We start from the raw sequence: 115,343 nt of genomic DNA on the forward strand, positions 1-115,343 counted from the left end.
TGATAATGATGAGTGAAAAAATGATTCAAATTCGTTTTCCAAATGGTCGTGAACAGGAGTACGTGAAAGGAATTACATTAGAAGCAATTGCAGAATCTATTAGCCCTGGGCTAAAAAAGAAAGCTATTGCAGGTAAAGTGAATCATCAACTATTTGATTTACGCAGAGGCATACAGGAAAATGCAGAAATTGAGATTTTAACTTTAGAATCAAAAGAAGGCTTAGACGTACTGCGACATACTGCAGCCCATATATTAGCACAAGCTGTCAAAAGAATACATGGTCACATCAACTTAGGAGTTGGTCCTGTTATTGAAAATGGATTTTATTATGATATGGATCTTCCAAATAGTATTGCGGTTGAACAGTTAGTTCATATTGAACAAGAAATGCAAAAAATTATTGATGAAAATTTAGAAATTCAACGAATCGAAGTAAGCCGCGATGAAGCAAAGCAAATATTTGAAGAGCTCGGTGATCATTTAAAACTAGAGTTATTACAAGATATTCCTGCTGATCAAAATATAACTCTTTACAAACAAGGTGAATTTCTCGACTTATGCCGCGGACCACATTTACCGTCTACTGGCTTTATGAAAGCTTTTAAATTAACAAACGTTTCAGGGGCATATTGGCGCGGTGACAGTAATAATCAAGTCCTTCAAAGAATATATGGAGTTGCCTTCCCTTCTAAAAAGGAACTAGATGAGTATGTAATCTTTTTAGAAGAAGCTGCAAAACGAAACCATCGTAAATTAGGCAATGAATTAGAATTGTTTATGTTCTCTGAAGAAGCTCCAGGAATGCCATTTTATTTACCGAAAGGACAAATCATACGAAATGAAATGGAAGCCTTTTTAAGAGGGATTCAACAAAAGCGTAATTATCAAGAAGTCCGTACTCCTTTTATCATGAATCAAAAATTATGGGAAAACTCTGGTCATTGGGACCATTATAAAGAGAATATGTATTTCACAGAAGTTGATCAAGGAAAATTTGCCTTAAAGCCGATGAATTGCCCTGGCCATATGCTGATGTTTAGAAATAAACTGCACTCTTATCGTGATTTACCAGTTCGAATAGCTGAATTCGGCCAAGTCCATCGCCATGAATTTAGCGGTGCTCTAAATGGGCTTCTCAGAGTTCGTACATTCTGTCAGGATGATGCACATATTTTTGTAACACCTGAACAAATTGAAAATGAAATAAAAGAAGTAATTGATTTAATCGATTACGTATATCGTACATTCGATTTTCAATATGAAGTTGAGCTCTCTACAAGACCGGAAAATTCAATGGGAGATGACGAGTTATGGAACAAGGCGGAAGGTTCCCTGCAAAATGTACTAGAACAACTAAATTTCCGTTATAAAATCAATGAAGGTGACGGAGCATTTTACGGTCCGAAGATTGACTTCCACATTAAAGATGCTTTAAACAGAAGTCATCAATGTGCAACTGTACAGCTCGACTTCCAAATGCCGGAAAAATTCAATTTAAGCTACATTAATGAGAAAAATGAAAAACAACGTCCTGTTGTGATTCACCGTGCTGTATTCGGTTCACTTGACCGATTCTTCGGAATCTTAATCGAACACTTTGCTGGAGCATTCCCAACATGGTTAGCTCCCGTACAAGCAAAAATTATCCCTGTATCAGTTGAGGTTCATGAAAAATACGCAAAAGAAATAGAAGAAAGGTTAAAAGATGCTGGTGTACGAGTAGAACTTGATCTTCGCAATGAAAAACTCGGTTATAAAATGCGAGAAGCACAAGTTCAAAAAATCCCATATGCCCTTGTTGTTGGCGATCAAGAAGCTGAGCGTAACGAAGTAAATATTCGAAAATTTGGAGAACAACAATCTAAAGCTGCACCATTTGACGAATTCTTTGCAAATATTCAGCACGAAATTCAAAATAGAAGTTTATAACATAAAGGAAAACGTGAGAAAGCCCAAAAATCATTACAGCTTACTCACGTTTTCGTGTATATGATGTACTATAAATTATTTGTAATTGTATAACCTTTCTTTTTCAGCAAAGTTAATACACCATTTTCCCCTTCTAAATGTCCTGCACCAACAGCAACAAAATGAACATCTCCACTTATTATAAACGCTTCAAGCTGCGGTACCCACATCGTATTTCTTGCTTTCACTAAATATTCATCGATCTTTTCATTACTTTGCTTTTTGAATTCCTTCTGTACATCTCCTTTTTTATAAGCTTCCATCAGCTTTGTGAATTGTTCTTTTGCAGCTTCTTTTTTAGGAAGCTCTTTAATTAACCGATCAGCGTCCTCATCCGGATATGCTTTTTGTAAAAATTCAAACTGCATCGCGACACTTTCAAGGGATTTATTTTCTAAATGTAAAATGATAATAAAGTTATTTAATTTTAAAAGCTCAAACAAGCATAACCCCGTTCCAAATTTAGGACGGGGTTAAAAATATAGTTGTTTAATTTTTAAAGTAAGATATTTCACTACACTAAAAAATATAATAATAAAGTCGTTTAAAAATCTAAGTTTTATTCAACAATAGCGCCCGATTGTTGAAGATCAATTAATTCATTTTTTTAAAACTTCTCCCCTATTAAATTTCAATAAGTATAGGAACAATCATTGGTCTTTTCTTAGTATGTGTATATACATATTGTCGTATTGATTTTTTTATTTGTTTTTTCATTACATTCCATCGGTTTCTATTTGCTTCTTGTAGCTCGTTAACAGTTTTTATAGTAAGGCGATTAACGTCTCTTCGGAGTTCTGAGAAATCTCTATCCACAAATCCACGAGAAATGGTATCGGGTTCAGAAATCAGTTTACCTTCCGCTTTGCTCATAGTTAAAACAATCATGAGCATCCCATCCTCCGAAAGTTGTTTGCGGTCTCGTAACACAATTTCCCCAATATTATCGACATCCCCCCCGTCTACGTAGGTATTCCCCACTGGTATTTTCCGGGTCTGACGGGCAATGGTATGTTCAATATCGACAACATCGCCATTATTGATGATAAACGTGTTTCCTTGCTCTACTCCAACAGATTCACCTAATAAACGGTGATGGTGTAGCATTCTAAATTCACCGTGAATGGGAATAAAATATTTTGGTTTCATTAATGTAAGCATTAGTTTTAAATCTTCTTGATAACCATGGCCAGAAACATGCATTCCGGATGTACTTCCTGATCCATAAATCACTTTGGCTCCAAGTGCAAATAAGTTGTCTACGATACTCGTAATATTTCGTTCATTCCCGGGTATTGGACCTGCTGCAAAGATAACCGTATCTTCAGGTAAAATGTCGACACCGCGAAAGTTTCCAGTGGACAGGCGAGCAAGAGCAGCCAATGGTTCTCCTTGACTCCCCGTGCATAAAATGGCCACCCTTTCAGGAGCCATTTCATTGATTTCATGTGGGTCAATTAACATTCCATCTGGAACTGTTAAATAACCACGTTCCATAGCAACCGCTATAACATTAACCATACTTCGTCCAAGCAACGCAAGTTTTCGATTTGTTTTTTGCGCTGCATTCACGACTTGCTGAACGCGACTAATATTTGAAGCAAAGGTAGAAAGAATAACTTTGCGTTCGGCTTTCATGAAAGCTGCTTCCACATGTTCACCTACCATTTGTTCCGATGGGGTCAAACCAGGACGCTCTGCATTGGTACTCTCAGATAATAGAAGCAAGACCCCTTCTTTGCCGATTGCAGCCATTTTATGAATATCCGAATTCTCATTATTCGCAGGGGTTAAATCGAACTTGAAGTCCCCCGTATGTACAATATTACCCTCTGGTGTGTGAAAGACTATTCCCAAGCAATCAGGAATACTATGGGTCACTTTGAAAAAACTTACACTTATTTCTCCGATTGTCAAGTTTGAGTTTGAGTTGATTTCAATAAGTTCACTTTCTCCTAGAAGTTTATGTTCTTTTAATTTGATTTCAATTAATCCTAGTGTGAAGCGTGTGGCATAAACAGGTACATTCAATTTTTTTAAGAAGAACGGGATCCCCCCGATATGATCTTCATGTCCATGTGTGACAATTAAAGCCCTGACTTTATCTTTATTTTCTACTAAATAAGCTATATCAGGGATAATCAAATCAATTCCTAATAAACTTTCATCTGGAAACTTATTGCCACAGTCGATAATCACGATATCGTTTGAATATTCAATTGCATACATATTTTTCCCGATTTCATTCAAGCCGCCTAAGGCGAAGATAGATAATGCATTTTCTATTGTACTCAAATTTATATCCTCCCAATTTAAATATAATCTTAGTATGCCCTTTGGGTTTCCCTTTATCAGTGGGTTGAATGCTCGAGCTCCCTACAAAAAAGGGAACTCTAGACTGTTTTTCCCTAAAAATAATGACTACAACATTGATGTCTTAGTTTCCCACATCGTTATTGAAGTCTTTCCTCCCATGGAGACAGCTGCTATTGAAATCACTCATGGTTTTCGATTCTTAATAAAGACACAATTCAGAAAGATATGAAAGTATGTCAGACAACTTGGTAGAACTAGTAAAAACACAACCTGGATTTATTAGGATTGAGAGCGTAAGAGATACGAAGAGTATAGTATTACAATTTCTTATTGGGAATCCTTAGAAGCAATTCAAAAATGGAAAGCTAATACGACTCATCAAGTAGCACAACAAAATGGAAAAGAAACGTGGTACAGCCAATAAACGTGTAGATTTGTAAGGTGGTAAGAGATTATTCTTTTAAAGGAATTGATTGAGTTAGTAAATTCGTCTAAAGGAGCTTGTAATTAAGCGACCTTTTTCGCTCTAACGGCGCGTTTGTTCAACCATAGGAATAGAAAAATAATCAAACTTTATTCTAATCCAACAGGTATTCCATTAAAGAGCCAGATTGTTTAGTAAGCATATTTTAATAAAACTGTATAAATATTGATACATGTACAGTTTCTCCTTAGGGGAAAATTCATAAATATTAAAAAATATACTACAATCAATTAATTTTCAGAAACATGTTAGAGTGTTATTCCCCTATTTCGCGGGATGTGCAAAAACACCCTATTTGAAAATTTGGCTTTATGTGTAGCTTTAGAATAAGGATTGATCAAATTAATACTAATAACCTTGATAAACAAGCAAAAAGAAAGAGCGTGTTTTGAAAAAAGATTGATCAAAACACGCTCTTAATATATTTTATTAAATCATCCTTTTATAAAAAAGTTTGATAATTTTTGTGAATCTTACTCAATTAAAGCGCCCGATAATTGAAGATCATTCACGTGATTTTATAATTCAAACCTTTTTGACACTATTTCAGCTACTTCTGCAGCACTCAAATTTGTATTATTAATTTTTATATAGTTCTCATTTTCAATTTCACCTTTATGGGAGTTCAATCTGTATTTTTCCATTGATTCCCTTAGTTCATTCTCCGACCAATCAACGTTTCTTTTGGTAGGTTTATGCTCAAGTCGATGCGGACTTTTATTTCGTTCCAGCCTCTCGTTCATATCGGCTTCTAATTCCACAAAATAAATAGTGGCACCCTGGGATTCAAAGATTTCACATGTTAGACAAAGTTGACTTACCCGAGCCCGGAAAACCTGACATTTGAAGAAAAAACATAAAATCACACCTTCTATCTTTACATAAGTCTCATTATCAGTTAAATTGATTAATTTTAAATTCCGTTACATTAGTTATTGTTGAACAATATATGCCGTATTTCTGTGACATCTGATACGATTGCAATTGGAATATGTGTAGTAGTTTTGGAAAGGTTCTTTGCATTAACCCAAATGGCGTCCATCCCAGCTTTTATTGGTCCAACTACGTCATGAGTCCAAGAATCACCAATGAAAAGAGTTTCCTCCGGCTTTTTACCAAAGTGTTCCAATGCCACCGTATAAATTTCTGGATCTGGCTTTCTATAGCCTAGTTGCTCAGCATGGAAGTAACAAGCTTATAATTGAATTATTTATACCAATACAAGCCATACCTGTTTTTAAAAAAAGTGCATCAAGCTCATCAATAAGTTCTACATCAGGTAACACGTTAAAATGAGAAAAAGCATGCTTCCACCTAGCCCTTCTAAATTCCGCTGGAGTTAGTTTACGATTCTTAAAACGCTCCAATAAGGATTTTGGGACATGTAATTTTTTCTCAAGGAATACTGATGCATCAAGATTTCTTGTTATAGGATGCATTTCAAGAGTCTTAATTAGCCCAACATTAAACCAAGTGGAATCAAGAAGTGTATCGTCCAAATCGAATAAGAGTAAACTATATTTATTCAATTCTCTCCCCCTTTATTTCTGTTAATAGAAATATATTGTTCTTGAAAATGAGAAGCAAAGCCTCCTACTTGAACATCTATAATATTACCAAGATTAGTAGATACATTTACAACAACCTCTGAAGGTTTATCCATTACATACCCTTGCTCAAAGGTAAAGGTACTATGTTTTTTAAAATTGTTATTTTGCCGTATTAAATAACATGCTAGTGCGGCATTTGATGTACCGGTAGCACTTTCTTCTGGAATATCAAACAAAGGTGCAAAGTTTCTACAATGAGCTGTGGAATTATGTAGTGTTTCCAGTGTAAATACATGATAGCCAGTTACATTATGTTTTTTACTTATTTCAGTAATTCTTTTCATATCAGGAGTCATCTTTAGTAGGTCTGAAAGTCTTCTTACAGGTATAATAATATCGCGTAAGCCTGTAGATACAATTTGAATAGGCATATCAGGTATTAGTTTTTCTTTATCTAAATTTAAAGATTTAGTAATCTCTTCGCAGGGAAGTATTTCAAGAAAATCAGGAAGAGTTTGTTGTAAAGATATCATTTTATTGCTATGCATATGTACACTTAGTATTCCCGCTTTTGTCTTTATTGTATATATATTTTTCGTTATCGCTCTAATTTGAGCTAATAAGGAGAAAGTAGCGATTGTAGCATGTCCACATATGGCAACTTCTTCATTAGGTGTAAAGTATCTAATCTCATAATCTGAACTTGCAGAAGAATAGACAAAGGCGGTTTCGGAGAAATTTAGTTTGTTTGCAATAGCTTGCATAGCTTCTGTTGTAAGACCCTTTGTGTCTAAAACAACCCCTGCTGGATTCCCACCTTTTTCATCTTTAGTGAAGGCATTAAACGTATATGTTTTAATTTTCAATCCATTTATCTCCTTCCCCCATTTTATTGTGTTATAGATGCAGAAAGTGACATGTATATTCCATACAAATCTAGTTCATATAAGAAATATCTATAGCAAATAAAGAGGCTTGCACCTTATTCTTCAAGGTTTAAGCCTTTTTTGGTGATTTTATACAAAAATATATTAATCTATTACTCTATATGCCCTTCATACAATTGAATAATCTCCATAGAGTTATCCAACTCCTGCAGCCTTTTTACGAAACTTTCCACACCAAATATTTCTGTAAATGTATGACTACCTACGATAAGATTAATATTTTTAAACTGTGCATACTGAACTGTATATAACGTCTTTTCTCCTGTGATGTATGTATCGCAGTCACTGTTTAACGCAGCTTGAATATGATCAGTTGAATGTCCTGCTCCTGTTAAAATACCAACTCGTTTTACTTCCTTATCATTATTTTTCCACGCCTTCACCTTTTCACCCAGTTTATTCTCTACTTTTTCTACCAGCTCGGAAAATGAAATTGGATTTGTAAATTCACCAACTCCCGGTAATTCTTCATCGTCACAAGAAGAATATGTTATCATTTCATCAATTTCAATTGTATGAAATAACGAAGTACAAGTTCCGAATTCAACAAAATCTAACGGTGAATGTACCCAAAAATGATTGATGTTATATTCTTTCAGTTTAGTTAGACAAGCTTCTTCCATTCCGTATAGAAACTCCCATGCAGCGTGGTGTGTAATCATCATATCTACATTTTCTTTCTTCGCTTCTTCAATTGTTTCGAGCGTTAAATTTGTTGCATAACCTATTTTATGAAAATGTTCATTGCTTACGTTTGTTATACCAAACTGATCTCCGTACTTATGTAAATGTTCTCCAAATATTTCTTCAATATATTGTTTGAATTGTTGTATATGCATAATTCCCTCATCCTTATACTTTCAATGTATTTTAACCATATACAGATTCTTTATTATTCTTGAAAATCCTTCCTTTAAATCTCATGTTCTACGTATTTCACTAAATTATTCGAAAAATATTGAAAATAAAATTCTGAAAATGTAGAATAAAACAAAAAAGGAGGATGAACAATGAAAGTAATGAACTTAAATGTGACAAGAGAAACGTATTCTGTACAAATTAAACATTCGATTTTATTCGAAATAGGATTAGGTATTGCGGCTTTTACGTATTACGATTTTCACCATACTTTTGAAAAGCCGATAGAGTATTGGAAGGACATTGAGAAAAAATTACCCGCTACCGTTCAAGAAGAACTACAATACACGTATAAACACAATACATGGTTCGCTTTGTTACAGCTACTTCACTCCCGTTCTTTTGATTCTCTTGAAAGCTTTTTTCATTTTCTTGACGAACTAACTGAAGAGGAATTACGTTGGCACTCTCTACCTTATATCGGATTGCAGCATGAAGATAATCGCCGAAAAGCATCCCAGCAAGACCATACAGCTATTACTTCCCTTATAAAAGCTTGCCAACATCATAAGTTCTTTCCAGCATACATTAAACATATTTCATCTATTAATACTTCCTTGCTTAAACAACACTTAAAAATCATCTCTAAAGGTTGGTATGAAACAGTGATACAACCTAATTTCATAGAGTTCAATAACATGCTTGAACGTGATGCCCAGCAAAAACGTGTGCTTCAATCAACGTATCATCCAGAAGAGCTTGTCAAATATATAACAGGTAGTACGTATCAACCCGAGCCTTCTATTCATCAAGTTATACTTATCCCGCAGTATGTGTACCGGCCTTGGAATGTAGAAACGACTTTACCAGGGATTAAAGTGTTTTATTATCCCATTTCAGACGATAACGTGAGTTTAGTAGAAGATCCTTATACTCCGCCTTCTACATTAGTTCATAGTTATAAAGCACTTGGAGATGAAACGCGATTAAAAATTATAAAGTTGCTAACAGAAAGAGATCACTCACTTCAAGAGCTAACCGAGCAACTCAAAATTCCAAAAACGACTCTTCATCATCATTTGTCTTTACTTCGAGCAGCACGCATCATTAACGGCAAAGGTTCTCGGTATTATATACAGCTTGACCACTTAACTTCTCTCCAAGAAAAATTACATCGCTTTCTAGGAAAGGAGTAAAGAGATGGAGAAAAATCAACATGCGTTTTCAAATCGTTCTTTTTTATGTTTATGGCTCGGCGAAACCGTTTCTGAACTTGGAGGAGCGATAGGTGCTTTATGTAATTCGTTATTATTGTACGAACTAACTGGATCAAAATCGGCAATGGGGACGCTTTGGTTAACGTATTTTATCCCGTCTTTAATTCTTCAACTCTTTATCGGTCCTTTCATCGACCGGACAAGCCGTAAATATATTATGCTGTGTTCTCAAATTTTAAGAGGAATTGTGTTCCTCTTACCCGCTCTTCTTATGTTCTTCGGGCAGATTGAGATATGGAGTTTGTTTGTCATTCAAGTGGTACTTGGGATTCTGCAGCCTCTTTATGTTCCAGCCGCATCGGCCCTCCTTCCTACAATTGTACAACATGATAAATTAACACAAGCCAATTCCTGGATTGATGGCACAATGCGTACAATGAGTTTCTTAGCTCCTACATTAGGAGGACTCATAATAGCTTACATCGGAACTGTGTCTACTTACATAGTGGTAGGAATTTTATTTCTTATAAGTGCCGGTAGCCTTTCTTATCTCCATGAGCCTTCGGTTATACACGATAGTAAAAAGGCTACTTGGTTAAAACAAATCATTGCCGGATATCAATACTTTTTCAAACAACGTCCACTTATATGGCTTGGATTCTTTACTTCTTTAGTCCAATTTAGCGTCGGGGTAACGATGGTAATCAATGTTCCTTATATAATAGAAGAATTCAAAGGAGCATCTTTTTCATACGGCCTTTTTATGGGAAGTTTTCCTTTAGGGTATGTGGTCGGTTCTTTCTTAGTAGGTAAATGGAGAAATAAGTGGTCGCTTAGATATTTCATGCTTTCAGGTCTATTCATGGGCGGACTATCCTTTTTCTTACTTGGCTTTGTAACATCCTTTCCCTTTGCCCTTTTGTGCGAATTTCTAGGAGGTATTTGTTTTCCATTTTTCAATATTCACCAAACAAGTCTCCTTCAAAAGACCGTTCCTTCTCACCTTATGGGACAAGTGTTTTCTGTTCGTCTCTTTCTAATTCGAGCTACTATGCCTTTAGGTATTTTATTTGCGGGACAAATTGTAGAAGTCTCTGGAATCCGTCTTTTGTATATCATGATTGGTAGCTTTATTCTCATTCCTGCTTTATTCGGTATGCTCTTGCCCTTCTTTTCCTTTTTAGATGAAGAGAAAGGTGGCGTTACTAATAGCTAGTATTCTTTATAACATAAACAAAGGTTCTTAATTTAACGTTGAAATAAAGTTTGATTAAAAGAATCCATTCTGAACAAAAGTTATTTAAAACGAATTCTTTCCTTTTCGTTATAACTCTATTTTTTATAAATAAATTGAATTACTTTTTATATTTCTTCTGTAACTAACGCACCTAGTTAGCTTAGTGTGACAAAAAAGAGCCTAATCAAACAGGCTCTTCATTATATATTTCATTCATATACCATAACCCAATATCTTTCCCTTGGTTCTCCTTCTTCAACAACTTTCTTCCAACCTTTATTTTCATAGAATTTCATTGCTTTTTTATTCTCAGATACGCACTTCAATCTTAATGGTTTATTCATTTTTTCTATGGAGGCACTAAGCAATTCTCCACCAACACCCTTACCGGAATAATCAGGATGAACAAATAGATTATGTATAAAGTTTTCTGGCAAGTATAAAGAAGCAAAACCAAGAATATGATTATTTTCTTCTACTAAAATAATATATTCTTCTACAGTATCCTTATCAAAATCTTCTAGAGTCATTTTTTCTATATCCGCCCAATGGAAACTTTTACGACGTGATTCTAAATATATCATCCTTAAAGCCGGATAATCTAATTCACTTGCTGCTCTAATATTCAAATTTTTCACTCTCACTTTCTTTTATATAAATAAAAACGGATTTTACTCACTTAATTCATAAGCTTTTTTCAGTTCCTTTAAAACAAAATTTTCTCGATGTATCCATCTATTCTGCTCACATTGGTTAACAATTTTTTGATTTTGATTAATCGCATCTCCAAGCCTCACCCATCGGGGTGTAAATTCTTGTTCAAACTCGTAGTCATCTAATTTTTGAGCAGTTTTCTCACCGTTCACTTCACAAAAATAATAATGTGAAGTCATTTGAAATATAGCGTTTTTATCATATTCATCTATATACCTTTCAATGACCACACCCATTTTATTTCTAATTTCACAGTTATGGTAGCCCGTTTCTTCTGCCACCTCTCGCATTAGCCCTTCTGCATGGCTTTCATTCTTTTCGACTCCACCACCAGGGAATTTATAATCTCCAATGTTCGAATGAACGAGAAGAATCTTATTGTCTTGAATAATAATAGCTCTGACAGCTTCTCTGTAGTTTATCTTAACTTTGTTTTCATCAATTTCTGAAATTCCTAATAATGCATTCAAAATCAGAATTCCTCCATTCTTTTAAATCAAATGATTCACTTTTTATAAAGTAATTTCAAACCCATCCACATACACCGCACTTCCCGAAATTTCAACTCCGAAAGTATCATTATGTTCTTTTCTCACTACTACTCTCACCCGTCCATCTTTCCCTATTTCATGACCCTGCTCTACTAAAAACTCTCTTCTATCTTTAAATTCATCATCAATAAAGGTAACGTAATATGCTCCCATAACCCCGGAAGCTGTACCAGTTACTGGATCTTCTATTGTACCAGCATATGCTGATGAAAAATGACGTGCATGCATGTGAGCATTTGAGTCGTATGTTTCTAAACAGAAAGGGTGAATCGAAGCTCGAGGTATTTCTTTTAAGATAGATGGAAATAACTTGTTGTTAGGTTTCATCTTTTTAAACGATGCAAGCTTTTTCACTGGAACTAATAAAGTCCAATTCCCTGTACTTCCATATACAATTGGTAAGTTTTCTTCTAACTCATTCTCATGCAAACCTATGGAAGCCGCTAATTCTTCTCTTGAGCCATGAAATTTTTGAAACTGTGGATTTGCTTGCTTCATCGTTATGTATGGTCTGTTTTTTAAATCCATCCCTATTTGTATTGGTAAAACTCCTGCTTTCGTTTCAATTGTGAATTTCCCTGTCTTTTCTATTAAACCTCTAGTTTGTAATGCGTAAACAGCAGCTACAGTTCCATGACCACAAAGATCCATTTCATATCCTGGTGTAAAGTAACGGATTCTCCAGTCTGCCACATTGGACTTCATTAAAAACGCGGTCTCATTAAATCCAACTTTATAAGCGATATTTTGCATCTCATCATCTGTTAGTTTGTCAGCATGTAAAACAACTCCTGCTGGATTTCCCTTATTTGGTTTATTGCTAAATGCATCGTAATGAGAAACTTTAACTGTTTTCAATAGATTCATCCCTTTACTATTTATTTCTAGTAACTAAACTATTAATATATTATTTCAACCTTCACATATACACCATTCCATTAGAACGATTTCCATTCATCGTTACATATTCTATTTTTTCATAAAAACTACTCCCTCTTCTCATGACCACACATGTTGTTCTATTTTAACGTATTTCCGAAAGAAGTCTCCATCTTCAAGCGTGTAACAGGCAGTAGCCTAGTGGTAAGGTGGGGATGAATTTCGGTTAGGCACAGCCTAACTCACTTGTAAAAACAACCAATTGTTAGTATGGTGGATACATTCTATATCCAATATCTTCACTTGTTTATAGGATTTAGATGGATTTTGTATATAGTTTCCATCGATATCTTGTACGTACACCATTTTCCCAGTAAATCCTGTCACAAATCCTACTTGTCCAAATCCTTTCACCTTATCACCTAAATAGATTCCATTTACATGTGATGTATTTTTCTTGTTTCGGTTTGCATTTGTATTTTTTATTTTTCTTCCTTTTCTTGCAGTTGCCTCATGAAGAGAACGCTTTTTCTTTCTAAATTGCTTGATGCGAAATTCACCACTTTGGTCATATTCTTGTAACCGTTTTGAATTAGTAATCGCAATGGCGTCATTTACATGTGTTTTGGATAAACGTAACTCTTTTCGTTTCGGTGTTGTGCAACTGCCATACGTAATCTCACAATCTAAACGTTTCATGATTTGCAAACGCAGTATATTCATAAAAGCTGTTTCTTTATATTGTTTTGGTTTCTTGAAATTGTGTTTGATTTTCCCTTGATGGAATTTTTGATGACATTCTTCATGTACCGTTACAAGGTTATCTGCCATATCAGAGCCGCCGTTGCATCGTTCGATGATATGATGCGTATGCAAAATGCCACTTTTCTTTTTACAAATTTGACACGTATAGTTGTCTCTCGCAAATACGTAATATCTTGTATTCCAAAAGCCAAAAGCATCTCCTTGTTGATATTCAATTCCTTGTATGTCAGGTTTTTTTAGTTTTTGCGCATCAAATTTCCCTACTTCGACAATGACTTTTGGGGAAGGTACGAGAGATTTGAGTTTCTCTATCCAATGAATAGCATTGTCGATTCGACTTTGAATAGAGGGTGGTAACCATCCTTCTTTCTTTTTTCGATTCAGAAAACGTGGTTTTCGGTAGCGGGTTTTACGTTGTCTTCGACTTCTACGTAGTGTAGCTCTAAGAATCAGGTTCTCTTTGACGTCTTGGCGTAACGCAATGGTTCCTTTGGCGAGTACTCTTTCTTTTGTGGTAATTGCAATGCCTACATACTTTGCACCACTGTCAACACCGATTGTAACAGGTTGTATCGTTTCTCCAGTAGCGTATTGGAGCTGAATGGTAAATGGTGTGTACCCTACAATCTTTGCTTTTCCTTGTCTGAGAAGAAGTCGAGCCTTACGAGAACTACAAGGCATAAGTGGTTCTCCTCGTGAATTCTTGACAAATACACGCATGTTTTGTCCCTCCTAAGAGTTTGTTTCCCTTCGCCAATGTTTGTAGGTGTTGGCAACTTCTTATACAAGAAGACTTGTGGTTGACCGTTCCTTCCCAATCAGAACTGTTACAGAGCCACCATAGAGCCAAGAACTAGGGAATTATTCTTGGATATGCAACCTACGAACGGAGTCTATAAAAGACTAAGGCTAGACAACCAAGGCTTTTTACAAGCCCCCACTTCAAAACGTGTTAGCGTTTAAGTGGTGGGTAGTTGACTTTGTTAGCCACCATCAATTAATATTGAACCTTTTACTCTATGAACGTAGTCAATAAGTAAATATAGTACAATTTGTAAAGTGAAAATACCGCTGTTTATTTTTGACGTATCAAATAGCATAAACACCAACTGCTACAGCAAAAACTATTCATTTCCCATACCCTCAATGTACTGGAAAGCTGTCGGGGGTGGACCACCATCGAGTCGCTGGCGGATCAAGTTAGCACACTCTTCAGGATTGAGCACTGAGGTATCGACTTCTAAGTCATAGATACCAGGCACATGGACAAGCTGCTGCCATAAACTAACTGGTTTTGGCATCATGCCATCAGCGGTGTAACCAACATGCCAGGTGTTAAGCCGTCGTTCTATGACAATCTCGATTGGGCAATGAACGCCCACGAACAAAACTGGGAGCCCACTCAGTATCCGAGCACAATTGTGAAGAATCCCCCGAGGGACGGAATATCCATCATGGTGTCCGACATCCACCACAACGTTTAGCCCTAAGCGACTGTATAAAGCGATCGTCTCATACATGGCTTGATACATAATCATAACGAGAGGCTCGAGATCAGGGCATTCACCTCCAGGTCGCAACCCAATCCCAGGCTGATATCGTTTTGGGGTCATCTGCATGAACCGATCAACCCCTAAGTTCATCCACACACCTTCAAACTCATTCTGGATCACAGCCGCAATACTGGACTTCCCAGATCTTGGAGTACCGTTAAGAATTACAATATTTCCGGGTTTATCTACTTGTAACACATAGTTCCCTCCTTCAAAACTTTGTTATCACACTATTGAACTATCTTGCAGCTTTAGTTAAACAAGAATATTAAGCAGCATTATTATTTTTCAAACGATTTTATGGAGATTATTGAAACAATAATAGAAAATTTATACAATTACTTTGAAAACACCTTTGAAAGCATTTTTAATGACTTAACTAGTAAAAATATAGAATATCTATTCGTTTATTTTTTTAAAGAATACTTTGGGGAGAATTTCATATATGACTTATAAACGTAATCGATTACTGTACGCAATGATGACCATCATTGTATTAATATTAGGGCTAACATCAAGAAAAATAGCTTATGTGTTACCACACACTTTGAATACATACTTAGGCGATGCACTGTGGGCGTTAATGATCTTTATTGGTTTTGGATTTATTTTTAAAAGAGCTCAAACAAAAGTTGTTGCGTTACTTTCCATATCGTTTTGCTACATCATTGAATTCAGCCAATTGTATCACGCTAGTTGGATTGACCATATTCGAGAAACAACTTTAGGCGGATTGATATTAGGTTATGGCTTTTTGTGGAGTGACTTATTGGCTTATGCGATAGGCATTGGAGTAGGTGTTTTAAGTGAACTGTTATTTGTAATGATTCGCAAACCTAGTAATCTTACATAAACTAACCTCTTATTGTTTTACCTTAATTTTCGCTTTTATCCTTTTGTCATCAGCAGTCCTTTTTCATTAATCAACAATGCAGGAAGTTGCTGCTTCATAACGAATAAATGATACAAATAAAAGGAGGCTGTATATATGTACATTTATCATAATGGACTCATTATTCGCGAAGGAACGAAAGGAATACCAGCTTCTGCTGTGAAGAGTTTGTTTCAAGATGCTGGTTGGGTTGGAAATCATACTCCTGCATGGCAAGATGAACGCTTCACTTTAATATTCGAAAACTCTACTTGGGCTTTTACAGTATGGGATCATGAGGACATGATTGCGATGATACGAGTCATATCAGACCAAATTATGGCTGCTATGATTATGGATGTAGTCGTAAAAAGTGAATATAGAGGACAAGGGATCGGTAAAAAGCTTGTAGAGTTATGTTTACAAAAACTCCCCCATGGTGATTGGTTTGCGAATACCTCAGCAAATAACTTTGATTTTTATAAAAAATGCGGATTTGAAGTAAAAGATCTTTCTCAAAATGGTGCTTGTGCATACTATGGATTTACAGAGGCAAGAAAACAAGGACACCGATAAAAATGAGAGGAATCAAAAGTTACATAGCATACACTTTTGATTCCTCTCATTCTCTACTTATCTCCTACTTACAATTCCAAAAATGAATTTGAGTTCATTACGGTTCTTTTTCATTTTCTTAAAACCTTCTTTTGTATCTACAATAAAACAAGTTTTCCCTATCCAGCATCTCATATACGCTGATTCAAAATGAATTGGTTTCACAATGCCACGCTGCTCCGTTTCAGTTCCATCCTCATATTCTATTTCCGTCCTTACAAGCCACTTATTTCCGATCCCAAACTCAATATACTTCAATTGTAATTCTCCCTGTTAAAATGTTTATTAGTCTATAGATTAACATAATTATATTATGTTAACTTTTTTGATTCTTACATTCGCTCTTAGCCATACTACTTGTTCTATGGATGAAATGTAGAATCCTTCTTTTATTACTCATTCACAAACCATAACAGTTCTATTTAGGAAACTGACTACTACCAAAACTATCAATGCATTGTCCAATTAGTACCTAATTAAGTTATTGCATAAATACAAGTGTTAGTTAATGTCTTTCTATCTGCCGATAAATCTTCATTCTTTAGTATCCCTTCTAACTCAAATCCTAACTTTTCAGGGATAGAGAGACTTTTAAGGTTTGTGGATTCACACCTAATTTCAATTCTTTTAAATTGAATTTGGTTTAACCCAAAGTTGATTAATTCTTTTACTGCTTCTACCATATATCCATTCCCACTAAACGGTGTGTTAATCCAGTATCCAATTTCACATTTAGGAATGTCCCAGTCTATTCCTTGAATGCTTACTGTTCCAATAAAATCATTGGTATCTTTATGAAAAATAAGAAAACGAAAGCTCTCTCTTTTTAAAAACTTAATATGCGCTTCTCTCAAGTTGATTTCTGTTTCTTCAACAGCGGGAATGTTCTGTGCAAAAGGCAACCAAGCTTTTAATTCATTAAAAGAATTTTTTATTGCTGCATTTACAATACTTCCATCCCCAGATTGTAAGGGCGCTCGTAGTATAAGTCTTTCTGTTTCTATTTGAAATGGAACATCTAATAATATTGGATTCATTACAATACCCCTCCTTTTATAAACTTTCTCAATTTAAAAAATAAAAAACTCCCACCCCCAAGATTATGAATCTTGAGGACGAGAGTTGTGCTCATCGTGGTACCACCTCAGTTTATTGATATGTCACCATATCAACCTCTTCGGGTACGGCAAATTGCGTATACCCTATCTCTATAACGGGAGAACCCGTCGCATTATCCCTAATCATCTTAGTTCCGTACGAAGCTCCAAGTCTTTTTTCATTAAACACGCTATCTCTCCTTCTCAGCTACCAGAGTTCTCTGTTACATAGCATTTCTTAATTACTCTTCTCTTCATCGCTATTACTATTTCCAATTATTAATTGCATTAATAATAATCAGAAAATTGATTATTGTCAAATATTTTTTGGTTGTTAGTAGTAACAAGTTTCATCAAATGTTACTTTAACAATTAAAGAAAATAAAACTAAACGTGTAGAAACCTTAATCAAAGTTAAATAGTAAGATATATACATCAATTAAAAAACCGACATAAAACCCCTCTTTTTAGGTGGGAGAGAGTATCTGGCCATGCATAGAAGCGATTAGGGGCCTTTTTCTGCCACATGTGAAGTAAAAACAGAAAGAGCAAACGAGTATAGGTTACTTTTATTCTGCATAGCAGGGATTTAGATGTCGAAAAATTAAAATGGATTTATATAGGTACAACAACGTACGAAATCCTCCTCTTATACTAGAGGAGGATTTCATCAAAAATATAAAGTGAAACTTTAATCAGTGGGGGTTCTTCATCCCCCACTGATTATTAGTTAAACCAATCGGGCTTTTACGGGCAGTTTATCTCCCGCCTAACTTCTTTGCTTTCGCCGAATTTTGAGGTGGGAGTATTACTACCCGTTAATGCGGGATAAAGGTGGTATTACTCCAAACAAGTATGTAATGCTTTCATAATCTTATCTGCCGTATTCTTTCCATTCCCTATGCAAGCTCCAATGCCTACGCCATAATATGAAGCACCAGCTAAGTAAACATTTGGAAAAGCAGCTGACAATTTCTCATTCAAAGATTGAACTGCCTGATTATGTTCTAAATGATAATTTGGCATTAAGTCTTTCCAGTTTGTAACTTCAACAATCTGCGGCTCACCCTGAATTCCAAGACTTTTTTTAATATCAGATAAAGCAACTTGAATGAATTCTTCTTTACTATTATTTTTAATCTTTTCATACGCTGGATTTGAACTTTTATAAAACATTCTTACTAATAAGTTTTGTTTATTTGATGTATGCTTCCATTTCCTACTTGTCCATGTACAAGCATCACAATATAAATTACCATTTTCTGAAACAATAAAGCCTGTCCCATCCGCCGGTAATTGATTATCAGGTATTTCAAATCCTAAATAAATACTAATAAGAGATGAATTTTTGAATTTATTGAAATCACTGTTTAATTCGGCAGAATTTAATACTGCTTGTGCAATATCGTGAGGAGCAGCTAAAACAATGTAATCCGCTTTTAGTTTCTCTTGATTCGAAAAAGAAACTTCATACCCATTACCGACTCTACTTACATTTGTCGTTGTTACTCCTTTTCGTATTTCCGTCTCAGTCAACACCTCTTCTAACCGATTTACAATCGTAGAGAGTCCTCCTTTGAACGATAAAAACTTTTTATTTCCAGCTGCCTGGAATTGTTTTTTGTTCACTTCAAACCCTTTAATAATACTGCCGTATTTATTTTTATAGTCAAGTAAATATGGTAATGTAGATGCCATTGTAAGTTCATTTAATTTACCGGAATATACCCCTGAAAGGACAGGAGAAATTTGCTTCTCAACTAATTCTTTTCCTAAAAAGCTTTCTAAAAATAAAGCAAGCGATGTATCTTTCGTCAAGCCTTTGTTTTTAGTAATAAAATCTTTTAATGCAATAATTTTCCCTTTCGTTGAGACTAACGTACTGTTAAACAACGACTCTACACTTGTAGGGATTCCAAATACTGTATCAGTGGGAATAGGATGTAACGTATTCTCTGAATAAATGTAAGAAATACCAGTTTCGTTATATACCATATCATCTTCTAGATTCAGTTCTTTTACAAGGGGCATCACATTTTCATTTCGAGCAACAATTGAATCTGCTCCTGTTTCCATAATAAAATCATTTTCTTTTACACTGTGAATTTTCCCGCCTAAATATTCCTCTTTTTCTACAAGGATCAATTTTAAATCTATATTGTAATCCTTTTTTAATCTTTCTAAGTAAAACATAGTAGAGAGTCCCGTAATACCTCCACCTACGACAACAACTGTTTTCATATCTACTGAGCTCCTAACCGATACTATAAATTGATAAATTTCTTTATTATTATACCCAAAGGTTAGCTTTCTCGACTAGCAGCTTACACAGTCTGTAAAAAATTAGACAATATATACGAACACATTTCAGGTTGATTATGATGTACTGGGTGATTAGGAAAAAGGAATAACTGCAATGCATCTCTTATATTACTCACACAATTATTGAGTGAATATTCTTTATCACCTTATGCAAAATCTAGTAAATCATTAAAACAAGTAAAAAGTCCAGTTATGTATAAAACATAACCGGACTTATCACTTAAAATAGGTAACTCCTTTAATCATTTTTTACTAGGGTAGCACTCTTTAACTCTCTTTTTAATACCTTTCCTAAAGCATTTTTTGGTAATTCCTCAACGAATATTACTTCTGGTATTTTATAGCTCGCTAATTTTAGCTTACAGTGCTGAATAATATTTTCCTCTGATAATGATGTGTGGATGTCTTTCACGATATAAGCTCTTGGAATTTCTCCCCAAAAATCATCTAGACTTCCAACTACTGCAACTTCTAACACACCACTTATTTCATGAATTACTTCTTCTACTTGATCTGGATATACATTATCACCACCATGTACAATCACATCTTTGTATCTTCCCATTATATATAAGAATCCGTCTTCATCTAACATCCCCGCATCACCCATATAAAACCAATTATTCTTTACTACTTTTCTTGTTGCCTTTTCGTTATTCCAATAACCTTTAAACATATATGGGCTTTTTACAATAATCTCTCCAACTTCATTCGTAGGTAATTCTTCTCCTGTCTCTGGATGAATAATCTTTACCTCTACATGTTTAATAGGTTTTCCTACAGAAGAAATTTTTTCTTTCCCCATATCTGGTCTCCATGAACTTACGATCCAACCTTCTGTACTTCCATATGCTTGTACCATAAAGATTCCTTTCTCCACATACTTTTGTATAAGACTTTCAGATACCTTTGTTCCACCACTTTGTGCTACTTTGAAAGAAGAAATATTCCGTTCTTTTTTATTTAATTCATCAAGCATATAACTGTACACAGCGGGAAACGCAAGCATAGTTGTAATCTTCTCTTTTTCAATCGTATCCCAAATGAGGCTAGGATTTGAGTCAGATAGAAAAATCATCGTAATACCGTGATAAATACAATTTAATATAGAAAGTACACCACTCATATGAAAAAGTGGATGTACGGAAAGAAAACGTTCGCCTACTGGAATCTCCCTTTGGCCTGCAATTTCCGTAAAATAATAATGCAAATTTCTATGACCAATAACACATGCTTTCGCATTTCCGGTCGTTCCAGAAGTAAATAAGAAAATCGCATCGTCATCTTCATGAACTTCTACCATTGGTTCCGTTTTCGGCTGGTCTTGTAATCGTAATTCAAATGAATTTGAAACTTCCATCCCTTTTTCAGTTTCTATTACATGTTGAATTTCTTTTACTGCTTCAATTTCAGATAAAACTTCGTTAAATTCAGCATCATGAAATAATACCTTTAGCTTCGCTTCTTTTACAATCGTTTCTAATTCATAAACAGTAAGCTGACGATTAAAAGGTATTAGTACGGCTCCGATTTTTAAGCTTGCCATCATAATCGTTGGAAACGGATGATTATTTTTACATAAAACACCGATACGATCTCCTTTTTGCACACCACTGTTTAACAAGTAATGCGCAAGCTGATTTACTCGTTCATTATATTCTTTAAATGAATATCTTTCTCCTTCACCAACAAGTGCTTCAATACTTGGTGATTGTGTTGCTCGTTTTTGTAATAATTGTTGCATTGTACGCAAGAAAAACACCCCTTTTTATTTTCAGGATTTTATTTTATCATATTAATTATTAATTAACTAAATGTTAAATTTAGTGAATTAATAATTAATCAAAAAAAAATATACCTCTACCTAATATATCAATATTGATATATTATAATATTACTTCGTTTTTAGGAACAATAATTTCTTAAGTTGATGGATGTGGTGCTACCCTATCCCCATCAAGCTAACAAATAAAAATACCCCAAAACCAAAAGAACTCACTATGCAAATATATACATAGCGAGTTCTTTTTTATTATTCTTCCATTTTTTCTGCAATCGCCAAATTACGTAAATAATCCAATAAAGGTTGCACTTCCTGCGGAGCTGTTACATCGGTAAATGAAAAGGATTTTGGCTCTTTTCCATCTTCTATCCTTAGCTGATAAGAAAAAGCATCCGCTCCTTTGGTTGTAACAACCTCTAATTCACTTGATTTAAGATTTAAAATATTAGCTTGCTTGATTAAATCAAGTAATTCCTTAGCTATTTCCTTTGGTAACTCGACCGTATTTGTCTGAAAGGTTAAATGGAGATTAGCGATTCCCCCGATACAGCTAAATTGGATATGCATATTAATATTAAGCCTCCAACTTCATGATAAAGAATATGTCTAAGAAGGTATTCCCACCGTTTTAAAAGCAGATTCTACTGTTTTTGCAGACGTTTTAGGAACTTCTCCACTATCAACAAGTTTTTGCGCTGCTTTAATTACGATTTGTGCAAATTGATTGAAGTTTGTAGTTGGAAATAAATTTTGTATTGCATTATACCATATCAAAGCTGCCTTATCTGTTCCAATCTCCATAGATACAAGATAAAACACCTTGTTTGGTATGCCACTATTGATATGGACACCATGGTGATCAAGATCTCCTTGATAATAGTTTTTCATATGATCAGGTTGCATATCCTTACCCATTAGTCGGTTATCAAATGCAGTACCAGGTGCTTTCATTGAACGAAGGGCTTGTCCTTTTAGTGTTGGTCCCATTATATCAGCACCAATTAGCCAATCCGCATCTCGTGCTGTTTCCTTTAAATAAGATTGCTTAATTGCTATTCCGAACACGTCCGAAATATGCTCATTCAAAGCTCCGGGTTGTCCTTCATACTCTAATCCGTTAGTGAATTGAGTAATACCATGTGTAAGTTCGTGCCCAATAACATCGAGTGAATTTGAAAAACTTGTAAAAACAATTCCATCTCCATCACCAAACACCATTTCATCACCGTCCCAATAGGCATTTTGAAAGTTATGCCCATAGTGAACATTCAGAATGAGATCTAGCCCATTGTCATCAATAGAATTACGGTGGAACACATTCTTAAAATAGTCACGTACAATTCCAGCATAATCGTACGCATGGTTAACCACAGTATCCCCACTTGATCTGTCTCCTTCTTTTCTAACCTCATTCAATCTAAGCTTTGTCCCCCCTTTGCAATCGTATACATGGCGAGCAGACTCACCTCGCGTTCCTGTTCCAGCATCAGTTAAGGCGACAACACCATCAATATTATATTCTTTCAAAATTCTACGCTTTCGAATTTTTAGACTTTTCTCCAAAGTAATTCGTGCTGTCTCTACTTCATTTTGTGCTAAATTCTCCAAAATATAGTTAGGTACAATAAAACATTTGCAATTATTATGCGAACACCGTTTTGTATGCAAGTTTTACACCCCTTCCTAATAGTAGTAAAAACAACTCGATTAGCTTTCTCTTATTACACTAAGTTGAAACACTTTTTAGTAGTGCTTTTCTAATATCCTAATCTTGCTTGTATATAATTCTTCTACTATTTATATAGTAATTCCTTGTTTTTTTCCTATTTTATATAAATATCGTGACTTTATTTCAAACCCAGAAAATCGAAATCTGTATTCCCGCGAACAACTATGGAGAGATGAAATTTTCATTTTTGGGAACAGTAAATTTCTTAACTTGATAACGATAGACTACCGCCAACATTTCGGAAATTTTGTACACTAAGCGAATTTTAACCTAAAAAAGGTCGAATTCCTGTACGCTAAGGAACCGACTTTTTTAGATTGGCTTGTTTAACTAAAGCACCCGTTAGTTCAGGAAAAGTGTACCTTTCAGCAAAAAGCCAAAGGGTACACTTTTGTGTGCAGTATTTTTCTTTTCTTAACTGGTAATGCGTAAGCCTGTTATACGGTAGTTTGTTTATACTCTACGATTCATTTTTTTGTTTTTTCATTTTAAATTATTTAAATGAGTGTTACCTGCGATCTAAAAAGAGTTCGAATGAACGCAAAGTGAGACAATATAGTGAATAACCCCTCCTTATCCACCTTCCGGTCGATTGAAGAAGGGGCTTCCTGTTTCATAGACCGTTGCATAGTGGGGTGCCCCACTGTGTCTTACACAGTCCCCACAGGCGTAGATTATACTGTTCGGACATAACCTTGCCCTACAGTTTGTAGACTTTAGTTTGTGGCAAACAATTCTTCTAATCCTTTTTGTAAGATGTTCCGGCTCGCGTTATAGTCTCTATCTAATACCGTTCCACACTTTTTACAAATGTGAGTACGAATAGAGAGAGACTTCTTCACGCGATTCTCACAAAAAGAACAGTCTTGTGAAGTATACTTTGGTTCTACTTTGATGAGTACACCGCCATGATTTTCGCATTTGTAAGCAAGCATGTTTCGAAACATTCCCCACCCTGCATCAGAAATAGACTTTGATAATTTTCTGTTTCTAACCATGTTACGAATGTTCAGATTTTCTACAACGATAACGGAATAATCTTTCGCTAGATTGTAACTGAGTTTATGAAGAAAATCTCTGCGCTGGTTCGCTACTTTTTCATGTAGCTTGCGAACACGCTCAACTTGTTTTATGAAGTTAGCAGAACCTTGTTTCTTCTTAGAAAGTTTTCGCTGTGCTTTCTTTAGTTGTTTTTCTTTTTCACGGAGAAATCTAGGGTTTTCAAACTCTGAACCATTAGAAAGAACGGCATACTTATGTAATCCCACGTCAATTCCTATCGCACGATTGGTATCGATACCAGATGGTGCCACTTGTCTTTCGACACAGAAAATAGCGTACCATCTTTTCCCTTGACGTTTGAGAATCAGTTGCTTGATTGTTCCTTCGAGTGGTCTGTGGAGTAGGATATTTATTTCTCCCAACTTTGTATTGTATAATTTACCGTTATCAGAAAAAGACATGGCATAGCGATGCTTTCCATTTCGTTTGAACCCAAATTGCGGAAATGTCATACTCGTGTAGTCTTTATACTTTTTCTGTTTTGGATACTTTGCATCTTTACGAAAGAAATTGTCAAACGCTTTTTTCAGACGCACAAAAACTTCTTGCAAAGGCTGAGAAGGCATTTCTTTTAGAAAAGGATACGTCTCCTTGTCCAATGTAAGTTGTTTTTGCATATCATAACGATTGTAATTTTCTTTATTTTGCTTATATTTCCGTTCTTTGTCTAACAAGGCAGAATTGTAGGTTTGACGACAATATTGTAGTCAGCGGTCTAACACTTCTTTTTGCGCTTCTGTTGGAAAGATTTCATATTTTTGATTCAACAACATTGTCATCCCCCCCCATTCGTCTTATCCTTGTATTTCGGTACTGCTTTAGAATTTCTAATAGTGCACCGTCTACAGTCAGCAAACAATAACTTTGGGATCAAAAGTATTCTTTCTATAATTTCTGTCTCATTTGAGGAAATTCCTTTTTCATTCCTTTGGCTTACGCCAACCAAAATTCATCCCCTCCCTACTCATTGGGCTTCACCCTTCTCATTCCTTGAGGAAGGGGAATTCTTTTGGAAGTATGTTAAAGTTTGATTAATATTTTTTCTTATCCAATAACTTGTGTGAGCCGTCACAGTTGGGCTGCTTTTGAGATAGCCCACAAGTACAATCATTTAATCCCTTTCCATCAAGAATTTTCTGGGTATATTTTCCAACCCTTGACTCTCGAGTTTTGGATTGTTTCGGTTGAGAAAAATAAAGAATGTATGCTCTTTGCCGTCCCGGTGTCAATGATTCAAAAGCAGTTTTAAAAGTAGGCATTTCATCGAATTTATTTTGAAGTTCTTCAGGAATTATGAATTCTTTATGCTCTTTCTTTTTCACTACTAAACCAGCTTTTTCAACTTCAATAGCTTCATAAATATAGGCTTTCAAGATGGTTTCCATTTCAACTATTTCTTGAACATTGGTGAACCGAATCTGGCGCCCCGCCTGTACATTCTCCGTTTGTTGGATTAGAATCCCATGAGTATCCTGTAACAAGGCACCTTTGTGAAACGAAAGCGCACAATATTCCTTAAATCCATGTATTAAAACTATGTTTTTTTTCTCAAACGTGTAACAAGGATGCATCCATTTAAATTCTTCGGTTAGCTCACAGTCAAGAACGATATTTCTCAACTTCTCATATTCTTCCTTCCACTTTTGGGCTGCATTTAAAAATTCATCAACCTTAGGATTCATTCTACTATTTGTCATCAAGGAACACCCCTCTGCAATATTACAATCAGCTGACAGTCAAGAATGATCATTCTCAATTTCCCTGATTCTTCCTGTCACTTTTTGGCTGCATTTAAAAATTCATCAATCTTAAATCATTTTCCATAATCCACTTGGCAATATTTCTTGATTTTCCGGCAAGATGGCATCTAAACAATTAATATTCTTGGCAATTAATTGATTCATTTCTATATGGATATCATCGAATTCATAAAATTTAGTCTTTCAAAGCAAACGGCTCAGTCCTATACTAAGCCGTTTGCTTTTGCCTATTCATTAGCTAAGCTACACTTCTTCAAAATCTATTTTCTATCTTAACATATATATCTAATTTGGTGCCTGAAAAAAGTACCAAAAACGGACGTTTAAGGTACTTTTTTAATTTTTAATGAAACTGACAGAAATACGTTCAAAAAACAGTTCTAAAACTCATTACCAAAAACAAAGTATCATAACAAAGGAAATGTAAAAATTCAATTGAAGTACTTGATTGCATGTCTATAACCTCGCTCCTCCTGCAGTACGAGTGTTTTTAACATTAGGAGATGCACTCCTCATCTCTAGTACCCTATACCTTAATGGGTTACTCTAGTTGTTGGCTAACGGGATGCTCTGAGGAAATTTGAAAATATTTTCTGGATCGTATTTAGCCTTCACTTGAGTCAATCGTTTGAAGTTGCTACCATAGTATGCCTTTGGCCAATTCTCAATTGAGAGATTCGGTGTATTGACGTACACTCCTCGAGTAAATGGAAGCATCGCCTTACGGAAGTCTTCTACCCATCGGATGCCTGGAGCAGCCCCATCCGGTGTATCCCAAGTGGAATATATTGACATATTCGATAGAGCCTTGCGGTAGAAATATGCCGTGGTCTTACTCGACACCTTGGCTACAGCTCCACCCAGGCCGTGGAAAAGGACAGCTACCGAGGAAGTGGGAGGATCGCTAATAAAACGCCGGATTATGTCAATCGCTTCGTCTGGGAGCGATTGTTCGATGAAGGGACCAACGCTCTTGAAAGGTTCAGGAGATACCGGTTGGGTGGCCGCTATTCGTTCTACCGCTTCAAGCCAAGGAATCTCTTCGATGAACACCTCTTGCGGTGAGCCAACTTGAAGCAATGGTTGCAGCAATTTGCGAAGCTTTTTAACCGAACCGAGGAACACCCCTTGCATGAGTAGAATCGACTGCAAGCCTGAAGCTATCGTGAGAAGAGGAGTGAGTCTTTCGTCAGCGTCAGAAGCTGTATAGTCTTGCCAGGTTCGCAGCACCTGCTCTAGGTATCGTAGATCCCAGCTGATGTTGGCGTAGGCGACCTTATCAATTCGATGTGTGCGAAAGCGAAAGGAGGTGCAGATTCCAAAATTTCCGCCACCACCACCGCGCGAGGCCCAGAACAGATCAGAGTTGTGATCGGCATTAGCGCGAAGCACTCGGCCGTTGGCGTTTACCATCTCCAGCTCAAGCAGATTATCACAAGTTAGGCCGAGCGACCGTGCTACAATGCTCTGACCGCCGCCCAAAGTGAGACCTGCAATACCTGTGGTAGCACAGAGTCCCCCCGGTACCATTAGCCCCTTGGCTCCGAGAGCCTCATATAAAGCAAAATCCCGCAATCCAGTCTGCACAGTAACAGTACCGAGCTCGCGGTCAATCTCTATCCGGTTCATCTCACTAACGTCAATCACTATACCGGCGTCAACGACCGACAAACCCTCATAACTATGACGGCCTGAGCGTATACGGATTGGTACATCTCGATAACGTGCCCAGCGCACAGCATTGGCCACGTCCTGAGTATTTTGGGCAAAGACGATAACCAGAGGAAACTTATTGAAAAAGGTGTTGAATTCCTTTCGGGCTGCATTATATTCCGGGTCACCTGGTATAACGATACGTCCAGTCAGTTCGGGTTCCCTTTCCCATCGATTCGATTTCTTTTCTCTGCTCATCCCTATCACGTCCTTATCATTTAAGAATTTTCTGGTGCTCAAATTTCTTAAAAGAACAAAAAATTGTAATAAGGTTGTCAAGTTAATGTCAAATCATTCATGCAGTATATGCTTAACCTTTAAGTGGTAAAGTACACCTTTAATCAATGTATTATAATCTGGAATAAAGTATGTAGCTAAAACGGTGTAGTTTTATGGGGAGTAAAACTTCCATCAGTAGGAGTTTTTTTCATTCCCACCGATGGAAACTCCTAACTTTGTTTATGAACGTAACCATTTTTTCTGCCTCTCGTTCAAAGTTTCATAGTATTCTATATCTTTCTTATCATTTACACCAATCATTTTTTGCGGATACCAATTTTTAATCCAATATTCTATTCGATCACTTATTTTTTTAATGTCTGTTATTGTATATTCTTCATTTGTTTTACTGAGCACATTTTGTAATGTTTGTACTTGAAAATTTACTAGCGGTAAAACGCCTGCTACTTGGATCAATTTCTTAATCCGTTTAAGAGTAACAGGGATGTCAGTCACAGACATAAAACTATTTTCTGATTTACGAAGTCAAGGTGAATCTACAATAAGCACCAGACGAGAATTGTTAGAAATGCATCAAAATAAAGTCCTTAAGAAAATTAAAGAGTTGAAGGATAACCTGACGGAAATTGAAAAAAAGATTAATTATTATAAGAGGCTGGAGGAATATAGAAGATAACTATTTTACATCATCATTTTATTTTAACTAGGGAAGTATCCACTGAAAAAAACGCTATCCTTTCGTTCAAAAATCTTTCGAAAGAATAGCATTTTTTTATTTTAAGGGTATTAGTTTTTCATTAGCTTGATGGCAATGGGCGCAACATAGTCTATGAGCTTGATTGTCATAGGGTATCCAATTCTCCGGTGGTCGATATCGCTCAGCGATATTAAACCGATGAAAGAGCATGACGGATTATATCGGCTTTGAATATATCGGGAGAGTGAAGAATCGGCAATTTCGTGATAAATAAATTTTTGTTCGAATGTTATTCAGGTCGATCGGATTCCTTCAAATGCGTTCATCACCAAATGATGCACATAGGAATCATCCAACTTTTCGCCAGTTACGAGCAAACGATAGAAAATTGGCCCATAAATGAGATCGATGCTTAATTCAATATCGAGATTTCCTTTCAATTCTCCTCTCTGAATCCCCTTCTCCAGAAGGTTCTTAGCTTGGAGTCGACGGGGCTGGAAATATCGGGTGCGATATTCCTTCGCCAATTTAGAATCAAACTGTCCTTCACCTATTAACTCCGTAATAATGGTCCCCTCTCGACTTGTCAAAAATCTGGCTAAACTCGTGGCGTGAATTAGAATATCATTCAATGCCGAGCCCGTATCAGGCACAGGCAATTTGGCTGCGGCAGCAGAAAGAAAACCATCCATTACCACAGCAGCCTTGTTAGGCCACCATTTATAAATCGTAGCCTTGCTAACTTTAGCACGATCTGCAATTTTATCGACCGTGACTGCTTTAAAGCCCGTTTCCAACAATAACTCATAGGATGCGGAAAGGATAGACTTATGCGTTTCGACATTACGCGGCCGACCTCTTTTACTTTGCACATTAATCATTCCTTCCAAAAATATAAACTATACGTTTAGTATACTTAATTTGAATAAAAAATAAAATAACCTATTTACAAAACTGAACGTTTAGTATATTATTTGTTTTAATTAATGAACTAAACGTTTAGTATTTAAAATTCAAAAAATCTTACAATATTAACTGATGCAACTAAGCCTAAGACTCCACAAGAACTTATTACAATAATACATGGGAAAGGAGAGGAGAGAGATGGCACAATTGAAAGTCTTGAAAGAAGAGTTGGATGCAGTTCAGATTCAATTTAGTAAAATGGCGTCTGACACTGCGGCAGCATTTGCCAAGATGATCCAAGAACGTCGGGATAATGGTATAGGAGGAGTTAACTATGTCTAATTTAAAAAAGCAAACAATTGATAAAGATATTTCAGCAGGGTTAACCATACTTCTAGCAACTGCATGTGGTATCATTGTAGCTAATCTTTATTATGCACAGCCCTTGGTTGGGTTAATTAGCGCTGCAATTGGGCTTTCTACTAGTAGTGCTGGATTGATTGTAACGCTAACTCAAATTGGATATGTTGTCGGCTTACTATTTCTTGTGCCTTTAGGAGATATTGTTGAAAACCGAAAGCTGGTAGTTATATCATTACTTCTAAGTGCAGTCGCCCTGACTGCCACAGTATTTGTGAAACATGGAATACTTTTCTTAGTGGCTTCATTCTTCATCGGATTGGGATCGGTCGCAGCACAGGTGCTCATACCTTTTACATCATACCTTGCATCAGAAACTACACGCGGCCGCGTTGTTGGTAATGTCATGAGTGGTCTGTTACTTGGCATCATGCTTTCACGTCCGATATCAAGCCTAGTAGCTGATATCTGGGGATGGAATGCAATATTTGCCTTATCTGCGGTAGTAATTGTTGTCTTGGCGATCGTATTATTAAAAGTACTCCCTACCAGGAGGCCAATGACAAACACAAACTATACCGCCTTACTCGGTTCAATGTGGCAACTGCTGCGAACTAGCCCGATCTTACGCCGTCGCGCGATCTATCATGCGTGTGTATTCGGGACTTTCAGCTTATTCTGGACTACTGTTCCGTTATTATTGTCTAGCCCTACTTTTCATTTTTCTCAGAAGGCTATAGCACTGTATGCGCTTGTCGGAATTGCGGGTGCGATAGCTGCGCCAGTAGGTGGCCGTCTAGCTGATCGCGGATGGACTCGACTTGCCACTGGGATAGCTCTCGCTGTTGTCATCGTTTCTTTATTACTACCACTCATGATTCAGAGTAGCTCGCCCTTCGGAATAGCTGTTCTAGTAGTTGCAGCTATTCTGTTGGACATGGGAGTATCCGCAAACCTTGTGCTCAGTCAACGTTTGATTTTCTCTTTGGAGCCAGAAATTCGTAGTCGATTAAACGGGTTGTTCATGGCTATTTTCTTTTTGGGTGGTGCTATTGGATCTTCTATCGGAGGATGGACATACGCCTCAGGTGGATGGAGTGCAGTATTATGGACGGGAATCGCTTTTCCGGTCATAGCATTGCTTTATTTTGCCACGGAAAAATAGTTCTATGATCAAACTTTAGCAGTCAGGATTCGTCTGACTGCTTATTTTTTGTAAAGTTCTAGATACTGGTACTTGAGCGCAACAAAAAATTGGCGTCACACTGGATCCAATTTGATGTAAACTCTAAAATATCCGCCATCGGAAATACACGCTGTCCTTACAAATAACAAGGGAGAGAATAAACGATATTCCATAAAGTCTTGATGGCGATGGAGCAGGAGCCCAATTAAAGTTTTTTAAACCTAATTGGACTTACCATTAAGAAGGCAAGGATTAAGGTAATCCATGCATTGCTATATGCAAACAACCCCATACCAGCCAATGGTAATCCAGCAGCTGGAATAGGTAATCCCTTAAAATATCCAATGGTTGGTTTAACACTAAATTTAGCTAATCTTAAAGCGCCCATCGTTGGGAAAAGGATAAATGCCAAAGAAGTTAAAATAGATGGTGCTGCTATCGAATGAAATAGAAGTGCAGGAGCAACTCCGAAACTAACAATATCCGCTAAGGAATCCAATTCTACGCCAAACTCACTGTTTACTTTTAATTTTCTCGCAATCCTTCCATCAAGAAGATCTAAAACAGCCGAAAAGAAAATAAAAATGGAGGCTAATGCCAAAAAACCACTCATATTCAATGTAATTGAAAAAACACCGCACAATAAATTTCCAATCGTAAATAAATTAGGTACATTTTTTACTATCCGATTAAACAAGGTTGTCCCCCCTAACTTGATCAAACTTCCCATTTATATAGCATTTTCTATATATTCTTCCGTTATTCTTAAAATTACATGCCACTGTACACAAAGCAAATTTCGACAAAAAAAGCCGATCTCCTATACGTTAAGAAAGATCGAGCTTATTTCATTTTTTATCGTATCTTCATCATTAGTAAAATCACCTTGCTCTACTCACTATTTTCCTTACAAACATATGTTTAATTTTGTTTATAAACATCTGCAGCCAACTCTTCCAGTAAAGGCTCGTCTATTACTTCAAAATAACTATCCTTCTTTTCTAACACACCTTTATCACAAAGAATATTTAATGTTCGTAGTAAATGCCGATAACTTGTCCCTAATAGCTCTGATACTTCAGTTAAATTCCCTTGAAATATCATTCTTTTTGCTCGATCCCCAACCTTTTCAGCTGTCGCAAGAATGTAACTCGCTAATCGGCTTTCAAGTGGATAAAGTAAATTAATGGAGCTATTTTGAGCAAGTCTAGCAAGTTTATGTGCTAAAGAATCACAAATAAAACTTAAAAAAGTTGCATCATGAAGTAAACGTGTTCTAATTTTCTTCAGAGGGATTCCAATACAATATGAGTCCTCTATCACTTGAACATTTGAAAAGGTTTTTTGAGAACGAACCAATTCTACATCTCCCATTACTTCAAATCCATTATAAAAAGTTAATAATAAAGATTTACCGTTACTTAAAGTCGTATATACCTTTGCTTTTCCTTCTACGAAGAAGTAAAGGTAATGAAGCGTTTCATTTTCTCTACATATGTATTCATTCTTTTTAAATAACAACAATTCCATCACAGATTTTATGTCATGACTAAAAAAATCTTCAATATTATTCTTTTGAATATAATCGTCTAATTTCTTCGAATTATATATTTTTTTCATAAATCTCCCAAATCCCCTCTTTACTATGACATATGTCATAATACCCCATAATCCAATCATGATAAATTAAGCTTAAAAACGCAAGGGAGAAATGCTATGTATAAAGTACTTTCTGCACTTATTGGTGCATTCATCGCACTTATGATTCCACTAAACGGCATCTTAGCAGAAGTTATAGGAAATTATAACGCCAGTGTTCTTATTCATACTGTTGGATTAATTGCGGTTATTATTATTTTACTTGTGGGTAAATTTAAAATTAAGATTCATAAAGGAATCCCGCTCTACTTATATAGCGCAGGAGCTATCGGGGTATTCACCGTATTATTTACCAATATTAGCTTTTCAGCACTCGGTGTATCCTTAACGATCGCTTTAGGCTTACTCGGTCAATCGATTACTTCTATTGTTATCGATCATTTCGGATTATTAGGAATGAAAATTGTGAAGTTTGAAAAAAAGAAAATAGTCGGCTTACTACTTATTACTTCTGGAATTGTTGTCATGAATATTTTTTAATGGAGGAGAAATGATGTTATATATATGTATTGCCATTTTAGCTGGATGTTCCATTGTAATCGCAAGAGTAATTAACGCAAACTTAGCAACACAAATCGGAATTTTCCAAGGTACTTTTTTCAACTATATCACTGGTCTCGCTTTTTCTTTATTATTTTTAATTTTTAGTAATGAATCTTTAAACATGTCCTATACAACATTGCAATCCATACCCTTTCTCGCTTATTTAGGTGGTTTAGTAGGTGTTGTAGTAATTGGATTATCAAACTATATTATCCCTAAAATATCTTCCTTCTATTTGACATTACTCATTTTTATTGGTCAATTAGGTATGGGAATTATCATTGACTTTTTCAATTCACATGAACTATCGATTGGTAAAATCGTTGGAGGTCTATTAGTATTAATGGGACTCACATATAATTTAATCATGGATCAAACAGATATATCTGTTCAAAATAAGAAACAAGCCTATTGAGGCTTGTTTCTGTTATTTTCATCCGAAACTTACTCCTTCTTATTTGATAACTTCTTTTCCACCCATGTATGAGCGTAATACTTCCGGAATCACAACTGACCCATCTTCTTGTTGGTAATTTTCTGAAATGGCTGCTACTGTGCGCCCTACAGCTAATCCAAAACCATTTAACGTATGCACAAATTCTGGTTTTGCACCTTGTGTACGACGGAAACAAATTCATATCATATGTTCATGAAAATGATTTGAAACCTTTGAAATTATTTTTTATTACAATATTCAAGTTTGTATGAGTAGACCATTTGGACGAAGACGACTCATCATAATTTCATCAATAAATTTACCGTTTGCTTTTAAATTCCCCTTCTTTATCCCCTCTTCCATAAACCCAAACTTTTCATACAGCGCTTGTGCGCCAGGATTTGTTTCGAGAACTCCAAGCTCCACTCTTTCGATCATTAGCCAATTGTCTGTAAGATCGAGAATTTTTGTAAGCAATGCTTTCCCAATTCCTTTTTTATGATATTCACTATCTACACCGATAAATATATCTCCCGAATGCGATCTTCTGCCTTGTCCTTGTGTTAACCCTACAAACCCAACAACATTACCATTAAGCTCCGCAACAAATTCAAATTGATTGGGCCCTAAATTACGAATTCTATTTTCCATAGCGTCTACTCTCATACTTGGCATGAAAACCATATATGGTAAAACTGCATCTTGTATACATATCCGATGAATTGCGCTAGCATCTTGTATCTGAACAGGACGAATTGTTACTTCCATTTGAACATCTCCCTCAGCAAAAAAGTAAAACCATTTTGGAATATTCTATACAACATCCAAAAATTCCTACTTAGTCCTAACTTCTTCCTTCCATTCTCTTGTTAAATTCGACAGGATTTTTCTATTCAATGAAGAAACATTATAGATACTGTCGAATATCCTCATTTAACACACTATATAGTATTCTAATGTTCAATTAACCCGAAAAACAAGGAGAAAATTAGTTTTTCCCCCTTGGACGGAGGAAAATAATGATAAATAAATCTTTTTTACAAAATGTGAATTTACTCATACAAATGCATACCGAAGGACTTCTTGGTGGTGAGGTAATGCCTGAGGATGCCCTCATTGGCATCGTTCAAGAAGACGAATTACTAGACGTGTTAACTCTAGGAATGTCGTTAAATTATCAAAGAAATTCATATGCCTTATGGCAATCCATTGCACAAGCATATGTTGATGATAATTCTCGATGGATTTTTAATCCGCACGCTGTATCCAATAGAGACTTAAAAGATTTACGTCATGTGTTGCTTCATTACCGGGTTGCTTTACAACCTAATCGTCACCCAGAAATTTGGAAACGCGTCTCAAGAGGCATCGTTCAGTCGTCTCCTAAAGGTAATGTCTTAGGATTGATTGAATCTGTTCAGTTCGACATTTTGTCCTTAAAAAACATCATACAAAAAACACAAAAATCAGAATTCCCCTATCTCTCTGGCCCCAAAATCTTCAATTACTGGCTATATGTCCTAGAGACTTATGCATCAATTGAATGGAAGTCTCGTGAACTTATCACAGTAGCTCCGGATACACACATCTTAAAAGCTAGCGTATAATTAGGATTATGTTCTTCAGAAGTTTTAAACAGAACAAATGAAGATCGCCAAACTGTGGCGGAAGCATGGGAAAAAGCACTCACTGGTAGCGGACTCGCTCCCATCGACGTTCATACTCCCTTATGGTTGTGGAGTCGTGCGGGTTTTCCATCACTTTCGGTTTCAAAAACATTATGAGGTAAAAAATAGTTTGGAAAGATGAGAGGATTTACAATGAAATTATTATTAACTTCTAATGGTTTCTTTATAGAACAAATTAAAAAGCAATTTTTACAATTAACCAGTATATTTTAATAGGTAATTAAAGCTGATGATATCCCGAGAATAACCCTAGACCGAAAAATGGAAAATAGAAGATTATTAAATACCCCTAAAAACCGAAATAGCTTGTCCAACAAAAGTTATTTTCATAGCGAATTTACATAAAATCACAATTACCTTTGTGTTTATTTAAAATGAAGGCTGTTTTCGCATAGATAGAATGAAACTTAAAAATAACAGTGCAATTAACACCATATTTCACAGAATGACAATAGTTATTGTTACATTGTTAATTCCTATGCTAATTTACACACACTTTTACTAAAAGTGTTGTTATAGCAACAAAAAAACAAACCAATTGTATATTAATTGGTTTGCTAATTTGTATGCTATTTATAATGTTTCTCCGCGAAAACGGAACTACTTATGCGAAATCAACTACCTTTTTTAGTGCTAATTTACTTTCACAAATTATGCTAATTGGTATGCAAATTCGATTGTTCATTACTGTTTTGTACTTTAAAACCGAACCCGTTAGTAGTCGAGAAGATTACTCTTATTTTCTGCACCATATTAAAGCATGCGTAACCTCTAAAAGCCATGCAAAAGAATCTTTTGAATATGTTCCCGATATAAGCAATGCCACCCAAAAACTTACACACAACAGTTTATGAAGATGAACAGATACGTCACTTTCCCCAGTATTTTATTTCTTATTCTATTAATAACATACATCCAGCCAAAACAGGTGTCATAATCATCGAAAGTTTCAAAATAACACGGGGTGCATAATTTGTAAACTTCGCTCCTATATATGCTCCGAGCATTGTTCCCATTAAAACTTGTACTAATAACATGTAATCTAAATATCCTTCTGAAGTATATCCAACTCCTCCACCAATTGCAATTGGTAAAATAACAAGCATTGTAGTCCCTACTGACTGACGAATTGATAAACCTAGTAATACCATTAATCCTAGTTGAATGAACGGTGCTGAACCAATTCCAAATGCGCCTGCTAATATTCCAGTTGCAATTCCTAACAGAGCTCCTTTTCCCAATACATATGAAGATAACTGATCTGATAAACTAGCAGACAACTCTTTTTGATTTTGCACAAAAAACAAACGAATTAACATACATATCGCTGATAAAAATAACATACTAGCCGTAAACCAATGAAGAAGTTGTGCAGGGATCCCAGCACCAATTTTAGATCCAACATATGATCCAAGCGCACCAAACCCTCCTACAACACAACCAATTTTCATAACAACATTTCTTTCTCGATAATGACTTATCACTCCAGAAAATGTTGTAAATGCCATGGCTGTTAATGATGTTGCGAGCGCTGTATGAATTGGCACATGAAATACGAGAGTGAGCACTGCAATAATAAATCCAGCCCCACCTGCTCCAACAAAACCTAACAAAATACCCATTAGAAACATTGTAATAATAATAGCCACTTTCTTTCCCTCCAATAGCCCTATTATCGAATATATTTCTTTTTTTAAGCAAATAAAAAGCATCCACATAGGATGCTTTTGGCAGTGTTTTAATATAGGGTTGGAGTCGGAGGAGAACAATGGAAGGAAACAATATTGCTTAAAGCAACCGAATAATGATTCCATCTTCCGCCGAAAAACCTATAGCCATAAACTCTTGATTCCCCGACAGTCGTCAAAAAAAACCAGAAATTGTCTCCGTTTCTAAGCCACATATACGTGAAACGATACAAACAATGTTGAAGACCCCAGGGATTCAGGGCATAGGGTGGTATTTGTCGTATATATACCATGATTCTAGGTCCACTCCTTATTGAAATTAGACTTATAACCAGTTTATGCTCAGGGTCAAAGCTTAGATTGGATGTATGCCTAGTAGCCCACCTAAATTCAAATATGAATGAAGAAACTTATATGAAATTGTTTAAAGATTGGGCAACTATTTTTATTGAGAACGGTATCTCTAATCCAAAGGAAATTATGAACAGTGTAAATAAGCCATGGAGTTCAAGGGTGTTTTATTATATTTTGTGTGTGACAAGTCGTTAAAAGCTCACTAAAGAAGAAAAAACTTAATACACATCAAAAAATATAAGGTGCAAAACAATGAATGTAGCTATCTTTTTCTTTTCATTTCTAAATCAATCTTTAACATAAAAAAGGTAGCTAAAGCAGCTACCTTTCCAGTTTGATTTAGTAATGTGATTTAAATTATTTTTTAGCCCCTTTTATAACTAAATATAAAAACTCAGCATCCCTCCCCACTCCACAAATAAGTGCCGACCCCCTTTGATGTTGCCACGGTAATCCAATATAATATAATCCTTGGATTGGACTAACACCTCTGCTATGAATAGGAAAACCTTTCTCATCTAAAACCCCATCTATATCTACCCATTTGTAGTCAGGCGTAAAACCTGTTGACCAAATAATATTTTGTACACTTATCTTACTGTTATCGTCGAAGGTTACCTCTCTTTCACATGTTTGTATCACTCTTAATTTGACTTCAACACTCCCATCACGAATTAATTTTTTAAACTCAAAACCAAAAATAGGATCACTTTGTTTTCGAAACCATGATCCGCGCCTTGTGCTAGTTCCCGCATATAAGAGACCAACTTTTTCTAGCCAGTGAAAAATGCTTTTGCCCATGATTTTAAGTGGTAAAAATTTAAATGGATGGCTAATAGCAATGGTTACATCGCGACTTTCTGCAAGTTCAGTCGCAATTTGTGTACCAGAATTCCCTCCCCCTACCACAAGGACAGGACCATCTGGAATCGTCTCTGGTGATTGATATTGAGAAGAATGAATTTGAAATACCCCTTGTGAAAGACTTTGAGAAATTGAAGGAATGAACGGTTTCTGAAAAGCACCAGATGCGATGATGACATGTTTGGAATGAAATACCCCCTTATCGGTAGATATTTTAAATGTACTTTTTATTTTTTTTACTTTATGTACAGTTGTTTCCATCTGTACTGGTAACGAAAAATAGTTTACATATGTTTCAAGATAATCTGCAATTTCATCCTTGGTAGGAAATGCATTTTCATCTCCTTCTAATTTCATCCCTGGCAGTGAACTATATGATTTAGGTGTAAATAGAACCAAAGAATCATACCTGTTTCTCCATGAGTCTCCAATTCTTTTTTCTCCATCAAGTATTACAAAATCATAGTCTCCTTGTTGCAAATAGTAACCCATACTTAACCCAGCTTGCCCAGCACCAATCACAACAACATCTAACATACCTTAACCCCCACTACCTATTTTTCAAAATAACATATGAATACTTGTTCATATATTCATATGTTTTCGTTCATTATAACAATTCCTTTTTACAAGTCAAGGGATCTTTGTCCAATTGTTCATAACATATATGTCTGTAAAAATCCTATTTATTCTTATCTGCTCACAGTAAAAATAAAGCAAAGAATATTTTTCAGAATTTTTTAGAAATTTTGACACACATATTAGTCAATGCTAATATGAATGAAGAATAAACATATTAGTAATGACTAATACGAATGGAGTGAATAGAATTGTGCAATCCAAATGATTTAGATATAAAAGCCAAATTTATTCGTGGCTTTGCTGATAAAACAAGGCTGCAGATTCTTCAATGTATGATGGATGGTGAAAAAACGGTATCTGAAATTGTAGAAATGATCCAAGGAAATCAATCAAATATATCCCAACACCTAAACTGTTTAAAAGGGTGCGGTATTATCCTTGGTAGACAAGAAGGAAAGTATGTCTATTATTCTTTGCGAAATGCACAAATCGAACAGCTACTTACAATGTTTGATGTTGTATTTCATGAAGTACAGAACGAGGTAGCATCATGTGATAAAAACGATGCATGCCTATCTCAAAAAGGAGAGAATTGTCATGACAGATAAGAAAGAGAAGCAGGCGAGTTGCTGTCAAACCTCTTCGAGCAGTAGTTCTTCACTAACTCCTGTAAAAGAAGAAATAGTAACGGAAACGTCATCATGTTGTTCTTCTAAAAAAGAAATACCGCTTATTACCGTTGCTAAGGAGACTTCTTGCTGTAGTAGTAGCACTGGTACTGCAAACGAAGAAACAACAAAAGAAACATCATCATATTGTTCTTCTAAAAAAGAGATTCCGATTGTTCCCGTTGCTAAGAAGACTTCCTGCTGCAGTAGTAACATCGATACTGCAAAAACAGAAAATGACACTTCTAATTCTTGTTGTGGGCCCCAACCAGAAAAGGTATCTTCCTGTTGTTCTTCTGCGTCCACCACACACAAAGAAGAAGTGATAGCAAAAACTTCTTGTTGTAGTGATAATTCATGTGAAGACACATCACCTCATGATACTAGGGAAGTAAAAGGAGATGGCGTACAAACATATCTTGTTGGAGGCATGGACTGTGGCGCTTGTGCCTTAACAATCGAAAAACATTTACACAACGTGGAAGGTGTTCAAGAAGTTAGAGTCAACTTTGCTACAGGCAAAATGCAGATTCGTCATAACCGAGATGTAGATGAAATTATAAAAGAAGTATCTAACGCAGGATTTGAAGCCTCTTTAGCAGGAGTTCGTAGAAGTGCAACACCTGTTTCAAAATCAAAAAATACAACTTTGATTCTCTCAGGGTTATTTTTAGCTTTAGGATTTGGGGGAGGTTTTACAAACACACCACCTCTTCTTATTACCCTTCTCTATGCAGCGAGCATTCTAATCGGCGGCTATAAACCTGCGAAAAGTGCCTTTTATGCAATAAGAAGCAAAGCACTGGATATGAATGTTCTCATGATATCTGCTGCTATTGGCGCTGCTCTAATTGGTCAATGGCTAGAAGGCGCAACGGTTGTTTGGTTATTCGCATTAGGAGCAACTTTACAAAACAAATCTATTGAACGTACACGTGAATCAATTCGTGGATTGATTGATTTGGCACCATCAGAAGCATGGGTAAAAGTTGGAACTGAACTTATAAAAAAATCTGTAGATGATATTACAGTGAATTCAACTATTATTGTGAAACCAGGCGAAAAAATTCCATTGGATGGAACAGTTATAGGAGGTAATTCTACTGTAAATCAATCACCTATTACAGGTGAATCTATTCCTGTTGATAAACAAACTGGTGATTCTGTGTATGCAGGAACGATTAACGAAGAAGGTTCTCTAGAAATCATGGTAACTAAACTCGTTGAGGATACTACGCTGTCACGAATTATTCACCTTGTCGAGGAAGCACAAGAAAAGAAAGCACCAACAGAAGCATTTGTTGATCGTTTCGCAAAAATCTATACACCAATTGTATTTCTATTAGCAATTGGTGTAATGGTAATCCCTCCTCTCCTTGGCACGGGATCATGGATGGATTGGATTTATAAAGGACTTGAACTTCTTGTTGTTGCATGTCCTTGTGCTTTAGTCATTTCTACCCCTGTCGCAATTGTATCTGCTATTGGAAATGCTGCAAGAAACGGTGTACTCATCAAAGGCGGAACTGCCCTAGAAATTGCAGGTGCACTAAATGCTATCGCATTTGATAAAACAGGAACCTTGACCGAAGGAAAGCCAAAGGTAATGCAGACAAAAAGTCTAGATTGCTCTGAAAACGAGTTATTGTCAATCGCAGCAACAATTGAGGAATACTCGAATCATCCAACCGCAAGAGCAATCACAGTATACGCAAAGGAACAGCAAATTCTCATTCAAGAAGGAACAGACTTCCGCACAATCGTAGGAAAGGGTGCGCAAGTAAATATCAATGGTGAAACTTATTATGCTGGAAATGCTGCTCTATTCGATGATTTAGGCGTTTCCCTTCAAGGGTGGAAAGAACCAATTCAGGAAATGCAACGAGTTGGTCAAACGGTGGTACTTGTTGGAACAAATCATACGATTCTAGGAATGATTTCTATAGCAGATTCTATTCGTTCGACTACTTATCAAACCATTCAAGAATTAAAACAAGTAGGTATTCAAGAAACTGTTATGTTAACGGGAGACAATGAAGGAACGGCTGAACATATTGCACAGAAAGCGAAAGTAGATCGCTATTTCGCTAATTTACTTCCAGAGGATAAAGTTCGTTCTGTAAAACAACTTCAATCTGAAGGAAAAACGGTAGCCATGATTGGGGATGGAATCAACGATGCCCCTGCCCTTGCTACAGCAGACCTTGGGATTGCCATGGGCGGTGCTGGAACTGATACTGCAATGGAAACAGCAGATATTGTATTAATGGCAGATAACCTTGAAAAACTTCCTTATACAATGAAACTTAGTCGTAAAGCACTTCATATTATCAAACAAAACATCTGGTTCTCATTGATTATAAAATTTATTGCACTTGTCTTTATCTTCCCAGGTTGGCTCACACTTTGGATTGCTGTACTTAGCGATACAGGTGCTGCACTTCTTGTCATTTTAAATAGTATGCGGTTATTACGAAACAAGTAATCTATGAGGGGGCTATCACATAGCCTCCTTATACATAATGCAGAGATACAAAACAGATAGGGAGAAATGAAAGGGGATACATATGAAAAAGGTTCGTACTATTGGATTACTGATGATTGTCAGCATGATCATATTTTTAAGTGCATGTGGTGAAAAAAAATTGAAAGACCCATTAAACTGGAAAGTGGAGAAATTTTCGTATACCGATCAAAATGGAAAACCTTTTGGTCTTTCGAACTTAAAAGGAAAAGTATGGGTAGCAGACTTTATATTCACAAGTTGCGAAACTGTGTGTCCACCTATGACAGCCAATATGACAAAACTTAAAAGCATGTTGAAAAAAGAAGGAATCAAAGATGTAGAATTTGTTTCCTTCAGTGTAGACCCTACTGTGGACAAGCCAGAAAAAATGAAAGAGTTTATGGAACGTTATGATACTGATATGTCTAATTGGCACTTTCTAACCAATTACACACAAGAAGAAATCACTACTTTTGCTAAGAATAGCTTCCAAGCACTTGTAGATAAGCCAGCAAGTACAACACAAGTCATTCACGGAACAAACCTCTATCTTGTAGATAAGAACGGAACTGTTGTAAAGAGCTACTCAGCTCTTACAAAAACACCATACGAAGAGATTATTCAAGATATCAAAACGATTCGTTAATTTTCTTTATTTAACAACAAAAAGACAAGACTCTATGTATCATAGGGTCTTGTCTTTTTGATAAACCAATCAGTTAAAAGATAAGAATAGTATAACAAACGTTATATAACATCCATTATATGAGAAACTCTCTCAGCTAAAATTCACACAACAGGATCCAATATTGTCATTATTCCTAAAACCATCTAACTTCGTTCTCCCTTCTCCAACATCTGAACGGTACAGCTTACAAAAATCCCTACCAAACTTTGAAAGGGCATCTCAATATCTATACACTAAAAACCGAAGACCTTAAACTTGTCTTGAATTGTCCCTCTCTAAAAAACGAAATTACTTTTTACATACGTATTTGATTTTCCTAGCAAAAGACAAGAAGCCAGAAATCCCATGGGATAAGCCCTCTCTTTGTCCATCCCTTCGGTTTGGCGTTATTCTAGGGATACCCTTGCAGTTCAAGATTTGAAACTAGACAATATCTGAACGTACCAAAAATAAGAGGAAACAAATGTAGCTAACATTTTTCTTATATAATAAGCCCTTCATTTTCCAAAAAATATAAAATTACCCATTTATTATTCACAAAGGATACCAAAACGAATAAAAAATTGTGAGTTTCAAATAGATAGCAATACTTAATATGCAAGTCCCAATAAGAAGAGCCATATAATCAAGAGGCTGCATTTCCATCCTATAGTACCAAGTTCGCTTCTCCTTTTTTCCAAAACCGCGTAAATCCATAGCATTCGAAACCGTATCAATTCGATCCAATGAATGTATCACAAGCGGCCAAAAAATCGTCACTCGATTTTTAATGCGTTGAAAAAGGGTTGCTTCCCCTTTATAAAATGGAATTCCCCTTGCTTCCTGCGCATGCTTAATGAGCTCGTATTCCGTTTGTATATTCGGAATGTAGCGCAGTGCAATATTAACTGCATAGGCAATTTTATAAGGCATTCCAATTTTGTTTAAGCTGCTTGCAAATTGACTCGGATGTGTCGTGTAAATAAAAATAAGTGTAAACGGTAATAAAGTAAAATATTTTAATGATAGTGTCATTGCATAAAAAAGAGTTTCTAGTGTAATAGTCGCATAGCCAATATGGAGAAGTGGCGTATATGTGCCGGTTAGCTCCGACCCATGTGTTGGGGTAATGAATAAAATCATGATGGAATTTAGAATACTAAATGTGAGAATAACACTAAAAATAATCAACATGCTGCGCATTGGAACTTTTGCGATGCAGAGTAATATACAGCCGATTAGAAATAAGCATAATAAAATACGAAAATCAAAAAATAAGAATGTGAGAATCATCCATATAATAAATAGGATTAGTTTTACAGCGCCATCCATACGATGGAAAAATGATTTACCTTCTATATATAGAGTCCCCATCTTACTCATGAATGATCCCTCCTCCTTACTTCCATATAAGATTGAACAAATTGCTGCGGAATTGGCATATTTCCGTGTTTCGCTAAGCCGGTAAGTGAGCTCTCACGGAGGTTTGCCTGCTTTAAAATACGCTCGTTTGCCAACACAGTAGTTACTGCATCATCTGCAATGATTTCTCCATTATGTAGTACAACCGCTCGATTTGCGTATTCTAATGCTAAGTTCATGTCATGTGTAATAAATAAAAAAGCGATTCCACGTTTCACTAATTTTTGTATAAACATCATAAAATCTTTATAGTGAAAGTAATCTTGTCCTGCAGTTGGTTCATCTAAAATAATAAGTTTGGGATTTGTAACAAGAATCGAGGCTATCGTTAAACGCTTTTTTTGTCCATAACTTAATGCTTGTACCGGCCAATTTCGAAATGGATATAAACCGCAAATTTGTAATGCATTCTCAACTTTTTTCTGTATTTCTTCTGAAGCATTCTTCAGTTTTAAAGCAAATGCAGCTTCTTCCCAAACAGTTGCTTGTGTAATCATGTGATTAGGGTTTTGCATCACATAAGCGATGGCCTCTCCTCGCTTTCGGATTGACCATGCTGTAATATCAGTGCCTTCTAAAAGAATTTTACCTTGATGGTTTTTTTTCATTCCCGTCATGATATGAGCAAATGTTGATTTTCCAGCACCGTTATTTCCTAAAAGAGCGAGTACCTCCCCTTTGTATATAGACATAGTTATATCCTTCAGTGCAAAATTCCTGTTTGGATATACAAACGCTACATTTTCTATTTTACATATACATTCTTTTTCGGATATTGCTGTATGGATTGGGTTTTGTAGCATCCATTTTGATAACGTTTCATGCAATGTATGAGAATTAATATTTTCTATTGGATAAACTTCTTCATTCGAGAATGGATATTCCAATGTTTTTAATGCTTCTACGTATACAGGCTCCCTTAGCCCTACATTTTGTAAAATATTTGTGTGTAATAGATTAGCTGGTGCTTCGATTGCTACAATACGCCCATTTTCCAAAAGTATTATTTTATCTAAATCGAGATCAAGCATTTCTTCAATGCGATGCTCAATAATGACGATTGTTTTATTCGTTTCTCTATGAATCTTTTTCATAAGCTGGATTGCTTTTTTGCTGCTTACAGGATCTAAATTCGCTAAAGGTTCATCAAACAGCAAAATTTCAGCGTTTGTAGCTAGTACGCCCGCAAGAGAAACGGATTGTTTTTGTCCCCCTGATAAATCGTGAGGGCTATGTGAATGAAACTTAATCATGTCTACTTCTTCAAGTGAACGTTCTACAATTTTCTTCATTCCCCCTTGCTCCGCACAATCATTTTCCATTGCAAACGCAACGTCTTCTTCGACTGTTAATCCGATAAATTGGGAATCTTGGTCTTGTAGAATCGTTCCTATGTGTTGACTTAACTCGAATATACTCGTATGTCTAGGGTCTATACCACAGACAGAAAGATCCCCTGTACTTGTCCCTTCATAAGAAAAAGGAATGAGCCCATTGATACAATGAGCTAATGTAGATTTTCCTGATCCGCTTCGCCCAGCAATTAACACTTTTTCGCCAGGATAAATATGAAAGGTAATATTCTGTATCGTCGGTTCAGCCACATTTTTATATTGGAATGTGAATTTTTCAAAAGAAATAATGGGTTTCATATGTATATTCCTACTTCTCAATCTTTAATTGTGTATTCTTTTTATTCGCTTTCGCAAGTCCTAACGCAATTGGTAAACCGAGTATGAAAAATACGAGAACGTCTGCAATAATTGCACCACCTACTTGAATAGCAATTTTATCGAATGGTTCACCCATAATGAAAATGTCAAATGCACCAGCAAAGACGATTCCCAAAAGAATACCAATTACACCTGTAATAGAAAGGTAGATAATATCTCCTTTACTGTACGTTCCGTTTTTCACACTAAATGTAGAGCGCTTGTGGACAAATCCCATGAATAACCCTATGATTCCTGAACTTAACACCCAGCCCCACCAAATACCCCAACCAGCAATGGCATCTGTGATTGTATGACCGATTAGTCCAATGAATAAAGCTGCAATTGGTCCAAAAATAGCACCAAAAATCGTTAGTAAAGCAAGCGCTGGTTTAATAAAAGTATTCGGTGCAATGGAAAAACCCCATAATCCTAATACACCGTATATGGCTGAACCGATTCCAATTGCCACAACTAGTTTTGTTGAAAGTGTTTTATTCATTTGTATTCTCCTCTCATTATAGAAACTTACTTTGAATAACTTCTATCATTTAAATAGGCGCTATCAAATTGATATGATGCAGCGGCGTGAATTATGCTTATCATATGTACCGTTTGAAAAAATGAAGACAAATATCCCTATTTGCATCATACAGGGCAAAATGTTGTCCTCAACGATTTGCACATTTATCTGTGAGTAACATTTAATAACCGCTATAGCCCAAAGCACTGAATCGCTTGCTCGTTTTCTGAAATTACAATTTTCCCCTTTGAAAACCTAAACTTTTTAAATTGTTCATCAAAATTCTAAAAAACTTGAGAAAAGAATAATTTGAATTTTCAGTATTTTATTACTGAAAACTTAATGCTACTATTAATCTATTCTCTATTTCCAAAATTTTGGTTAGGGGGAAAAATTATGAAGAAAAAGAGTCTAGCGTTTGTGTTAGCGGCTGGAATGGCAGTGACAACGTTTGGAGGGACAAGCTCTTCATTTGCAGATTCAAAGAACGTACTTTCCACAAAGAAATACAATGAGACAGTACAATCCCCAGAGTTTGTATCAGGCAATCTAACAAGTGCATCAGGAAAGAAGGCAGAATCTGTTGTATTTGATTATTTAAATGCTTCTAAAAAGGATTATAAACTAGGCGAGAAAAGTGCAGAAGAATCTTTTAAAGTACAAAAGGTTGTAAAAGATCCTATTGGAGAAGCAACAGTGGTCCGTTTACAACAAATGTATGAAGGTGTACCAGTATGGGGCTCTACACAAGTAGCTCATGTTGGAAAAGATGGTATATTAAAGGTTGTATCAGGCACAGTTATGCCTGATTTAGATAAGAAAGAGAAATTGAAAAACAAAAATAAAATTGAAGGAAAAAAAGCGATTGCAATCGCTCAACAAGACCTTGGATTCATTCCAAAGTATGAAGTAGAACCGTCCGCAGACTTACATGTATATCAAAATGGTGAAGAAACAACATATGCATATGTTGTAAAGTTGAACTTCTTAGACCCAGAGCCAGGAAACTATTATTATTTCATTGAAGCTGATAGCGGTAAAGTTTTAAACAAATATAATACAATCCATAATGCAACAAATGACAATAAAGCTCCGGTTAAACCTGTAACAGGTACAAGTACAGTAGGAACTGGTATAGGAGTATTAGGCGATAAGAAGTCTATTAATACAACATTATCAGGATCTAGTTATTATTTACAAGATAATACACACGGTGCAACAATTTACACATATAATGGGAGCAATCGAACAAGATTGCCAGGAACGTTATGGACAGATACAGATAACGTCTTGAATGCTAAATCTGATGCGGCGGCAGTAGATGCACATTATTATGCAGGTGTAACATATAATTATTACAAAAACACCTTTAACCGTAATTCTTATGACGATGCTGGTGCACCAGTAAAATCTACGGTTCACTATGGTAAAAATTATAACAACGCCTTCTGGAATGGATCACAAATGGTCTATGGTGATGGAGATGGAACTACATTTATTGCATTTTCCGGTGGTATTGATGTTGTCGGACATGAGTTAACACACGCCGTGACAGAAAAGAGTTCAAACCTTATTTATCAAAATGAGTCGGGTGCATTAAATGAAGCATTCTCTGATGTTTTTGGAACATTAATAGAATACTATGATAATCGCAATCCAGATTGGGAAATTGGAGAAGATATTTATACACCTGGTAAAGCAGGGGATGCGCTTCGTTCTATGAGCGATCCAACAAAATATGGTGACCCAGATCATTACTCTAAACGTTATACAGGAACAAGCGATAATGGTGGCGTTCATACAAATAGCGGTATTATCAATAAAGCTGCTTACTTATTAGCAAATGGCGGTACACATTATGGTGTAACAGTGAATGGCGTTGGTAAAGATAAAGTAGGTGCAATTTACTATCGTGCAAATACACTATACTTAACGGAATCTGCAACTTTTAGTCAAGCGCGTGCTGCCTTAGTACAAGCAGCAGCTGATTTATATGGCGCAAGTTCTGCAGAGGTAACAGCTGTAAAGCAGTCATATGATGCAGTTGGTGTAAAATAGGTTCCACTCCCCTTTTTATAGTGAAAGAGGCTGTCCCAAAAGTGAAATTTTTGGGACAGCCTCTTCCTTCGTATATAAATAAAAAAGAAGAGTATTCAAGTCAACACAACCAAACCAATCAGAGGATTCTCTTATGGTTATATTAAAGTCTCTATGTATCCTAGTTATCAAAAATAAAACCTTTTATTGAGTACCTTCAAATGCATAGAAAGCCAATGTTTTGTTAATATCGGAATTTATTTTTAATCTTTCATATAAGGATGGCATTAATTCCTTTACCATTTCACTATCTGCCCATCTTACTTCTATAATATCATTATCAGGATCATTAATATTTATTTCACCCTCTATGATTTTTGCATGAAAAGTAATGATTAAAGCATGATGATCCCTTTCTTCAAAGAACATTTCCCTAATGGAACTCAATCCAGTAACAACGATTTTAAATCCGGTTTCCTCTTTTACTTCACGGATTACAGCCTGTTCTAAAGTTTCTTCTCCTTCAACTGCTCCGCCTGGGAGTCCCCAATAAAAAGAATCACCCTTTATATTTTTAACTATTAATATATTACCGTTGTCATCATGGATTAAAGCAGAAACTACATTAACTCTTTCCAAAACAATTCCTCCTTTTTCACTTCACTAATAAATTCGTTAAAAATTTACTAATTCCCTTTATGCTAATAATTCTCTTTATTTTACTGCTCTCTCATAAAAAAATTTAAAATTTCTAGCGACCATTTCAATTTCATAAAAAAAGAGAAGCATCGCTTTACGAATTGCTCCTCTACTTACAAAGTCATATAGACACCTTTCATTCCCTCTACAACCCAGCTGACCTCTGCAACCTTCTCGCAATTTCAAAGAAATCTTCCTGCGATATCCCTGGAGCAAATTCTTCTGGTAATTCATCTAATTCCGGAATTGGTGCACCTTGCGGGGGACCATCAACAACTTGAAGCGGCAGCCCATCTTCCGGATGCTTTCCTTTCCAAATTTTATTTAAATCTGTGTAATCATTATCACTGAAACGGTACAGTTTTAAGTGAGTACCTTGATCTTCAAAGCGTTTCGCCACATCGAATGCTTTGTTAGATAAGTTTGGAATTGGGAGCATTTTTGTCACATCAACACCTGTTGCTACTTCTAACGCTTTGGCGTATGCCAAAACATGAACGCCGCCGCGGACAAGTAAATATCCAATTGCTTCTTTTGCTGTGGGATGATCTGTCATTTCATAGACGCGCATTTTGTTTGTCCGCGCTCCGCATTCAAGGAAAAAGTTATGCAATAAATCAAGTACTAAGTTTCCGCTATTAAATACGTAATCTCCATTCCATGCTTTTCCCATCGAGTCACCCACAAGGGTAGTTTGTGCGGTTGAAATAAAGTGCTGTGTATTACGTTTATCTTTCGCAGCTTTCATTGATCCAATATCAGGATCTCCAGCATGCGTTGTTCCAGTTAAGCAAAGGTTAATTGCATTTGAAATCAATTCAACATGTGCAAATTCTTCCGCTGCTATATTGGCAATTAAATCATAAAATGGTTTTAATTTTTTCTTTCCGCGGAAGTTAAAAGATTGAAACATATAGTTATTTAGTGTAGACATCTCACCAAAGCGACCACCTAGCAATTCTTGCACTGCAGCCGCTGCATTTGCATCAGCATACTTCGGATCGGGGAGTGGGATAATTAACTTGTCAATTCGTTTAAACATCAGCATGAATCCCCCTTATCTTCATCATTGCCATCATTACTGATGTATGAAAGATTAAGGTTGTTTCATGCACATGGTCACTCCGGCATTACCCAAACAATTTGCTGCATCCGAATAAAGAAAGGTGTTTCCTTTTCTTCAATTACAATATGATCTGGCTTGACAGCTTTTAATACGCCATGTACGCTACCACGCATTGTATCTACAACGACATTTTTCCCAACAATCATTTGTAACGTTTGCACAACGTACGGATCAACATTAGAAATCACTTCTCCGTTTAATTGATAACCATTTCGAAAGTCTCCATACACATCTTCGTTTGAATAATCCATGATTATTACCTCCTCTTTCTGCAATTCGATTGTATTGTATGAAAGGGATTATATAGATGTGCCTATCTAACAAAAAACGAGATGCCATACTTACGGCATCTCGTTTTGTATCATAAGTTGGAAAATTTACTTTTTCTAACTTATGATTCCCATTTATACGTCCAAAATTGTTCACCTTGTAACCACTTTAATGTCGCTGGGTCTTGTTTTTTTAGCTTTGCTTCCATCTCTTCTAACATCGCTTCTGTTTGTGAGCGATGCGCACGAAGCGCTGCTAACTTTTGCTCTAATACGTCACTTATATCGTTAATTACATCTGGCTTTCCTAATACTTCTTCACGATTTTTCGTAATAGCCACTGCATGAATAACTGGACGTTCTTCTTTTGGCATACGTTCTACCGCACGAACAGCTGCGCGTCCAAATGCGTCATGATCTGGATGTACACCGTGCTCTGGGTAGAATGTAATAATTAAGGAAGGATTCACATCACGAATCACTTCTTCAATTTTATCCGCTACGAAATCAACATCTTCAAATTCTAATGTTTTATCATGGAAGCCCAGTAAACGTAAGTCTTCAATACCCATTGCCTGGCAAGCTTCTTCTAATTCCTGCTTTCGAATGCTTGGAATCGTTTCGCGATTTGCAAATACATTTTTCCCCATATTACGTCCCATTTGCCCAAGTGTTCCACAAGCATACGTAACAGGTACTCCATTATTTCGATATTGACGAATTGTTCCTCCCGCTGCAAATGATTCATCATCTGGATGCGGAAATACTACAAGTACGTGTCTTTCCATAATCTCCACTCCTTATGCAAATGGCGTTAAACTTAATTGCAGCGCAACTGCTAGACGCCCTTTTTCATCATGACCTGCTAATAAAAGACGATTTTTTTCATCTTTTTCCCAATGTGTCACACCTTCTGCATATACCCAGCCATGATCCATTTTTAAACCAATACGGTATGGATTCGTTCCCGTAATCTTACCGCGTTCAAAGCGAATCACTGCATTACGAATGAATGCTCCAACCGTCATCGTTTTTTCATTTACATGTGAAGCATATGCACCGTTCGTCGTTTCTAAATGAAGATATACATCATTATTTAGAAAACGTTCAATTTCGTTTTGTACGACAGAAGTATCTGTAATTATTTCCATCGGATTTCACCTCTTTTAATCAGTTTACGAAAAAACAATGTAAATTGCTATCTCTATAATAGAGGACAATGTGTACTTTGCATAATTTTTTGCTTTTTATTTTTTATATTTAATACGGTATGTGAAATTACAGTTCTTTTTTGTCTGTTCTGTATTTTCATTTCTTTCTGTATGCGAATTTGCTACAATAAAATTTATGCAGTTGAATGTATTTCGACAATTTTATACACTACCATGTATAGATACTTAAAAAGAAGGTGAACACATTGGAACATGCAGCACATGAAGTTGCAAACTGGCAATATTACTTTGCCATTGCTGTATTTTTAGTAACATACGGCTTTATTATCTCAGAAAAAATTAACCGTGCTGTCATTGTTTTGCTTGGCGCTGCCATTATGGTTATTATGGGAATTGTAGATTTACATACCGCCTTTACTACACATATTCAATGGGAAACTATTACCCTACTAATCGGGATGATGATTCTCGTACATATTACAAGTCAATCCGGTGTCTTTGAATATGTGGCTATTAAAGCTGCAAAAGCGGCCGGCGGAAAACCAATTCGAATTTTACTGTTCCTATCCCTTTTAACCGCAGTTGGTTCTGCCTTTTTAGATAATGTAACAACCGTTTTATTAGTTGTACCTGTTACATTATCGATTACACGTATTTTAAAGGTACCTCCTGTTCCGTATTTAATTTCAGAAGTATTATTCTCTAACATCGGCGGAACAGCGACACTTATTGGAGATCCTCCAAACATTATGATTGGATCTGCAAATAAGCATCTTGATTTTAATGCGTTTTTACTGAATTTAGCACCGATTGTTGCTATTATTGCTGTCGTTACATTACTTATTTTATATGTTATGTATCGCAACAAATTAAAAACAACAGACGAACAAATTCAGAAACTAATGTCTTTAAATGAAAAAGACTACATTCGTGATCGCAGCTTACTTGTTAAATCCTTATCTATTTTAGGATTAACAATACTTGGATTCATTCTTCATTCTATTATTCATGTTGATGCTGCTGTAATTGCGATGACTGGTGCAGTCCTTTTAATGCTAATCGCTGTAAAAGAGCATGAAATAGAAAATGTATTTGCTCATATTGAATGGGTAACAATTTTCTTTTTTGCAGGTTTATTCGTTCTTGTCGGTGCACTTGTTGATATTGGACTTATTTCCTCTCTTGCAAAGAAAGTATTAGATGTAACAAACGGAGATATTAGCCACGCATCCATCTTAATTTTATGGGTATCTGGTGCTGCTTCTGCCACAATTGATAACATTCCGTTTGTAGCAACGATGATTCCGCTTATTCAGAACTTAGCAAGTGGACTTGGACTTTCAGCGGATTCTCCGCAAATTGAAGTACTATGGTGGGCATTATCTCTTGGAGCTTGCTTAGGAGGAAACGGTACGCTAATTGGTGCCTCTGCCAATGTTGTTGTAGCAGGAATTGCAAAGCGTGAAGGATACGGCTTCTCTTACATGGAATTCTTAAAAATCGGGTTGCCATTAACCATTGTTGCACTGCTTTTATCACACGCATATATATATTTACGCTATTTAATGTAGAAAGGTTTGCAGCATAAGCTGCAAACCTTTCTTTTTCACCAAAAAATACCTATAATTGCAAGAGCCCCTAAAATTAAACCTCCAACTTGACCGATCATTGCTGGCGTCCATTCAATTCTCTTTTTCATTTGTACAACTGGTCTTTCATGCCGAAGTTGCTGCACTTCTGCTTGCAGTTGATGGATGGAGCCATGCAATTCTTTCACAAGCTCTTTTAGTTCTACTATTTCTTCTTCACCTGACTTCTTTTTTTCTAAATTCATTTTCAATACCCCTTTTAAATCAATAAATTGAATAATGTTGGATTGTGATTGATTTCCATATAACATACGCCCTGTTCTTCCATTCGTCTAATAAGAGGCTCATAATCTTCTTTTTGCTGAAGTTCAATTCCAACTAGAGCTGGACCATTATCTTTATTGTTCTTCTTCGTGTACTCAAAACGGGTGATATCATCATGTGGCCCGAGAACGTTATCTAAAAACTCACGTAAAGCACGAGGACGCTGCGGAAAATCAATAATAAAATAGTGCTTTAGCCCCTCATAAATTAACGATCTCTCTTTCGTTTCCTGCATCCGACTAATATCGTTATTACCGCCGCTCACAATACAAACAACTGTCTTTCCACGAATTTCATCTTTATACAAATCAAGTGCGGCAATCGGCAGGGCACCAGATGGCTCCGCAACAATCGCATTTTTATTATAAAGTTCAAGCAATGTCGTACATACTTTCCCTTCTGGTACAGCAACAATATCATCTAATACACGTTTACAAATCTCATATGTAAGATGACCAACTTGCTTAACCGCTGTTCCGTCTACAAACGAATCAATGTGCGGCAGCGTAACAACCTCTCCTTGTGCAAACGCCTCTTTCATAGAGGCGGCACCTTCAGGTTCAACCCCAACAATTTTCGTCAAAGGACTAATTCCTTTTATGTATGTTCCAACCCCAGCTGCTAAGCCGCCTCCGCCAATTCCCATAAACATGTAATCAATCGTACAATCCGTATCATGTAGAATTTCTACACCAATCGTCCCTTGTCCTGCAACCACATTTGGATCATCAAACGGATGAATAAATGTTAATCCCTGCTCTTCACAATATTTCATAGCTTCTCCGAAAGAGCTATCAAACGTATCCCCTTGCAGCATAATCTCTACATAATCTCCTCCAAAAAAGCGTACTTGTGACACTTTTTGACTTGGTGTTGTATTTGGCATAAAAATTTTTGCTGGAATTTGTAATTTATGACACGTATAAGCTACGCCTTGCGCATGGTTACCAGCGCTAGCGCATACAACGCCTTTTTTCAACTCTTCCATCGGTAAATTGCTAATACAGTTATAGGCACCGCGTATTTTAAAAGAACGAACAACTTGTAAGTCCTCTCGTTTTAAATAGACGTTACATTGATATTTCTCTGATAAAATAGGATCTCTCTCTAAAGATGTATTTCGAATCACATCTTTTAACGTATTATACGCTACGAGAATATCTTCAATTTTGATCATTTCTTTTACATTTTTCATATCTTTGACCGCCTCACTGTAGAATTTAAAAAGTATTGTTTTACATTATACAGAATAATCGAAATATTTCAAACGAAGTTCAAACAAAAAATGAATCAACACAGTGCATGTGTTGATTCATCCTTTCATGATGGCGTTTCCATTTTAAATATTTGACCTTTGACATGTACCAAATTTATTATTTTAATTTTATAAAAAAACATTAATCAACCTCTTGCTTAGAAATAGATTTCCATCCAGTAGCTGTAACGCCTGCTTCTAAACGAAGACCATTCACCACATTTTCAATAAAAGCTGTTTTCTTAGCATCACAATGGAAAACTGCTCGAATTATAGTTTTTTTACCTTCTTCAACCTCTTCACTATATAGTTCTCTCAACTCAATTCCTTCTGTATTTAACATTTGCATTAGCAACAACCTAATATGGACTTCGTCTTTATTAGAGCACGTTGCAGATAGCACATAATTCATTTTCTCTGGCATTTGATCAGTTGATTTTTTATTCATAAATAACGCAACTGGACGAAGAAAAATATTAGCTAATAAAACTCCAAACGCTCCTAGTATAGCTACTTTTAGAAAACCTGCTCCGACAAGAGTCCCCACAGCTGCAGAACACCATAATGTTGCAGCAGTATTTAAACCACGAATACTAAAGCCATCCCGAATAATGACGCCCCCGCCTAAAAAACCAATTCCGCTAACAACTTGAGCTGCAATCCGTGTTGGACTAGATTCTCCTGTCACAATGACTGACAATAAAACAAACAAGCATGCACCTAATGAAACTAAAGCATTCGTTCTTAACCCTGCCATACGATGAAGCCACTGGCGTTCTGTTCCAATAAGTGCCCCTGCCAATATAGCTACAAATATACGAAGTGCCATCTCATGCAGCATCATCTTTTTCACCTCTATCTATGTATAAAGGAGGATTCTATATAGATTCTATATAAAATCCTCCTTCTTATATTATACCTTAATTCTCATTAGCATGAATTTTATACTTCTATAAGTTTCCTACACGCTTGATGTTACACATAAATCAAACAAAAAGTTCACAATGTTGTGTATAAAACTTTTAATGATTATTTCGTTTCGTTAAAATGATAAAGCTAAGCATCGCACCGATATGACAACAAACAATTGTAATTCCCATTGGTACAGCTGTGTGTTCTCCTTGAATACCAACTAAAGGTGCTACTACAGCACCGGATATAAAAGGTAAAAGTCCTAATAATGCTGCGGCGCTTCCTGCTGACTTCTGCTGATTTTGCATCGCTAACGTAAATCCAGTTGTCCCAACAATTCCTACGCTAGAAACAATCATAAAGAAGCAGATTAATACTCCTATTAAAGAAGGTGCCAACAAAATAATAAGAAGAAGAGTGATGCCTCCTAGCAATGCAAAGAGAAGTCCCGCTACTAATAAAGTACGTTCTTTAATCCTTCCTGCCAAGCGTCCTGTAACTTGAGACGCAATAATAATACCAAAACCGTTAATTGCAAAAAATAAACTATATAATTGCGGTGAAGCACCAAAAATATTTTGAACAACAAATGGTGATCCTGAAATATAAGCAAACATCGCTGCTGTGATAAATCCTTGAGAAAGCGCATATCCCATAAATATACGATCTTGTAATAAACGTTTATAATGAGATAAGCTCTCTCCCCATCCGCCTGCTGTTCGTTTCTCTTCATGTAACGTTTCTGGCAAGATAAAAATAACACTTAATAACATAAGTCCACTTAATACACCTAACACAATAAACACCCAGTGCCAAGAAGCAAAGTTTAAAATTTGTCCGCCCATAATAGGCGCAAAAATTGGAGCCGCTCCGTTTACAAGCATTAAAGCAGAAAAGAATTTCGTGAGCTCAGATCCCGTGTACAAATCCCTTACAATCGCACGAGAAAGTACAATTCCCGCTGAACCGGCTGCCCCTTGAATAAAACGTAATACAATAAGCAACCATACAGTTGGTGTCAACGCACATAAGAAAGACGCAACCGCATAAATAACAAGACCAATTACAATCGGTTTTTTCCTCCCTTGACGGTCACTCCATGCACCAACCCACAATTGACCTAACGCAATTCCTAACAAACATGCAGTTAAACTTAATTGTGTAAGTGCGCTTGTCGCATGCAAATCGTTTGTTAAAGCTGGAAAAGCCGGAAGATACATATCAATAGAAAGCGGACCAATCGCAGATAAACTCCCAAGAATAATAGCTAACATGATTCGTTTATCTTTTGTGACTTGTACTTTCATTTGTAATTCTGTTTGCAATCATATAACCTCCTTTTTTATATCCCACCCATGCGAGAGGTGAAGTCCCCTATTCTATAGAGATGTCAGTTTATACTTCAAATTGCTCATATCCTTTTCATTTACTCTAAAAAATAAGAGTGTAGAATAATAAACAATTGTGTAACTATATTAGTTACACAATTGTTTTTTGTCAACACATTTATCCGATATTTTTCCAATTTAGCAAAACAAAAAAGGATATCAACAAATGCCGATATCCTTTTATCTTCTATATTTCCAGCCAAATTCCCTCTACATTTGTCGGCGGCTTCTCATACGTATCACTATGACAAGTATACATCGTTGTCTTATCTTCTATTACAATGCACTCCTAATTAATTACAAAATTCTGCTTCACCGAAAACAACATTACCTACTTAGAAAAAACACTCCTGACAACTCCTAATTCGTACTGATGCCTCGCGCCGTCCAAATACGATCAATTTCCGCGCCGTGCTGTCCTCCGTAAAGAAGAGCATCCGCTTGTTTAATTGCTCTCGCACCGTCATGGAACGTAGCATTAGGAGTAAGGGACCAATGCGACTGTAAAATAATTTTGGTCGCAATATCTCGTCCAAAAGCTTGCGCCATGTCATACTCACCTTGCGACCAAATTTCGCCGTCTGCATGAACTTCATTTACAATATCTTTCGGATACACTTTATTATTGTCCAATCTGCGAAGGCAAGTCGGGTTCGTATTTGAATAAGAAGTTGAATCCCATTCTCCGATACACGCTTTTCCGTAACCTGTATTTGATACGGCATCTTCATAAGTAGCTCCCAAAAAATCTCCAAAGCCTTCTCCCATAGCTCCGCCTTCCGAAGAATTCCCAAATCCAGCAACTTGATTATCTTGAATGGAATGACCGTATTCATGAGCAATGACCCCTGCATCTTCCGCATCATCAACTCCGCCGGAACCGAATGTCAGTGCCTTAGTCGTAGGAGAATAAAAAGAGTTATCGGCTGTAGATGTATTTACATTTGCTTTAATAGAACGGTTGTTAATATTATTAAAGCCCAGTTGTTGTATATATCGTTGCAAAGTATCAATGTGATAATATGCCATAACATCTTCAAATCTATCATTTGAACGTGTGTAATTATATTGAAGAGAGGCAGAATACGTTTTTACTTTCGACGCAATTGTTACATAATCTCCAATTAAATATCCCGATCCATTGAGGCCTTTTAAAGTAACTGTTTTGAGTTGATTATTCAAAGCAGCCGAGTCTGCATCATTATTATCAGCTAATCCAGCCAAACTTCCACTCGTTACTACAGGATTTGGAAGGAACACTTTTCCTTGTCCATCTACTTTTCGGTTTAAGTCTTTTTTCTTAAGCAACTTTCCGTTTTCCGCATCAATAAATGTTTCCCACGCACCGAACGGCTTATGAGAGTGGATAACAATCCGGTACACCGGAATTGCCACACCTTCTTCGATTATATACCCAAACTCACGTGTAGTCGGAGCCCATACATTTGTATCATCAGCTTCAATATACTGAGTAGATTTACCCTCTGCTTCCTTTTCACTCAGTTTTTGCTTAATTTGCTTAACACTCTGTACAGGAAGGTAATCTGAAACTGCTAGTACACCTTGTCCTCCTTTGTTGAGCGTGACTGTTACTTGTCTAGAAAATACAGGAGATCCATTTACTATTTGTTGAAATCTAACATAAGATGCCACCTGTGTATCTGTCGTAGAAACATATTGCAAATCTGATAAATCTGCCTTTAAAGAATACTGAGCAGCGTTCGCTTTTAAATATTCGGTTGCCTGTACTTGAGGCGAAACTGCCTGTACCTTTACTTGTGTTTCCTCTACTGCAGAAGCAGTGGACATAATACCAAAAACCAACGGAATTGCCGTTGCAACCGCGACAACTTTTTTCAACAAAACTATCACTCTCCAATTTTAAAATTATTTCGAACGTACGAATAATTCTATAGGAGATGATACTTTACCTTTCTAATTTCTATAAGCCTAATGAAAGTAAGATTTTCTCAATAATTTTGTATAATACAAGAAATATTTCAAAATCTATTATTTATGATAAATTGAAAAAATAGTATTTATAGTATGTATTCTTTTCTTAGATTATTTTTTGATAAGGCTAATAATGAGCAATAAGGCATTACTTAAAATGCTTACTACACCTATCCAAAACAGCCAATTTGTTGCAGTTAACCAAGAAGCGGCTATGATGAGTAGCGCAATGGCAATTGATACACAATTGCCAATCCAATTTAGTCTCTTATTGCGGTGAAATTTATGGTTGGCCTGAGAAATAGATTGCTGGACTGTATTCTTAACATAATAGATTTTTTCTTTCATCTTATTCTTCATATCTTTTGCTTTCTGATGAAGCATATTACTAATATAAGATTCATTCACTATCCACACCCCCATATCGGCGTTTTGAAAATTCAGCCAAGACTTTTTCCTGATAGGAGTTCAACTGTTTCTGCTCATCAACTTCAAAATTTGCATTTTCTTCAAAACCGTCTTGTTCTTCGCCGTCGAATCGATAGAGCTTTTGTAATAATCTCCAAAATGTTTCAATTTCGTCAGTCGTGAAATCGTGAAACATATCCGCTAAAAAATAGGTGGACTTTTCCGAACAAACAATTAAAGCTTTTTTTCCTTCGGGAGTAATCTCAATATTAATAGAGCGTTTATCTATTTTACTCGGCACAGTTTTAACATAACCTTTTTTCACAAGGCTTGTAATCAACTTGTTAGTGGTCTGCTTTGTTGTACCTAGCTTTTTAGCGATATTAATAAGTGTAGTTCTTTCGATTGGCAAATGTGCAATAGCAATCAGAGCCATATGTTGTCGGGCAGTTAATACCTCCATATATTCGTCCCCCCGAGTTTGAACCTTATTGACAACCGAAAACAAAGTCGCGTAACTTTGCTGCATAAAATGCAGTTCTTTCATTAAAAAGTTAATATCCATATTTAGCTCCCCTTCAAAATAGTCACCATGTTTACAAATACAAAATACTATATTCCATAAAATATGTCAACATGGTGACTATTTCTACTTGAACTAACTTTTCTAGAATTAACAATGATTTTTTATTCATTTCCCTAATTCTGTAAAAATGCAAAAAACCCCTAATGTTCTTTATTCTAAAATAATGAAACTAGTATCTTAAAACGTTCATAATATAAATAACGACAAAATTGTGTTAATATTATTAATATTCTTCACAAAAAAAGGAGTTTGAAAATGAATGTTTCATTAGTAAAACCTACACTTGCATTACAAAACGAATACTTAGATTTCTATCAAGAATGGAAAAATAGCGGCGAAGATATGGTACCTTGGGTCATTAGTAAAGACCCATCAGACTTTCATGGAATGGTTCAGTTTCTAGTAGATTCAGAGAAAGGTGAAAATCTACCTGAAGGTTGGGTACCCGATTCAACTTATTGGTTAGTTACAGAAAATAAAAAAATTGTTGGTGCTGTGAATATACGCTACCAATTAACAGAAAAATTATTGAATTGTGGTGGACATATTGGTTATGGTATTCGCCCTTCCGAAAGACAAAAAGGATACGCGACTACTCTGTTAGCTTTAGCATTAGAAAAAACGAAAGAATTAGGAATTCAAAAAGCTCTTGTTGTCTGTGATGAAAGCAATATCGGTTCTGAGAAAACCATTATCAAAAATGGTGGTATACCTGATTCAAATTATATCGAAGAAGATGGCAATGTTATAAAAAGATTCTGGATTGAACTATAACATTATTAATTTAAAAATCTTTATCTGTATAACCTAAAAAAGGAGGAGTACCCTTGCCTACATTAGCATCTCAATTAGAGAGTATTGTTTGTAGTGTCCCCCTAAGTTTGACTCCCTTTCTAATGTGGATGATAAACCTAATCCTTCAAAATGGTCTAAAAAAGAAATATTAGGCCACCTATGTGATTCTGCAAGTGTGAATCATAAACGTTTTGTTGAAATTCTCATTTCTAAAGAACCTATTACAATACATAGCTATAGCTATAATCAAGATTTATGGATGCAAGTACATAATTATCAGCATACATTTTCAACTGAAGAACTACTACATTTATGGATTTCATTAAACAAACGAATCATAAAACTTTTAACCAATGTTACAGAAAAACAATTGCAGCTTCCATGTAAAACAGAAGATCAAAACATAGTAACATTGGAGTGGCTAGTTACTGATTATATTGACCATATGAACCATCATTTCAAACAAATATTTGATGAATAATCCGAATAAAACGATGTGTACGAACAGAAAAAGATTTCAGCTTAGCACTGAAGTCTTTTTTCTCTTGCTTTATAAAATGTGCACTACTCATTTTCTACTTCAAACTGTACAGATATTCCGCCCGGATCAATGACCATAAAACTCCCATCTACTGCTGTTAATTTATAATTTTTGCTAATAAGCGTTCCCGTACTTCCTGTAAAGAAAATCTATTTCGGCTACATCACATAGCACAACATAACTCAAATGAAATCACCTTCACAGGAACCCATGTTTGGTTTTATAATTAAACTAATTCACGTGATAAAGGAAGGCTGATATGAAAAGTTGGACAGAACAAATTATAATTCACACACCAATTGACCATGTATTTTCGTAAAATTACATAACAAAAAAGGTGCTTCTTATGTAAGCACCTTTTTTGTTATTCATTACAATCCACTATTTTTCTCTATTCAAATTCCTTTGACTCACACTTTTTAATGGAATGAAGTACTACATTTATCCCGCTATTCGCGGGTATGGAGCCCCCAACTGATGGAAGCTTCACTTTATCTTACAGCACGTACCTCTGCGATTAATTTCTGACCTTCTATGTACATCACAAGCTTAACTGGAGTATCATTTTGATTTTCGAAAACTAAATCTAAATAAGGATACGCAATCGTTGCATCTCTACCTTTAGGTACATAGCCTACTTGTTTGGAATGTGTTGATCTCTCTACCATGTTTAATCCTGCTTGATCTGCAGCATTAAACAGTGTAGAAGATGTTTGACATACACCACCGCCATATCCATCTACTAATTTACCATCTACAATCTCTTTTCCTATTTGGTACCCTTTATCAGGTGTTGTATCACCTACTAAAGCGTTGAAGGAAAATCTATCTCCCTTTCCTAATATAACTCCATTGACAGTACTTGCAGACAAACGAATATTTTCTATTCTACCACCAGTAGAACCTCCTAAATTTGTTTCATATCTTCCTAAAACTGCTCCATTACCTGTTCCATCTTCCGGTTTTGCTACAGGCTTTTTCTCTACAATCGGCAGTTGATAAGAAGAAGACCACAATCCTACATTCATTAATTGATCGATTAACTCTTTTTCCATTAATTCATAAGAGGGTTTCCCTTCTATCCATTTACCATCACTTGTCATACGAGAAGGAACCATCTTTGTATCGATGCTCTTTCCAATTTCGCTAACAACTTTTGTAACTTCCTTTTTAAATTTCTGCTCATCATCAAAATAACCTAAACTTGCTAAATCTAATTTTTTTACTTCTTTTCCACTTCTTCCATCTACTAAACTTATACTTTTATTTACTTCTTCCTTCGCTTGTGCAACATTCTCACCTGCACCACTCACTAATGTAACCTCACTAGCCTTCGGACTACATCCGCTAACTACACCTATACATAGTGCCCCTAAAATCAATCCTCGAACCTTATGTAACAATCTACTCTCTCCTTTTATTCTCTGTCTTTTTCTATTTCTAATTCAAACAAGTCTATGTATGATCACATTATTTCACAACATTACTTTTATTACATTATCATTACATTTCTGTCATACTTTAAATTACTCTTTTCTTTCTTAAATGTCTACATATATTTACTAAAAAAATCTTTAACTTTGTTAAAAATTTTACCCGCCTTTTCTATCCATTATATACCAATGAGCGCATTGGAGACAATTTTTATTCATTAATATTTCACTATATTGATAGTACGTATTTTTGTAATGAATAATCACTCATTTTAAGGTAACTGTTTAATTGACGAATGTTTTCTCCATCTCTATACTGAAAAGAGTTAACGAAACGAAACAAGGTGATAATCATGGATTTTGAAATCAAATTTCTTTCCTTTTACGTCGTACAAGTAGACGGACAAGGTGAACAAGCAGATAAGCGCTATAAACATTTTCAAACGTTAGATGCACAAGAATACGAAGATAGTCCACTAAAAGACTTTCTAGACGGCGAATTATTAAAAATCTCAAAACGAAAAGTAGATCGTCATCCAAAAAGTGAACAAGTCCCAACAAAAATAGGCCGCTTTATTGTTGAAGTTGGACACGAGTTAGATTCAAATCCGAACTACAACCTATTTAACCGTATTCGCTTTGCAGAAACGAAAGAAACATTCAAAGATGTAAACGAACCACTCGTTTATACATATATTGATACAAGTGCCGTACGCGGCGGCGTATTTCTTGTTGCCCAAGCAAAGCTTCGCAAATACTTCGACGATCCGTTCGTCTTTGTAATGAAATGTGACTTCGAACCAAAAGTTGCTTCTATTTCTGATGAAGCAACACTAATCCGAAACGTCGAAATGGCAATCACAACAAAAAACATGAAGTCGATTCAATATCCATACATGCCAGAAGAAGGCATCGTGGAAGTTGGCGAACTAAAAATCCACCAAGCATCACACGCTCGCTACTTCGAAGACTTCTTAAAATTCGTAGAATACGAGCGTTCCATGCCAGAAATTATGAAAACACAAGTTATGGATATGGTATACGACCAAATTGAAGATGTGTTTGAAGAAGGTACAGAAGAACGGGAACAATTCGACCAAGCAATGGAAGTATGGGCAGCAAGTCCAAAGCGTGAAATTATGGAGCACTTCACAACGGAAGAAGTAATGGAAGCTACAGCGCAAATTGTGGAGCATACCCCTGAGATTGAATTAAAGCTAAAGGCAGACCATATTTCAGTGAAAGCCTTACTTGCGGATTTTGGAGACCAGATTCATATTGCGAAGGTTAATGATAAATATGTATTGATGATTGAAGCGGATTCGCTTACGTTTGAAAAAGGATTCTCCCCTATTGAGTTTTTGAAGCCCGATGAGCTGGAGAAGGTTGTAGAGCGGATTGCGAAGAAGTTGTGATTTGAGTACATTTGTGACTAAAAAGAATTAAATAATATGGCCCTATTGTTTGTACTATATTTCATTCAATTAATCATTGATATCCAGATACTTCCACTACTTCATAATAATATAAAAATAATAAAAGACTATGGATAGATTTATTATTCGTAGTCCTTTTTATTTATAAAGGAAATACATACGTACATCTTCCAATTACCATAGCATAAGCATACTTTTGTATTATATAGCATCTCAATTTCAAACTTTAACTTTTCGTTTACCTCTTATCCTACTTTGATTTGAAGTATTACACACATACTACAGGTTCTACTCAATATGGTTCTCATCATCCTATCCTTAGCCCAATATTTAGGTACGAGTGATAAACTAACTGCACGCAACGAGAAATTTTTTCTTGCAGCAGAAAATTTAAAGGCAGACAAGGAATGATTCGTATAGATTTTGGCTATCCCTTCAATATTCTTTTATTCCTAGGATTAAATACCAATTGAGCTACTCCACCTTGACAGGGTGGAGGTCGCTGGTTCGAACCCAGTCGGGATCTATTATTAGAAACCGTGTCAAATCAACGTTTGATACGGTTTTTTATTTCCCGTTGACTTGACGCGCGGTGGCGATTGCCGTTCAAACACAAGGGCAGGTTTTCTATGACATCTAATAATGAAGGACCCATTTCAAGACGTAAAGAGAAACGTGCGAAGAAAAAATTAAGAACATTTGCTACACAAACAATTGACGATTTATTCAAGAAGTTCTATCACGCTAAGATTGCTGAAGAACGAACTGCACGTACTTTGCATCAGTATAAGGAAAATTTTCGATACTTTACGTATTTCCTCGATTACAAGGATCTTAGCAGAAATATAAATACAATTTCGATTGATGTGATCCGCAATTACGTAGTATTTATGAAAAATGAGAAGGTACAGTTTGAAGATCATAATTACAAACCAGATGATTGTAAAACAGTTGGTCTCTCCCCTTCTACGATTAATACACGTCTGAAGACATTACGAATGATGTTCCGCTTTCTAGTCGAGGGTGGATTAGTTGAAGAAAACCCGATGAAACAAGTGAAGGACGTAAATGAACCACAAGAGCAAATTGACGTACTGACGCGATAGCTTATTCACGATTACGCAATTTCGCATCCATGTTTGTCTATCATCAGACGAACTCCGCTAACAATACACCCATTATCTTGTGATAAAGTAGCCCTATATAAATATCTCCACTGACAAAACATACAAATAGATTAATTTCTATTTTGGAAATTGTCATATTCCTTTATAATAGATAATATTTATTTTATATATATCAATTTTAGGAGGATACTAGATGAGCGTTTTGATTGGACTTACATTTCTAGCAGCTATCGTATTTGCTGTTCTTGCAGTAGTACAACTTGTCAAGCGAAATACGCAAGAGGCACGTAAATGGGGCAAATACACTGTTATTATTTTATTACTTAGCATAATTTTCGCTGGCTTTTCTGGAGGATTTTGGAGTGGCATAGCTACAATTTCCTTTTTTACTCTTCTTGGAGGAGGAGGTTTCACATTATTTGCATGGAAACGGAAACATCCTAAACTAAAAAAAATTTCATTCATACCTCTTGTGGCATTAATAGTTTTTATAGTCAGTGTTGGACTAACTCCTACTTCTAAACACCAAGTGTCTGCTCAAAAAACAAAGATTGAATCCAAAGCCGAAAAAGCGAAGACAGAGGCATCAGAGAAGAAAGAATCTTCTACAAAATCAACTACTGTTACAGAATCCCCTAAACCAACAACTTTCGAGTTAGATGGGGTAAAATTAAAAAAACCAAACGTTATGACTGCAACAGTTCAGTCCGTAACAGATGGCGATACCTTCAAAGCGTTAGTAAACGGCAAGGAAGAAACTGTTAGACTTACGTTAGTTGATACTCCAGAGACTGTTCATCCGTCTAAACCTGTACAACCATTCGGAAAAGAAGCATCTGACTTCACAAAGGAACAACTTACAGGCCAAACAGTAGGATTAGAACTAGATGCTCAGGAACGTGATCAATATGGTCGATTACTGGCATATGTATGGCTTGGGGACAAACTTTATAATGCGATACTTGTAGATAAAGGGCTTGCTAGAGTTGAAGTATTTCCATCAAATACGAAATACATAGATCAGTTCCGTACTATTCAAGACCACGCACGTCAAACAAAGGCTAATATTTGGAGTTTAGAAAATTACGTAACGGATAGTGGATTTTCTGATAATGTAGGACAGCCACAAGTTGCTGCTGCACAACCCGCACCACAGCCTTCTCAAAATACTAACGTATACTACAAAAATTGTTCTGCAGTAAGGGCAGCAGGTAAGGCTCCTTTACATCGTGGGGAACCAGGTTATGCCAGTCATTTAGATCGTGATGGTGATGGGATAGCGTGCGAGAACAGCGATTTTGATTCTGCTCCAGCGTCACAACCAAAAGCAGAGCCAGCGCCACAACCTAAATCAGAACCAGCACCGCAACCATCTCAGAATACTAATGTATACTACAAAAATTGTTCTGCAGTAAGAGCAGCAGGCAAGGCTCCTTTACATCGTGGGGAACCAGGTTATGCCAGTCATTTAGATCGTGATGGTGACGGTATCGCTTGCGAAAGGTGATAGTTACATTTTATCAACAAAATTATGTCTGCTTTACAATAAGAGAAAAGGGTAGAAGACAGCGTCTGTTACCCTTTTCTCTTATTCATTATCACAAGAATGAATACTTTCGTTTTTTCATTTAGGGTATACATAGATTCACCATTCCTTCCACGAAGGCATTCCATACAGGTTCTACATATCGCTCATAAAAGATTGATAGATTCTTTCTATCTTTGAGACCATCACATCTTGGGTTAGATGTTGTTGTGAATAGGCCTGAGCCTCTCTTCCTAATTCTTCACGAAGACTCTTATTGGTTAAAAGTAATTTAAGAGCATCGGAAAGTTGTTGCACATTCCCTGGTTCACAAATGATTCCTGTTTTTCCGTTTTGAATCATTTCTGGTATACCACCACAATTTGTTGTAATAATAGCTTGACGAGAAAACATGGCTTCAATAATTGAAATTGGAAAATTATCATTAATAGTAGATAAAACATAGATTGTAGAAGATGAAAGAATTTCGGGTATATCTGTTCTCCTACCAAAGAACCTAATATTGTCGAGACCAAGTTGTAGCACTTGATTTTCTAATCGTTCTCTCATGACACCATCACCAACAATCCATACCTCTACATTAGACAAATATTGTCGAATTTGTGAGAGTGCTTTCAGAAAAATGTCATGACCTTTTCTAGGAGAAAGGCGGGAAACACAGGAAATTACAAGATTATTATTACACTTCTGTTTAGCTATAGGAGGTTGCTGAAAATGTATACCTGTATGAGCAGTAATCAATTGTTCTGTCTTTGCCCCGTATTCTTTTAAAGGAGAATGAAAAGAATTGCTGATCGTTATAATTTGATCAGATGCCCTTATTCCCTGTTTTTCAATTTCACTAAAATACGCTTCTTCAATTGACCCTTCTTTTATTTTATCGAACTTTAATCGACTTTTTGTAAAGTGTCCATGCGGTGTAAAAAAAAGAGGTTTCTTATATTTCAAATTTAGTTGTCCTAATAAAAAGACAGCGAATAAATCTTGCGCATGAAATATATCATATTGTCCTAGAATTTTTTCTCTTAAGAAAGAATTAAACACGTTCAAAAAACTCGTGTTTTTTATAATTTTTTCATTAACTGTACCATATCGTTGTAACATAAAATCCCTTGCATATGCAGCAGCCTGCGGAATGTCTTGCTCAAGATGAACTGCTGTCATTTGAGCAGGAGAGATAACATCTACGTCATGACCATTCTTCTCAAAGCCTGTTTTTAAGGAAGTAATATAGTTTGATAGTCCTCCCGTATTGGGGTATCTAAAAAATGTTACATAAAGGATCTTTAATTTTTTCGCTTTACTTAGGATACTACCTTTTTTGATTCCAAACGTCTGAAATGATTTGGTGATATGATTTTTTTTACTATCTATTTGATAGTATTCATCCATTATTTTTAGCAAGCTCGGATGGAAAGGACAAATGAATTCATTTCGCTCTTCCTCTGTTGTATTCAGAAGTATCTCCCCCTAACTCAGCTGATGATGAAAATTTCATATATGCTATAAACCTAATTCTCTTCCCCAAGTGGATATTTTTTCGAGGTGATACGGCAATAACTCACCGCCGCGGTTATCGAAGATTCTTCGTAATTGGGTATGCAGTCCTTTTTCTAATGTTCTCTGCAAATATGCCATTTTATAAAGGTCCATTGGAGCGGTTTTAAATGTAATGCCATTCTTCTTCATTTCTTTCGCATAAAATTCCACACAATGTGTGCGAATTTCTTCCGCATGGCCCTGCCAATCTTTTCTGAAACCTAATAATATTTCAACTAGAACAATCATATCAAACCAGACGGGTGCATATTTAACTGACTCCCAATCAATAAATTGAATATTCCATGGTGCATTTAGTGTCACATTGTTGCTGCAAATATTTTGCATATGAAGATCACCATGCGTGATTGATGAACCATTTTCAAATAATTCCGGGAAAAAATCCGGTCCCTTATTACATATTTTTACTAGAGATTTATAATAAGGTTTAATGATCTCCCTTAACCGGTCTTCTTTCATCGCATCATCAAGAAAATTGACCGTCTTTCCAATGTATTTTGTTCGATCATTTCTCATGCGGCTCGATTCATAAATAGGGAGCCAAGATTCCCAAACATCTTTATGCTTTTTCATATTGTCTTCAAATGTGTGAGCATGAAGTTTAGCTACAGTAGGGATAATGTAGTCAAAATGTTTCGGAGAGAAAGTAATCTGACCGCGTACTTGGCGTACAAATTCCATGAATATCCAAGTTTCATTTTCATTTTGTTCCATATGATATATTTTAGGAAGAAATTCTTTCAATATAGGATAAGCTCTATCGTATATATTAATCTCTATTTCATTTTTGTAATCTGCTGAATTATATATTTTTAAAATGATAGGATAGTAACCTGCTTTTGTTCGAAGAAATAATTTGTATATACTACTTCTTCTTGTTGATTTTAGACACTCAATGTTATCAGGATCAATATCAACTCTCTCATTCATCGAATAAGAGAGTTTTTCTGAAATTTTTAATTTCCCAAAGTAATTTAATAATACTTTAGTCTCGTACAATGTTTTCATTCCTTTCGCTTTCGTTTCCAGGCATTTATCAAATGTGACCATGTACTTCTAATAAATGGCATTGGATCATCCCATGCAAACAAAGCAAATTCTTTTTTGCCCCGCAACCCTTCATAAAAATCTCTCAACGTCATTTCACCTCGTTTTTTCTTATGGCGAAAAGTTAAATAATACCGTACAAGATAGATCCATTTGATATCATCTTTTTGCTTGAGTCTCGGTACCGGATTTTGGTTGGTTAAATATAAATAATACATATATACAAAATCGATCCCAGCAGGGCCCGTCAAACTATGCGTTAACCAAAAACGAGGGTTTATTTCAATAAACTTATAAACGCCATCCCTAGGGTCTTTTTTAAACTCCGCCATAGCAATACCCTTAAGGTTTATATTTTTAAAAAAAGGTAAGCATATGTCCACCAATTCTGGAACTTGTTTACTAACGATGTGAGCTCCTGTTCCAAATTCAGCTGGAAATTGATGATTCTTTTGTAAAGAAAATAACGCTAGTAACTCCATGTTGTCGTCATAAAATGTGGCAACTTTATAAAAACATTGATTGTCGCCAGGAATAATTTCTTGCAGGATGAGTTTTCCATGCTGTCGATACAGTTTATACTCATTTCTAAGTTGGTCTGGATTCTGTATGAGAATAGCCTTTTGATTTATCTTTTTTCGAAATTCATGTCCTAAAACCGGCTTTAATATACAAGGAAAATCGAGGGTCAATATCGCTTCTTCCAGTTGTTCTTGTTCCTTAATCACATACGTTTTAGGACATGGAATATTATGTTTGACCGCTAGTTCATACATTTTATGTTTATTTAGTGTTTCTTCAACCAACGAATGCTCAGGAAACAAAAATAAATAGTAGTTAGACAGCTCCATTCGATATTTTGAAATGAATACCACATAATCATCTGCACCTGTATACAAAACAGGTTTCAGTTTAAATTCTTTAGCCAAGTTAATTAAAAAAATGAGTAATTCCTTTTCTTCGTATAAAGGGCTTGGGCATACTCCACATGAAGCTAGACGTGATTTTCCTATTTTATAAGGCTTCTCTACATCATATGCATAGACCTTGATTCCTTTTCTTGCTAAGCTTCTAATAATTCCAATTCCATTAGCACTTAGATCCAGTACAACTGCTGCATGTTCATGATTCATAGAGCTCTTCCTTACCAAAATAGTTTTTGTAGATTTTTTCGATATTTGCTACCATTGCATCTCTAGTTAAATACTTCTTTGCAAATTTTCTTGCGTTTTTACCCAATTGCTCTCGTGCTTGCTCATTTTCAATAGCGAACCTTAATGCACGTGCCAATTTTGTTGCATCTCCTGCATCGACAAGGATACCTGTCTTAGAATGTTTAACCAGTTCAGGTATACCTCCCGATAACGTCGAAATGACACAAATTCCACTATGCATGGCCTCAATAATAGAAATAGGTAGGCTATCATTTAAAGTTGGAAGTACAAAAATATCGGTTTTACTTAAAATGTCTGAAACATCATCTCTTTGCCCTAAAAACTCCACCATGGAAAGATTCAAATCATCAACTTTCTCTTCTAACTTGTCTCTCATCTCACCATCTCCGACAATGAGCAATTTAACGTTATCAGTATATTTACTTCCCATCTGCGAAAGGGCGTCAAGTAATACATCATGGCCTTTTCTTGGACCTAATCTAGCCACACATGTAATAACGAGCTTCTTATGCTCTGATGTATTTTTTGTACGATACTTATCAGGATAATCAATACCTGTCAATACAGTTGTCATGTTCTCTTGTGCTGCACCCAACTGCATTAATGGCTCACGAAATGAATCACTGAGAATAATAAGGTGATTAGCAAATTCAATCGCCTTTCTTTCTAATACTGTATAATAGGCTTCTTCTATTGAATCTTTTTGAAATATGCCAAATCTCACCCGATTAAAAGTAAACATCCCATGAGGTGTAAATAGTAATCTTTTTCCGTAATATTCATTAATTCTTCCTAATATATTAGCTGTAAACAAGTCTTGCGCATGGAAGATATCATATTTTTTTAATTTGATATTTTCAAGTAGCATTTTTTCGAAGATATACATATTTTTGAGATTCCTGGCAATTGTACTATTATAACTTTCATAACGTGTTTTAAAAAAATTTTTTAATTGAGGAACAACTGCTTCACGTATGTCTTCTACTCGGCTTTGAGAAAATTGATTAGGAGAGATAATATCGACGTGATGTCCCTGTTGTCTTAAACCTTCACTAAGTGCTGTAATATAATTGGATAACCCACCTGTATGAGGATAGTCCCAAAACGTAGCAATTAATATAGATAGCTTTTTCTTTTTAGATATCTTTGAGTCTGTATTTTTATTACGCTCTTGCATTGTACTCTTCTTTTTTTGCGATGAGTATGAACGAACTCCAAAATATTTATCCATTGTTTTGATTACATATGAATATGGAAACTCAAGCTTCATTTTCATTTCCAAACCCTCCTTATCACTTCGAACGCTTCGGCGTATGGCACACCAATCGTCATCCCCCTAACTCTTCCTAAGTATTGAACTCCTTCATATGAACGAGGATGAGGAAAATCTCTCATTTCTACATCGTAATGTTTAAGCGCAGCAATCTTCGAATCTATTTGATCTGTAATGTTGACAAAATAATTAGGCTTGAAAGATTTATCATTTGTGTGGATATTCCATTCACTAGAGGAAACGGTTTCAAATGTAATCAATTCTATCGGTTGTTGGTTTGGTAAAGGTCGAGTCGCAGTCAAAACCGCTTGAAAGGTAATATGATGATCAATATTGAGATCTCCATAATGATGTGTGAAGATTTTGTTCGGTTTATAAACCTGTATTAGTTTTTCTATTTGTTTCGTTAATTGATGCAGTGGAATTAACTCCAATTCTAAATTAGCATTTTGGAGGAATATCACTTCTTCAATACCTATCTCCTTATTTGCACATCTGCCTAGTTGTTGTATGTGATGAGCTTCCTCTTTTCTTCCTAGAGCAGTAATAATTGAAACTACGTGATGTCCTTCATCTACTAATCTTTTTAAAGTTCCGCCAGATCCTAATAACTCATCGTCAGGATGTGCGCCAATGACTAAAATACGCTCTTTCATTAGTATTCTCACTCCTTGTACTTCTTAATTTATGATTGATACCGCAAAAAGAAACCGTCATTAGCGGAAAACCTGCTTTTATTTATTACTAATAAAAAATACTCCAGCTGTATAATCTACTGAGGTTTACATGTGTATTTCAGTCTTACATGATATAGAAAACCTGCCATTACTGAAAGTTCTCTTTCCCCTTCAACAATGGAAATATCTTACCAATTAAGCACATACCAGTAGTTATCCTTCCTTTTTCCTCTCGATCTTGAGGGAAGAAGTCTCATCGCCTACAAATTCTGAAAAACAAGCGTTCAGTGGTTTTAACATTAAAAAGTATTACTTCCAAGACGCCTCGTTTTTTATCGATATTACATCCATTTATTATAAAGAGAAGGCTGTATATTCTTCACATGGTTCAAAAAATCTTTTGCTAGTCCAAATTTTTCAAGTCCCTTTAATAACTTAACTGGAACCTGAATATTTGAAGTAAAAGCTCTTTTATGGTCAATGACTTTTAGTTGACCCTCTTCATTTATTAAAATATGTCTCACCTCTGCATCCCATCTAGTAAATCCTATCTTTTTTAATTCATTCAGCATAATTAATATTTTCTTAGTTAATTCTTCTGTCATTTTTTGTTCTCTTTTCAAGTAACCGGCAAGAGAAGTACCATGTATATACTCAATAACAATATAGTTTTCTCCATACTCATAAAGCCGTGGAATAATAGGTGATGATTGTCCAATTATCAAAGCTTTCAACTCTTTTTTTTGAGTTTCTTCCTGATAAAATATTTTCACGCATTTATCATAGGCTAATTGATATACTTCTCCATCCTTCCCATTCCCAATGAGCTTACATTTTTCCACATCTCCTCTACTTATTCTTCTTTTTTTAAAGTATGATTTCATTTTATTGCCCCTTCATTATGATTTTGAAAAATTATATATCATCTCATATTCTATGATTCATCCCTTACATATGTAACCTAAACTAATATATATTTTTATAAATTAATTCAATTCATATATTTTTTAGTAGATACTATTTTAAAATCTTAAAATATGTTAGAAATATATATAAAATTAGAAAAGGTTATTCATTTTGAATCAATAGAAAAAAGAACCAAGTAAAATGATGCTTACCTGTTCTTCTATTCAGTGTTTATTAGAAAAGATTGAAGCGTTTTCTCTATTATCAAATGTGAGTTACATCCATAGTTATTCTTAAATTCAAGAAGGATTATATTATGATTTGGAGTTACTTTTTATTATTATCAATATGGAAAGTCTATATATTGGGGATGAATTAAATTTATTCCGCATGAATGGACTGAATATCGAGAGAACCAAAGAAGATAGGCGGGGGCTAACTGCCCGTAAAAACCCGATTGGGCGGACTTCCATGAGTGAGGATGAAGAACCCCCTACTGATAAAAACTGTTACCAAGCAGGCTTTTACAGGGATTTTCTTTGTTTTACATACTCTTGGGGTGGAGTCTTACTGTCCGCAAATAACAGGATAAAAAACTTTTATAGCAAACCATGACGCCGTTTCTTTTTGCTTTCACTTCCACAGGTATACTATCCCCAGACCCGTGCTCTTCTTATAAATCCTATTGTGTTTTATTGCCTTGATTATTATGATTCATTGCGGCCAATACTTGAAGTTGCTGTTTAGCTTTTCTCAAAGCAGTATTGAAGTAATTTTGTAACAGTAGTAAAGTCGTATGATCGATATGATATTGATCATATACATTCTCCCATGTCTTACTATTTATGAATGCATCCCATGTCAAATGAGAATATCCGTTTTTCTTTACCTCTTTAAATACCCATCTCTTCATTTTCTTTTTACCTTTATCTGTTAAAGAGCCATTTTTTACGAGTATAAGTTCTACACTTCTCTTATATTGTTTATGAATATCCTTTTGCTTAGCTGCCATGAGAAATATATTCGCAGTATTTTTGGCGTCTGAGAAAGCACGATGTTGTTTTCCTTCCCATTCTAAAGCCAATTGTGTCACTGCAAGTTTTAGGCTTGGTGGATTTAGGAATAACTCTTTATATGCATGAAATACAAATCTCTGTAAATCAAATCTTCTTTCTTTTCCAAGGTCAGGACATTCCACATTGTGTCGTACACAATCTTCTGTGAGAAATCCGTAATCCTCTTTCCCCCACGTTACAAACATATAATCTTCTCCAACAAACTCACGAAATCGCTCAATTACCTTAGGGAATTTTTCTACACCTATTACATCTTGCTTTGTAATTCCTGTTAATTTTGTTGTATGACGAGATAGGGATGCCGATGGTTTCACTAACGAAGAGAAAAACTCGATCATGCTCATTGTACTTGCTTCAATCTTAATAGCACCAATATCAACAATTTCCGTTGGAGCATCTGATTGGTAAGGTCTAAAATTTCGCTCAATATCAAATACAATATAATATTTTGGTTCATACATATTACATACCTCTTCCTTATCTCTTCTTAACATTATATCCCTAATCTCTAATATGTATTAATAAACAATGTTGCAGTATTTTAGGATACAAAAAAAGAGAAGGGAGTTCCCTTCTCTTTCATTTCAATTACTTTTTAGTTACGTTAGTAGCTTGTGGTCCACGGTTACCTTGTTCAACTTCGAAAGTAACTTCTTGGCCTTCTTCTAAAGTCTTGAAGCCGTCGCCTTGGATAGCTGAGAAGTGAACGAATACGTCTTCTCCACCTTCAACTTCGATGAAACCGAAACCTTTGTCAGCGTTAAACCATTTTACTTTACCGTTTTGCATGAAAAAATCCTCCTAAAGTATGTACCTTCATGTACATGTCCATTTTCAACCACTTTACAAATAATAATTAGACATTAAAAAACTGCAACCCAGAGAAGATTTAACATTGCTATCCCCTCTTAAGTTACAGCTTATTTAAATCTCTATGGTATTAAAAGTAAAATGGTTTAACATCACTATACACCTTTATTAGAAAAAAAGCAAATGTTTATTTCATGTTTTTTCGTAACTTCAGCAGTTGGCTGAGTTAACACCTTTCCATTCTTTATTTTTTCTATTGAATTATCTTGAATTTATTTGCTCCTGCCGTTCAATTTTTTCATTCAGTCATTATTTATCTGACTGTTTGCATCATGATTTAGCAATATGCATTCATATTTATCTCTTGTCAAATTTCTCATATCATAATATTGTATATAAGTCTACAACTCTAAAAATCGAATAAAAAACGGCTTGCTACACATAAGACTAAATAATGAATTATATAAGAGGAGTTCACGAAATGAAAAAATATCTAAAAAGAGCAATAAAAATATCCTCCATTTTATTACTTGTTTTCATTTTAATTGGTGCTGGTATTTTATTTGGTACTCCCTATGGACATAAATTACGTGTAATTGCTGCGGAAAGTATTCTAACCTCACAACACCGTGATTTAGCAAAATTCACTTTCTTATCACAACAAGAACTGGATGATCTTTCAAATTCTATTTATAATCCAAAATGGCAAAATAGCGAATCTCTCAGTTTTCAGAAACTTTCAAAAAAACAATTAGAAGAGAAAAAACATATGCCGCTTCATGTGAAAATCGAAACCGTTCAAGAAAAGTATGAAGATCACTATTTCGAAGGCAAGCTCATGACAATTAGTAATCCTTTTAATGTAAAACTTGTAACGCAACAAGGTACAGAAGGTAAAGATGTTGGTGAAAAAATTTACGTGATGGCAAAGCGAAATCACGCACTTGCAGCAGTAAATGCTAGCGGATTTGCAGATGAAACGGGACATGGGGGCGGTAAAGTCGGCCTAGGTATTGTTATCGAAAACGGACAAGTTATTCATACACCAAAAGATATAACTACACCAACTCTTATCACCGGTTTGACAAAATATGGGCAAATGATAACAGGTAATTACTCTGCACAGCAATTAATGAATAAAAATGTTGTTTCTGCAGCAGGTTTTATGCCTCAACTTATCGTAAATGGCGAAAAAATGCTTACAAATGACGGAGGCTGGGGATATGGTCCGCGAAGCATTATGGCTCAAAAGAAAGACGGTTCGATTATGTTTCTTATCGTAGATGGTAGACAACCTCACAGCATTGGCGCTTCTTTAAAAGATTGTCAGGATCTTTTATATAACAAGGGAGCTGTAAATGCGATGGCTATGGATGGTGGTTCTTCTGCAACTATGTATGCCCTAGGAGATATATTAAACATTCCTTCCACTTTATCTCATAAGTCTCGTTACCTTCCAAACAGTTGGGTTGTAACTGCTAATGACAATCAAAAAGTGGATGTAACAATTGACGGTCACACGGCAGACGCCGCAAAGGTTGCAGAAATTATGGGAACAACCGCTGTTGCTTCTAACGAAACAAAAAAAAGCTAAGTATCTTACAGATACTTAGCTTTTTTTCTGTTTCATTCACGCTGCTATGTTTTATTTTTTGAAGATACCGAATGGCTTACCAACCGGTAATACAACTTTTCCAAAATGCGTATTTAATACCGCAGCTGCTGATCCATAGAATGAAAGCAATGAAATAAGCATTTCAGAAATTGCTGCTAATTTATGCATTGCATGTGGTATAACACCTAAAGTACTAAATGAAAGACCAATAAATAAGAAATCAATAAGTACAAAAATCATAAATAATACCTTATGTGTTTCCATTGCGCCAATTGTCATAAATAAGCTGAAAATTAAATAACCAACAAATGCTACTCCAAGTTGCTTTGGATCAACAGTTGCTGCTAATTTTTCACCAAATACGCCAAGCTGAATTAACCATGATGTACCAACGCCAAACCAAAACAATGCAAATCCACCAAACGCTGTTGTACCGAATGTATTGTTATGCTTTGCATCGTTAATGCATGCAAATAATTGAGCAAAACCTCCTAAAAAGATTGCCCATGGCAATACAAATGAAACGCCACTTGTTAAACCAAGTTTTTGTGAGGACGCAACAAGTGTAACCATTGCAAGTCCAAACAATCCTAGTGCAGACGGATCTGCTGTTGTCATTTTTACATGATGTGTAGTTTGCTTTTCCATAAAACCCTCCTGATTTAAACACATACTTGTATACAATACTGAAATCAGAGGGTGCTGTCAATCGTTTTTATTAATACCTATGAATTGTGAATCTTCATATAGTTCATACACATATTTCCCTATTTCCAACGGTTTAATTTTTATGTATTTCTGTTTCTCCCACCAATTTCATTCATTGATCAAAAAAACTAGACAACTTTGTCTAGTTCCCTAAATTATTATAAAGAAGATAATAAAAAACCAAAGCGCATTGCGTGCTCTATTTCATCCGTCATCGCCCGAAAGAAAACATCTCGAACTGCTAAGTTTTGTGTTAATAAATAAGCATTTCGATAATCTTCATACGCTTCTAGTTCATCTTCATACGCACGTTCTAATCCTTCTTTATAAGAAGAATATTGAGTTTGCACCACTTGATACGTTGGCTGTTGTCCAGTTAATGTTGTAAACAATTGTATAAATTGTTGTAAATGTACTTTTTCGTCTTCTAATGCATGCAAAATATCTTTTTTATGTCTCGCATTTGGTGCTTCTTTGACAAGTCGACTATAAAAATCAATCGCAGCTGCTTCGCCTTTAATGGCTTCTAAAATAGCCTGGGACACTTGGTTATATGTTCCCTCATATATCCGATATAGGTGATTATACGAATTCGGGGTTACATAGTACATACTTACTCCTCCTCGAAATAATGCATTACTCTATTGTATGTAGACGCATTTATTTCGTTCAGTTTAGTTTATCTTCGCTTATAAAAAAAGAATATCTTATACTATTACATATATAGTGAAAGGAGATTTAGATATATGCGTTATGTAATAGTAACAGGAACTTCTCGAGGATTAGGTGAAGCAATTGCTACACAATTATTACAACAAGGAACGAAACTCATTTCTATATCACGTAAACAAAATGAACAACTCATTGAAAAAGCACAACACCTTAATATTCCATTTGATTTTTATTCATTTGACCTACAAGAAGTTCATCAAATTGAATTATTGGTGGAAAATATTTTTTCAAACATCGATGTAAAAACTGTTTCTTCTATTCACCTTGTTAATAATGCTGGTATGTTAGCACCAATGAAACCAATTGAGCGGTCAGAAAGTGAGCAATTAATTGCAAATGTCCATGTAAATTTATTAGCTCCCATATTACTTTCCTCAGCCTTTATGAAACATACAAAAGACTGGAACATAGATAAACGTATCGTTAACATCTCTTCTGGCGCTGGTCAAAAACCATACTTCGGTTGGGGAGCATACTGTACAACTAAAGCTGGTATTAATATGTTCACAAAATGTATTGCAGCAGAAGAAACTGACAAAGAATACCCAGTAAAGATTATTTCTTTTGCACCAGGCGTCATAAATACAGACATGCAGGCAGAAATTAGACAAACATCAAAAGAAGATTTCATTCATGTAGAGCGTTTCTTAACATTGAAAGAAGATGATGATTTACTTTCACCAAATTATGTAGCAAAAGCCGTTATTGATTTATTAGAAACAGATACCTTTCAGCAAGGTGGTATTATACGGATTGATGAAAAATAAAAAACTCGCTAGCAGCGAGTTTTTTCTATTGTTTAGATTCTAAATATAGTAGAACCGACTCCATAATTAGTTCATAACCAATTTCTTGATAAATTTTGTTAGATGTAGGGTTAGCTAAATCAGTATATAATGAAGTTGTAAGATATCCATTATCCAACATATATTGACTTAGTGCTGATACACAATTTAAAGCATATCCTTTTTTACGTTCTACCTGCGGAGTATATACAAAATTAATTGTGATATTACGCTTTGTTGGTCTTGTAACAGCTGCCATTGAAACTAACTGTCCTTCCACTTCCCACCCAAACAAGTGCTGCCTTTCAATTAATTCAGCTGCAGTATGCACCGCCTCTTCCTTTGTAATTGCTAAATTTACCTCTTCACAAAAACGGTATACCCAATCTTCAATTAGATCTTGTTCTTTTAATTCTATTCGACGGAAAATCCCATTATTTCTAGCCTTCTTCTTTATCTGCTTTAGCCCGTATACCCCTTGCTTCATTTTAATTTGAATCGATTTATTTTGTAACTCCGCAAGTTGTTCAGCTAAACGCTCTACCACCCGTTTTTCCCCAATTAACCCGGGCAAATCAGGATATGCAATCGCTAGTTGCTGTGCCAGTTCTTGTATATCATCTTTTCCTAAAGGCGCGGACTTCGCTACGATAACTTGACGATGATGTGTTTGAAGCATAACGTATACAAGTTCTTCCTCCTTTGTAGCTGCTGCCATAAATAAAGGAAGCTGCGAGGACCGTAGTACACCTAATATTAAATTATTCTCTTGCTCATACATTTCTAAAAAAGGAAGAACATCATTTTTAAATTGTACAAAATTCGTATATACATTTAGTTGTATCACTATAATCTCTTCTTTCTTTCCTAATATATAGTGATATATTGGCGATTTACAAGTTAATTCCTTCTTTGTTTTATGAATGAATTATAGTTGCAACTAGTTTATTGACCTGTTTTTCAGCTTCAGCAAGTCGTTTCTTCACATTCTCTAACCGCTCACGCTGCTTTGAAACATTCTCTTTTCTTTTTTGAATCATACGCTGCATTTGTTGTAGACTCGGTCCGCCGTATACATTTCGCTTTGCAACAAACGAATGTGGTGAAATTATTTCATTCCACTCGTCTTTTGTTAATACAACCTGTAATTCCTTTTGTAAATACAGATTAATATCGACAAAATTTAGTTCATGTAAATCTTTTCTCTGTTCTTCTGAAAGTTTAGCTATAGAGCTTGCTATATGATGAGCACGGCGAAATGGAATATCATACTGCCGAGTTAGTGTATCAGCTAACTCAGTTATCGTAATTGCATGTTTTTTTGCACGACTTTGCAATATTTCCTTTTCAATTGTCATCGTGCGCACTACCGCATTCATTACACAAATAACTCGAATCGCTTTCTCAAATCCTTCATATAAATGAGGCTGTAAATCATCTTCTGTATCGACAATATCTCCAAACGGAGTATTATGAATCATTTGAAAGACAGTAAATGCTTCTCCCCAAGCACTACTTGCAAGAGATCTTGCATGCTCAATTGATACTGGATTGCGTTTTTGAGGCATAATACTACTAATTTGTACATAGGGATTCGCAACTGTAATACCGTTATATTCTTTCGTAGCTAATAATAAAAAGTCTTGAAGCCATCTACTTGTATTTGTCATTGTTATCATAAGCGCGCTACTTGTTTCCAATAAATAATCTGTACTTGCAATTGCATCATATGAATTTTCAATTACCTTCGAAAAACCAAGAAGATCTGCAACGCGCTTTCGATTAATTGGAAAACTTGTAGTCGCAAGCGCTGCCGCTCCTAATGGAGATTGATTTACAGTATGATAAGCGTTCAATAAACGCTCCGTATCACGTTGCATCACATCATAAATAGCAAGCATATAATGACCAAATGTTGTTGGTTGCGCTGGTTGTGTATGTGTATATGCTGGCATAATCGTTTCTATATGCTCCTCAGCTCGCTCTAGAATACTCTCTTGCAGTAATATAAAATGCTCGATGTATTGTAGAAGATAACGTCGTAAGCTCATACGATACATCGCCACTCCCATATCATTTCGACTTCGCCCAATGTGCATATTGCTAATCATATCACTGTCTGCTTCTTGTTGAATCAAATGCTCAACTAGAAAAAAGAGATCTTCATACTCCTTGCTGTATACGAACTCTTCTAATGGAACAGTTTTTACTTTTTCTACCGCCGCTACAATCTGCTTAGCATTTTGTTTTTTTAGCAAACCTTCTTCTTGCAACATAATGACATGTGCATGATGAATGTGAAACATGTCATCCAATAAATAATTCCGTTGAAAACAGAATATATGTTGTAGTATACAATCAGCATATGTTCTCCCTGGAAAGACTACACCTTCTCGCCGCAAAAACTCCTCGCTTCCCTCCCGCATTTTAAATAGCTCCCCTCACTTATTGATTATTAATCATCATACCCAGCTACTAAAAAAATGTGTTTATCCAAAGAAAAAAACCGATGCATACACATCGGCTTTACTTAATAACTGTTGCTTTATATTTATCACTTTGTAATATTTGAAAATGTAAATTTAATAAATGTTTACGTAATTCTGTACTATCTTCTTCATTTATATTATTCGCCAAAAAGACAATTTCTGTACAGTTCCCACGTTTGTCTGTTGCATATACAGCCTTAGACAAAGACCATGGTGTATACCCATTTTTTTGACCTGCATGTCGAAAATATTGACGATATTTTTTCCCTTGCATATCTGACTCAACAAGTTGTGACCATTCATTTTCTTCTACTTTTGTGAAACCTTTTTGATGATTTGCTTTCTCTAATAAAATCATATAGTCATTTGCAGAAGCAGCCGGGAGTTTATCTGACCAAATTTTCTCGTATTTTTCTCCTAAGAAAAGCGGAATTTCATTTTGTAGCTGCGGACCTTTTCGCTTTAAACGCTCATGTATTAACATCGCATATCGGCAATATTCTTCTTGCGGCATCGTTCTTAACTTTTGTGCTAATTGTTGCTTCGGAACATGTAATTCCTTGTACAAATAGCCAGGAATATACAAAGATGAGACAATTGGAAATAATGGCTGATGTGATGGTAATCCTAATTTATTTATATTTCCATTAATATTCTCTATACCAAGGCGATCCATTAAATACTCTGTATTTGCATTTGAGCTAAATTTCATCATTCCTCTTGCCACTTGTTCTAGCGTAACCGCATTTTCTTCTATAAGTCCTTTTTTCATTAAAACATTTTGCCATCTCTCATGAGCCCCGCCATCCGTCTTTGGAACGTAATAACGATTAATATCTTCCATTGACACAAGCTCATTTGGATCAATTCTTCCTTCCCCTACTTGTTTAGTAAACTCCAACGCTACAATGAGTTTCATCGTACTCGCTACGGGTAATACAACATTAGGATTTATAGAATATATCACTTTATCATTTCGTCTCACTAATAAAGCACTGTTTTTTTGATCTTTATTTTCTTCTACAAATGACGCAACATATTGTGCATCATCATAATTTGAACTCCATACTTTTTTCACAAAAAAATTACCTGAGATAATAAATACGAATAAACAAAGTATTGCTACACATAATCCAATTGTTCTCAAAGGGAATTCCTCTCCTAAACTTTGTCTTGTAATCTATTATAATATATTATTCATATGCAAAACAATAGAGGCAATCTATTAACAGATCGCCTCTATTATAACTTGTATACTGTCTACGTCATAACTCGAATAAAATCTTCAAGAAATTTCTTATAATTTAATTCCCAGCCAATTCTGACCCATTTTTTCATCGCTTCTGCCCTTGGCTGTGGTCTAAAGTCGGCAATACTTTCACCTTTTGCAAGACCATCAATATCAACTTCAACACGACGATATACATATTCTATCAAGGAAGGATTAACAACAGCCATCATTGTTACAACATCATGAACGGGACTTCCAACTATGTTCGGATTTAATTTTTTATAGGCTTTATAGTAATAATTAAAAATTGGTTCGATTAATTTTTTAAAATTTGTTTTTGTATTCTTTGTAATATATGTAACAGTATCAGGAGTAATGACTGCTTCATTTGTTACGTTCAGCGGAATTAACGAAACATTCTCAGCATATTGCATTACTAAATTTGAAGCAATCGCATCTCCGTGAAAATTTGCTTCTGCAACAGGGGTAACATTGCCTGGAACAAGAAATGCCCCACCCATAATGTAATACTCTTTTACGCTTTTCATCAATTCTTTCTCTAAAATAAAAGCCGTTGCTAAGCTTGTTGAACGCCCCGCATCAACGATAATAAGTTCTCCCTTGTATCTTTCAATAATCTCAAATATTTCACAAAATGGTTCCACATTCGCTTTAATCGTTTCTGGTGGACGAATAGGCCCTAATCCTTCCGGTCCATGTATTTCTGGATAGTACGTTATAAATCCTCCTGATAAAGGAATTTTTGCCCCATTAATAATTGGAATATCTTCTCTTCCAGCTATCTGCAATAAGTAAGCCGCATTATTCGTCGCCTGCTCTTGAGTAACGTTGCCATATCCTGTTACAATACCAACAATATCAATATCAGGATGTAATAACCCATACATGATTGCTAATGAATCATCAATACCAGGATCTCCAAGAAACAGTACTTTTTTCAAGGCATTCAACTCCATCCCATCAATTGCTATTACTATATGAATGAAAAAAAGTGTACAGAAGTAAAATATAAGCATTTTTTATCTCATATAAAAAAAGCATAAATATATTACATATACGTGTTTGGAAGGATTTTCATGTTTATTAATTTTTAAGAAATAATAAACAATCAGGAGAATCATGTTATCAAGACCTGAATTTAAAAAATCCTGATAATAAAAAAGCAATACATATTAAATATACAATATATACTATTGTTCTTTTTATTTAATTAAAGCATTCATTAGCTAAATAATATATTCGGGAATTACCCTTTAATTTCAGTTACGGTAACTTTCTGAGTTTTCACATCAAAAATTATAGTAACAGGACCTTCTGGTGGATTATGGGGACCTGTATAAGTATCATATTTAACTTTCACTATGAAATCAAATTGAGAAAATCCATTCGACACTCGTGTAACATTTAATATTTCTGCATTCCATAATCCATAGCTACGATTGGGATATTTTTCATTAATTGCTTCTTTAGCATAAGGGTCTAATAATACTAAAAAAGCATCATAAAAGTCAGTATGCTTTTCTTCAATACTACTTCTCTTTACTTCAGCCATCCCTTGATTCGATGAAATTAATCCTAAGACTGAAAATGTTACAATTAAGACAATAAGAGTATATTTCATTCTATTAGGCTACCTCCTTATTTTATCAGGTAGCCTTTCCACTTAATAAAATAATATGTGTTAAGTGAAGAAGTGACACTACATAACCTTTTGAAATCCCCCCACATTAACAGGCATTAAGATCCTCACCTCAAGATTCTAAGAACAATAAAGAAGATAAGTGTGGCCGTTGAAGTGATGGCATCTTTGTTGTTATCATCCATCTCACGTTTGATTTTCTTAGACGTAGAACTTCTGCTTATTGCTGCTCTATGTATTCTCTTAGTTACTAATAGTTGTACAGTGTGACTTTCAATATACCTTCTTTAATTATTCTTTTAACATGGTATACATAATAGGAAACAATATAAGAAAAAAGAGGACCTATGCCCTTATACTGGACAAAGTATCCTCTTCTGATTATAGTATGTTTCATTAAATTCTCTTGCTCGTTTTATATAAAACTTTTAAATTCGTTGTAACTTACGTGAAAATAACATACTTCCTATAATATAAGCAATAAGTGCTAAACATACTGGAAATACGACTGTATGAACACCAAAAGGATTAGGGAAAAACAAATGAAAACCCATATAAGAACCAACTCCAACAACAATAGAAGCAAGTGCTCCAGCAGCATTCCCTTTTCTCCAATACAATCCAAGTACAAGCGGCCAAATAAATGCTGCTTCTAAACCCCCAAAGGAGAATAAATTTAACCAAATTAAGAAATCAGGCGGCTTAATTGCTGCAGCATAAACAAGCAATCCAACAATCGCTGTAATCCATAGCGTTCCTCTTTTTACTGTTTGAGCAGCAGCATTTTCGTTTATGTAATTTACATAAATATCTTTAATAATGGAAGAGCTCACCAGCAATAACAATGAGTTAACTGTCGACATAATAGCTGCCATTGGAGCTGCTAAGAAAATACCAGCAAGCCAAGGAGGCAATACTTTCATCGCAAGCAACGGCATTACTTTATCAGGCACACTCACTCCTGGTAAAACAACACGGGCAAAAACACCCGTTAAATGCATACCAATCATAATTGTACCGACGACAACAGTACCGATAATTAAAGCTTGATGCATCGCTTTTGAATTTTTATAAGACATGGCACGTACACTAATTTGCGGCAAACCTACCACTCCAACGCCAATCAAAATCCAATATGAAGACACGTATGCCTTTGTTAAACTTCCGTCCGCCCCAAATGGCGTAATTAAATTCGGATTGATCTGTACAAGTTCATGCATAATTTTTGAAATACCACCGCCTGCAATAATCGTACCAATTAAAATAATTGTCGTACCAAGCAGCATAATAAGACCCAGTATTGTATCTGAAAGCGCAACTGCACGAAATCCGCCAATCAAAACATAAACAAGTACAAAAAACGTAAAAAGAAATAAAGACGTTGTATAAGAAAGACCTGTTAACGATTCAATTAATCTTCCACCGCCAACCCACTGCGCAACGGTTGCTGAAAACAAGAAAATAATAATACATAGCGCTGATAGAATAACAACAATTTTATTATTATATCTTCCTTTCAAGTAATCAATTAACGTAATAGCTTCCATTTTCCTTGCAGTAATCGCAAATTTCTTTCCAAGTACAGTTAATACAATGTAACCCGTTACAACTTGAATAGCTGCGAGCAATACCCAGCCAAGCCCCATGTTGTATGCAATTCCAGGCCCACCGATAAAGCTACTTGCGCTACCATACGTTGCAATCATCGTCATGGCTAATAATAGTCCACCAAGTTCGCGTCCGCCCAGAAAATATTCTTGCAAAAATTTGTTATGCGCGGTCGTTTGAACACGTCTCGACGCATATATACCAATTAAAAACACAACAATAAAACATAAAATCATTGGAATAATTACATACCAGTTCATTTTCATTCCTCACTCTTTTCTTCCTCATCAAACGAAACATCTTGAAATACGAAACGGACAACAAATACAATAAGTAAAACCATTACAATAAATCCTACTATACAACTATAAAAGAACCAGGCCGGAAATCCTAGTACATATGTATATTCTTTTGGATTGCCACTACCTAATCCATATGCGAAACCGTACCATAATAAAAAGTTGATAACAGCAAGTCCAATTCCAATCCACGCTTCACGATGTGCGATGCGAAAACGCGGGTCATCATGATGTTGATTCATTTCTTTCCCCCCTTTCACGATGTATTATTGTACCATTGTTTATATCGTTTTTCCTACAAAAAAAAAAAGCAAAATGAATACCTCTTACGAAAAATATTAAACCTACATCACAAAATTACATATTTTTAGCAATTTTAACGTAAATAAAATTGAAATTTCTGACTTTTTAGGTTACGATTGAAATTAGATGCTATTCACCTAGTTTATCCTGCACTAACGGGCAGTAAAACTCCCATATCCAAATTTCAGCAAAATAAAAAAATATTACGGGAGATAACTGCCCGTAAGAGCCCGATTGGTTCAACTAACCATCAGTGGGGAACGAACAAAAAGCACTGATGGAAGTTTCACTTTATCCCGCAACTCCTCTTTTATTTGGAATAAATGCAGTATTTTGCTGCATTTACATTATATATTTTTAAGGGGGTTATACAATGAGTCAACTAGCTATGAATCTCCATGAAAAAGTAGAGACATTTTTACAAGGAACAAAGAAATTTTATGTAAATGGAGCTTTTGTTGAAAGCGCTTCCGGAAAAACATTTAAAACACCAAATCCGGCAACCGGCGATACGCTAGCTGTTGTATATGAAGGTGGCCGTGAAGATATTCATAAAGCTGTCATAGCAGCACGCCAAGCATTTGATGAAGGTCCATGGTCACGTATGAGTAGTGCTGAACGCAGTCGTCTCATGTACAAGCTTGCTGATTTAATGGAAAAACATAAAGATGAGCTTGCACAGCTTGAAACATTAGATAACGGGAAACCGATTCAAGAAACAACAACTGCAGATATTCCTCTTGCAATTGAACATATGCGTTATTATGCTGGATGGGCAACAAAATTAGTTGGTCAAACAATTCCTGTTTCAGGAGATTATTTTAATTATACACGCCATGAACCCGTTGGTGTTGTGGGTCAAATTATCCCATGGAACTTCCCGCTTTTAATGGCGATGTGGAAGTTGGGTGCAGCACTAGCAACTGGATGTACCGTCGTACTAAAACCAGCAGAACAAACTCCTCTTTCCGCACTATATTTAGCTGAACTGATAGAAGAAGCTGGATTTCCAAAAGGTGTTATTAACATTGTACCTGGATATGGTGAAACAGCTGGTCAAGCTCTTGTCAGTCATCCTCTCGTTGATAAAATTGCTTTTACAGGCTCAACTGAAGTTGGAAAACACATTATGAAAGAAGCATCTCAATCATTAAAGCGTGTAACATTAGAGCTTGGTGGTAAATCACCAAATATTATTTTACCTGATGCTGATTTATCACGTGCAATTCCAGCAGCACTTTCTGGTGTTATGTTTAACCAAGGACAAGTATGTTGTGCTGGATCTCGCTTGTTCATTCCAAAAAAAATGTATGATAATGTTGTTGCAGATCTTGCCTTATACTCAAAGAGCTTAACGCAAGGATCTGGATTAGATCCACAAACAAATATTGGTCCCCTCGTATCAGAAGAACAACAAAATCGAGTAATGAGCTATATTGAAAAAGGAAAAAATGAGGGAGCAGAAATATTAGTTGGTGGAAATAAACCTTACGAACAAGGTTATTATGTTGCTCCAACAATTTTCGCAGCTGTACAAGATGAAATGACAATTGCGAAAGAAGAAATTTTTGGTCCTGTCGTTGCTGCAATGCCATTTGATGACATTGATGAAGTTATTGAACGTGCTAACAAATCAGCATATGGATTAGCTGCTGGGTTGTGGACAGAAAACTTGAAGAATGCGCATTATGTTGCAAGTAAATTACGAGCTGGAACAGTTTGGGTAAACTGTTATAACGTCTTCGATGCAGCATCTCCATTTGGAGGATATAAACAGTCGGGCCTCGGGCGTGAAATGGGTTCTTATGCGTTAAATAACTATACAGAGGTAAAAAGCGTTTGGATTAACTTAAACTAAAAAAAGGTCTTGCCGCTTGGCAAGACCTTTTTTCATGCTCTAACAAATAGACACTTACTCACCTTTATCACGCCGCTCTTGGGTCGTAAAGCTCCCCTCTTAAAATTTTAAGAAATCACAGAAGATATACGAGAGATCACTGCTGCCATATGTCCGATTAGATGAGAGCTTTTCATCAGTTGTGATGAAGCCCCCCAGTTTCACTTTAAACTTGTAATCCTCCACTTACATTTAGTACTTCTCCAGTAATATAGGAAGCGAAGTCTGATGCTAAAAAGGCAGCTGCATGTGCAATGTCTTGCGGTGCTCCGATCCGACCGGCCGGAATTGCAGCAATCATTTTTCCCTTTACTTCATCCGGTATTGTTTGTGTCATATCAGTATCCATAAAACCCGGACAAATTGCATTACATGTAACACCCAATCCGGCTGCTTCTTTTGATGCTGTTTTTGTAAGCCCAATTACACCCGCTTTCGCAGCTGCATAGTTGGCTTGACCTATATTCCCTTGCCAGCTAATAGAAGAAATATTAATAATACGTCCATATTGTTGCTTACGCATATGTAAAAGCGCTGGTTGCATACAGTTAAATACACCCGTTACATTTACTTGCAATACTTGCTCCCATGCTGTTTTTTCCATTTTATGTAACATTGCATCTCGTGTAATCCCAGCATTATTTACTAAAATATGCAATGCACCGTATGTTTGAATCGCATACTCAATTAGTGATTTTGCATCTGTATGGCTGCTTACATCACAAGCATACGCTCTTACATCATATCCTTCTTGCAACAATTGTGTTGTCGTACTGTTTAAAGCTTCTTGGTTAATATCGCTTAGTAATACTTTCGCTCCTAAAGCGGCAAATACATGTGCAATTTCTTTTCCAATCCCTTGTGCTGCACCTGTAACAACAGCTGTTTTCCCCTCTAAAAAAATCATCCTTCTCCCTCGCTTTTCTATGTATTTTCTATATATTTCGTCTTATATATTTCATTCTCCTTTTTTGCATAAAAAACTCTATTTGTGTCACACTATAATTGCAACTTAGCTTAACACAAGGAGATTGTGTGAGATGAAAAAAAAGAATTTACAGCAAAACAAAGTATCTGATGGCATTGATGTTGAGTTTTCTCAAGAACTCGCTGACCAAGATGACTTAGAGGCTCAAGCGCGTGCAGATGCTGCAGATGCACGTCAAAAACACCAACCAAACAAAAAATAAACCGAGAACATATTCTCGGTTTATTTTTTGTATTTTTTCACATAATGTGCAAAGGTAAGTAAGGGAAATAAGCGATGATAACTATGATAACGAATATAAAACTCCCCAGGCAATCCTGCTCCAGTCGGATATTCAATATGTTCTAAAGAATGCTCTAACAAATAATTGATTCCCTTTTGAATACATGCTGTTTCCGTATCATGTACAGCGATTAGGGCATCTAAAGCCCATGCCGTTTGAGAAGGTGTACTAAAAGGTATTGAAATAAACCGCTTTTCTTTACTACTTCTACACGATTCTCCCCATCCACCATCACGATGTTGAATCGTTTCTAACCACCGCGCTGCTTTTTCTAACGTTGGATGATTTGCTGGCAATCCGTTTGCTCGCAGACCTGTTACAGCAGCCCATGTACCATATATGTAACAAACTCCCCATTTTCCATACCAAGAACCATTTTGTTCTTGAGTACGGAGGAGCCATTGCATTGCCCGTTGTAAATCATATGCACTTATTTTATTTGGCGCATAAGTTCCAAAAAACTCAAGCACCCTCCCTGTTAAATCTGCTGTAGACGGATCAAGAATCATATCTTCTGCACTATCGAGAGGAACATGCGCAAACATATGCTTATCGACATCCTTCTCAAACGCTCCCCAGCCTCCATCTTTATTCTGCATCCCAAGAATCCACTGTATCCCTTTATTCCAAGCTTGTTTTACTTTCTTATCTTTCTTTGCAATGTAAGTAAGTGAACGTAGCACCGCTGATGTATCATCACAATCTGGCACAATGGTATTCGTATCGGTAAATCCCCATCCACCAGGAGACACAGAGGGTGCATGAACATGCCAATCCCCATAAGAGGTATGCTGCTTCTTTAATAAATAACGATTTGCTCGTTCAATCATCGCATCATCTTCTGACACATTTGCTTCTTGCAAAGCATAACTTAAAAGAGCAGTATCCCACACTGTTGAAGGTGTATTTTGCAAATGGGCACCATTTTTTGTATTCCATATATACGACTGTATCCCTGATACAGCTTTCTCAATAATAGGAGAATGTATAGAATGACCGAGAGCAAGGAGAGCATAAATCATATAAAAAGTAGCGCTCGCATAAGTGTAAAGTGTTCCATTTCCTTCTATACGTTCTAGCATAAAACGTTCCGCTGCTTTATATCCTTTTTGATGAAGAGAATATGGATAAGAAATTAGCTTTTTCCCTTCTGATAAAATTGTTTGCAAAACAGAAGAGCGTTTATTATGAAACCAATTTGATTTATTCGCGCCCACTATGTAACTAAGATTAGGAATAATATTTTCTTCTATTACAAATTTCTTATTCATACAAATGAGCGTAGGAACGAAATGAATACGAGCAGTATTACTCAATTCATACATACTAAACGGGGCATGATCCGGTAAAAAGAAAAAAGTCATGGGAAAATGAAATAATGCAGGGTAACCGTATTGCCCATGTAAGGCTAACATAAACTTCGTCATAAAGTGAGCGTTTGTAATACCACCTTGTTCACGAATAAATTGTTCTGCACGGCGCATAAAACGATCTTCTTTCTTATACTGTTTAGAAGCTAACAATGCAGCATACACTTGAATTGTAGCCGATAGATTGCCATTCAGCTCATCTTCATACAACTTCCATGTCCCTTCATTTGCTTGTAAAGAAGTAAGTCTTGCTACAAAGGGTTCTATTTCTTTTTCTTTTTTTAACATGCGTAACAATAGAATCATCATACAATCCGTAAGCGGGGCTCCTTCAAAGCAAAAGCGCCATGTTCCATCTCTATGTTGCATCGTACGTAATGCTGTAACCTGTCGCTCCATTTCATATTTCACTTTGTCATGTAGTAGCATAGATACCCCCCCTCTTCACAGAATCCATATACAATATTCCATAACTTACGCAAATATGTGTAAAACAAAAAGCAAAGTGAGATTCATTCCTCACTTTGCTTATGAACAATACCAAATCGCAACAACAATTCCTAAAAGAGCTCCGATAACAACTTGATATGGCGTATGACCGACAAGTTCATTCAATTTTTTATACTCCGTTTGTCTTCCATGAAAAAAGTCATTTAAAATTTTCGCTTGTTTACTTACAGCAAGTCTCACTCCAGATGCGTCATACATGACAATAATCGCAAAAATCGTCGCAATTGCAAATACGGAACTCGTCATTCCTTCTTCAATCCCGATTGCTATCGCTAATGCTGTGACAGTGGAAGAATGAGAACTCGGCATTCCGCCAGAAGCGAAAAACTGTGCAAAATCAAATTCTCTCTTTTTTACTAAAGTGATTATAACTTTTGTAAATTGTGCTAAGAACCAAGCAATCACTGCAGACATTAATGGGTTGTTATGTAAAATTGTTTCCATAATTCGCACCTCACCGCTTATAATGGAATATCCTTACTTACATTATAAAGAAAACGGCATACATAATACTATGCCGTTTTACGAAACTTTTGCAGATTTATTTTTTATAAATTTCGGCTGCTTATTTAGCATAAATTTTGTTTTCGCTATCGAAAATGTAAATAACGCAATCCAAATAAAGAAAAATGCTATCATATGAGCCACTGTAAAATGTTCATGAAAGACGAAAATTCCTAATACAAGACTGATTGTCGGTGCAATATATTGCAAAAACCCAACCATTGATAACGGAATAAGCTTTGTACCTTTTGCAAAATATAAAAGTGGTAATGCAGTAACAATACCCGCACCAGCTAAAAGTAACGTCGACGTAATTGAAACTGATCCAAACGAACCAATTTCTTGAACACCTAACATTCCTAAATATATAAGAGCAATCGGCATTACAATCATCGTTTCCATCGTGAGTCCAATCATTGAATCATAATCTAATAATTTCTTTGATAAACCATATAAACCAAATGTACATGCTAACGAAATCGCAATCCACGGAATGGATCCATAGCGAATTGTTAAAATTACAACCCCAAATGCCGCTAACCCTACGGCAATATATTGCCAAAAATTGAGTTTTTCTTTTAAAACGAGCGTGCCAAGTAAAATACTTACAAGCGGATTAATATAATAACCTAGACTTGCTTCGATTACATGATTATGATTAACAGCCCATATGTACACAAACCAGTTCCCGCTAATTAATATAGAAGCAACAGTTAATGACATGAATAATTTAGGACGTTTAAAAAGATGCACAAGCTCATTGGTAAATTGACCAAAACGTTTGCAAATCAATAAAACAAGTAACATAAAAGCGAATGCCCAAACGATGCGATGAGCTAAAATTTCTTCTGCAGGAACTTCATCTATCAATTTCCAATAAAGCGGAAGAATTCCCCACATCATATATGCACTTGTCGCATATATGATTCCCTTTTTTTGCGCTTCCATTTGACTCCCCTCTTTTCTTTTTTCTTCATTATAAAGTGTCCTTCTACCTTTTTACAATTTTCCGCTACATAACTTTTTTACACGGACCACCTTACTATAATATCCAGAAGATATACGCCTCCGCAGCCGCAAGAAATGGAATACCAAACACAAATTTATTTTTATGTGTCTTATGATGAAACATATACATCCCAATCCAAGCTCCCATTCCTCCTCCTGCTGCTGCAACTAAAAACAACGTACTCTCCGGCGTACGCCACAGTTTCTTCTTTGCTTTTCTTTTATCTAGTCCCATCATCATAAAAGCGAGAACATTGATAAATACAAAATAACCCCATTTCAGCATATTATTAAACCTCTTTCATACATTTTTTCAATCAATTTTTTATCCCGCACTAACGGACAGTAAGCCCCACTGATAGGAGGTTCAATTTATTATACACTCATTTTATTTTTTAGTTTTATAAATATGTAACAATGATTTTATCTAATCAAACAAAAAAATATTGACTATGATAATTATTTTGTGATATTATAAATAATTTTACTTATCACCTTATATATGATAAACTTAGAAAGGTTACCATATGGAGGTGGATTATGTGTTTCAAATTGGCGATAAAATTGTTTATCCAATGCACGGAGCAGGTGTGATTGAAGCCATAGAAGAAAAAGAAATCCTAGGAGAAAAACAAAAATATTATGTAATAAGAATACCAATTAGTAATATGGAAGTAATGATTCCGATGAAAAAAATGATACAATCACGTATACGATTAATTGCCGATAAGCTTACATTAGAAAATGTATTACTTATTTTTCAGTACGGCGAATCAGATGATTCACTCTCATGGAAGCAAAGATATACCCAAAACATGGAGAAAATGAAGACGGGTGAAATGCAAGAAGGTGCTGAAGTAGTTCGCGACTTAATACGTAGGAATAAAGTAAGGGCGCTTAATACAAGTGAAAAACAAATGTTAGACAACGCACAAAAAATTTTAATTAGTGAATTAAGTTTAATTAAAGGAATTACTGAAAATCAGGCAATTGATTTGTTAAATACGAAAGTCGGCTAGGTAAAGAAATCCTTTTAATACCGTTTGGAACTTGATTTTAAATTATATAAGATACCTAAAACGACAAAATAGCCTACATCTATTTTGTTTTTTTTTGCTTTATGTACCTCAATATGATATGATTACAAATACGATTTGATTATAGGAACATTACCCTCTAATAAAAAATTCTTTTTCCTCTAAATGAATTATTCTCACCACTTTTTATTCTCATACTTCTAAGTATACGATGAGGTTCATTTATCCAAGCATTGTTTTTGGATATCCCGATTCATACTGGCACGGTCATCGGAGCCGTAAGGACGAAAGAGAGGTAGGGCTTTCGTTGTTTTGAGGTTTCAAAAACGATAATGAACATTTACTGTTCTTATCTTCCATTTTAGCGTAAAAACGATAACAGATTTAAATATATGTTTATATTTGCTCGGTTCATATAAATAGGAAACACATCTTTAGTAATATTTTAAAAGTTTTTTATATGAAAACAATCAAGACAGTAAAATGGTTTAATAGCGAAAAAGGATTTGAATGTACGAAGTACCAAATGATAGTAATGTTACAGTAAATTGCATTCAAACAAGTTAACAGAGGTCAAAACCTAAGAATGTTGTAAAACTATAAGAAAACGAAAAGAACATGCAGTAATTTACTGCATGTTCTTTATCGTTGTTCTACAGTTTCTTTTTCATCTCGATTTATACATTCATCAATAGGTTGATTATCTTTTCCCTCCATACAAATCATCGCACGATAAATTTCTGAATATAAGCCAAACACTTGATATACACTTCCAAGAAACGGCATGGGAATCCCTCTCTTCCAAATAATAAATTCCAAAGTTAAGGATTCCCTATCTTTTCCTAAACATTCGCATTTGTGTCTTCCTCTTCTATTTGAACGTTAAGAAGATGTAACCATTTCTTATACGGTGCACTGTTTGGATCTACAAATTCTTTTGCATATGAGCGATTCCATAATTGCTTTACAAATAAAGTCGCTTCTTTTTTTGCTGCTGCTTCCGCTCCAGTCCCGTAATAAGATTTAAAATATTGTTCAATTTCATCAACAAGTAAGCGTAACAATTCATCAGATGTTTCTTCTAATGTCGGATCATATTTCGCTTCCTTATCGTACATCAAAATAACATCTAAAATATTATGAACATGTTCTTTTCGAAGCCACCTTATATCTTGCGCACCTAATACAAATGAATGTGTATATAAATGGCCTCCGTGCTGCAATGCTTTTTCCTGTTCTTCTTCAAAACGAGAAATGATATTTTCATATATAAATGGGTTATGAAGCAATGCACGGTGCAGTTTATATCCTTCATTTGTTACATTTTTTCCCATCGATTGAATAAGAGAACTTCGGCCCACTCCGTTATATTGGTAAACGAACTGACCATCCACAGCAGCAAGGCTAATCCAACGATATATATATGCATACAATAAAGCACGATTACACTTATCATAATCCAGCTTCGTTTGTGTTACATTTAAGTCTGGCATAAAAGCAGGTAAGTGCCAATACTTATCAAGATGCGGTGTTAAATTCGATTTACGAACGTTTAATTTATTTACACGGCGATAGTAAGACTGAAAGTAATCTCCCTTTTCATTCACATAACCATTTGCAATATGTCCAGACGACAATTTTGGGAAATCTTGCAGCGACAATCCATAATGCGCACGGTAACATACAATTTCATACGGTGAAAAGGCTGCATCAACAGTTTCTTTTTCCTGGAACATCTCTTGTAACGTTTCCTCATTTAATCCTTGATGAACGAGCGGATGAATGCCCCAATATTGCAATTCACGATGATGCGCAACTTTTGGTATAAATGGACTTGCAAGATGCAGCAAGTCTTCAATTTTCTCACTTACATACTCTGTCATATCGCGCTTTTGAATAGCCGCTTCTTTCCGCAATGCATCAATAATATTTAATTCTAATTTATCTCGATAGCGATCTTGTAACTCCTGCTCACAATATGTCAAAATATGTTTCCGATAAAAATCTTCTACTTTTTGTGATTGTCCTTCCTCTGCTTGCGCTCCTTTGCAATATTCACGATATAAACTCATGTAAATTTCAGCAGATATCTCTTTTGGCAGCACACCATTGTTTACATGGTGATGAATATCCTTCCACATTTCTTCCTGCATTCGCTCATCTGCTAATACATATACATTTGTTGGATTTGTTTTCCCTTCAAATTCTTTACTACGTTTTTGAATGTCTAATAATAAATTTTCACGAGTTTCTTGTAGATTATCAAAGAAGCGCTCCCAATATTGAATCATTTTATCTACAGCTTGATATAAAGATTGATACACAAGCTCTAATAACATTTCTTTTCGATATTCATTTAATTTGTGTATATATTGAGTTATAATATCTTGAAATTCTTTTCGAAATGTCCGATGTTCATTGTGAAACATTTTTCCAAACCAATTTTGCTGTTGTGCCAATTCAACACGTCTAACAGCTGTTACCGTTCCTTCAATATTACTTACATTAAACTTTTTATCATAATTTTGGATAAGACTGCGCTTTTGTTCATTATTTTCATGTAACCGATTCATTTTTTCGATTAACAATTTACGAATTTCGTATAACATGTAACGTGCAGCCACAGGGTGAACAGGATCTGTTTTCTTTAAAAACCATGTATTCAACTGATATGACTGTCCCTCTGAGCCGCTTGGTGTAAATCGATCAGCTTCAATCATATCATATATCAACGTTGTTACATGCTCATGCACACGGCTTGGTATCGCATATGCATATAAACGCACAGCGTGGTCCACTCGTGCCACTTCACCTTTCATTTGTTCAGCAATTTTCAGCTTTGCAGCTGAAATTTTACACTCTCTCTGCAAACGATTTAACTCTTCATCTTTTTGTACCGTACGCTGCACATAATTTTCTACTGCTTCTAAAAATAATTTTGATTTTGATACACCGATCTTTCCGCTTTCTGCTCCTTCACGTGTTTCATAATACATTTGCTTATAAAATACATGTGCCTGTTCTGGACGAGTCGCCAAATGCTCTAAATCTTCTAAAAAACTTTTCCCTCGATCGGGCTTTTCACGCTGCATGCCGCGACGAACATCTTGCTCATACCGATTTTTCTTATCTTGAAAAAGTCGATCTAAATGAAGCCATGATTCATCTAATCCTTGTACCGCCCACTTTAAAGCGCAATAACGAAGAACATTCTCGTATGGATAAATAAGTTTTGCAGCTCCTGCTCCGCAATAACGAGCTTTACCATTTGAATCAGCAAGTTGTTGAATTTGATTATCTTCTTGTGCAAAATGACTCGTTGACATCGGACTAAATAATTGTAAATAAATTGTATTTGTCATTTGTTCCATATAATCAGACAAACTATGCAAATGATGACCATGTAAATTTTCATAATCATATAAGAAGCAATAATTGTATGGTAAATGATGCTGCATAATGGTATGATTTGTGCGTCCATCTTCATCCACTTGATCAGGACGATATTCTAACTCAATTGTAACGCCCCCGCGACGTGATAATTCTCCAGTGGATCCTAAAGTAATTGCATGTAATTCTTTTAATGATGCATACCCGTTTGCCTGCACTGATTCAAATTCTTTGCCACTTATTGTACGTGTTTTAACGAGAACATCAGGAAGTAAAAAAGCACCGCGAATTAAAATGTTGTGATGTTGCAACTTTTTCCGAAGCATTTCTCGTAAATATAGAGCAATTTGCAAAAACATACCGGAACCTGTGCCACCAGCTAATGATGTAACAATAATAACGCGCACACCATATTCTGTTGTATCACTTGTTACGGGGAAAATTTTCTCAATTTCTTGCCAAAAAGTTGTTAATTTATCTTCCTTCATCGCTGCGCGAAGTGCCAATCGAGAAATAACTCGAAGTTGACCAGCACCTTCTGTTAATGGTTTGTCTAGTACGGTCGGGTCAATCGGAAACCAATCTGGAATCGTTGGATCTTCTGCCATATATTCGCGCGGTGTTTTACTAGAGCTCGTTTGTGTCACAAATTTACGAATATGCTGAAAGTGACTTAATGTATTAATATCTGTATCAAATACGTGCATCGCTACTTTTTTACGACGTTCTTTCGGAAGTTTCCGGTAAATATCATGCGTAACTGTACTTCCAATTCCTCCAAGTCCAATTAAAATTGTTGGTACTTGAAAATCCATGTCAACCACCTTCCTATTTATTCACATTCATATCTGTATACTTCTTTTCCATAGCCACGATCAATAACAACCATTTCGTTCGGATATAACGTTTTATGCTCCCGTCCTGCTTCTTCATCTGTTAGAAACATACCATCGATCACCATGCCTGGTACCTGAGAATCTCTCGTAACAAATATAGATTTTGATCCTTTTTTTGCAATAAACGTAACAGACTGCACTGTTTTCCGCTCCGCTCGAAATGGAATACCAAAATAATGATTCCACCATTTCGTTCGCAGCGATTCTGGTTCAGATTTATATAACCAATCTTCAGCAATAGATTGATCCCATTCATAATACATAAGCGCTTTTCGATGAAAACGCGGACGAACTATCCACCCAATGACAAGAATTACAATAATGAATAAGATTATACTAAACGGTAAAACGAACTGAAAAATGGTCGCATAACGCTCTAAAAAAGGGACATTAATAATAGACAACGAAATTTGTTTGCTGGCTTCTTGTAATTGTGGATCTCGTAATGTGATGGTAGCTTCTATGGTGCCGGTATCTGTAAAATTAAATGTGTTGGAGTAATAAGGACGAGGATATACATATATTTGATTTCTATTTTGTTTTAACTCATAGTTGATAGATTTATGAAATGTAATAGTAGCTGTTTTCAACAATTCCTTTATTTCTGCTTCTGACATTGATTCTTCATTTAACAGTGGCTGTATAATAAATGGTGCGCTATTCTCTAAATTTGTTACTTTTTCTTTATAATTCGTTGTAACAACTTTTAATGATAGTTTTGGTCTTGGAACGGATTGAATGCGAAATTCTTTCGTTTGGCGATAAAACCCTTTTATATTCATGTGCACATTTCCATGCACCGCGTCTTTCCCTACCTTTGTTTCATAGTAGAAGGCTTTTCGTTTCTCATCCCATTTCATCGAATACATTTGATTATTTATTTCTATTTGAGCAATAAAATATGAAGCATCTACCGGTACATTTGTTGGTTTTGCTTCTATAATTGCTGTTTGATTTTCATAGATTTGTTCTGTTTCTTTTTTCTGGTCCTTTCCTTTTTCATATATGGAAATGGTATAATCTAATGCTGGTTCTACCAGTACTTTCATATTTTCCTTTGTCACCGCTTGATCAATTTCTACTGTGTATGTCCCTGGTTCTATTACAGCATTGTTTTTAGGCATAATATGTGTAATTCCACCATATATGCCAATTCCCGTCGGTGCTTCAATCGAAAATCTCGACTGTAAATTGAGTGATCCTTGTATATTTTGGACACGATACGGTATGTTCTGAGAAGATTGACCAACAAGTGTAATTCGTTTTAATGGAAATGGTGTTATAATTTCAATCTTGTTTCCTATAATATTTGTTTTCACCGCTTCTTCTACTGTTGAAAATGGATCACGATTTGCTATTAAGGCAGCCGCTTGGTTGACACTGTGGATAACACCATCTTCTCCACTTGTGGGGAATACGATTCCATTCATCTGTTGTTTCCAAATATCTTTAAAGACGTTCATTTGCGCTTGTTCTTGCACTCCTAAATTTTCTTCCATTGTAATTAATACTGCATGTAAAGAAATGTTTTTTTCTTCCATTTCTTTTTTAAAAGTACTGAGCGTTTCTGAAATTCTTTTTTTTCCACTACCATCTTGTTTTTCTAGCTCATTAAACGCTCCATCTGTTAGAATAATAAGCCAAAACTCACGATTCGCATTCACTTGAACTTGCCTCTTAATAGATTGGATAGCTGTTTCCACCGATTGAAAAGGTGTATTAGCACTCTCATTCCATGTTTGAATTTTTTCAATCTCCCCTTGCCGCTTACTATTCTCCAACGAAACTGCTATATCTTGTGATGGATGACTCATTGGTACATAAGAAAACATATCTTTTTCATCTAACAATGCAATCAAACTTTGTAATGCATAATTTGCATACTTCCAGCGATCATTATTACGCATACTACCAGAATCATCATATACAAGTGAAACAACACGCTGCCTCGCTTCTTCTCCTTTCGCTAAACTAGAAAAAGGACTAATACATATGAGTAGTAAAAACAAAATAGATGTGGCTATGATTCGAATATGCATGTTGAAGCTTCGCCACCTTTGTAGACAAATTCCTATGTTTAAACTTATGAGAAGAAATACAAGATATGACTTGTATTTCGAAAAACGAATAGGCATATAATATTATTATGTAAACTAATTTTAATAAAAAACCGATTCTATGCAGTTTTTTATTTTCTTTTAAATTCCATCATAAATTTCTTTCTCATCCAATATTTCTGCCACTTCTCATTGAAGTACACTTCAACTTCCTATGCTATATACAATATGTCATTTTCCAACTTCCATTATATTCGTTTCTCCATAGCAATAAAAAACTGACATTTATGCCTTAGCGTTTATATGTAATAGTAATAATCAAAACTTCGCTCTAGAATCTACCGTAGTTTACATAATTTAATTATTTTAACTTTAAGTGTATATTTTTTAGATTTTCATAAGATATAGCCTCTAATTTTCTTTTCTCTCTCCCTTCCATCGTTTCCGCCATACATAAAGCATTCCATATTGCCTCTTCTACAGCTTCAATTGTCATCGCAAATATATGAGAAATCTCTTCCCCATCTTCGCGTAAAAATTGATATTGTAATAATTCAGTAGTAGGCGTATGAGAAATACGATTTGCTGTTGAAAAGGCAATGACGATATCTCCACTCCCATGCGCTCCATAAGAACCTGCCTTTGCAAGTCCAAAAGTCGCTCGCTTTGCTATGCGCTGTAATTGTCTATCACTTAATGGTGCATCAGTCGCGATAACAATCATGATAGAGCCATCTGGCATAGTTTCCTCGCTCTCATTTCGAATATATAAGTCTTCTTTTCTCCCAAAATTCGTAACAACTAAACTCCCCACTGTATACGTTTCTTTTGTAAAAGTTACTTTGCGTGAACTTGTACCAATTCCGCCTTTATATCCGAAACAAGCCATTCCTGTACCGGCTCCCACACACCCTTCTTTTACTGGACCATTCTTTGCGTTTGTAATGGCCTCAATTGCGTGCTTGGGTCTTACATGAAGCGTTCGAATGTCATGTAAATATCCATCATTACACTCTCCAACAACAATATTTACAGTTCCAGTTGTATCACCAATTTCTTCATTCTGCTCTAGCATATATCGTAATGTTCCTTCTAATACCGGAGCAACTGCAAATGTATTGGACAGCATAATCGGACTTTCAAGTACACCAAGTTCTTGTATTTGAATGGTTCCAATCGTTTTTCCAAAGCCATTAATAACATAAGAACTAGCAAATACTTTTTCACGAAATATATTTCCACTATGCGGTAAAATTGCCGTAACACCAGTACGAATATGCATTTCTTCCTTCAAAGTAACATGCCCCACTAAAACACCTTCAACATCAGTAATGGCATTCCATTTTCCCACATCATATTTTCCAACTTTCACTCCTAGTTCACGTAACCGCACTCGCTTCATACTTTCACCTTTTTTCTTAATTTTCTATCTTTTATTATAACAAAAATGAGAGTGCAATCTATATGCACACTCATTGTTTTACGTATACTTCTACAACTGGATTTTCTTTGTGATCAGCATGAAGACGAATGTTACTTTCCTTTACATTATAGATATCGGCTAATAGTAATACCGTTAATATGTTAGGAATTTTGCTATCTGTGCCATATTTTCGTTCAAGTGCTTCCTTATACTCAAACGCAAGATCTCCTTGTATATATGTATACACTTCAAATCCATCTTGTAAATCACAGACAATGGTATCAATAATATCAGCTCCTACTTGACGTGTCATCTCTTTTCGAAGTGCATCCGTTAATGCATTCCATGACACTTCATACGTTTGAAATGTATCTGAATGATTCATTTTTTTCTCTCCTTTTTATCTCACTCTAACAGGGAGTAACATTTTTCATTACTAGAAAACAGTCCTTCCTTATCATCCCCGTTTTTCACTGCAATTATGATGGAATAGACAAACATACAAGCCACTCTTGTCCCTTTATCATATCGTAATATTGGAAAGAGAAAGGGGCAAAATTATATGAGTTCTCATAAACATTTTCATACATGCCGGCAATATTATGGGCGAGTCGTACGTATTGAAGATTATAAAGGCAATATCCATATTGGAAGAATTGTTGATCTAACGAATGACTCAGTTTGGATTGAACCCGTTCATCGCAAGCGATTTGACCACGGGTTTGGCTTTGGTGGTAGCTTCGGCTGTGATTTCTGCGGTGGTTTAGGTGACTGTAACCATTGTGGATTTGGATTTGATGACTGTAGATCTGGTAGACGTGGTAGACGTGGTAGACGTGATAGATGTAGTAGATGTGGATTTGATGACTGTAGATGTGGATTTGGTGGATTTGGTGGATTTGGTGCCGTTGAACTTGGTCTTGGATTTATTTTCGGTATTTCATTAGCTGCTTTATTTTTTATTTAAAGAAAAGCCAACATATTTGTTGGCTTTTTTTAATAAAATAAAACTTCTAACAGCGTTTTTTTTCATCCCCCATTGATGGTTAGTTGAACCAATCGGACTTTTACGGAGAATGAAGTTTACCATTAATCAAAGTTTCACTTTATTTTTGGCAAATAAAAATCCGGTGTCCTAATATATGCTTGTATTGATGTAAAATATGTTCATGCGCAATCCATGCATTATACAAATCTTGTGTAATAAAATCTGATACATCCCACTCTTGTTCTTCTACATGTGCAGAAATTGTTGTTGCAATGGTTCCGCCTCCAAGTACATGTACTGTTTTAAAATTTGCTTGTTGAAAGAGTGCAATCCATTCTTGCTCTGTTAATAACGCCTCCATTCCATATAAAGTTAATATATTATTTTCCTCATGCATTGGTAAGTGTCGCTCGGTTACCAATTCAATGACAAGCAAAAACCCACCACATTGTAATACACGATAACATTCATTTATCGCTTTCTTTTTATTTGTAAAAGCAAGAACAGACTCTCCCAATACAATATGAAACTGTTCATCATGAAACGGCAGTTCTTCTACTTTTCCTGCAACAGGTTCAATATATACTCCATCCTTATTCCATCTCTTCTTTGCTTTTTCAATCATCGTTTGATCCATTTCAACTGCACTTACAATTGAGCCATATTGTTTCACGATATAAGAAGCTGTTCTGCCCGTTCCACAACCAATTTCTAATAACTTTGTATGTGGGTCTAATGAAAGCTGTGCTAACAATTGCTTTGTTAACGTAAAACCTCCTGGATGTGCACTGCCGACACCAAATGCTGCAAGGAAATCTAAATAAGAATATTGTTTCATATCCATCTCCTTCTATCTCACATTTAACGGGCATATAAAAAAAGATATACAGATAGAAGATTTCTGCCCGTAAAGGCCAAATGAATGGGATTTAATACAATTAACAGAAATATCAATCAATGAATGTTTCCATTTATTGTAGTACTGCATATGTATTCATCTCACCTCAAAATGTGCACATAGAGAAAGAGGATGCGATACCGCATCCCCTTTTCGAATGATTATTTATCTTCTTTTTCAGTGATATATGCCCACTTGTAACTGAAATCACCACCAACATTATGCTTGATAATGTTGTGTACAGTTGGACGTTGTAAATAAGAAGTTCCGCGTTGGTATAACGGTGCAATTGCAGCATCATCAAGTAACATCTTCTCAGCTTTTCCAAGTTGTTCCCAACGAGTTTTCTCTTGTGTTAACAATTCTGTTTTACCTTTTTTAACAATGTCATCATACTCTTTATTTGAGTAGCTCATTTGGTTATGAGAGTTTGTTGTTTCAAACATATCGATATATGTCATTGGATCTGCATAGTCAGGACCCCAACCAGCGTAAGAGATATCAAAGTCTTGATCTGTTTCTAATTTTAATTTTTGCTTAAATGGTTGGTTTTTCAGGTTGACTTTTAAGCCTGGTAAGTTTTTCTCTAATTGCTCTTTTAAGTACTCACCAATTTTCTTCGCATTATCAGTATCGTAGTTTAATAATTCAACTGTTACTTCGTCTTTACCTAACTCTTTCTTCGCTTCATCCCAAAGTTTTTTCGCTTCTTTCGCATCATATGTTACAGATTTTACATCTCCGTTGATTTTACGAAAATCTTTATCATCTGGACCTTTTACGAAATCAGCTGGTACAAGATAATCAGCTGGTTTAGAACCATCATTTAAGATTACGTTCGCCAACGCTTTCTTATCGAATCCTTTTGCAATCGCTTGACGAAGTTTTTTGTTTTGAAGCGGTGTGTCTGTTTGTTTCAGACGTTTTTCGTTTAATCGTAAGAAGAATGTAGATGGCTCTAAATAGCTACCAAATTCATCTTTCTTCGATTTATATTTATCAACATATTCAGCAGCTAAAGTAACGCGATCAGCTTGGCCGCTTTCATATAAGTTAACACGAGTAGATAACTCTTTTACAACATTAAAGTTGATTTCTTCTAACTTAACTGATTTCTTATCCCAATATTGATCATTTTTCTTCAGCTTCCAACCTTGTTCATGTTTCCATTCTGTCATAGCGAATGGACCATTGTAAACTAGGCTGTCTGCTTCTAAGCCGTACTTTTCGCCTTTCTCTTTTACAACTTTTTCATTTAATGGATAGAAAGAACCGAATGTTGTCAATTCAATAAAATATGGAACCGGGTTGTCTAATTGTACTTCTAATGTATTGTCATCAACAGCCTTTACACCTAAAGTATCAATTGGTGCTTTCCCTTCGTTAATTGCCTGTGCATTTTTTACATCATACATAATAAATGCGTATTCAGCAGCCGTTTTTGGATCTAATAAACGTTGCCATGCAAATACGAAATCTTTCGCTGTTACAGGATCTCCATTTGACCATTTCGCATCTTTACGAAGCTTAAACGTATATGTTTTACCGTCATCACTCTTTTTAAAAGATTCAGCCATACCTGGAGTTGGCTTTTGATCTTTATCCAGACGATATAATCCTTCCATTACGTTATTTAAAGCAAGGAAAGACACTGCGTCTGTTGCTTTAGAAGAGTCCATAGACGGAATTTCTTGCGTTTCTAGTAAGTTTAACACTTGTTTGGATGCTAACTTACCTTCTGTTTTTTTCTCATCATTTTTTGGCTCTGTGCTTGCTTTTTTGTCCCCTGCCCCTGAACATGCTGTTAGAGCCACACTCATCGCCAACACTGGTGCTACTACAGCTGAGATTTTTTTAATCTTTTTCATTTTGTACCCTCCCTAATTTTATGTACGATACTACTTTTGAGAAACTTTTTGATAACTTTATGTTTCTATATAGTTATCAGAAAATTTCTATTAATTAATATTCTACTAATTTTTTTGATTTTGTAAAGTGTTATTATTAAAAAAATTTAAAAAATTATTTTATTACAGTAATATTTATAATCATTCTGTAAAATAACTCAAGAAAAAAAAGGCATCCCTTTACTATATGGATGCTTAAATCCTTTTGTTTATTACTATTTTCAAAAAAATATATAAAACTATTATTTACTAGATATTGCATTCTTATACATATCCACTTTGTGATACTTTCATTTTGTACTCTTGTATTTCTAACAAAACTTTCTCGTTATTAAAAAAATTTAAAAATTATTTTATTACAGTAATTTTTATAATCATTCTATGAAATAAAGTGAAACTTCTATTTTGTATAGTACTGCATATGTATTCATCACATGTCAAAATGTGTACAGTGAAAAGAGGATACGATATCGCATCCTCTTTTCAAATGGTTATTTACCTTCTTTTTCAGTGATATATGCCCATTTGTAGCTGAATTGGCTACCAACATTGTGCTTATAAATATTGTGTACAGTAGGACGTTGCAAGAATGCTCTTGCGCTTTGAAACATCGGTACGATTGCTGTTTCATCCTCAATTAGGATTTTTTCAGCTTTCCCCATTTCTTCCCAACGTTTTTTCGGATCTGTTAGCAATTCACCTTGAGATTTCTTAATGATGTCATCATATTTCGCATTTGAATAGCTCATTTCGTTTTGTGGATTTCCTGTTTGGAACATATCTAAGAATGTCATTGGATCCGCATAATCTGGGTTCCAACCCGCATAAGACATATCATAATCTTGTGCTGTTTCTAATTTTAATTTTTGCTTGAACGGCTGAAGCTTAATATTCACTTTTAAACCTGGTAAGTTTTTCTCAAGCTGTTCTTTTATGTACTCACCAATTTTCTTTGCACTATCCGTATCATAGTTTAAGAACTCAATTGCTATTTCTTCTTTACCCAATTCTTTTTTCGCTTCTTCCCAAAGCTGTTTCGCTTTCTTTACATCAGTTTTTACGCCTGTGGATTTAAATGTTTCACGGTAATCTTTTCCATCCGGGCCAGCAGCAAACTTTTCTGGAACAAGAGCGTCTACTGGTTTAGAACCATCATTTAAGATAACATTTGTTAATGCTTTTTTATCAAAGCCCATTGCAATTGCTTCACGAGCTTTCTTATTCTTAAGTACTGTATCTTGACCATTACGCTTTTGATTTAAACGTAAGAAGTACGTTGCCGGTTCTAACTGCGTTCCAAATTCATCTTTATTTGCTTTGTATTTATCAACGTATTCAGCTGTTAAACCGACGCGATCAAGTTGACCGCTTTCATATAGGTTCACACGAGTAGATTGTTCTTTTACAACGACCCAATTGATTTCATCTAACTTAACTGTCGCTTTATCCCAGTACTGATCATTCTTCTGTACTTTCCAGCCTTGCTCATGCTTCCATTCTGTCATTTTAAATGGTCCATTATAAACCATCTTATCAGCCTCTAGACCATATTTATCTCCATTTTCTTTTACAACTTTCTCATTTAATGGTAAGAAAGATGTAAATGCTGTTAAGCCAAGAAAATACGGAACAGGGTTATCTAATTCTACTTCTAATGTATAATCATCTACTGCTTTTACACCTAAAGAGTCAACTGGTGATTTCCCTTCGTTAATCGCTTTTGCATTTTTCACATCATACATAATGAATGCATATTCAGCAGCCGATTTTGGGTCTAACAGACGTTGCCACGCAAATACGAAATCTTTCGCTGTTACAGGATCACCATTTGACCATTTTGCGTCTTTACGAAGTTTAAATGTATATTTTTTACCATCATCACTCTTTTTATAAGATTCTGCGACACCTGGAGTAGGCTTATTATCTTTATCAAGACGATATAAACCTTCCATCGTATTCCCTAACATAAGGGAAGAAACTGTATCTGATGATTTTGAAACATCCATTGTAGGAATTTCATTTGCTTCTACTAAATTTAATACTTGTTTTGCTGCTAACTTACCTTCTATTTGTTTGTCTCCATTTTTTGGCTCTGTACTTGCTTTTTTGTCCCCTGCCCCAGAACATGCTGTTAGTGCTACGCTCATCGCTAATACTGGTACTACTACAGCTGTGATTTTTTTCATCTTTTTTTTCATTTTGTACCCTCCCTAATTTTATGTACGATACTACCTACGAGAAAATTTTTGATAACTTTATGTTTCTATATAATTATCAGAAAATTCCTACCAATTAATATTCTACTAATTTTCCCCGCTTTGTAAAGTTATATTATCAAAAAAATCAAAAAATAATTTTATTACAGTAATATTAATAATCATTCCATGAAATACACTACGAAAAAAGCATCTCCTCACTAAATGTGTGCTATAACTCTTTTTATTACTGCTTTGTTAAACTCATTCAAAACAATTATTTGAGTGGTATTGTATTCTTATGCATATCTTCTTTTTAGCCCTTTTCTTTGTTCCTCTCGAATTGCTGAAAAAACTTTCTCATGTTTTATCTGATACATTTATTTTTACTACTCACAACAATGGCAACCTCCTTATTCTCCCTCACATCAAATAATCCCATTTTGTTTTTTTTCGAAATATAAGTCGATGCTATACAAAATACAACATGCCCTGTACTCAGTTGCTCCCTTTGTTTTAAACCTCGCAAGTGGCAGGAAAATGCCCTGACCGTTTCTATGCACGGCCAGACGCTCTCGTCCTCCCCCTAAATAGAAAGGGGGGATGTCGTTTGTTCCACTTGAATATATCATTTTAAATGAGCATTCTCAGAAACGAGTATTGTTATTTTAAATATGAAGAGATGATTACAAGATGAAAAGATTAAAAAACAACCTTATTTCAGTTGAATAGCGAAATAAGGTTGTTTGTATTTTATATCATGTTTACAAAACATCTTTATAGAGGTAAATCTCTTTTCTTAAACAACATAACAGCCATTACAAAGAGAATACAAGATGCTGCAAGTAGACCCATGCTTGCAGGCCATATGTTATATGTTCCATCAACAATTTCTTGCGGGCGATACAAGCTAAATATAGATAGATTTCTCATCCATTCCAATTTATCACTTAATTTCCCTAACATATCCAGTCCATAAAACAATACTGTTATACTTGTAGAAATACTTAGTGCTTTCTTTTCATCATCAAATAAACAGGAAAAGAAAAATGAATATGCACAAATAACAAGAAATACAAGTCCACCAAGAATATTGAGTTTGAAAAATAATACTTGATCAAGGGACACTTTTTCAATTAGCCATTCTGCCCCAACTAAACCGCCAAAATAAGTAGCCATAACGATCGTAAATAACCCTATAATTAAGACAGATGCTTGTGTCAAAATTACTTTTGTACGCGAAACAGATGTGGATAATAAATAAGCCATTGAACCTCTATCAACTAGATGAGCAACTAGTTGGGTTGAGGCTAAAATACTATATATCATTAACAATAAAACAAAGATTAAACCATAATATTCTCCAGCTAAAAAATCATTCAATTGTTCAATCCCTTTTTCGAATCCCACTGCTTTTAATACCCCTTGAGGCATTGCTTTCAGTATTTCATCTAATCCCTTTACAGATGAGAATGATGGAAAGATCCAAATTAGTAACCATAAATAAAGAACTGAACCGACAGCATAGTTCAAAATCATTTTGGCATTTGCTTTTAAACTAGCAACAAATAATGCTTTACTCATAACCGATTCGCTCCTTCCTCATCATAGTAATGCATAAAGATATTTTCTAAATCCATTGTTCTCATCTGAAAACCAATTACATCGTGCTGCGCTAATGTTTGAAGAAGCTCATTATAATTTCCCTGTACAATAATCGAGGCTGTATTCCCTTGCACACTATCAATTTGTAGTGCCGTTTTCTGTAATGCTTGCAATTGTTCTGGTGAGGATACTGTCACATCAATAACTTGTCGTTGTTTTGCTCTCAAGTCATGAATATTTTCTACTGTCAGTAACTTTCCTTCTTTAATAATCCCTACCCGATCGCATGTCCGTTCAATTTCTGTAAAAATATGAGACGACATAAAAATTGTTTTCCCTCTTTGCTTCTCTTCTAATATAAGATCAACAAATAACTGCTGCATAAGCGGATCTAAACCTGAAGTCGGCTCATCCAAAATGAGCACTTCAGGATCGTGCATAAAAGCTGCTACAATCCCTACTTTTTGCTTCATTCCTTTGGACATTTTTCGAATGGGCGTTTTCACATCAAACTGAAAGCGTTCAATTAGTTCATCACGTCGACCATTACTTTTCATACCACGCATTCCTTGCATAAGTTGCAAAAATCCCAATCCATTCATTCCTTCTATAAAAGAAATCTCTCCTGGTAAATATCCAACCCTTTTTTGAATATCAGCCGCATCCTTCCAGCAATCCAATCCGAACATTGTCGCCGTTCCAGAAGTGGGTTGTATAAATCCCATTAAATTGCGAATTGTTGTTGATTTTCCTGCTCCGTTTGGTCCTAAGTAACCAAATACTTCGCCTTCTTTTACTTGAAATGAAACATCGAATAAGCCTTTTCCGTTTGAAAATTTTTTTGTGACATTTTGAACGTTTAACATGATTCCACCTCATTTTTTGAAATATTAAACATTTTATATTTCAAAATTATTATACCCCTCTGTTATAAGAGAATCAATATTTTTTGAAATTTAACAAAGACTATATTTCAAAATTATTGTTTCCTTTCTTAGCATCTTGTATATTTAAGTGGAGGTGATTCATATGAACGGTTTTGAGAAGGTGAAAAAAAAGAAAAAGCAGGCTATTAAAGCAGCTGCATTAGAATTGTTTTCTAAATATGGATATAAAGAAGTAAAAATTGAAGATATTGCAAAACAAGCGAAGGTTTCACAAGTTACAATATATAATCATTTTGGAAGTAAAGATGCTTTATTTCGTGAACTTATTCAAGAGTTTACCATTCAAGAAGTTCATTATTATGAAGAACTGTTAACGAGTGACTTATCTTTTAAAGAAAAAATACATCGTATTATGACTCGAAAATTACAAAGTGTGAACATCTTTCATCCTGAAATGATTGAACAAGCGATGCAAACAGATGAAGAATTACGTAATTTTCTATTTACATATCAAAAGGACACAGCGCTTCCCCTTTTTCTTCACTTCATAGAAGAAGCACAGCAGAAAAAAGAAATTAACCCCAATCTTTCAAAAGATATGATTTTGTTATATATCAATACGTTTTCTAAAATGAGTGATCAATTCATTGCACACTTAATTGGTGAACATCGTGAACAACAAACAAAAGAAATCCTCACAATGTTTTTCTACGGACTTTCTAATCCGAACTAAAAAAAACCCGGCAGAGGCCGGGTTTTTTCATTATTTACTTACTTCTCCTTCTTGCATTCCTGGATATTTTGCACCTTCATACTTATAAATGTAAACTTTTGCAAATTTGTTATCACCTTTATCATCGAAAGCTACTTTCGTAATAACGCCATCGTATTCTTTAATAGCACGAACCGCATCTCGTACTTGTTCACGTGTTGGATACTTACCATTATTTTTGTTAATAGCATCTTTAATTCCTTGTAAAATAACACCAGCTGAATCATATCCATATGCAGAGTATGCTTCCACATCTTTTTTAAACTTCTCTTTATATTCTGTGACAAATACTTTTCCTTTCTCTGTTACTGTTGGTGCTGTCGCTACTGTTGTATAATACGTATCTTTTAATCCATCTTTTGCAACTTCTGCCATTGTTGGAGAATCAATACCGTCACCACCCATAATTGGTGCTGTAACCCCTTTTTCACGTGCTTGTTTTACTAAAACTGATCCTTCTGAATACATACCGCCAAAATAAACAAGATCTGGCTTTTTCGCGACAACTTGATTTAATACACCACTAAAATCTTTCTCTCCAACTGTAATCCCTTCATAACCGACAATGTTTGCTCCTAGCTTTTCTGCTTCTTTTTTAAATGCATCGGCTAACCCTGTACCGTATGCTGTTTTATCTTGAATTACAAAAATATTTTTTGCCTTTACTGTTTCAAGCGCATATTTCGCTGCCGCTGGACCTTGGAAATCATCTCTTGCAACAAGACGTGCAACAGACTTTAATCCACGTTCTGTTAATTCAACTGCTGTACTCGATGGTGATACCATAACAAGATTTGTTTTCTCATATGTTTCAGAAGCGGCAATAGATACACCTGACATTAAATGTCCTACAACACCCAATACTTCTTTATCAGCTGCGACAGACTGAGCATTAGCAACCCCTTTTTTCGGGTCACCTTGATCATCTTGCGGAACAAATTGCAATTCAAAACCTAATTTTTTAAACTCTTCTTTTTGTTTATCTACTGCAAGCTGCGTTCCAAGCTTAATGGCTTCTCCAAACGCAGCAGATCCGCCAGAAAGAGGGGATTCAGAAGCAATTTTAATTACTTTACTTTCCTTTGTTTCAGTTTTAGTAGAAGCTGAATCCGCATTACATCCCGCCATCATTCCCGCTAATAAAACACCTGATAACAAAAGCGATATCTTTTTCTTCACAGTACTCCCCCTAATTTTGTAATATTTCTAATATTTAAAATATTAATCCATACAAAAAGGTTGTACAATAAAAATCGTTAGCGTTTTCTCGTAAAATTCCGACATGATTTGCTACTATACAAAAAGAGTCAGCGCATGCGCTGACTCTACCATTTCACTATAATTCCTTGCTGACTACTTTGTAAACAAGCTGTAATAACACGAATGACATTTAGGGCTTCCTCAGCAGTAACAGGTGGCATTTCTTGTTTCATTATCGCATCTCGGACACCTTTATAATAGTTTTCATAACACCCTATTTCTGTTGGAACCCGAATTTCTTGTTCCTCTGTGGAAAGAATTGCATACATGTTCATAGCATCTTCTCCATAGCCCTCATCACCGGGCTTCATTCCCGCCTTTAGTTGCTCTTCTTGGGAATCCATTCCATATTTAACAATCGAGCCTTTTTCACCGTGAATGCTAAAATGAGGACCTGCATATTTAACGTGACTACTGCTATGAAGAATAACACGCATTTCTTCATAATGAAGAATGATATGAAAATAATCATCTATTTGTGATCCTGGGCGCTGGTTGATAATATCTGCATAAACTGCTCTCGGCATTCCAAATAAATGTAACGCTTGATCAATAAGATGTGAGCCTAAATCAAACAACATCCCTGATCCCGGTAATTTATGTTCCCTCCAGCGATCGCGAACATGCGGACGAAATCTATCAAAATGAGCCTCATACGTATACACTTTACCGATTTTATCATCTTGTAATAGTTTTTGAACCGTTCTGAAATCGTTATCTAAGCGGCGATTATGATATACACTTAACACAACACCATGCTGCTTCGCTAGTGTTATCAATTCTTCCCCTTCTTCAACAGAAACAACAAAAGGCTTTTCAACGACAACATGTTTCCCGTGGAGAATTGCCTTTTTTGCATATTCAAAGTGCGTTGTATTAGGAGATGTAATAATGATAAGATCTATGTTCTCTTTCATAATAAGCTCGTCAATTGTTTTCATAACTTCTACATGTGGAAATGATGCCGTTACTTTCTCTTCTTGTGAAGACACAATTGCGCGAATTTCGTAGTCTTCGATTGTCTGTAACAGCGGAATATGAAAGGTTGTACTAGAAAAGCCGTAACCTACAATACCAACACCTATTTTATTCATAAAATCCCTCCAAATTATGTATGGAATATGATGAACTTTTATTATATCAACTTATCTATTTTCTACATAATGTTTTGCTTTTATAAATTGCCCTTTAGTGATGATGGTAACATAGATTAGCATAATATGAGGGCTACCCTAATTAGGGTAGCCCTCATATTATGCTAAATACGCTTCTTTCACAAATTCATTATGCATCAATGATTTTCCTTCTCCTACCATTTTAATTTCCCCTGTCTGAATCACATATCCACGATGTGCAATTTGTAACGCTTGATACGCATTTTGTTCAACAAGTAGAATTGTCATTCCTTCTTTATTGAGCTCTGAAATAATTTCAAAGATTTGCTCAACAATAATTGGTGCAAGTCCCATTGAAGGTTCATCTAACATAAGTAAATGAGGACCACTCATGAGCGCACGTCCAATTGCAAGCATTTGCTGTTCACCACCACTCATCGTACCGCCCTTTTGTTCTAGCCGTTCTTTTAACTTTGGGAAATAGTGAAAGGTGCGCTCCATCCGTTCCTTCACTATTTTTTTATCCTTTACTGAAAATGCTCCCATCTCTAGATTCTCTTTTACTGTTAGGCGTGAAAAAATACGTCTCCCTTCTGGTACATGAGCAATTCCAGATAAAGCTGTTACATGCGGGGATTGTTTCGTAATCTGTTTCCCTTCAAATGAAATTTCTCCTGACTTCGGTATAACTAGACCACTAATCGTCTTTAATGTCGTTGATTTTCCAGCTCCGTTACACCCAATAAGTGTTACAATTTCGCCTTTTTCTACAGAAATATTAATATCTTTTAATGCATGAATGCCACCATAATACGCATTTATATTTGTAAGCTCTAGCAACATACTTCCCTCCTTTTTATTTCTTTTAGCAATTTTGAAGCATGCTCTTTACTTTGTCCTGCATTACTTTTCTAACACTGCGCTTTTCCCTAAATACGCTTCAATAACTTTTGGATTGTTACGAATATCTTCCGGTCTTCCTTCTGCAATTTTTTCACCATGATCTAGCACAATGATATGCTCAGATATCTCCATGACAAGCTTCATATCATGTTCAATTAATACAATTGTTACATCTAGCTCTTCACGCATACGGTTAATAAGTGTTG

At 35.5% G+C, this 115,343-nt stretch carries 106 protein-coding genes, 3 pseudogenes and 1 other annotated feature (1 of these 110 running past the window's edge); of the genes and pseudogenes, 28 read left to right on the forward strand and 81 right to left on the reverse strand.

Annotated elements, in window-relative coordinates; translation table 11 throughout:
• The first annotated feature begins 8 nt into the window (after nucleotides 1–8).
• Entirely contained in the window at nucleotides 9–1,931 is a 1,923-nt protein-coding gene (gene thrS / locus ACFQZ1_RS15605; RefSeq protein WP_377883272.1) for a threonine--tRNA ligase, read from the forward strand.
• A gap of 68 nt (nucleotides 1,932–1,999) precedes the next feature.
• Here thrS and ACFQZ1_RS15610 read toward each other — a convergent pair whose 3' ends face one another.
• From ACFQZ1_RS15610 to ACFQZ1_RS15640, 7 genes and pseudogenes are all read right to left on the reverse strand, one after another.
• Complete coding sequence (locus tag ACFQZ1_RS15610) at nucleotides 2,000–2,413, reverse strand: TraB/GumN family protein (protein ID WP_377883105.1); 414 nt, start codon at nucleotides 2,411–2,413, stop codon at nucleotides 2,000–2,002.
• Nucleotides 2,414–2,594: 181 nt separating this feature from the next.
• Nucleotides 2,595–4,265 carry a ribonuclease J gene (locus ACFQZ1_RS15615; RefSeq protein WP_377883106.1) on the reverse strand — a complete coding sequence of 557 codons (1,671 nt, stop codon included), beginning with the start codon at nucleotides 4,263–4,265 and terminating at the stop codon, nucleotides 2,595–2,597.
• A 1,023-nt stretch (nucleotides 4,266–5,288) separates the two neighbouring features.
• A pseudogene (locus tag ACFQZ1_RS15620) lies at nucleotides 5,289–5,564 on the reverse strand (shikimate kinase); the annotation flags it as partial.
• A 134-nt stretch (nucleotides 5,565–5,698) separates the two neighbouring features.
• Entirely contained in the window at nucleotides 5,699–5,905 is a 207-nt protein-coding gene (locus ACFQZ1_RS15625) for an HAD family hydrolase (RefSeq protein ID WP_377883107.1), read from the reverse strand.
• Nucleotides 5,906–5,945: 40 nt separating this feature from the next.
• Nucleotides 5,946–6,299, reverse strand: a complete 354-nt coding sequence (locus tag ACFQZ1_RS15630; protein ID WP_377883108.1) for a hypothetical protein — start codon at nucleotides 6,297–6,299, stop codon at nucleotides 5,946–5,948.
• Nucleotides 6,296–7,186 (reverse strand): PhzF family phenazine biosynthesis protein, encoded by an 891-nt coding sequence (locus ACFQZ1_RS15635; protein WP_377883109.1) that lies wholly within the window; start codon nucleotides 7,184–7,186, stop codon nucleotides 6,296–6,298. The genes ACFQZ1_RS15630 and ACFQZ1_RS15635 overlap by 4 nt, the downstream gene beginning before the upstream one ends.
• Before the next feature lie 173 nt (nucleotides 7,187–7,359).
• Nucleotides 7,360–8,106 carry a Nif3-like dinuclear metal center hexameric protein gene (locus tag ACFQZ1_RS15640; RefSeq protein WP_377883110.1) on the reverse strand — a complete coding sequence of 249 codons (747 nt, stop codon included), beginning with the start codon at nucleotides 8,104–8,106 and terminating at the stop codon, nucleotides 7,360–7,362.
• A gap of 171 nt (nucleotides 8,107–8,277) precedes the next feature.
• Here ACFQZ1_RS15640 and ACFQZ1_RS15645 point away from each other — a divergent pair, with 171 nt between their 5' ends.
• Nucleotides 8,278–9,321 (forward strand): ArsR/SmtB family transcription factor, encoded by a 1,044-nt coding sequence (locus ACFQZ1_RS15645; protein WP_377883111.1) that lies wholly within the window; start codon nucleotides 8,278–8,280, stop codon nucleotides 9,319–9,321.
• A 4-nt stretch (nucleotides 9,322–9,325) separates the two neighbouring features.
• Nucleotides 9,326–10,558 (forward strand): MFS transporter, encoded by a 1,233-nt coding sequence (locus ACFQZ1_RS15650; protein WP_377883112.1) that lies wholly within the window; start codon nucleotides 9,326–9,328, stop codon nucleotides 10,556–10,558.
• Between the two features lie 230 nt (nucleotides 10,559–10,788).
• Here ACFQZ1_RS15650 and ACFQZ1_RS15655 read toward each other — a convergent pair whose 3' ends face one another.
• The 5 genes from ACFQZ1_RS15655 to ACFQZ1_RS15675 all read right to left on the reverse strand — a co-directional run bounded on the left by ACFQZ1_RS15655 (nucleotide 10,789) and on the right by ACFQZ1_RS15675 (nucleotide 15,239).
• On the reverse strand, nucleotides 10,789–11,208 hold the full coding sequence (locus ACFQZ1_RS15655) for a GNAT family N-acetyltransferase (protein ID WP_377883113.1): 420 nt from the start codon (nucleotides 11,206–11,208) through the stop codon (nucleotides 10,789–10,791).
• A gap of 42 nt (nucleotides 11,209–11,250) precedes the next feature.
• Nucleotides 11,251–11,763 carry an NUDIX hydrolase gene (locus ACFQZ1_RS15660; RefSeq protein WP_377883114.1) on the reverse strand — a complete coding sequence of 171 codons (513 nt, stop codon included), beginning with the start codon at nucleotides 11,761–11,763 and terminating at the stop codon, nucleotides 11,251–11,253.
• Between the two features lie 42 nt (nucleotides 11,764–11,805).
• Nucleotides 11,806–12,702 carry a PhzF family phenazine biosynthesis protein gene (locus ACFQZ1_RS15665; protein WP_377883115.1) on the reverse strand — a complete coding sequence of 299 codons (897 nt, stop codon included), beginning with the start codon at nucleotides 12,700–12,702 and terminating at the stop codon, nucleotides 11,806–11,808.
• 258 nt (nucleotides 12,703–12,960) lie between these two features.
• Nucleotides 12,961–14,208: an RNA-guided endonuclease IscB gene (gene iscB / locus ACFQZ1_RS15670; RefSeq protein ID WP_377883117.1), complete on the reverse strand. Its 1,248-nt coding sequence runs from the start codon at nucleotides 14,206–14,208 to the stop codon at nucleotides 12,961–12,963.
• 404 nt (nucleotides 14,209–14,612) lie between these two features.
• Entirely contained in the window at nucleotides 14,613–15,239 is a 627-nt protein-coding gene (locus tag ACFQZ1_RS15675; RefSeq protein ID WP_377883118.1) for a chloramphenicol phosphotransferase CPT family protein, read from the reverse strand.
• Between the two features lie 247 nt (nucleotides 15,240–15,486).
• On the opposite strand from ACFQZ1_RS15675, the gene ACFQZ1_RS15680 reads away from it, so the two are divergent.
• Nucleotides 15,487–15,894 carry a ribosomal maturation YjgA family protein gene (locus ACFQZ1_RS15680; RefSeq protein ID WP_377883119.1) on the forward strand — a complete coding sequence of 136 codons (408 nt, stop codon included), beginning with the start codon at nucleotides 15,487–15,489 and terminating at the stop codon, nucleotides 15,892–15,894.
• A gap of 135 nt (nucleotides 15,895–16,029) precedes the next feature.
• Nucleotides 16,030–16,488: a GNAT family N-acetyltransferase gene (locus ACFQZ1_RS15685; protein WP_377883121.1), complete on the forward strand. Its 459-nt coding sequence runs from the start codon at nucleotides 16,030–16,032 to the stop codon at nucleotides 16,486–16,488.
• A gap of 57 nt (nucleotides 16,489–16,545) precedes the next feature.
• Here ACFQZ1_RS15685 and ACFQZ1_RS15690 read toward each other — a convergent pair whose 3' ends face one another.
• From ACFQZ1_RS15690 to ACFQZ1_RS15735, 10 genes and pseudogenes are all read right to left on the reverse strand, one after another.
• Nucleotides 16,546–16,785, reverse strand: coding sequence for a DUF3977 family protein (locus tag ACFQZ1_RS15690; protein WP_377883122.1), 240 nt, complete (start codon nucleotides 16,783–16,785; stop codon nucleotides 16,546–16,548).
• Nucleotides 16,786–17,003: 218 nt separating this feature from the next.
• Nucleotides 17,004–17,564, reverse strand: coding sequence for a GNAT family N-acetyltransferase (locus ACFQZ1_RS15695; RefSeq protein ID WP_377883123.1), 561 nt, complete (start codon nucleotides 17,562–17,564; stop codon nucleotides 17,004–17,006).
• Between the two features lie 71 nt (nucleotides 17,565–17,635).
• Nucleotides 17,636–17,891: a binding site (T-box leader), on the reverse strand.
• A 573-nt stretch (nucleotides 17,892–18,464) separates the two neighbouring features.
• Nucleotides 18,465–19,865, reverse strand: coding sequence for a protoporphyrinogen oxidase (locus tag ACFQZ1_RS15700; RefSeq protein WP_377883124.1), 1,401 nt, complete (start codon nucleotides 19,863–19,865; stop codon nucleotides 18,465–18,467).
• A 319-nt stretch (nucleotides 19,866–20,184) separates the two neighbouring features.
• Nucleotides 20,185–21,699: a class I adenylate-forming enzyme family protein gene (locus ACFQZ1_RS15705; RefSeq protein WP_377883125.1), complete on the reverse strand. Its 1,515-nt coding sequence runs from the start codon at nucleotides 21,697–21,699 to the stop codon at nucleotides 20,185–20,187.
• A gap of 279 nt (nucleotides 21,700–21,978) precedes the next feature.
• Complete coding sequence (locus ACFQZ1_RS15710) at nucleotides 21,979–22,296, reverse strand: protealysin inhibitor emfourin (protein ID WP_377883126.1); 318 nt, start codon at nucleotides 22,294–22,296, stop codon at nucleotides 21,979–21,981.
• A gap of 39 nt (nucleotides 22,297–22,335) precedes the next feature.
• Nucleotides 22,336–23,397 (reverse strand): M4 family metallopeptidase, encoded by a 1,062-nt coding sequence (locus ACFQZ1_RS15715; protein WP_377883127.1) that lies wholly within the window; start codon nucleotides 23,395–23,397, stop codon nucleotides 22,336–22,338.
• Between the two features lie 777 nt (nucleotides 23,398–24,174).
• Nucleotides 24,175–25,299: pseudogene (locus tag ACFQZ1_RS15720) on the reverse strand (RNA-guided endonuclease InsQ/TnpB family protein).
• A 252-nt stretch (nucleotides 25,300–25,551) separates the two neighbouring features.
• Entirely contained in the window at nucleotides 25,552–26,217 is a 666-nt protein-coding gene (locus ACFQZ1_RS15725) for a DUF1801 domain-containing protein (RefSeq protein WP_377883128.1), read from the reverse strand.
• Nucleotides 26,218–26,826: 609 nt separating this feature from the next.
• Nucleotides 26,827–28,191, reverse strand: coding sequence for an FAD-binding oxidoreductase (locus tag ACFQZ1_RS15730; protein WP_377883129.1), 1,365 nt, complete (start codon nucleotides 28,189–28,191; stop codon nucleotides 26,827–26,829).
• Between the two features lie 261 nt (nucleotides 28,192–28,452).
• Nucleotides 28,453–28,734, reverse strand: a complete 282-nt coding sequence (locus tag ACFQZ1_RS15735; RefSeq protein WP_377883130.1) for a hypothetical protein — start codon at nucleotides 28,732–28,734, stop codon at nucleotides 28,453–28,455.
• Between ACFQZ1_RS15735 and ACFQZ1_RS15740 the strand changes: the two genes are divergently transcribed.
• A complete protein-coding gene (locus ACFQZ1_RS15740) occupies nucleotides 28,718–28,909 on the forward strand; it encodes a MerR family transcriptional regulator (RefSeq protein WP_377883131.1) in 192 nt (63 codons plus the stop codon). The two genes, ACFQZ1_RS15735 and ACFQZ1_RS15740, sit on opposite strands and share 17 nt — an antisense overlap.
• 314 nt (nucleotides 28,910–29,223) lie before the next feature.
• On the opposite strand, the gene ACFQZ1_RS15745 is transcribed toward ACFQZ1_RS15740, so the two are convergent.
• A complete protein-coding gene (locus tag ACFQZ1_RS15745) occupies nucleotides 29,224–29,802 on the reverse strand; it encodes a TetR/AcrR family transcriptional regulator (RefSeq protein WP_377883273.1) in 579 nt (192 codons plus the stop codon).
• A gap of 232 nt (nucleotides 29,803–30,034) precedes the next feature.
• On the opposite strand from ACFQZ1_RS15745, the gene ACFQZ1_RS15750 reads away from it, so the two are divergent.
• Nucleotides 30,035–30,178, forward strand: a complete 144-nt coding sequence (locus ACFQZ1_RS15750; RefSeq protein WP_377883132.1) for a hypothetical protein — start codon at nucleotides 30,035–30,037, stop codon at nucleotides 30,176–30,178.
• Nucleotides 30,171–31,361 (forward strand): MFS transporter, encoded by a 1,191-nt coding sequence (locus ACFQZ1_RS15755; protein ID WP_377883134.1) that lies wholly within the window; start codon nucleotides 30,171–30,173, stop codon nucleotides 31,359–31,361. The genes ACFQZ1_RS15750 and ACFQZ1_RS15755 overlap by 8 nt, the downstream gene beginning before the upstream one ends.
• A 226-nt stretch (nucleotides 31,362–31,587) precedes the next feature.
• On the opposite strand, the gene pssA is transcribed toward ACFQZ1_RS15755, so the two are convergent.
• Together pssA and yeiL are read right to left on the reverse strand one after the other, a co-directional pair.
• Nucleotides 31,588–32,079, reverse strand: a complete 492-nt coding sequence (gene pssA / locus ACFQZ1_RS15760; RefSeq protein WP_377883136.1) for a CDP-diacylglycerol--serine O-phosphatidyltransferase — start codon at nucleotides 32,077–32,079, stop codon at nucleotides 31,588–31,590.
• A 224-nt stretch (nucleotides 32,080–32,303) separates the two neighbouring features.
• The gene (gene yeiL, locus ACFQZ1_RS15765; RefSeq protein ID WP_377883137.1) at nucleotides 32,304–33,002 is read right to left on the reverse strand and encodes a transcriptional regulator YeiL; all 699 of its coding nucleotides are present in this window, start codon (nucleotides 33,000–33,002) and stop codon (nucleotides 32,304–32,306) included.
• 96 nt (nucleotides 33,003–33,098) lie between these two features.
• Here yeiL and ACFQZ1_RS15770 point away from each other — a divergent pair, with 96 nt between their 5' ends.
• Together ACFQZ1_RS15770 and ACFQZ1_RS15775 are read left to right on the forward strand one after the other, a co-directional pair.
• Nucleotides 33,099–33,521, forward strand: coding sequence for a DMT family transporter (locus tag ACFQZ1_RS15770; protein ID WP_377883138.1), 423 nt, complete (start codon nucleotides 33,099–33,101; stop codon nucleotides 33,519–33,521).
• A gap of 13 nt (nucleotides 33,522–33,534) precedes the next feature.
• On the forward strand, nucleotides 33,535–33,999 hold the full coding sequence (locus ACFQZ1_RS15775; RefSeq protein WP_377883139.1) for a DMT family transporter: 465 nt from the start codon (nucleotides 33,535–33,537) through the stop codon (nucleotides 33,997–33,999).
• Between the two features lie 39 nt (nucleotides 34,000–34,038).
• On the opposite strand, the pseudogene ACFQZ1_RS15780 reads toward ACFQZ1_RS15775, so the two are convergent.
• Both ACFQZ1_RS15780 and ACFQZ1_RS15785 read right to left on the reverse strand, forming a co-directional pair.
• A pseudogene (locus tag ACFQZ1_RS15780) lies at nucleotides 34,039–34,218 on the reverse strand (serine--tRNA ligase); the annotation flags it as partial.
• A 60-nt stretch (nucleotides 34,219–34,278) separates the two neighbouring features.
• Complete coding sequence (locus ACFQZ1_RS15785; RefSeq protein WP_377883140.1) at nucleotides 34,279–34,788, reverse strand: GNAT family N-acetyltransferase; 510 nt, start codon at nucleotides 34,786–34,788, stop codon at nucleotides 34,279–34,281.
• Nucleotides 34,789–35,039: 251 nt separating this feature from the next.
• Here ACFQZ1_RS15785 and ACFQZ1_RS15790 point away from each other — a divergent pair, with 251 nt between their 5' ends.
• On the forward strand, nucleotides 35,040–35,627 hold the full coding sequence (locus tag ACFQZ1_RS15790; protein ID WP_377883141.1) for a hypothetical protein: 588 nt from the start codon (nucleotides 35,040–35,042) through the stop codon (nucleotides 35,625–35,627).
• Nucleotides 35,628–36,601: 974 nt separating this feature from the next.
• Here ACFQZ1_RS15790 and ACFQZ1_RS15795 read toward each other — a convergent pair.
• Together ACFQZ1_RS15795 and ACFQZ1_RS15800 are read right to left on the reverse strand one after the other, a co-directional pair.
• The gene (locus tag ACFQZ1_RS15795) at nucleotides 36,602–37,357 is read right to left on the reverse strand and encodes a sulfite exporter TauE/SafE family protein (protein WP_377883143.1); all 756 of its coding nucleotides are present in this window, start codon (nucleotides 37,355–37,357) and stop codon (nucleotides 36,602–36,604) included.
• Nucleotides 37,358–38,107: 750 nt separating this feature from the next.
• Nucleotides 38,108–39,151, reverse strand: a complete 1,044-nt coding sequence (locus ACFQZ1_RS15800; RefSeq protein ID WP_377883144.1) for a flavin-containing monooxygenase — start codon at nucleotides 39,149–39,151, stop codon at nucleotides 38,108–38,110.
• 293 nt (nucleotides 39,152–39,444) lie between these two features.
• Here ACFQZ1_RS15800 and ACFQZ1_RS15805 point away from each other — a divergent pair, with 293 nt between their 5' ends.
• The 3 genes from ACFQZ1_RS15805 to ACFQZ1_RS15815 all read left to right on the forward strand — a co-directional run bounded on the left by ACFQZ1_RS15805 (nucleotide 39,445) and on the right by ACFQZ1_RS15815 (nucleotide 43,016).
• Entirely contained in the window at nucleotides 39,445–39,804 is a 360-nt protein-coding gene (locus ACFQZ1_RS15805) for an ArsR/SmtB family transcription factor (protein WP_377883145.1), read from the forward strand.
• The gene (locus ACFQZ1_RS15810) at nucleotides 39,794–42,349 is read left to right on the forward strand and encodes a heavy metal translocating P-type ATPase (protein WP_377883146.1); all 2,556 of its coding nucleotides are present in this window, start codon (nucleotides 39,794–39,796) and stop codon (nucleotides 42,347–42,349) included. Before ACFQZ1_RS15805 ends, ACFQZ1_RS15810 begins: the two co-directional genes overlap by 11 nt.
• 82 nt (nucleotides 42,350–42,431) lie before the next feature.
• Nucleotides 42,432–43,016 (forward strand): SCO family protein, encoded by a 585-nt coding sequence (locus ACFQZ1_RS15815; RefSeq protein WP_377883147.1) that lies wholly within the window; start codon nucleotides 42,432–42,434, stop codon nucleotides 43,014–43,016.
• Between the two features lie 576 nt (nucleotides 43,017–43,592).
• Here ACFQZ1_RS15815 and ACFQZ1_RS15820 read toward each other — a convergent pair.
• Genes ACFQZ1_RS15820 through ACFQZ1_RS15830 form a run of 3 tightly spaced genes read right to left on the reverse strand, consistent with a single transcriptional unit; the run spans nucleotide 43,593 to nucleotide 46,673 of the window.
• Nucleotides 43,593–44,420, reverse strand: a complete 828-nt coding sequence (locus ACFQZ1_RS15820; protein WP_377883148.1) for an energy-coupling factor transporter transmembrane component T family protein — start codon at nucleotides 44,418–44,420, stop codon at nucleotides 43,593–43,595.
• Nucleotides 44,417–46,111, reverse strand: coding sequence for an energy-coupling factor transporter ATPase (locus tag ACFQZ1_RS15825; protein ID WP_377883149.1), 1,695 nt, complete (start codon nucleotides 46,109–46,111; stop codon nucleotides 44,417–44,419). Before ACFQZ1_RS15825 ends, ACFQZ1_RS15820 begins: the two co-directional genes overlap by 4 nt.
• A 10-nt stretch (nucleotides 46,112–46,121) precedes the next feature.
• Nucleotides 46,122–46,673, reverse strand: coding sequence for an ECF-type riboflavin transporter substrate-binding protein (locus ACFQZ1_RS15830; RefSeq protein ID WP_377883151.1), 552 nt, complete (start codon nucleotides 46,671–46,673; stop codon nucleotides 46,122–46,124).
• 417 nt (nucleotides 46,674–47,090) lie between these two features.
• Between ACFQZ1_RS15830 and ACFQZ1_RS15835 the strand changes: the two genes are divergently transcribed.
• The gene (locus ACFQZ1_RS15835) at nucleotides 47,091–48,752 is read left to right on the forward strand and encodes a M4 family metallopeptidase (protein ID WP_377883152.1); all 1,662 of its coding nucleotides are present in this window, start codon (nucleotides 47,091–47,093) and stop codon (nucleotides 48,750–48,752) included.
• A 183-nt stretch (nucleotides 48,753–48,935) separates the two neighbouring features.
• On the opposite strand, the gene ACFQZ1_RS15840 is transcribed toward ACFQZ1_RS15835, so the two are convergent.
• The 5 genes from ACFQZ1_RS15840 to ACFQZ1_RS15860 form a co-directional block, all read right to left on the reverse strand.
• Nucleotides 48,936–49,370, reverse strand: a complete 435-nt coding sequence (locus tag ACFQZ1_RS15840) for an NUDIX hydrolase (protein ID WP_377883153.1) — start codon at nucleotides 49,368–49,370, stop codon at nucleotides 48,936–48,938.
• 205 nt (nucleotides 49,371–49,575) lie between these two features.
• Nucleotides 49,576–50,472 (reverse strand): manganese catalase family protein, encoded by an 897-nt coding sequence (locus tag ACFQZ1_RS15845; RefSeq protein WP_377883154.1) that lies wholly within the window; start codon nucleotides 50,470–50,472, stop codon nucleotides 49,576–49,578.
• Between the two features lie 77 nt (nucleotides 50,473–50,549).
• Nucleotides 50,550–50,807: a YuzF family protein gene (locus ACFQZ1_RS15850; RefSeq protein ID WP_377883156.1), complete on the reverse strand. Its 258-nt coding sequence runs from the start codon at nucleotides 50,805–50,807 to the stop codon at nucleotides 50,550–50,552.
• Nucleotides 50,808–50,947: 140 nt separating this feature from the next.
• Nucleotides 50,948–51,613 (reverse strand): bacillithiol biosynthesis deacetylase BshB2, encoded by a 666-nt coding sequence (gene bshB2, locus ACFQZ1_RS15855; RefSeq protein ID WP_377883158.1) that lies wholly within the window; start codon nucleotides 51,611–51,613, stop codon nucleotides 50,948–50,950.
• A gap of 12 nt (nucleotides 51,614–51,625) precedes the next feature.
• A complete protein-coding gene (locus ACFQZ1_RS15860) occupies nucleotides 51,626–51,976 on the reverse strand; it encodes a YojF family protein (protein ID WP_377883159.1) in 351 nt (116 codons plus the stop codon).
• Between the two features lie 266 nt (nucleotides 51,977–52,242).
• Between ACFQZ1_RS15860 and ACFQZ1_RS15865 the strand changes: the two genes are divergently transcribed.
• Nucleotides 52,243–53,568 carry an ArsB/NhaD family transporter gene (locus ACFQZ1_RS15865; protein ID WP_377883160.1) on the forward strand — a complete coding sequence of 442 codons (1,326 nt, stop codon included), beginning with the start codon at nucleotides 52,243–52,245 and terminating at the stop codon, nucleotides 53,566–53,568.
• Nucleotides 53,569–53,603: 35 nt separating this feature from the next.
• On the opposite strand, the gene ACFQZ1_RS15870 is transcribed toward ACFQZ1_RS15865, so the two are convergent.
• The 7 genes from ACFQZ1_RS15870 to ACFQZ1_RS15900 form a co-directional block, all read right to left on the reverse strand.
• Nucleotides 53,604–53,831 carry a hypothetical protein gene (locus tag ACFQZ1_RS15870; RefSeq protein WP_377883161.1) on the reverse strand — a complete coding sequence of 76 codons (228 nt, stop codon included), beginning with the start codon at nucleotides 53,829–53,831 and terminating at the stop codon, nucleotides 53,604–53,606.
• Between the two features lie 14 nt (nucleotides 53,832–53,845).
• Complete coding sequence (gene ilvA / locus ACFQZ1_RS15875; RefSeq protein WP_377883163.1) at nucleotides 53,846–55,105, reverse strand: threonine ammonia-lyase IlvA; 1,260 nt, start codon at nucleotides 55,103–55,105, stop codon at nucleotides 53,846–53,848.
• A 202-nt stretch (nucleotides 55,106–55,307) separates the two neighbouring features.
• Complete coding sequence (locus ACFQZ1_RS15880; RefSeq protein WP_377883165.1) at nucleotides 55,308–56,009, reverse strand: MgtC/SapB family protein; 702 nt, start codon at nucleotides 56,007–56,009, stop codon at nucleotides 55,308–55,310.
• Nucleotides 56,010–56,187: 178 nt separating this feature from the next.
• A complete protein-coding gene (locus tag ACFQZ1_RS15885) occupies nucleotides 56,188–57,384 on the reverse strand; it encodes a multidrug effflux MFS transporter (protein ID WP_377883274.1) in 1,197 nt (398 codons plus the stop codon).
• Nucleotides 57,385–57,825: 441 nt separating this feature from the next.
• On the reverse strand, nucleotides 57,826–59,274 hold the full coding sequence (locus ACFQZ1_RS15890) for a M36 family metallopeptidase (RefSeq protein WP_377883275.1): 1,449 nt from the start codon (nucleotides 59,272–59,274) through the stop codon (nucleotides 57,826–57,828).
• A 255-nt stretch (nucleotides 59,275–59,529) separates the two neighbouring features.
• Nucleotides 59,530–59,811, reverse strand: coding sequence for a hypothetical protein (locus ACFQZ1_RS15895; RefSeq protein ID WP_377883276.1), 282 nt, complete (start codon nucleotides 59,809–59,811; stop codon nucleotides 59,530–59,532).
• 7 nt (nucleotides 59,812–59,818) lie between these two features.
• Complete coding sequence (locus ACFQZ1_RS15900; RefSeq protein ID WP_377883167.1) at nucleotides 59,819–60,391, reverse strand: MarR family winged helix-turn-helix transcriptional regulator; 573 nt, start codon at nucleotides 60,389–60,391, stop codon at nucleotides 59,819–59,821.
• Nucleotides 60,392–60,667: 276 nt separating this feature from the next.
• On the opposite strand from ACFQZ1_RS15900, the gene ACFQZ1_RS15905 reads away from it, so the two are divergent.
• Entirely contained in the window at nucleotides 60,668–61,186 is a 519-nt protein-coding gene (locus ACFQZ1_RS15905; RefSeq protein WP_377883168.1) for a GNAT family N-acetyltransferase, read from the forward strand.
• 124 nt (nucleotides 61,187–61,310) lie between these two features.
• A complete protein-coding gene (locus ACFQZ1_RS15910; protein WP_377883169.1) occupies nucleotides 61,311–61,688 on the forward strand; it encodes a DinB family protein in 378 nt (125 codons plus the stop codon).
• A gap of 551 nt (nucleotides 61,689–62,239) precedes the next feature.
• Here ACFQZ1_RS15910 and ACFQZ1_RS15915 read toward each other — a convergent pair.
• A complete protein-coding gene (locus tag ACFQZ1_RS15915) occupies nucleotides 62,240–63,151 on the reverse strand; it encodes a VanW family protein (protein WP_377883170.1) in 912 nt (303 codons plus the stop codon).
• Nucleotides 63,152–63,534: 383 nt separating this feature from the next.
• On the opposite strand from ACFQZ1_RS15915, the gene ACFQZ1_RS15920 reads away from it, so the two are divergent.
• From ACFQZ1_RS15920 to ACFQZ1_RS15930, 3 genes are all read left to right on the forward strand, one after another.
• Nucleotides 63,535–64,596 (forward strand): DUF3900 domain-containing protein, encoded by a 1,062-nt coding sequence (locus ACFQZ1_RS15920; RefSeq protein WP_377883171.1) that lies wholly within the window; start codon nucleotides 63,535–63,537, stop codon nucleotides 64,594–64,596.
• Between the two features lie 650 nt (nucleotides 64,597–65,246).
• On the forward strand, nucleotides 65,247–65,723 hold the full coding sequence (locus tag ACFQZ1_RS15925; RefSeq protein WP_377883172.1) for a phage integrase SAM-like domain-containing protein: 477 nt from the start codon (nucleotides 65,247–65,249) through the stop codon (nucleotides 65,721–65,723).
• Nucleotides 65,724–65,937: 214 nt separating this feature from the next.
• Complete coding sequence (locus ACFQZ1_RS15930) at nucleotides 65,938–67,251, forward strand: thermonuclease family protein (RefSeq protein ID WP_377883173.1); 1,314 nt, start codon at nucleotides 65,938–65,940, stop codon at nucleotides 67,249–67,251.
• A 174-nt stretch (nucleotides 67,252–67,425) separates the two neighbouring features.
• Here ACFQZ1_RS15930 and ACFQZ1_RS15935 read toward each other — a convergent pair whose 3' ends face one another.
• The 8 genes from ACFQZ1_RS15935 to cspD form a co-directional block, all read right to left on the reverse strand.
• A complete protein-coding gene (locus tag ACFQZ1_RS15935; protein ID WP_377883277.1) occupies nucleotides 67,426–68,754 on the reverse strand; it encodes a glycosyltransferase family 4 protein in 1,329 nt (442 codons plus the stop codon).
• Between the two features lie 39 nt (nucleotides 68,755–68,793).
• On the reverse strand, nucleotides 68,794–69,849 hold the full coding sequence (locus tag ACFQZ1_RS15940; RefSeq protein WP_377883174.1) for a phosphotransferase: 1,056 nt from the start codon (nucleotides 69,847–69,849) through the stop codon (nucleotides 68,794–68,796).
• 5 nt (nucleotides 69,850–69,854) lie between these two features.
• Complete coding sequence (locus ACFQZ1_RS15945; RefSeq protein ID WP_377883175.1) at nucleotides 69,855–71,030, reverse strand: carboxylate--amine ligase; 1,176 nt, start codon at nucleotides 71,028–71,030, stop codon at nucleotides 69,855–69,857.
• Entirely contained in the window at nucleotides 71,020–72,348 is a 1,329-nt protein-coding gene (locus tag ACFQZ1_RS15950; protein WP_377883176.1) for a glycosyltransferase family 4 protein, read from the reverse strand. The genes ACFQZ1_RS15945 and ACFQZ1_RS15950 overlap by 11 nt, the downstream gene beginning before the upstream one ends.
• Entirely contained in the window at nucleotides 72,345–73,001 is a 657-nt protein-coding gene (locus tag ACFQZ1_RS15955; protein ID WP_377883278.1) for a PIG-L deacetylase family protein, read from the reverse strand. Before ACFQZ1_RS15955 ends, ACFQZ1_RS15950 begins: the two co-directional genes overlap by 4 nt.
• A gap of 362 nt (nucleotides 73,002–73,363) precedes the next feature.
• Nucleotides 73,364–73,906, reverse strand: a complete 543-nt coding sequence (locus ACFQZ1_RS15960; RefSeq protein WP_377883177.1) for an AarF/UbiB family protein — start codon at nucleotides 73,904–73,906, stop codon at nucleotides 73,364–73,366.
• Nucleotides 73,907–74,610: 704 nt separating this feature from the next.
• A complete protein-coding gene (locus ACFQZ1_RS15965; RefSeq protein WP_377883178.1) occupies nucleotides 74,611–75,465 on the reverse strand; it encodes an exonuclease in 855 nt (284 codons plus the stop codon).
• A 127-nt stretch (nucleotides 75,466–75,592) separates the two neighbouring features.
• Entirely contained in the window at nucleotides 75,593–75,793 is a 201-nt protein-coding gene (gene cspD, locus ACFQZ1_RS15970) for a cold-shock protein CspD (protein WP_035430809.1), read from the reverse strand.
• 502 nt (nucleotides 75,794–76,295) lie between these two features.
• Between cspD and ACFQZ1_RS15975 the strand changes: the two genes are divergently transcribed.
• The gene (locus ACFQZ1_RS15975) at nucleotides 76,296–77,408 is read left to right on the forward strand and encodes a phosphodiester glycosidase family protein (RefSeq protein ID WP_377883180.1); all 1,113 of its coding nucleotides are present in this window, start codon (nucleotides 76,296–76,298) and stop codon (nucleotides 77,406–77,408) included.
• Between the two features lie 51 nt (nucleotides 77,409–77,459).
• Here the strand turns inward: ACFQZ1_RS15975 and ACFQZ1_RS15980 are convergent, their stop codons facing one another.
• Together ACFQZ1_RS15980 and ACFQZ1_RS15985 are read right to left on the reverse strand one after the other, a co-directional pair.
• Nucleotides 77,460–78,077, reverse strand: coding sequence for an acetate uptake transporter (locus tag ACFQZ1_RS15980; RefSeq protein ID WP_377883181.1), 618 nt, complete (start codon nucleotides 78,075–78,077; stop codon nucleotides 77,460–77,462).
• Between the two features lie 218 nt (nucleotides 78,078–78,295).
• Complete coding sequence (locus ACFQZ1_RS15985) at nucleotides 78,296–78,748, reverse strand: ferritin family protein (protein ID WP_377883182.1); 453 nt, start codon at nucleotides 78,746–78,748, stop codon at nucleotides 78,296–78,298.
• Between the two features lie 135 nt (nucleotides 78,749–78,883).
• Here ACFQZ1_RS15985 and ACFQZ1_RS15990 point away from each other — a divergent pair, with 135 nt between their 5' ends.
• On the forward strand, nucleotides 78,884–79,636 hold the full coding sequence (locus ACFQZ1_RS15990; protein ID WP_377883183.1) for a (S)-benzoin forming benzil reductase: 753 nt from the start codon (nucleotides 78,884–78,886) through the stop codon (nucleotides 79,634–79,636).
• A 25-nt stretch (nucleotides 79,637–79,661) separates the two neighbouring features.
• Here the strand turns inward: ACFQZ1_RS15990 and ACFQZ1_RS15995 are convergent, their stop codons facing one another.
• From ACFQZ1_RS15995 to ACFQZ1_RS16025, 7 genes are all read right to left on the reverse strand, one after another.
• Nucleotides 79,662–80,501 carry a GNAT family N-acetyltransferase gene (locus ACFQZ1_RS15995; RefSeq protein ID WP_377883184.1) on the reverse strand — a complete coding sequence of 280 codons (840 nt, stop codon included), beginning with the start codon at nucleotides 80,499–80,501 and terminating at the stop codon, nucleotides 79,662–79,664.
• A 70-nt stretch (nucleotides 80,502–80,571) separates the two neighbouring features.
• The gene (gene argH / locus ACFQZ1_RS16000; protein WP_377883186.1) at nucleotides 80,572–82,080 is read right to left on the reverse strand and encodes an argininosuccinate lyase; all 1,509 of its coding nucleotides are present in this window, start codon (nucleotides 82,078–82,080) and stop codon (nucleotides 80,572–80,574) included.
• A gap of 100 nt (nucleotides 82,081–82,180) precedes the next feature.
• Entirely contained in the window at nucleotides 82,181–83,281 is a 1,101-nt protein-coding gene (locus ACFQZ1_RS16005; RefSeq protein WP_377883279.1) for a serine hydrolase, read from the reverse strand.
• Between the two features lie 122 nt (nucleotides 83,282–83,403).
• Entirely contained in the window at nucleotides 83,404–84,411 is a 1,008-nt protein-coding gene (locus tag ACFQZ1_RS16010) for a nucleoside hydrolase (RefSeq protein ID WP_377883187.1), read from the reverse strand.
• Between the two features lie 230 nt (nucleotides 84,412–84,641).
• Nucleotides 84,642–85,016 (reverse strand): DUF3888 domain-containing protein, encoded by a 375-nt coding sequence (locus tag ACFQZ1_RS16015; protein WP_377883189.1) that lies wholly within the window; start codon nucleotides 85,014–85,016, stop codon nucleotides 84,642–84,644.
• A gap of 446 nt (nucleotides 85,017–85,462) precedes the next feature.
• On the reverse strand, nucleotides 85,463–86,902 hold the full coding sequence (panF, locus tag ACFQZ1_RS16020; protein ID WP_377883190.1) for a sodium/pantothenate symporter: 1,440 nt from the start codon (nucleotides 86,900–86,902) through the stop codon (nucleotides 85,463–85,465).
• A gap of 2 nt (nucleotides 86,903–86,904) precedes the next feature.
• A complete protein-coding gene (locus tag ACFQZ1_RS16025; protein ID WP_098309883.1) occupies nucleotides 86,905–87,183 on the reverse strand; it encodes a YhdT family protein in 279 nt (92 codons plus the stop codon).
• A gap of 434 nt (nucleotides 87,184–87,617) precedes the next feature.
• Here ACFQZ1_RS16025 and ACFQZ1_RS16030 point away from each other — a divergent pair, with 434 nt between their 5' ends.
• Entirely contained in the window at nucleotides 87,618–89,102 is a 1,485-nt protein-coding gene (locus ACFQZ1_RS16030; RefSeq protein WP_377883191.1) for an aldehyde dehydrogenase family protein, read from the forward strand.
• A gap of 205 nt (nucleotides 89,103–89,307) precedes the next feature.
• Here ACFQZ1_RS16030 and fabG read toward each other — a convergent pair whose 3' ends face one another.
• Entirely contained in the window at nucleotides 89,308–90,048 is a 741-nt protein-coding gene (fabG, locus tag ACFQZ1_RS16035) for a 3-oxoacyl-ACP reductase FabG (RefSeq protein WP_377883192.1), read from the reverse strand.
• Nucleotides 90,049–90,181: 133 nt separating this feature from the next.
• On the opposite strand from fabG, the gene ACFQZ1_RS16040 reads away from it, so the two are divergent.
• The gene (locus tag ACFQZ1_RS16040) at nucleotides 90,182–90,331 is read left to right on the forward strand and encodes a YfhD family protein (protein ID WP_098309886.1); all 150 of its coding nucleotides are present in this window, start codon (nucleotides 90,182–90,184) and stop codon (nucleotides 90,329–90,331) included.
• 20 nt (nucleotides 90,332–90,351) lie between these two features.
• Here ACFQZ1_RS16040 and shc read toward each other — a convergent pair whose 3' ends face one another.
• The 4 genes from shc to ACFQZ1_RS16060 form a co-directional block, all read right to left on the reverse strand.
• A complete protein-coding gene (gene shc, locus ACFQZ1_RS16045) occupies nucleotides 90,352–92,211 on the reverse strand; it encodes a squalene--hopene cyclase (RefSeq protein ID WP_377883193.1) in 1,860 nt (619 codons plus the stop codon).
• A gap of 99 nt (nucleotides 92,212–92,310) precedes the next feature.
• On the reverse strand, nucleotides 92,311–92,736 hold the full coding sequence (locus ACFQZ1_RS16050; protein ID WP_377883194.1) for a divergent PAP2 family protein: 426 nt from the start codon (nucleotides 92,734–92,736) through the stop codon (nucleotides 92,311–92,313).
• A gap of 78 nt (nucleotides 92,737–92,814) precedes the next feature.
• Nucleotides 92,815–93,744: an EamA family transporter RarD gene (gene rarD, locus ACFQZ1_RS16055; protein ID WP_377883196.1), complete on the reverse strand. Its 930-nt coding sequence runs from the start codon at nucleotides 93,742–93,744 to the stop codon at nucleotides 92,815–92,817.
• Between the two features lie 94 nt (nucleotides 93,745–93,838).
• Nucleotides 93,839–94,087 (reverse strand): DUF1294 domain-containing protein, encoded by a 249-nt coding sequence (locus tag ACFQZ1_RS16060; protein WP_377883280.1) that lies wholly within the window; start codon nucleotides 94,085–94,087, stop codon nucleotides 93,839–93,841.
• 244 nt (nucleotides 94,088–94,331) lie between these two features.
• On the opposite strand from ACFQZ1_RS16060, the gene ACFQZ1_RS16065 reads away from it, so the two are divergent.
• Nucleotides 94,332–94,823 (forward strand): CarD family transcriptional regulator, encoded by a 492-nt coding sequence (locus tag ACFQZ1_RS16065; RefSeq protein WP_377883197.1) that lies wholly within the window; start codon nucleotides 94,332–94,334, stop codon nucleotides 94,821–94,823.
• A 660-nt stretch (nucleotides 94,824–95,483) separates the two neighbouring features.
• On the opposite strand, the gene ACFQZ1_RS16070 is transcribed toward ACFQZ1_RS16065, so the two are convergent.
• From ACFQZ1_RS16070 to ACFQZ1_RS16090, 5 genes are all read right to left on the reverse strand, one after another.
• On the reverse strand, nucleotides 95,484–95,627 hold the full coding sequence (locus tag ACFQZ1_RS16070; RefSeq protein WP_377883198.1) for a phosphonate ABC transporter permease: 144 nt from the start codon (nucleotides 95,625–95,627) through the stop codon (nucleotides 95,484–95,486).
• Nucleotides 95,628–95,683: 56 nt separating this feature from the next.
• Nucleotides 95,684–99,046: a tubulin-like doman-containing protein gene (locus tag ACFQZ1_RS16075; RefSeq protein WP_377883199.1), complete on the reverse strand. Its 3,363-nt coding sequence runs from the start codon at nucleotides 99,044–99,046 to the stop codon at nucleotides 95,684–95,686.
• A 17-nt stretch (nucleotides 99,047–99,063) separates the two neighbouring features.
• Nucleotides 99,064–101,166 carry a vWA domain-containing protein gene (locus ACFQZ1_RS16080; protein ID WP_377883200.1) on the reverse strand — a complete coding sequence of 701 codons (2,103 nt, stop codon included), beginning with the start codon at nucleotides 101,164–101,166 and terminating at the stop codon, nucleotides 99,064–99,066.
• 379 nt (nucleotides 101,167–101,545) lie between these two features.
• Entirely contained in the window at nucleotides 101,546–102,586 is a 1,041-nt protein-coding gene (locus tag ACFQZ1_RS16085) for a DmpA family aminopeptidase (RefSeq protein ID WP_377883201.1), read from the reverse strand.
• A 70-nt stretch (nucleotides 102,587–102,656) separates the two neighbouring features.
• Nucleotides 102,657–102,992, reverse strand: a complete 336-nt coding sequence (locus ACFQZ1_RS16090) for a hypothetical protein (RefSeq protein WP_377883202.1) — start codon at nucleotides 102,990–102,992, stop codon at nucleotides 102,657–102,659.
• Nucleotides 102,993–103,169: 177 nt separating this feature from the next.
• On the opposite strand from ACFQZ1_RS16090, the gene ACFQZ1_RS16095 reads away from it, so the two are divergent.
• Nucleotides 103,170–103,574: a hypothetical protein gene (locus tag ACFQZ1_RS16095; protein ID WP_377883204.1), complete on the forward strand. Its 405-nt coding sequence runs from the start codon at nucleotides 103,170–103,172 to the stop codon at nucleotides 103,572–103,574.
• A 139-nt stretch (nucleotides 103,575–103,713) separates the two neighbouring features.
• On the opposite strand, the gene ACFQZ1_RS16100 is transcribed toward ACFQZ1_RS16095, so the two are convergent.
• From ACFQZ1_RS16100 to ACFQZ1_RS16120, 5 genes are all read right to left on the reverse strand, one after another.
• A complete protein-coding gene (locus tag ACFQZ1_RS16100) occupies nucleotides 103,714–104,433 on the reverse strand; it encodes a class I SAM-dependent methyltransferase (RefSeq protein ID WP_377883205.1) in 720 nt (239 codons plus the stop codon).
• Between the two features lie 221 nt (nucleotides 104,434–104,654).
• Nucleotides 104,655–106,361, reverse strand: coding sequence for a peptide ABC transporter substrate-binding protein (locus tag ACFQZ1_RS16105; RefSeq protein WP_377883206.1), 1,707 nt, complete (start codon nucleotides 106,359–106,361; stop codon nucleotides 104,655–104,657).
• Between the two features lie 530 nt (nucleotides 106,362–106,891).
• Entirely contained in the window at nucleotides 106,892–108,598 is a 1,707-nt protein-coding gene (locus tag ACFQZ1_RS16110; RefSeq protein WP_377883207.1) for a peptide ABC transporter substrate-binding protein, read from the reverse strand.
• Nucleotides 108,599–109,372: 774 nt separating this feature from the next.
• Nucleotides 109,373–110,179, reverse strand: coding sequence for an ABC transporter permease subunit (locus ACFQZ1_RS16115; RefSeq protein WP_377883208.1), 807 nt, complete (start codon nucleotides 110,177–110,179; stop codon nucleotides 109,373–109,375).
• Nucleotides 110,176–111,066, reverse strand: coding sequence for an ABC transporter ATP-binding protein (locus ACFQZ1_RS16120; RefSeq protein WP_377883210.1), 891 nt, complete (start codon nucleotides 111,064–111,066; stop codon nucleotides 110,176–110,178). Before ACFQZ1_RS16120 ends, ACFQZ1_RS16115 begins: the two co-directional genes overlap by 4 nt.
• Nucleotides 111,067–111,229: 163 nt before the next feature.
• Between ACFQZ1_RS16120 and ACFQZ1_RS16125 the strand changes: the two genes are divergently transcribed.
• Complete coding sequence (locus tag ACFQZ1_RS16125; RefSeq protein ID WP_377883212.1) at nucleotides 111,230–111,820, forward strand: TetR/AcrR family transcriptional regulator; 591 nt, start codon at nucleotides 111,230–111,232, stop codon at nucleotides 111,818–111,820.
• Between the two features lie 30 nt (nucleotides 111,821–111,850).
• On the opposite strand, the gene ACFQZ1_RS16130 is transcribed toward ACFQZ1_RS16125, so the two are convergent.
• From ACFQZ1_RS16130 to ACFQZ1_RS16145, 4 genes are all read right to left on the reverse strand, one after another.
• Nucleotides 111,851–112,990 (reverse strand): branched-chain amino acid ABC transporter substrate-binding protein, encoded by a 1,140-nt coding sequence (locus tag ACFQZ1_RS16130; protein ID WP_377883281.1) that lies wholly within the window; start codon nucleotides 112,988–112,990, stop codon nucleotides 111,851–111,853.
• 194 nt (nucleotides 112,991–113,184) lie between these two features.
• Nucleotides 113,185–114,213: an oxidoreductase gene (locus ACFQZ1_RS16135; protein ID WP_377883214.1), complete on the reverse strand. Its 1,029-nt coding sequence runs from the start codon at nucleotides 114,211–114,213 to the stop codon at nucleotides 113,185–113,187.
• Nucleotides 114,214–114,372: 159 nt separating this feature from the next.
• Nucleotides 114,373–115,077, reverse strand: a complete 705-nt coding sequence (locus tag ACFQZ1_RS16140; RefSeq protein WP_377883216.1) for an ABC transporter ATP-binding protein — start codon at nucleotides 115,075–115,077, stop codon at nucleotides 114,373–114,375.
• 60 nt (nucleotides 115,078–115,137) lie between these two features.
• Nucleotides 115,138–115,343 carry the final stretch of an ABC transporter ATP-binding protein gene (locus ACFQZ1_RS16145; protein ID WP_377883218.1) on the reverse strand. Its footprint extends 571 nt past the window's final position, so 206 of the gene's 777 nt are visible here — the last part of the coding sequence; the start codon falls outside the window, past its right edge; it ends in the stop codon at nucleotides 115,138–115,140.

Source organism: Bacillus sp. CGMCC 1.60114 (assembly GCF_042676365.1).
Taxonomy (GTDB): Bacteria; Bacillota; Bacilli; order Bacillales; family Bacillaceae_G; genus Bacillus_A; species Bacillus_A rhizoplanae_A.

Excerpts from the sequence above, each read along its gene's own strand:
- ACFQZ1_RS15815 (WP_377883147.1), top strand. The coding sequence starts at position 42,432 with ATGAAAAAGGTTCGTACTATTGGATTACTGATGATTGTCAGCATGATC.
- ACFQZ1_RS15800 (WP_377883144.1), bottom strand. The coding sequence starts at position 39,151 with ATGTTAGATGTTGTTGTGATTGGTGCTGGGCAAGCTGGGTTAAGTATG.
- ACFQZ1_RS16140 (WP_377883216.1), bottom strand. The coding sequence starts at position 115,077 with ATGTTGCTAGAGCTTACAAATATAAATGCGTATTATGGTGGCATTCAT.
- yeiL (WP_377883137.1), bottom strand. The coding sequence starts at position 33,002 with ATGAAAAAAATATATAATTCGAAGAAATTAGACGATTATATTCAAAAG.
- ACFQZ1_RS15845 (WP_377883154.1), bottom strand. The coding sequence starts at position 50,472 with ATGTTTAAACGAATTGACAAGTTAATTATCCCACTCCCCGATCCGAAG.
- ACFQZ1_RS15755 (WP_377883134.1), top strand. The coding sequence starts at position 30,171 with ATGTCTAATTTAAAAAAGCAAACAATTGATAAAGATATTTCAGCAGGG.
- argH (WP_377883186.1), bottom strand. The coding sequence starts at position 82,080 with ATGCGGGAGGGAAGCGAGGAGTTTTTGCGGCGAGAAGGTGTAGTCTTT.
- rarD (WP_377883196.1), bottom strand. The coding sequence starts at position 93,744 with ATGGAAGCGCAAAAAAAGGGAATCATATATGCGACAAGTGCATATATG.
- ilvA (WP_377883163.1), bottom strand. The coding sequence starts at position 55,105 with ATGAAAAATGTAAAAGAAATGATCAAAATTGAAGATATTCTCGTAGCG.
- ACFQZ1_RS16065 (WP_377883197.1), top strand. The coding sequence starts at position 94,332 with ATGGAGGTGGATTATGTGTTTCAAATTGGCGATAAAATTGTTTATCCA.
- ACFQZ1_RS15680 (WP_377883119.1), top strand. The coding sequence starts at position 15,487 with ATGACTTATAAACGTAATCGATTACTGTACGCAATGATGACCATCATT.
- panF (WP_377883190.1), bottom strand. The coding sequence starts at position 86,902 with ATGAACTGGTATGTAATTATTCCAATGATTTTATGTTTTATTGTTGTG.
- ACFQZ1_RS15820 (WP_377883148.1), bottom strand. The coding sequence starts at position 44,420 with ATGAGTAAGATGGGGACTCTATATATAGAAGGTAAATCATTTTTCCAT.
- ACFQZ1_RS15950 (WP_377883176.1), bottom strand. The coding sequence starts at position 72,348 with ATGAAAATGAAGCTTGAGTTTCCATATTCATATGTAATCAAAACAATG.
- ACFQZ1_RS15640 (WP_377883110.1), bottom strand. The coding sequence starts at position 8,106 with ATGCATATACAACAATTCAAACAATATATTGAAGAAATATTTGGAGAA.
- ACFQZ1_RS16070 (WP_377883198.1), bottom strand. The coding sequence starts at position 95,627 with ATGCCGTTTCTTGGAAGTGTATATCAAGTGTTTGGCTTATATTCAGAA.
- ACFQZ1_RS15825 (WP_377883149.1), bottom strand. The coding sequence starts at position 46,111 with ATGAAACCCATTATTTCTTTTGAAAAATTCACATTCCAATATAAAAAT.
- ACFQZ1_RS15645 (WP_377883111.1), top strand. The coding sequence starts at position 8,278 with ATGAAAGTAATGAACTTAAATGTGACAAGAGAAACGTATTCTGTACAA.
- ACFQZ1_RS15890 (WP_377883275.1), bottom strand. The coding sequence starts at position 59,274 with ATGTCCACTGCTTCTGCAGTAGAGGAAACACAAGTAAAGGTACAGGCA.
- ACFQZ1_RS15885 (WP_377883274.1), bottom strand. The coding sequence starts at position 57,384 with ATGAAAGTACAAGTCACAAAAGATAAACGAATCATGTTAGCTATTATT.
- ACFQZ1_RS15710 (WP_377883126.1), bottom strand. The coding sequence starts at position 22,296 with ATGCATATCCAATTTAGCTGTATCGGGGGAATCGCTAATCTCCATTTA.
- iscB (WP_377883117.1), bottom strand. The coding sequence starts at position 14,208 with ATGCGTGTATTTGTCAAGAATTCACGAGGAGAACCACTTATGCCTTGT.
- cspD (WP_035430809.1), bottom strand. The coding sequence starts at position 75,793 with ATGCAAAACGGTAAAGTAAAATGGTTTAACGCTGACAAAGGTTTCGGT.
- ACFQZ1_RS15810 (WP_377883146.1), top strand. The coding sequence starts at position 39,794 with ATGACAGATAAGAAAGAGAAGCAGGCGAGTTGCTGTCAAACCTCTTCG.
- ACFQZ1_RS15850 (WP_377883156.1), bottom strand. The coding sequence starts at position 50,807 with ATGGATTATTCAAACGAAGATGTGTATGGAGACTTTCGAAATGGTTAT.
- ACFQZ1_RS16100 (WP_377883205.1), bottom strand. The coding sequence starts at position 104,433 with ATGAAACAATATTCTTATTTAGATTTCCTTGCAGCATTTGGTGTCGGC.
- ACFQZ1_RS16090 (WP_377883202.1), bottom strand. The coding sequence starts at position 102,992 with ATGAATCATTCAGATACATTTCAAACGTATGAAGTGTCATGGAATGCA.
- ACFQZ1_RS15830 (WP_377883151.1), bottom strand. The coding sequence starts at position 46,673 with ATGAATAAAACACTTTCAACAAAACTAGTTGTGGCAATTGGAATCGGT.
- ACFQZ1_RS16075 (WP_377883199.1), bottom strand. The coding sequence starts at position 99,046 with ATGGATTTTCAAGTACCAACAATTTTAATTGGACTTGGAGGAATTGGA.
- ACFQZ1_RS16095 (WP_377883204.1), top strand. The coding sequence starts at position 103,170 with ATGAGTTCTCATAAACATTTTCATACATGCCGGCAATATTATGGGCGA.
- ACFQZ1_RS15835 (WP_377883152.1), top strand. The coding sequence starts at position 47,091 with ATGAAGAAAAAGAGTCTAGCGTTTGTGTTAGCGGCTGGAATGGCAGTG.
- ACFQZ1_RS16080 (WP_377883200.1), bottom strand. The coding sequence starts at position 101,166 with ATGCATATTCGAATCATAGCCACATCTATTTTGTTTTTACTACTCATA.
- ACFQZ1_RS15990 (WP_377883183.1), top strand. The coding sequence starts at position 78,884 with ATGCGTTATGTAATAGTAACAGGAACTTCTCGAGGATTAGGTGAAGCA.
- ACFQZ1_RS15790 (WP_377883141.1), top strand. The coding sequence starts at position 35,040 with ATGATAAATAAATCTTTTTTACAAAATGTGAATTTACTCATACAAATG.
- ACFQZ1_RS16050 (WP_377883194.1), bottom strand. The coding sequence starts at position 92,736 with ATGGAAACAATTTTACATAACAACCCATTAATGTCTGCAGTGATTGCT.
- thrS (WP_377883272.1), top strand. The coding sequence starts at position 9 with ATGAGTGAAAAAATGATTCAAATTCGTTTTCCAAATGGTCGTGAACAG.
- ACFQZ1_RS16030 (WP_377883191.1), top strand. The coding sequence starts at position 87,618 with ATGAGTCAACTAGCTATGAATCTCCATGAAAAAGTAGAGACATTTTTA.
- ACFQZ1_RS16130 (WP_377883281.1), bottom strand. The coding sequence starts at position 112,990 with ATGATGGCGGGATGTAATGCGGATTCAGCTTCTACTAAAACTGAAACA.
- ACFQZ1_RS15880 (WP_377883165.1), bottom strand. The coding sequence starts at position 56,009 with ATGATGCTGCATGAGATGGCACTTCGTATATTTGTAGCTATATTGGCA.
- ACFQZ1_RS15930 (WP_377883173.1), top strand. The coding sequence starts at position 65,938 with ATGAGCGTTTTGATTGGACTTACATTTCTAGCAGCTATCGTATTTGCT.
- ACFQZ1_RS15900 (WP_377883167.1), bottom strand. The coding sequence starts at position 60,391 with ATGGATATTAACTTTTTAATGAAAGAACTGCATTTTATGCAGCAAAGT.
- ACFQZ1_RS15945 (WP_377883175.1), bottom strand. The coding sequence starts at position 71,030 with ATGAATCATGAACATGCAGCAGTTGTACTGGATCTAAGTGCTAATGGA.
- ACFQZ1_RS16010 (WP_377883187.1), bottom strand. The coding sequence starts at position 84,411 with ATGCTTATATTTTACTTCTGTACACTTTTTTTCATTCATATAGTAATA.
- ACFQZ1_RS15785 (WP_377883140.1), bottom strand. The coding sequence starts at position 34,788 with ATGGAAGTAACAATTCGTCCTGTTCAGATACAAGATGCTAGCGCAATT.
- ACFQZ1_RS15770 (WP_377883138.1), top strand. The coding sequence starts at position 33,099 with ATGTATAAAGTACTTTCTGCACTTATTGGTGCATTCATCGCACTTATG.
- ACFQZ1_RS15925 (WP_377883172.1), top strand. The coding sequence starts at position 65,247 with ATGACATCTAATAATGAAGGACCCATTTCAAGACGTAAAGAGAAACGT.
- ACFQZ1_RS15695 (WP_377883123.1), bottom strand. The coding sequence starts at position 17,564 with ATGAATCCAATATTATTAGATGTTCCATTTCAAATAGAAACAGAAAGA.
- shc (WP_377883193.1), bottom strand. The coding sequence starts at position 92,211 with ATGCTACTACATGACAAAGTGAAATATGAAATGGAGCGACAGGTTACA.
- ACFQZ1_RS15735 (WP_377883130.1), bottom strand. The coding sequence starts at position 28,734 with ATGTCTGTGACTGACATCCCTGTTACTCTTAAACGGATTAAGAAATTG.
- ACFQZ1_RS15985 (WP_377883182.1), bottom strand. The coding sequence starts at position 78,748 with ATGTACTATGTAACCCCGAATTCGTATAATCACCTATATCGGATATAT.
- ACFQZ1_RS16120 (WP_377883210.1), bottom strand. The coding sequence starts at position 111,066 with ATGTTAAACGTTCAAAATGTCACAAAAAAATTTTCAAACGGAAAAGGC.
- ACFQZ1_RS16015 (WP_377883189.1), bottom strand. The coding sequence starts at position 85,016 with ATGAAATATACTCTTATTGTCTTAATTGTAACATTTTCAGTCTTAGGA.
- ACFQZ1_RS15905 (WP_377883168.1), top strand. The coding sequence starts at position 60,668 with ATGAATGTTTCATTAGTAAAACCTACACTTGCATTACAAAACGAATAC.
- ACFQZ1_RS15860 (WP_377883159.1), bottom strand. The coding sequence starts at position 51,976 with ATGGAAATAATTACAGATACTTCTGTCGTACAAAACGAAATTGAACGT.
- ACFQZ1_RS15955 (WP_377883278.1), bottom strand. The coding sequence starts at position 73,001 with ATGAAAGAGCGTATTTTAGTCATTGGCGCACATCCTGACGATGAGTTA.
- ACFQZ1_RS15725 (WP_377883128.1), bottom strand. The coding sequence starts at position 26,217 with ATGACAAATAGTAGAATGAATCCTAAGGTTGATGAATTTTTAAATGCA.
- ACFQZ1_RS16135 (WP_377883214.1), bottom strand. The coding sequence starts at position 114,213 with ATGAATAAAATAGGTGTTGGTATTGTAGGTTACGGCTTTTCTAGTACA.
- ACFQZ1_RS15975 (WP_377883180.1), top strand. The coding sequence starts at position 76,296 with ATGAAAAAATATCTAAAAAGAGCAATAAAAATATCCTCCATTTTATTA.
- ACFQZ1_RS15650 (WP_377883112.1), top strand. The coding sequence starts at position 9,326 with ATGGAGAAAAATCAACATGCGTTTTCAAATCGTTCTTTTTTATGTTTA.
- ACFQZ1_RS16125 (WP_377883212.1), top strand. The coding sequence starts at position 111,230 with ATGAACGGTTTTGAGAAGGTGAAAAAAAAGAAAAAGCAGGCTATTAAA.
- ACFQZ1_RS16105 (WP_377883206.1), bottom strand. The coding sequence starts at position 106,361 with ATGAAAAAGATTAAAAAAATCTCAGCTGTAGTAGCACCAGTGTTGGCG.
- ACFQZ1_RS16040 (WP_098309886.1), top strand. The coding sequence starts at position 90,182 with ATGAAAAAAAAGAATTTACAGCAAAACAAAGTATCTGATGGCATTGAT.
- ACFQZ1_RS15750 (WP_377883132.1), top strand. The coding sequence starts at position 30,035 with ATGGCACAATTGAAAGTCTTGAAAGAAGAGTTGGATGCAGTTCAGATT.
- ACFQZ1_RS15730 (WP_377883129.1), bottom strand. The coding sequence starts at position 28,191 with ATGAGCAGAGAAAAGAAATCGAATCGATGGGAAAGGGAACCCGAACTG.
- ACFQZ1_RS16025 (WP_098309883.1), bottom strand. The coding sequence starts at position 87,183 with ATGAATCAACATCATGATGACCCGCGTTTTCGCATCGCACATCGTGAA.
- ACFQZ1_RS15685 (WP_377883121.1), top strand. The coding sequence starts at position 16,030 with ATGTACATTTATCATAATGGACTCATTATTCGCGAAGGAACGAAAGGA.
- ACFQZ1_RS15775 (WP_377883139.1), top strand. The coding sequence starts at position 33,535 with ATGTTATATATATGTATTGCCATTTTAGCTGGATGTTCCATTGTAATC.
- ACFQZ1_RS15920 (WP_377883171.1), top strand. The coding sequence starts at position 63,535 with ATGGATTTTGAAATCAAATTTCTTTCCTTTTACGTCGTACAAGTAGAC.
- fabG (WP_377883192.1), bottom strand. The coding sequence starts at position 90,048 with ATGATTTTTTTAGAGGGGAAAACAGCTGTTGTTACAGGTGCAGCACAA.
- bshB2 (WP_377883158.1), bottom strand. The coding sequence starts at position 51,613 with ATGGAAAGACACGTACTTGTAGTATTTCCGCATCCAGATGATGAATCA.
- ACFQZ1_RS15870 (WP_377883161.1), bottom strand. The coding sequence starts at position 53,831 with ATGAATTTAGAAAAAAAGAAGTCAGGTGAAGAAGAAATAGTAGAACTA.
- ACFQZ1_RS15960 (WP_377883177.1), bottom strand. The coding sequence starts at position 73,906 with ATGAAATCATACTTTAAAAAAAGAAGAATAAGTAGAGGAGATGTGGAA.
- ACFQZ1_RS15980 (WP_377883181.1), bottom strand. The coding sequence starts at position 78,077 with ATGGAAAAGCAAACTACACATCATGTAAAAATGACAACAGCAGATCCG.
- ACFQZ1_RS15965 (WP_377883178.1), bottom strand. The coding sequence starts at position 75,465 with ATGTATGAACCAAAATATTATATTGTATTTGATATTGAGCGAAATTTT.
- ACFQZ1_RS16110 (WP_377883207.1), bottom strand. The coding sequence starts at position 108,598 with ATGAAAAAAAAGATGAAAAAAATCACAGCTGTAGTAGTACCAGTATTA.
- ACFQZ1_RS16085 (WP_377883201.1), bottom strand. The coding sequence starts at position 102,586 with ATGAAGCGAGTGCGGTTACGTGAACTAGGAGTGAAAGTTGGAAAATAT.
- ACFQZ1_RS16115 (WP_377883208.1), bottom strand. The coding sequence starts at position 110,179 with ATGAGTAAAGCATTATTTGTTGCTAGTTTAAAAGCAAATGCCAAAATG.
- ACFQZ1_RS15740 (WP_377883131.1), top strand. The coding sequence starts at position 28,718 with ATGTCAGTCACAGACATAAAACTATTTTCTGATTTACGAAGTCAAGGT.
- ACFQZ1_RS15700 (WP_377883124.1), bottom strand. The coding sequence starts at position 19,865 with ATGAAAACAGTTGTTGTCGTAGGTGGAGGTATTACGGGACTCTCTACT.